This is a genomic window from Levilactobacillus huananensis, assembly GCF_003946145.1.
In the GTDB taxonomy this organism is placed as follows: domain Bacteria; phylum Bacillota; class Bacilli; order Lactobacillales; family Lactobacillaceae; genus Levilactobacillus; species Levilactobacillus huananensis.
In genome coordinates this window covers 1-96,551 of the sequence record NZ_RHOC01000009.1, presented here as the reverse complement: position 1 = coordinate 96,551, position 96,551 = coordinate 1, and the positions used below count along the sequence as shown (strand labels likewise).

The following is a 96,551-nucleotide window of genomic DNA, read 5'->3' as shown; positions in this document are numbered from 1 at the left end:
TCCCATGCCGAACACGGAAGTTAAGCTTCAGCACGCTGATAGTAGTTGGGGGATCGCCCCCTGCGAGGATAGGACGTTGCCACGCGAACGAAAGAACCCTGTAAGGGTTCTTTTTTTATTGTCAAAATTCCGAAAAACAGGGATAATGAAAAGGTGACAAGTGATGCCAACAGCGTTAGCTAGTTGCCCAATATGCCGCTTTAGCTCAGAAGGTAGAGCGTTTCCATGGTAAGGAAGAGGTCGTTGGTTCAAATCCAATAAGCGGCTTATATTCATTGTTAAGGCCCCTTGCTTGCAACCAAATTGTAGGCAAGGGGCCTTTGGCCTTATAGATAGGTACTCGAGTCATTAAGGCCCTGTCATACCAGAGAAATCAGCGGTATACTCAATCTATACGGGAAATAACTTAGTGCATTAAATGAGGTCTGACGCGTCAATTGATACGCTGACCGAAAGCTAAAGACCAGGGGAGAAATAAAAGATGAGAATAACGATTAAGCTTTTAACTGTAGCCGTCTTAACACTGGGGTTAACCAGTCTGTCGGTTCCGGCCAAGGCTGAAACGGGAAACGTAACCGTTGAGTCACAAGCTAAGGTCACCAAATTTGGCCGTGTGACCGGGAACACTAAAGGGAACCTTTACAGCTTCAAAACGGACAGTCAAGGGAAATTGACCATGGCCCCGACGCATTATTTAAAAAACTATTCAAAGAGTGCCTGGATTGCTAGCAAGACGGCTTGGGTTAAGAAGGCCAATGGTAAACGTTATCGGTATGACTATGTTACCGAGACGACCAACGTGCCCAACAAGCGACACGCAGGGTGGGTGCTGCATCAGGACTTGAAGACGCCTAGCAAGGTGAACTTGAATGCGCCTTATATTAGCCAGAATGCTGTTAAGGCCTGGATGGGGTGTGAATCCGCTAGCCTGCTAGAAGGCCTCCACTACAAAGGTGTTCAGAAGTCGACAGGGTTAGTCGCCTTCATGAAGCACTTGCCACGGAGCAAGAATAATAACCCGAATAATGGGTTTGCCGGTAGCCCCTATAAGGTGACATCCGGTGTTTTCCAATCCATTTTTCCCAAACCATTAGCTAAATGGGGGAACAAGTACACCACTGTTAAGAATATTAGTGGCGCCAGTGTTGCCACATTACGGAGTCAGATTCGCCAACACAACCCTGTAGTGGTTTACGTCACTTTACACTTTGCCAAGGCTCAGTATGATCGCTATTTCTGGGGAACAGGTATCGATAATAGTCATGTGATGCTATTAGATGGCTATAAATCGGGATACTATCACGTCTCAGATCCGAACCAGGGAAAGTATTGGGTTAGTGCTAAAACGTTCAAACGAAGTTATAACTATAAGCACTTTGCTGTGGCAGTTCAGTAGTATCGAAGAGGGGTAAATCATGAGAAAATTGAGTAGGTTATTGCGATTAAGTCTTGTCATTCCAGTCGTTTTAATCGGGATCGGTGAGACTCACATGGCGGCGCAGGCAGCGACGACATATAAAATAAAGTCGGCTCGAACCGAGAAATCGCGTATGATTGTCAAAAAACAAACGAAATTGTGGGCCAAACCTTATCAAACTGGTGATAAACCCACGCGAACTGCTGGAACGGGCTTGACGGGTAAGCTAATGCAGGTTGACCAAACAGCGAGAGCTGGGAAGCGAACTTACTTGCGAATTAGTCGTCGAGGCCACAACTATGGCTGGGTAAATGCGACTAAATTGAAAACACCTAAGACGGTGGTCTTACCTTATACTTATACCAGTCAGTTATACCCACTCTATGCACCGAATGCCTGTGAGGCGGCTAGTTTGAAGATGGCGTTGTCAGTTAAAGGGCTTGCAACCAAGAAGAGTCTCAAGACCATCATCAAGCGGATGCCTAAGGCCAAGACTCCCAAAAAGGGTTTCGTCGGGAATCCTTACACCGATAGCAAGCCTGGTGAGGTTCGGACGATTTATCCGGCACCACTGGCCAAATATGCGCGAACCTATGGTGCAGATGCCGCGAATATCACTGGCGCTTCAAAGTCCAAGTTGATTCGTGAAGTGACACGCGGCAATGCCGTTGTCTTTGCGGGTTCCTGGCACATGGGGAACGGTCACAATTATCATGTGTTGGCGTTGGTAGGATACAGGCGTGGCGCCTTTCGGGTGGCTGATCCATACATGCAGAAACAGTGGCCAAACAAGGTTTTCTGGGTAAAGACGCAGACATTTATGTCAGTCTATCACAGCCGCCATTCACGAGCGGTCGTGGTGCGTTAGAAGCTGAGCGTCGTGATTAGAAACGAAAGGAAGCACCGCCTGAAGGCGTGGCTTCCTTTTTTGAATGGTTAGCCCAATTTGCCTTGGATTTCGTGGGAAGACCTGTTAGCATAAAGGTCGCTGATCAAAAGTGATCGGCAATGGTCATTGATTAAGGACTAATTGACTAGGGACAGAAACGAGAGGTCATGTCTACCGATCCCACGATTTGCAGGTCTTGCAATGATAGTGTCGACTTTGGGGAGTTGAACGGTGTGGGAAGGTTGCCATGAAAGGAGTTGGGGAGATGCATCTGTTACCAACGCCCGCGCTGTGGCCGAATGCTGTCATGGCGATTTGGGGCAGTGATGTCAATCAAACGGAACTTATTTGGTTAGGTGGGACTTTGATTGGCGCGATCGGCCTGAGTTGGGCATTGCGTCGGCGCAAACGTTAGACTAAGACGCATCTAAAAAGCGGTGTTGACGATTATCGTCAACACCGCTTTTTATCAGTTACCGGCCATCATAGCGTGTGATTTCAAATTGATGGTTCTCGTATTTTGCCATGTAAACGTCGCGGACGTTAGCTACACCGTGTTGTTTCAATTGTTCCAGTAGCCAGTGTTCATCATGATTCATGAGCTCCAGGACGTCTTGGTCAATCTGGCCATCTACGATGATGGGGTAGCGAATTGACCCATCTCCCTGCCGGAGAATTGTTAGGCTCCCATTCTGTTCGACGATAGCTCGTTTGACCTCATCAATCTGATAAACACCGGCTGTTCGAAGTTTGAAGTCGATTTCTTTAGCCGAGAGGTTCGCCTTCAAACAGTTGTGAACCAGTAACTTTCCATTACGAATCACTGTGATGGGGCCACCATCAATGAACTTGCCGACGGCTTGAACGTGAATCTTAAGGTAACGAGTGACTAAGATCAGGAGTGACCAAATCAAGAGGACAATGATGAACTGAAGCAAGGTAACGGCGGAATTATAGATGACACCACCAACAATCCCCCCAAGGACGTAGTTTTGGACTTGGTCGATGGCCGAGGTGGGGGCTAGGTTACCTTTTCCAGAGAAGTTAATTAATAGTGTCATAAAAATGAAACCAACAACTAATTTTATAAAAACATCCGAATAAACAAACATGGGTTACTCCTTTACCAACGTAATCTTGGGTTGTTCTAACGTGATCTTTTCCAGGACAAAGGCCGATCCATCACTGTTATAGTTCAGCCGATAGTAACCATCTGGGGCTTTCACCAGAAGGTTATCCCCGGTTGAGGTAGCGTTAATACTCAGCCGAGACGGCTTGACCTTGAGAATCGTGGATGCCTGCTGAACGGTTGCCGTGATCTGGCCGGTTTGTTGACTTGCGGATCGAAGCGAAAGCAAACTGTTGATTTGAAGCCCCAGTACTAGCAATAATAGGGTCCCAGTGATAATGCTCAGATCTTTATATTTTACGTTCCATTGGTTCCGTAAATAGTGGACGAAGAGGCCAATAAAGATGACAAGAAGCGCAATTAATAGGGCAATTCGGGCATACTGCCAAGTATTATGATGGGTCGTGAGATAACCGTAAGTATAAAAAGTCATCATGGTTCCCCCTAAAATAATTTCTGCAATATATTTTATCACGAATAAGGGAAAACTGGCAGAAAATGGGAAATGAGATAAATCACATCATTTTATAATTAAAAGCTCATTTAGAGGTATACTGGTAATCAAATTGGAAAGAAGGGGTTCCCGTGGAAATTACCGATCGTCAATCCGTCATTCAAATCATTCGGGCAGCCAGTAGCGACATTCTGAGCACACTAGGCGGTGACACTTTCAGCTTCACATTGGGACTGATGTTGCTCCATCAGACGCACTCAGCCATTAGTTTTGGTCTGGGCGCTATTATTTATCCCTTAATTGGGCTCCTATTAGTTGTTCCCGTAGGAAACCTGGTGGATACCCACCACCATAAAAAGCTGATCCTGACGAGCAAAGGTGTGGGGATTTTATCCTTAGTGATGTATGCCTTTCTGGTGCCCTATGTCCATTTTCCGATGGCCTTAGCGGTTGGGCTACTTATTATCCAAGCTTGTTGTGACAAAGTGACAAATACCACCTACACGGCGGCAATCCACGAGTTGGTTAATAATAAACATGTGAAGACCCTGGCTACCATTGAACAGGCTGCGACGGCGGGAATTCAATTACTCTCGCCAGTTTTGGCGGCCGCACTCTATGCCTGGTTGGGGTTTGAGGGCACGATTCGGATTCTGATTGGGACGGAAATTCTAGTATGGTTGATTTCTGCCAGCATGCATTTCTATCCCGTCCCAGTGACGGTCGAGGAGGCACCGGAGGCCACGACAAATCAGTGGCGGAAGTTTCGGCTTGGTTTGGTCTATATCAAGGACCATTTAGCCTTGCGGGCACTGGTCGTCATGGGTGTCGTATTGAACTTCTTATTTAGTGCCGTAGACGTGGGCCTGCCCTATGCCATTGTTCAGGAACGCCATATGGGTAACGCCCGCCTGAGTCTGATTATGAGTAGCTTTGCCGCCGGAATGTTGGTAGGAAATCTTCTGCTAAGTGTCCTACCATCATTTAAGCGGGTGTTGTTAGTTATCCTGCGGTTGTGTTTGGTGATAGGGACTGGAATCGGAATTCTCGGCGTTGTATTCCTCAGTACCTTAAATGGGCAACAACTCCTGATAGGCCTCTTGGTCTGGGGCTTTACCATTGGAACCGTTTTGGCTTTCATCAATACGCCGCTGTCGGTGTATCTCCAGATGACTGTCCCGACCGAGCTACTCGGCCGGGTAGGATCGACCTTTTCGACATTGCTACAACTGGCCGTGCCACTGGGAACCCTCGTCTACGGATTCTGTTTCCAGAACCTCACGGCGGGCTGGGTTTACCTACTGACCGGAATTGGCGTTCTCTTGTATACCGGTTGGCAGTTAGTCATAGACGCTCGGAATGGCAGTCTTCGCAGTCAAAATTCTCCGGAAGCGTAAGGCTGCGTGCTAAACTAAGACCATAAGCTACAGGAAGGGAAGGTTTTTGCGGATGCAAGAATTCGATATCGTTGTCATTGGTGGTGGCCCTGGTGGATTAGCTGCGGCCTATGGCCTACATGCCAAAGGGATGACTGTTGCGGTGGTGGAAAAGGATCTCTGGGGTGGGACATGTCCCAATAGAGGCTGTGATCCCAAGAAGATTCTCATGGCTGCGGTTGAGGCGCAAGCTCACAGTGAGACTTTACAAGGTCACGGTTTGAGTGGCACGCCTCAAATTGATTGGTCGGCACTGATGCGAGCCAAGCGGGCCTACACGGAAAAGATCCCGAGTGGCACCCAGGGGGGACTTAAGTCGGCAGGCATTGCGACCTTCCATGGGACGGCCAGTTTTAATACGGATGGCACGCTAACGGTTGGTGAAGACCACTTGAATGCGGCCAACTGGATTGTGGCAACCGGCCAAGAGCCAAGAATCCCGGCGATCAAGGGATCAGAATGGTTGAATACCAGTAATGAATTTCTCGATCTCGATACACTACCAGCGGATCTCACGCTGATGGGGGCCGGATTTGTTGGCGTCGAGTTAGCCGCCATTGCAAATGCTGCTGGCAGTCGTGTTCACTTGATTCATCACAGTGATCGTCCACTGCGGGCCTTTGACGCCGATCTCGTTCATGATCTGCTGGATCGTTTGGTAGCGGACGGGATCGATGTCCAATTGGACACCGACATTACAGCCGTGGCACCAGCCGACGATCAGTATGTGGTCACGACGGCTACTGGTACGAGCTGGTCGACAGGGATGGTTTTGGCGACGGCTGGTCGACGTCCCGTCGTTTCAGATCTTCATCTAGACCGGATTGATGTCGCGACCACAGCTCATGGGATCACGGTGAACGGTCAGCTCCAGACGACCAATCCTCACGTCTTTGCTTTGGGTGACGTCGTTGATCGGCCACAACCTAAGTTGACACCCGTTGCTGGTTTTGAGGGCCGATACTTGGCAGAGACGCTGACAACTTGTGATTCACCAGCCATTGTGTACCCGGCCATTCCATCGGTTGTTTATGGGAAGACGCAGTTGGCCCAATTGGGGATTAGCCCAGAAATGGCAAAGGCCCAGCCGAATCACTATCAGGTCAATGATCTGGACTTGACACATTGGTATAGTTATCAACGAATTCAAGATCCGCATGCCCGGATTAAGGTTGTCGTTGACCGTACGTCCCATAACATTGTCGGGGCCGCTATTCTGAGTACGGAGGCAGAGCAAGTTATCAACTACCTCGATCTCGTCATTAAGAACCATATGGGGTCGGCAGATATTAACCAGACAATTATGGCCTATCCAACGTTGGCATCTGATTTGGGGTATTTTAATTAAAAAGTGTCTGTTAAATTCTATTGGCAAAGTAAACCCGTCAGCGATCAAAAAAAGGTCGCTGACGGGTTTATTTTTGGGGAATCAGGTTTAGGCAATAGATAGTGATCGTGACCGGAGAAAAAGCAATGCTGGTTTACAGCGCGGCTTCAAAGGAAGTGAGAAGCTAGGGAGTTAGGCGGAAGCCATCCCCCACAGCAGGTACTTTTGGTTAAAGTCCGAACCAACCGGTTGGGGTTGCCAAGGTCCGCCATCTTACTTTCCTCGTGATACACTCATTGCAACTCAAGAACTGTGACCTGAGGAAAGGGTGGGGGAGATTATGGATGCACAGCGACACTTTGTCTACTCGATTATGACTGCGATAGCGGCAGCAATCTTGGTTTTGGCAATTCGATTATGGGGCTATGGTGTTATTATTCACGGGACGAACCTGAAGTTTTATCTGTCGATCGGTTTAGGTCTGGGACTCTTTGCCTTGTCGATGTACGCGACCACGGCGTTGGAGAAAGTCGATACTAGTTTGCGCATTGACCTCATCTTTTTATTGACTGGCGTGATCGTGGGTGGTGCCATTCTGGCATTAGCACTCTGAATTTTGGTAATGTAAAAGGCGTACGGATCGAAAGCCCGTACGCCTTTTGTAACGTTTATTAGAGTAAGACGTTGATGATGATGCCCGTGAATGCCAGCTGTAAGAATAAAGCTGAGATACCTTCGAATTCACGATAGAGCCGCTCACGTACGAAGCCAGTGAGGGTAAAGGCATCAGAAATAATGAAGATTGCCAGAAGAATACTCCATAGTAGCCGGTTGGTTCCGTCGGGTAACCCCATTAAAAGAGCAACCGCAACAAGTAAAAATGCGTAGAAATCAACCATGCCCACCTTGAGAATATCGCTAAGTGTAGGCCGTAAGAGTTTTGACAATGTATCCACTTTCCTTTTCCATAAAAAATTTGACAGTGAGCCCGAAGTAACTCTCGATTTCCTTCTCAAATTAGTTCAGGATGGTTGTCCATAACTTAAAAGTTACGCACACGTAACAACCTATACTTATATGATAAGCCCAAACTGAAATGCCGTCAAATGGGGACACTCGGCCGTTTGAAAATAGGTAAAAAGATTACCTTTTGGGGCTAAAAATCAATTATGTGGGTCACAAATCGTCCCACAAGGTAAATAAAATAAGAATCGGTCACTAGAACCGGTTCTCATGTGTGATGCCTAAAGTAAAATGTTTAACAGTAAGCCAGTGAGGGCTAACTGCAAAAGCAGTACCGAAAAGAGCTCAAAGTCATGGTAGTGTTTTCCACGCCAGAGGCCTAATATGGTGAACAAACTGGATAACGCGAATACGATGAATACACCGCACCAGATGAAATGATTGGTCTGATCTGATAAATTCAAAACTAAGGTTACCGCTGCAAATAATAACACGAAGAAATCGAGCATCCCCATCTTCAAGATCTCACTGGACGTGGGTTTTAAAATTTTCGACATCGCTGTCGCCTACCTTCCCCTGAATCGGCCATTTGATCAAATGACTATAGGTTTAGTGTAGCCATTTTCGGGGGGACGTCAAGGGGTGAACGATTATTGGAAATATGCGTCGCCTTGACTGATGAATGTGAAGTTGCGTCTTTTGTCTCCCTATAAAATAGCGTATGATGGAACTTAAATTAGAATTTAGAGAGAAGGATTGGCATGGCTTTTTTGGGAACGTTGTGTTTGATATTGGTCTTAACCACGTTGGCGGGAAACTTTGCCAACCGCTTGGGGATACCGGCCGTGATTGGGGAGCTCTTGATCGGCATTATTATTGGTCCCGCGTTGCTCAATTGGGTGCAGTTAAATAGTCTCGTTAATCTTTTTTCCGACATTGGTGTCGTCATTTTGATGTTTTTGGGCGGACTCGAAAGCAATCTCCAACTTTTGATGAAGTACCTGCGTCCGGCGATTATCGTGGCCACTCTGGGGGTGATTTTGCCGATCACAGTGATGGGCCTTGCCTCATGGTGGTGGGGCTTCACGGGGCTTGAGTCACTCTTCATTGGCGTGATCTTCTCTGCGACCTCGGTTTCGATTTCCGTGGCCGTGCTCAAAGAGTATCATGCCCTAACCACACGGGAGGGGGCTACGATTCTGGGCGCTGCCGTTGCCGATGATATCATGGGTGTTGTGTTACTTTCCTTGATGATCAGTCTGTTAGCTAGTCAGGGGATCGAGGCCGCTGGGAAGCAGCCGGCCCTAGCCGTTGTGTTATTGGAACAGGTTGCTTTCTTCGGGGGGACCTACATTTTGGTCAAATGGGTGGCCCCATATCTCATGCACTTGAGCGAACGGCTCGTCATGGCCTCAAGCGTGACGATTATGTCGATGGTCATCTGTTTAGGGATGGCTTGGTTGGCGAACCTCGTTGGCCTGAGTGGGGCTATCGGCGCTTTCTTTGCTGGGATCGCCGTGGCGCACACCCCCTATCGGGCAGTGCTGGCCGATCATGTTGAACCATTGGGAAACGCCATTTTTATTCCTGTTTTCTTCGTGAGTGTCGGGTTGAACATGACGCTCGACCATGTGGGGGAAAAGGTCGGTATTATCCTGGGTCTTACGGTGCTGGCTTGTGTCACGAAGCTCATCGGCTGTGGGTTGGGTGCCCGGTTATGTCGTTTCTCCTGGTCCAGTAGTACGGTCATCGGTACTGGCATGATTGCGCGTGGCGAAATGGGGTTGATTACCGCACAGATTGGCCATCAGGCTGGGTTGTTGGGAGATGCCAACTACTCGGTGATGATTCTGGTTATCGTCCTGGCAACCATTGTGGCGCCACTCCTGTTGAAGCAAGCGCTGAAGCTCATGTCACAAGGTACGCCGGAACAGGCGATTTAGGTCTTGTGTTTGATTTAATAGAAAAGCTGTGAAAGCGACTTGGCCCCCTTGTTTATGGAATTTTGGGGTCTGAGGTCGGGCATTAGGGCCAATCACCTTTTAGTCAAAAGAGGTCTTGCTTTTTAAGAAGGGCCCGTGTAAATTTAAAAGAGTACATGAGCAGAACGGTTTAGGGGAGGAACAGCACTTGAAAATATCACGCTTTATGATTGGATTGGCAGTTGCTGTATTCGGCATGGGGATGACCGACTACGTGACAGCACAGGCGAATACGTGGCATCAGGGAACGCCAAAAGTTTTGCGGCGGACCTGGTTTCACAATGGCAAAGGGGATAACAAGGCGTATATTACTTACACCAAGCATCGGAGTTCGGGGAATATGTTTGGCTATGACAATGCGTCGCACAAATACTATCGGTTACCGGGCTATGGTCTGAAAAGCCTGAAGTATCAGGGCCTCGGGCATCATACTTATCGGTTAACTGGGATTCAATATTCGCCTAAGGGAAGCACGGTTGCTTTTGCGGGCCAGCGGATGACCTATAAGATCCGTGTTACCGCCAAACACCTGCACTTCTCAAAGGGCTATCACGACTACGGTCGGCATGCTTCGTTTAAAACGATGAAAACGCCCAAGGGTCTGTACTAACAGTAAACAAAGAGGGAGATTGGCCGTAATGGTCAATCTCCCTTTAAAGTTTAATAATTCGATCCGTAGATCGGCCATTCCGCCCATTGATAAGGGATCGCACCGACAAAGCCTAGCCAGATCCACAGGCCAAGAATGAAAACGACACCGTAGATTGAAAATAGGATACGCTGTAAGCGTGTCAGGCCGTGCCAACCGACCCGGTAGCAGTGAATCCCATACGTGATCACGCCAATGAGGCCAACGATTCCCAGGATAAGATAAGCGAATAGGACCAAAACGTCTGGATGCATCAGGTCATTTTGAGCCATTAAGACATAGCCGTAGATCATCATTACCAGCGGTCCGCCAACGGTGATACAAGCGATTATAATGGCGATCCAAGGTCGCCATTTCGAAAAAGAATGCATACGTGTCATCCCCCTAATGACAGTGTGCACGTTGTTGTTGAGGGTGTCAATGACGGCGTGTGAGCGGGGGGAGTTGTCTTCTGGGGACACTTTTCGACAATCTAAACTAGAAGCAAAAAAAGGGGAGTGCGGCAACAACCGCACTCCCCAAAGCACAACTTAATTTTGAAATTCATGTTCAATCGTTAGATCCGACTGTGGAATCTTTTCTGAGGCAATGAGTGGTGAGACCGCCCCGATGCTGAGGAGGGTCAAGTGATGCATGGCCCGGGTGGCAATTGTATAAAGTGTTCCGGCCATTTGTTCATCAGGATAATTCTTAGCAGAGACATTGTAGGCAAGTACACTGTCAAACTCCAGGCCCTTGGCTAGGTAAATTGGCAGGACGACCAGTCCCTTTGGCAAGGAAAGGTCGCTGTCTGTCAGCAAAGTTAAGTCGAAGTCACGATGGAGCTCCTGGTAGACGTGGCGTGCTTCACTGGCACTCTTGGTTAAGATCGCTACCGTGCCGTTCGTGGCTAGTTCAGCGGTGACCTCGTGGGCCAAGGCTTTGAAAGCCGCGTCTTCATCGTAGCGAATCACGACGCGAGGCAGGTCGCCAGGCCGGTTGAAGGCTTCAATTTGATCGCCGTCAGGCAGGAGGGCCTTTGCAAAGGTTGTGATCGGATAGGTTGATCGGTAAGACCGACGCAAAGTGATTAACCGGGATCGTTTGACATTCAGGGCGGCATCTAGCTTCTTCAAGATGCTTTCTGGAGATTCAACAGCCTTGAAGAGGGCTTGTTCGCTGTCACCCAAGAGCGTCAACTTGGCCCGTGGAAAGGCGTGTTGCAGGTAGATGAGTTGAGCCATCGAATAGTCTTGCATCTCATCGACAAATAGATGTTGCATCCGGTGGTTTGCGCCTCCACCGATCAACAGATCACGAAGATAGAGTAGAGGAGCAGCGTCCGTCAATGCCAGTCGATGAAATTCGATATCGTGTTGATAGGTGGCGATAACTGTCTGCCACTCTTTGACCGTCACATTTTTCGGTAACGGGCAGTGACTCAGAAAGTCTGTATACTGGCTGTAAACGTCGAGAAAATAGCCGTTATAAATCGCATCATCTACTTGACGTAGTCGCCGGCGAACGATTTCTCTAGCGATGAAGTCAATCTCATCATCGAGCTGTTCAAACTGGCCAAGGTGTTTGGCACCTAGCAAGTTGTGGTAATCTTCATCGCTGAGCTGATCGATCTCGTCGCGAACCCAATCAGACTGTGCTTCCTTAGCGATGCGGTGCTTCAGCCGCTTCTCTAGGGCATTCTTGGTTCGGAGAAAACGATCAGCTGGGGCAGCGGCCTCTGGCAGACTGTCGTAGATGTTGCTGATTTCTTCCTTACTGAAGAAGATGCGACCATCAAAACGAATGTCGGTGAACCGCAGTGTTGCCGGTGAACGTGTCAGACAATAATCATGAATTGCGGTCATCATAGCCGCACTCTCTTGAAATGCCCGCAGATGCCGGTTGATCGGTTGGGTCTGATCATCCTCGTAGCGGTCAAATTGCGTTTGGACGGTTAGTCCTTGAAAACGCTGTGTGAGGAACTCAGCCAGGGTGACCTGGCGCATATTGCGTTCTCCTAAGCTGGGGAGAACGTCACTGATGTAGTGACTGAACAATCGATTGGGAGAGAAGAGCACGATCTGATCGGCCTCGAGGTCCTTGCGACTGTGATAGAGCAGAAAGGCAATCCGTTGTAAAATCGCAGAGGTTTTGCCGGAACCGGCAACTCCCTGGACGACCAAGAGATCACTGGTAGTGTCGCGAATAATGTCATTTTGCTCCCGTTGAATGGTGGCCACGATGTTCTGCATTGTGGCGTCGTTTTGTTCACCCAGGGCGTGCTGAAGCATCTCGTCGCCAACAGTTTCATTGGTATCGAACATATTCTCAATGTGCCCATCCTGAATCAGAAATTGCCGCTTTTTGAGCAGATCGGTGTGCTGTTCACCGGCTGGGGTGTCATAAGCCACCTGTCCAAGGACCCCATTGTAGTAAATACTAGAAATTGGGGCTCGCCAATCGTAGACCAGGAAGTTCTGGTCGTCATCGACGAATGAGGCTGTCCCGATATACAGGGATTCCGGCGTGGTTTCATCCGGATCCTGAATATCGATGCGGCCAAAGTAAGGCGATCGCTGAAGTTCTTTAAAGGTATCCAATTGGTCTTGAATGATGTTTTGATTTTCAGTTAACCGGGAGACCAAGGCCCGTTGTTGCTGCAGTTCAGCACTGGTTTCGATTCGGTCATCGACTTCAAACCAGTTAACTGACGTATTTTCACTGTAGTTTTTCAGCACGTTGCGAAGTTCTTGGTGAGCCGCCGTATAGTCGGCTTCGGTCTTGTTGATGCGTGCGCCAATGCGACCCACAACGTGATCGACTCGCCGCTGTTCTTGTGATTCCTCGCTGGTGGTCAAACTGACCGCCTCCTTTGACTAGGCTAAATTGCTTTACAAGTTTAGTCATTTTGAGGGGGAATGTCAATTAAAGCGAGTGAGCAAAGTCTAGGGATGACGGGCTTTGACGCCAATTACGATTATCAAAATCTTTGTGAGGGCGCAACGGTTTACTTTCCCATGGAAAACCACTAAAATAAAGGAATAGAAATCGCGATAGGAGTAGCCCCATCGCAGAGAAAAGCCGCTAGTGCTGAAACGGCTTTACGGGCGAATTGGATCGAGATTTAATCATTTAACCGATAATTAATTATCGCGGGGTCCCCGTTAACGACAAAAGAGGTGGTCAATACTGACCACAAGTTAGGTGGTACCGCGCAGTAAGCGTCCTATTGGAGTCCGACTCCAATGGGACGCTTTTTCAGAAAGGGAGAACATTAATGGATAAAAAGCACGTTATTTTAACTGGCGACCGACCAACTGGTAAATTACATATTGGACATTACGTGGGGTCATTGCGTAACCGAGTGGCCTTACAGAACACGGGCGACTACGATACCTACATTATGATTGCTGACATGCAGGCGTTGACTGACAATGCGCGAGACCCAGAGAAGATTCGTCATAGCCTCTTACAAGTGGCTTTGGATTATCTGGCTGTCGGCATTGACCCTGCCAAGTCCACCATTTTAGTCCAATCACAGATCCCGGCCTTAAATGAATTAACCATGGCCTACCTGAACCTGGTGACAGTGTCTCGTTTGAACCGGAACCCAACTGTGAAGAATGAAATCAAGCAGAAAGCCTTTGGCGAGAGTGTGCCTGCTGGATTCTTCATCTACCCGGTTAGCCAAGCGGCCGACATCACCGCTTTCAAGGCCGATACTGTGCCCGTTGGTGAGGACCAAGAACCAATGTTGGAACAAACTCGTGAGATTGTGCGGAGCTTCAATAATGTTTATGGTGAGGACATTCTGGTCGAACCTGAAGGCTACTTCCCACCAAAGGGTCAGGGACGGATCCCTGGCTTAGATGGCAACGCTAAGATGAGCAAGTCCTTGGATAACGCTATCTACTTAGGCGACAGTGCCGATGACATTCAGAAAAAAGTGATGTCAATGTATACTGATCCTGAACACATTCATATTGAGGATCCTGGTCATATCGAAGGCAATACGGTCTTCACTTACCTGGACATTTTCGCCCAGGATAAGGAACATGTCGCAGACCTGAAGGCCCAGTACCAACATGGTGGCCTCGGTGACGTGAAGATTAAGCGTTATTTAAATGACGTTCTGCAAGCCGAATTGAAACCAATCCGTGAACGGCGGGAACATTTTGCTGCTAATGAGGATGCTGTTTATGGCATCTTGAAGCAGGGGAGCGAACGCGCTAACCAAGTGGCCGCACAGACGTTACGCGAAGTTCGTCACGCCATTGGGATTGATTACTTCGGTTAGACTGAAACGGAGGAACAACCATGCAAAATTTAGCCATTGTTGATTTGGGATCAAATTCAGTTCGCATGGCAGTAAATGAACTTCACGAGGATGGCACGTACCGCGAGGTGAACCGTGTCAAGGTTGATAGCCGACTCTCTGAAGGCATGGGCCCCGAAAAGATTCTGCAGCCAAACGCCATGGATCGGACGATTCGGGCGCTTCGGTCATTTCGGCCCTACTATGAGCAATTACCCAATCTAATTGTACGGGGAATTGCCACGGCTGCCGTGCGTCAAGCGCGCAACCGCAAAGACTTTCTCGACCGGGTGGCCGAAGCGACGGACATTCAACTCGAGGTTCTGTCTGGCGACCAGGAAGCCTATTATGACTATTTAGGAGCGGTCAATCGTCTCAAAGTCAAAGATTGTTTGTTGCTAGATACCGGAGGAGCCAGTTGCGAATTGGTTCATGTGAAGGATGGCCGCGATGCCAATCTGATCAGTGTGCCCTTTGGTGCAGTCAATCTGTCCGAGCAATTTCGCCTTGATGATCGGGTGACGGCGGTAGACCTATTCTCCGCACAAGTTTTCTTGCGAGAACGGCTTCGTGATATTTGGTGGTTAAATGATGCCAAACATCTCCCACTCGTCTTACTGGGTGGTGCTAATCGGACACTGGCACGCATGAATCGGCAACAGCAAAAGATCCTCCACGTGGAAAATATCCATGGCTATCGTCTCACCACCGATCAGGTCTTAAAAACCTTTGAACGGTTATTACGAGGAGGACTGGTTGAACGAAAGCGGATCTCTGGTTTGGAGCCAGACCGGGCGGACATCATCATCGGGGGGATGCTTCCCTTGGTGACGCTCTTACAGATGTTAGACTCTGATCGGGTCGTTTTCTCTGAGAGCGGTGTCCGTGAAGGTATTATTTCCGAGTATCTTAGTCAACGATAGGAGGTCAGTAATGACACAGCTGCCATTTTATCGGTTACCTTATGAAGAGCGGCGTGATCAGCTAGCCCAACTGGCTCATTTAACAGCGAAACAGTTGGCCACGATTGCGGCACGCTATCAGAATGGCGACGATCAATTGATTGAGAATTATCTGACAAGCTATGGGTTGCCAGAAGGGGTTGCCGTGAACCTTAAGGTCGATGGCCGCAATGTCGTCGTCCCCATGGTTACAGAGGAACCTTCAGTGATCGCCGCTGCCAGTAATGGTGGACGGTTGCTTCACAGCCGTGAAGGCATTGTGACGACCGTGGATCGGCGTGAGGTGATGGGGCAGATTGTCTTTAGTCATGTCGCCGACAGCACGGGGTTGGAGGCTTGGCTAAATGCCAAGAGTGAAGAAATTCTAGCTGTCGCCAATGCTACTCATCCGTCTCTGGTAACGCAACATGGTGGCGGGGCGCGACGTATTCGGGTCCGTCGCTTGCCACCGCACTGGGTCTCTTTGGATATCTTTATTGACGTTGGAGAAGCCATGGGAGCTAACCTTGTTAATACCCTCTGTGAAGCCGTCGCGGACCACATCAAGGCTCATTTGAAGGTTGACGTATTAATGAGTGTTCTAAGTAACTACGCTACACACAGCTTAGTCACGGCAAGAGTAGCTGTGCCGGTGACCCAATTGGCCACTAAGACGATTGACGGCGCCACAGTCGCCCAAAGAATCTGTGAGGCTAGTGATTATGCGCAGATCGATCCTTACCGTGCGGTGACCCATAATAAAGGGATTATGAATGGCATTGATGCCGTGGTGCTTGCCATGGGAAACGATTGGCGGGCTGTCGAAAGTGGCGCCCATGCCTTTGCAGGTCAGAGTGGTCAGTACCGCGGCTTGAGTCGTTGGTGGCTAGGTGAACAGGGAACTGAACTTCATGGAGAGTTGACCGTGCCCCTTGCGTTGGGGGTCGTGGGCGGCGCGACACGGGTCTTGCCGCTAGTCGCGATTAACCAACAGCTGGCGGGGCAACCCACGGCGGCCGAACTTATGGGTATCGTGGCAGCGGTAGGCTTGGCCCAAAACGTCGCGGCGCTCCGGGCGTTGGTGACCGAGGGGATTCAACACGGTCACATGCATTTGCAATTGAAGTCACTTGCCCTGTCCGTAGGGGCAACGACAACCGAGTTACCTGCTGTGGTGGCACGCTTGCAAGCATTTAAACAGCCGACAATGGCACAGGCCCAAGCGGCTTTAAGTGCCGTTCGACAAGAAAATCTAAGAAAATAGGTGACAAGTACACATTATGAAAGCAGAAGATGTGAAATTAAACGAGGCCGTTCAAAGCCTTTTAGACCAAGTCAACGCCCTGTATCCAGGGAAGGTTGAGGTTCAGTTCATCGGAAGCCTGCAGTCAGGGTACGTGCGTCACGATCAGGCGCAACAGATGCAGATGGGGAAGGACATTGCCATTCAGGTGGCCGATCTGACGGCGCCCAACTACACGGCGTCTCACGAACTCGTTCATTTGTTAATGATTTTGTCTGGTTTCCCACAGGTCTTCTTCTCGCTGACGACGGGACAACCCAAGTTGGATGAGCAATTGATGATCATGGGGACGGAACTCTACGACATTGTGAGTCACGTCGTTGTGGTTAAGGAACAACAGAAGCACGGATTAATTACGCCAGAGATCAAAGACCTCTATTTGAAAGGGGTTCAGGCGACGATTAAGCCAGAACCAACCCCACTCGATGATGAGATGACGTTACGGGCTTTAACGTTGTTAGATGCACTGGTCTTCTTTGGCCCAGATGACGAGGCCATTATGGCTCAGTTCGCCAAGGATTACCCGATTAGTCTGAAGGCGGCCCAAAGCCTGTACGCTGTCATTATGGCCAAACCGGTCGACTCACCGTTTACTTTCCGGCGAAACGTCGTCAAGCTGTTTAAGGCTTTCGACGAACAGCTGACGGCCTGGCATCTACCAGCCCTGCACAATACTGAATTTACAACGTTGACCAGTGTGCTGTCCAAACGACAACTAGGTCTGTCCGTCAAACAAATTTTCGAACTCTACCACTCGGACATGCATGAAAAGACGACGCAACGACGGGGCTATGTCGGCTTTAACCGGTCAGACGAACAGAATGCCTTTGTGTTGCCTTCGCCGGCACCTAAGGAAGATACGCCAGATTATTTCACCCGGATTTACAGTATGACGGTGGAAGACCTCTTCAAGGAATTGAAGATGCCCTTCATTTTACGTTAGTCGTTTAAGAAAGGATGATGGGGATGGAAGCACGCTTACAAGCAGTCTTTGATCATGCTCAGCACATTGTGTTCTTAACCGGAGCGGGGGTCTCGACGCCGTCGGGAATCCCGGACTATCGATCCAAGAATGGGTTGTATACCGGGCATCGCAATGCGGAATATTATCTGAGTCACACCTGTTTGGTTCAGGAACCAGAGGTTTTCTATGATTACGTCAAGCAGAACCTGTACTATCCAGATGCGCAACCTAATATCATTCATACTAAGCAAGCCGCGTTGACCCAACAGGATCGTGCGACGGTTATCACACAAAATATCGACAACCTTTATCGGGTGGCAGATACCAAACACCTGGTAGAATTCCACGGGAACCTGTACACTGTTTATTGTCAAATCTGTGGCAAACATGTAGACTGGCACGACTATCTAAAGTCGCCGTATCATGAGACAGATGGTGGTTGGTTACGGCCGGATGTGGTCCTGTACGACGAGGGACTTAACCAGTTGAATGTTCAGCTGGCAGTGGGCGCCATGGAACAGGCAGATTTGGTGGTGATTGTCGGAACCTCCATGCGGGTTTACCCGTTTGCCGGCCTATTGGATTACCGAAATAACCAGGCCGATGTGGTTGTGGTCAATCAGGAACAATTGAATCTTGGCTTTGACTATGATATGGTTCAAGCCGATGCTACTGAGTTTTTCAGTGAACTCAAGGTCTAGAGGGTGAAATTATGAGCCATCAAGCAGTCATCATCCAACTGAGGCGACTTGTGAGGCGTCTCCGCTGGCTAAACTTTTTACAGCTGATTCCGGATACCTTACTGATTTACAGTATTATTCAGTTGGCCTTTGGTGGGCAACTGGTGACTCTGTTCACGGTAACTTTCGTGCGCCGACAAGCGGCACTAGTGGCCGTGTTATTTGCCCTGATTGATCTTAGTGTGACCGGGATTCGGTACAATGATCGCCTAGCTGGTAAACGGCTAATTAGTCAGTTGAGTGGTCGTTTGACGACCCCGGAAGCCGAGCTCATCAAGCAATTTGAACGTTTTAAGTAAGAGGTGACAGGATGATTTCGATTGGGCTGACCACATGGAAAGAACATCCCGCCTTGATTGGTGGGGAAGACCGCCCCGTAACTCTTAGTGAGTATGCTGGGAACTTTCCTTTAGTTGAACTAGATACGCCGTTCTACGGGATCCCTCGTGAATCGACGGTTGCTAATTGGCAGGCAGCGGTTCCAGAAGGGTTTCAGTACATCTTAAAGGCCAATCAGATTATGACACAACACGATCAACGGGCCACACCGGCCACGACAGCTGAACGCGTCACCGCATTTGATGATTTTAAGCGTGCGGTGGCGCCCCTGGTGACCCATCAGCAACTGCAAACGGTTCTCTTTCAATTTCCACCATATTTCAATCGGACAACGGCCAATATTCAGTACTTACGGGACGTTCGGGTACAAATGGGACAGTTGCCAGTTGCGGTGGAGTTTCGTAGTCCTAGCTGGTTCGAGACGCCGGGGATGACCAAGGATGTCACGGATTACCTGCAATCGTTGCGACTGACCAATGTTATCACCGACGAACCGCATAACTTGAACAATGGGATTCCGCTGGTGACGACGGTGACGACCCCCAAGTTGGCGGTGATTCGCCTCCATGGTCGGAATAAGGAAGGGTGGTTCAACCAGGGGGCTAGCTGGCGCAAGACGCGAACGCTCTACCGATACAGTGACGATGAGCTCCAGAAAATCGCAATACTGGTGAAACAAGTCGCTACGCAGGCTCAGAATGTCTGTGTGATTTTTAATAACAATTCCGGTAAAGATGCCGCGCCGAATGCCCAGCGCCTGCAGGCAATTCTAGGTTTACATTGGGACAATCTGGCCCCGCAACAGCTAGACCTGTTCTAGGTGTTGCGGAACCGGCACTAAAAGTGAGTGGCAGTCAGTTAAATTTAGACCTTAAAAACCCCGGTAAGCGCTATGGCTGAACCGGGGTTTATGCTATACTTAATGAGAATTTACACTAAAATTTAACCCCAAAAAATTACGGACTAATTTAGAGTGAGGGAAGGCATTTTTATTTATGGCAGACAAACCAACATTTTATATTACAACGCCGATCTACTACCCATCAGGGCGGTTACACATCGGGAATTCTTACACCACGATTGCTTGTGACACGGTTGCACGCTACAAGCGGAGCAACGGTTATGACGTCTTTTTCTTAACGGGAACTGATGAACACGGCCTGAAGATTGAAGACAAGGCCAAGTCTCAAGGCCAATCACCACAAGAATACGTGGACGGCATGGCTGACGGGATCAAGCAGCTCTGGAAGACACTGGAAATTTCTAACGACAAGTTCATCCGGACGACGGACAAAGAACATGTTGCCGCCGTACAGGAAGTCTTTGAACGTCTTTTAAAGCAGGGAGATATCTACCTGGGTGAATACGAGGGATGGTACTCCGAGGATGACGAAGAGTACTTTACCGAGACACAATTGGCCGAGGTCTACCACGATGATAATGGTAAGGTTATCGGTGGGAAGGCACCATCCGGTCACGAGGTTTCTCTCGTTAAGGAACAATCATACTTCTTCAAGATGAGTAAGTATGCAGACTGGTTGTTAGACTTCTACCACAGCCATCCTCACTTCATCCAACCAGAATCACGGATGACTGAAATGGTGAATAACTTCATCAAGCCTGGTCTGGAAGACCTCGCTGTCTCTCGGACCACCTTTACCTGGGGTGTGCCCGTCAAGAGCGACCCGAAACACGTGGTTTACGTGTGGATTGATGCCTTGTTGAACTATATCACGGCTCTGGGCTACGCCAGCGATGACGAAGGCCTATTTAAGAAATTCTGGCCAGCCAATGTTCAAATGGTGGGTAAGGAAATTGTTCGTTTCCATTCCATCTACTGGCCAATTGTGTTGCATGCGTTAGGGATCGAAGCTCCCGATGAATTGTTTGCCCATGGCTGGTTACTCATGAAGGACGGTAAGATGTCCAAGTCTAAGGGAAACGTCATTTACCCTGAAACACTAGTTGAACGCTATGGACTCGATGCTTTGCGCTACTATCTGATGCGAGCTATGCCTTACGGTAATGACGGTACCTTTACGCCGGAAGACTTCGTGGACCGGTTAAACTATGACTTGGCCAACGACCTGGGGAACCTATTAAACCGGACTGTTGCCATGATTAACAAGTACGAAGATGGCAAGTTGCCTGCATTTAAGGCCGGCATTACTGAATTTGACGGTGATCTTGAAGCCACGGCTAAGACGGTTATCGCCAACTACCACGATCTGATGGATCAGATGCACTTTGCCGATGCCTTAACTGAAATCTGGAAGTTAGTGGCACGGACCAACAAGTATATCGACGAGACGGAACCTTGGAACTTAGCCAAGGATGACAACAAGACGGTTGAATTGGCCGCCGTTATGGCACATTTGGCAGCTAGTCTGCGGGTGATTGCCACGCTGATCAGTCCCGTGATGACGCACGCACCTAAGGAAATATTTGCCCAATTGGGCTTGGATCCTGAAACCTTAACGATGAGCGACCTTCAATTGGCCGACTTACCAGCTGGTGCTCAGGTTGTGGCTAAGGGAACGCCAATCTTCCCACGGATCGACGTGAAGGAAGAAGTCGACTTCATCCAAGGTCAAATGACCAAGTCTGAAAAGACGAAGGGTCGGGCCGCAATGGCTGCCAAAGCAGAAGCCCAACAGGCTGCTGCAACAGAAGACGCCACGGAACTGACTTTGAACAAACCCGAAATTCGTTTCGATAAGTTTGAAAAGGTTGAACTGCGGGTCGCCGAAGTCAAAGCGGTCGACCACGTTGCTGGTGCCGACAAGCTGCTCAAGTTCCAACTGGATGCTGGTGATCAAGGCAATCGGCAAATCTTGTCGGGAATTGCCAAGTGGTATCCAGAACCAGAAGTCTTGCTGGGGAAAAAGGTTGTCATTGTTGCCAACCTGAAGCCACGTAAGATGCGGGGTGAAGTTAGCCAAGGGATGTTACTTTCCGCCGAGCACGACGGTAAGGTTCAACTCTTGACGTTGCCAGATAGCATGGTTAACGGATCATCAGTCGAATAAAGTGATTAAAGTCATGAAAAACGTGGGCGGGGGGTCGATGAGACGCCGACCACGTTTTCGATTTTTAGCGTTAGTTGTGCCAAACACTTAGGAGGATCATGATGAAAATCTTTGATTCACATACGCATTTAAATAGTGAGGAATTCATTCAGGAGGTTCCACGCTACCTGAAGCAGGCGGCGGATCTGGGCGTGATTAAGATGACCAACATCGGGTCCAATACGCAACTGAATGCTGACGCAATCAAGTTGGCACATCAGTATCCACAACTGTACGCGGCAGTGGGGTGGCATCCCGAAGATTCTAAGAACTACGATGCGGCTAAGGAAGAATGCCTCGAAGAGCAATTGACTGATGATCGCGTCGTTGCTCTCGGTGAAATTGGGTTAGATTACCATTGGGACACGTCACCTCAAGATGTTCAACGCAAGGTGTTTGCCCGGCAGATTGCGATCGCAAAGGAAATGGGCAAGCCAATTGTGGTGCACAATCGCGATGCCTTTGAAGATACTTACCGTATTATCAAGGAAGCCGATATCCGCGACATCGGGGGCGTTATGCACAGTTTCAATGGCGATCCCGAATGGCTAAAGAAGTTCCTGGATCTGGGCATGCACATTTCTTACTCCGGTGTCGCTAGCTTTAAGAACGCTCACGAGGTCCATGATGCTGTACGGGCTACACCACTAGATGTGATGATGGTCGAGACGGATGCACCGTATCTGACACCAGAACCGCATCGTGGTGAACAGAACGAACCAGGCTTCACCCGCTATACGGTGGCGGCCATCGCCAAGGAACGAGAAACGACGCCGGAAGAAATTGCCGCCGCCACTTACCACAATGCAGAGGAGTTTTATCACATTAATGAAAAAGATTAAAGAAGTCCTGGTTGTCGAAGGCAAGGACGATACGAAACAAATTAACCGAGCCGTTAATGCGGATACCATTGAAACTCGCGGATCCGCGATTGACGAGGATACCTTGGCATTGATTGCCAAGCTCGCCGACCAGCGTGGCGTCATCATCTTTACTGATCCCGATTTTTCCGGTGAAAAGATTCGAAAGATTGTCGCCGAGGCCGTTCCTAACGCTAAGCATGCGTTTCTGCCCAAGGCCGCTGGTCGACCGGATAAGGCGGGTGGCTCGCTGGGAGTGGAACATGCCAGTCCGGAAGCCATCCGTGCGGCATTAGATCATGTCTATACGGAGACGACTGCGGCACCAGTGCTTATCACACATGAGGATCTCATGGCCGCGGGGCTAATCGGCGGCGCGGGCTCGAAAGCGCGTCGAGAACAACTTGGGGAACTGCTTCAGATTGGTTATGTTAATGGCAAGCAACTTGAAAAGCGACTGCGGATGTTTAGCATCCAACCAGCGGATTTTGCGGCCGCCGTTAAACAAATTCGAGAAAGGGAGAACGCCCATGAACAATAGTGCGCCAGAGATTGGATCACCTGCTAGAACCAAAGCTATCCTGACCCGTTATCGGTTAGTAGCTAAGAAGAGTCTGGGCCAGAACTTTTTGTCTGATCTGAATATTTTGCGTAACATTGTCAATGCCGCAGAGGTCACGGAAAACGACAACGTTATTGAAATTGGACCGGGGATTGGGGCCCTGACGGAGCAGATTGCGAAACGGGCACGTCGAGTTGTGGCTTTCGAAATTGATGACAACCTCTTACCCGTTTTGGATGAGACGTTGGCGGATTACGACAATATCAAGATCATCAATCAGGATATCTTGAAGGCCAACCTTGCCGAAGTCATTCACGAGGAGTTTGAACCGGGGCATCCCGTCAAGCTGGTTGCCAACCTGCCCTATTACATTACGACCCCTATCCTAATGGGGGTTCTCCAGAGTGGGGTGGCCTTCGACGAGATCGTGGTCATGATGCAAAAGGAAGTTGCTGATCGTTTGGTAGCTGAACCCGGAACCAAGGCCTATGGGTCACTTTCCGTTGTGATGCAGTATAAGGCACACGTGGCTGTGGCCTTTGATGTGCCGCGTACGGCGTTTATTCCGCAACCTAACGTGGATTCTGCAATTATTCGGTTGACGCCCAGAGAGCCACTCGCAGTGAAACCGTACGAAGAAGAGGCCTTATTCAAATTTGTTAAGGGCTGCTTTATTCATCGGCGAAAGACATTGTGGAACAATTTACAAGGCTTATTTGGCAAGCAACCTGAGGTTCGCGAGCGCTTGGAATCCGTTTTGGAAGCGGTGGGAATTTCTCGACAACTACGGCCCGAACGGTTAACCTTGATAAACTTTATCGAATTAACCAACGCTTTTCACAATGAAGGACTTATGTAACCCTTTTCAATTGTGGATTCTTGCGGTTTAAAGTGGGTTGTGGTATAATTTGCAATTTCTGTGAAACCATGCTATAATTGTTTCACAGAGGTGAAGGGCATGCCAACAAGTTTAGCGAACATTAAGAACAAACTGGACGATCGCATTGGCGACAAGTTAATGGTGATTGCTCAGGCTGGGCGTAAGAAGACGACAGAACGGCATGGCATTCTTCGGGAAACCTATCCGGCTGTTTTCGTTGTGGATTTAGACCAGGATGAAAATTCGTTCAAGCGGGTTTCGTATAGCTATACCGATATTTTAACGAAAAACATCGAAGTCGATTTCGATGAATAAATAATTGGGCCGGTCAGGCCTTTTTATTTTGCCTAAAACCATAGTATAATGGGCTTAATTATATTCACGAGAACGGTAGACTCGGTCTATCTGGAATTAAGGTGAGCTCATGCAACTGATTGAAAAGGCGCCTGCCAAGATTAACCTCGGGCTCGATACGCCCTATCATCATCATGATGGTGCGGAAGAGTGGAACATGGTCATGACTTCCGTGGACTTGGCGGACTACGTAGAGATTCAAACGCTAACCAAGCATAAACGAATTCGGGTGGCCTCGGACAGCGGCTTCCTTCCTAACGATCAGCGGAACCTGGCATACCAGGCCGCACACTTACTACAGACTCGCTTTCATATTGATGAGGGGGTCAATATTCGCATTAAGAAAAATATCCCGGTGGCGGCCGGCCTCGGAGGTGGATCTTCGGATGCCGCGGCGGTTTTGCGCGGGTTGAACCAGCTCTGGGATCTGGGACTTTCCTGGCAAGAGCTAGCTAAGTTGGGCCTCGAAATTGATTCCGACGTGCCATACTGTGTTTATGGTCGTACAGCACATGTTCGCGGGCGAGGAGAGCGCATCACGCCACTCTCGAAGTTGCCGGCGGCTTGGGTCGTTTTGGCCAAGCCTAAGGTGAGCGTGTCGACGCCTAGCATCCTCCAGCAGATTCGCTACGATGATCTGGAACATCCCGATATTGAGGGCCTCTTGCGTAGCATTCGTGATCAGAACATTGATGCCATGTGTTCGGTGATGGGCAACGTCTTGGAACCTTTGACGGCCCATCGTTATCCTGAAATTACACAGTTAAAACAACAGATGATGAAGTTTGGCGCCGATGTGGCGCAAATGAGTGGGACCGGTCCCACTGTGTTTGGCCTCTGCAGTAAGCAGTCCAGAGCACAGCGCGTCTTCAATGGGATGAAGGGCTTCTGCCGGGAAGTCTATTTAGTTCGGCCGTTACCATAAGTGGGTAAGTGATTAATGAGCAGAGCGGAAGACTTTTCTGTGCAATTCGGCTGATTCTCCAGAATGCCACTAATGCGTGGGGAGCTTAATCCATTTAAATTGACTTAACGAACTCGAGACGGTGCTCTCGAGTTTTTTTGTGCGCAAATAGACAGTAAATAGTGGCACCACACCCTGATTTTGGGTACAGTGGAAGTAACAAATTCGACGTGAGTCAGGAATGGGGCAGGCAGTATGGCAAAGAGTTGGCAGAAATGGCTGGGGGCCACGGCAATTGTCGCGGCAGTCGGTACGGTTGGGGTTCTCGGTGGCGCCGCCGTGGTCTACCAAGCCGCAACGAAATCATTTAGCCGTAACCGACGCAAGACGAAGCAACGGGCGATCGCGGAAAATACCGCGGCGGATAACGCCTGGTATCTACGGCATAATCCTGTGGAATGGACGCAGACAAGTCTGGATGGCCTGATCTTGCGGGCCAGCTGCATCGAGGCCACTAAGCCTACCAAGCGAGTGGCCATCCTGGCCCATGGGTTGGGTCACGCCCGTGAACAGATGATTCCCTGGGCGAAGAGCTTTCATGACTGGGGCTACACTGTCCTGATACCCGATGCCCGAGCTCATGGGGACAGCGAAGGCCATACGATTGGGTATGGTTGGCCAGACCGTTTCGACTATAATGGGTGGATTAATCAGGTCATCGCTACTTATGGTGAGGACTGTGAGATTGTGCTGCTAGGGATCTCCATGGGGGCCGCCACAGTCTTGGCAACCGCCGGGGAAGACTTGCCCCACAATGTGAAGGCAGTCGTGGCCGATTCCGGCTACGCCTCCGTATTGGCGGAAGCACGCTACCGAATTCGCCATAAATACCATTTGCCGGTCTATCCCATCCTCCCGATTGCGGATCAGTATTCCCGCCTAGCTGAGGGGTATCGCCTCTCGGACGGGGACATCGCCCAACAATTGCGGAAAACGCATTTGCCAATCTTGTTTATTCAGGGTGCTAATGACGAGACGGTTCCAGTGGAAAACCTGGATGTTCTGTACCGGGCTGCGGCCGGACCTAAGGAACGTTACCGTGATGACGAGGCCGGTCATATTGCCACGCGTGCAAAGGACCCGGCCAAGTATGATGACTTGGTCAAGTCATTCCTAGAAAAGTATGTTGCTTAGATATTAGAAAAATAATCCCACCGATTGACCTTTGGATCGGTGGGATTATTTGTGTGCTGATAGATTCTTCTTTTAGGAGAATGGGGCTCGTCGACGTTTAGAATGGCGGTCTCTCCAGGATAACTTTATTTTCAAGAAGGGCCTGACTCTTGGCCGTCAGTGGGCGGGCACTGTTCAATAGGCTAACGTTAGGAAAGTCTTAAACCCGGTTGACAAGCTTACATTATCTGGTAAGATATTAAACGGTAATCATTACCATTTACATAAATGACAGAGAAAAGAGATGACGAGTTTGCGACGCAGAGAACGACGTTTTAGTGGGTTCGGGCGCATTGCCCTACTAGCCCTGATCTTGGTAGGGGTTACCCTGAGTGGCTGCTCGGCAGCCTCAACACCCCAACACAAGAGTAATCAGATTCAAGTCGTAGCCACGCTGGGTTTCTACGGTGAGGCAGCTCAAGCGATCTTGGGCAATCAGGGACAGGTCACCACGGTGATCAATAGTCCCAGTATCGATGCTGAAAGTTATGAGCCAGACGTGAAGACGGCTAAAGCAGTCGCTAAGGCCGATGTGGTCATTGAGAATGGGTTAGGTTACGATAGTTGGATGGACCGGGTTGTAGCTGCTAATAATGACGCTCAGACCAAGTCCTTGTCGATCGGTCATTTGATGGGGAAAAAACTGGGGGATAATCCCCATCTATGGACAGATCCAACGACGATGGTGAAGGTGACGCGACATTTGGTGACGCAATTCAGTAAGATTGACCCCAAACACGCCTCTGATTATCGCCAGCGTGGTCGGGCTTACGAGGCGCAGCTAGATGAATTGCCTAAGTTGGCGACCATCATTTCTCAGAACAGTCATCACCAGCGTGTGGCGGTTAGTGAGCCAGTCTTTGATTTAGCCCTGAGTGCCATGGGCTACCGAGTTAGTGATCCGCATTTTGCCCAGTCAATTGAAGAAGATAGTGACCCAACCCCGGCTGATATCACGCAACTTCAAGATCAGATCAAGCATCATCGAATTGCTTTTTTCGTTGAAAATACGCAAAATACCAGTAAAAATGTGACGGCGATGGTTCAACTTGCCAAGAAGCACCACATTCCCGTGGTCAAGGTGACCGAGACGATGCCGGTTCACCAGAGTTATAAGACCTGGATGCTCAAGCAGTATCGCCAGGTGCAACGCATTCAAGAACAGGAGGGGCATGCATGACCAACGCACCTATTTTAAAACTAGACCATCTGGGCGTGACATTTCCGAATAATCCCGTCTTCAGTGACCTGAATCTGACGATTCGCCAAGGTGAGGTGTGGAGCATTATTGGGAAGAACGGGGTCGGAAAGACCACGCTGATGCGGACCTTGCTGCATCAATTACGGCCAACCCAAGGAAAGGTGACCTATTTGCCCAGCGTCAACGACGTGCGGATCGGCTATGTCCCCCAATTTCGGAACATCGATGCCGATTATCCACTGACCATCCGGGACTTTATTGGCTTGAATCTGACCGGTTGGAAGTTACCCTGGCTGTCGGCTAAGGAACGAGCGAAGGTCCAGCGAATTATTGAACAAACGGGCTTAACTAAGCTAGCGAACCGTCCAATTGGTCAAGCATCGGGTGGGGAAAAGCAAAAGGCCTATCTGGCTCAAGCCTTAGTCGAGGCCCCTAACCTTTTAATTTTGGATGAGTCGACCGCTAGTCTGGATCCGGTTACCAAGACGGAATTACTGGACCTCGTCACTGAATTGAATCAACGGTTGAATTTGACCGTGCTCTTCGTGACCCATGATATTCCCATGGCACAGAAGTATACGCATCAATATCTCATGATGACTCCCGGTAAGGTTGAACAGGGACCGATCGCGCAGTTGACACACGACAAGGTTTGGGAGGGCGAAAATGTTTAGTTATGAATTTATGCGCAATGCCTTCGCGGCGGGGACTATTATTGCCGTGATTTGTGGCATTATGGGCGTCTTCGTGATCGCCCGAAACATGTCTTTTTTGACGCATACGCTGTCCGAAATTGGTTTTTCTGGTGCGGCTTTCGGGGTCTTTGCCGGTTGGGCACCACTCAACGGCATGTTACTCTTTACCGTGGTGAGTTCAGTCATCGTCGGTCAGCTCTCAGCTCGTTCAGAACGACGGGAGGCAGCAACGAGTGCTATTTCGGCGTTATTCATCGGGATGGGGATCCTGTTCCTATCCCTAGCCAATAAGAACGCCAGCTATGCCACGAGCATTCTCTTCGGAAGTGTTATCGGCATCAGTGTCAGTGACGTCCGTCAGATGCTCTGGCTGTCACTCGTGGTTTTACTCGTGGTTTTTGTACTCTACCGTTTCCTGAAGTTTGATTCGTTTGATCATACGGGAGCGCGGGTCAAAGGGTTGTGGACCAATGCGTTATCCATCACCTTCCTGGTCTTGGTGGCTTTGAGTGTGAGCGTGGCCGCACAAATCGTGGGGTCACTGTTAATTTTTATTCTATTGACCTTGCCAGCAGCTACGGCAAAGTACTTTGCCCACACTGTAGGGGGGATGATGGTATTGGCCATTGCGCTGGCTCTGATCGGTGTGTGGAGTGGGTTAACGTTGAGTTATCTCACCAATTATCCCGTTTCCTTCTTCATCGCGGCGATTGAGGCTATCTTCTACTTTGTTGCATTGGGCTGGCAACGACTTCAAACGGCGGAATAAGTGACACTGTTTGACCATAATTGAAAAGAAAATTTGCAATGGCTCACCAACTTGGTGAGCCATTTTTGTCTGCGCTGATTCGCAACTAGGGGTGGGTGTGAAAACCCAAAAGATACGCTGAAAGCGACTAAATGTCCTTGCATTCTTTAAATTTTGGAACTTTTTCCTAATTCTCACCGAAATATAACGAAAAACACGAACATTTATGCTAAAATTGTCGGTACAATTAATACTAAATAATAGTTGAGGTGAAGAGGTTGAAAGTCAGAAGAAGTGACCGTTTGGTCGATATGACCCGGTATTTGTTAGAACGTCCGCATCAATTGGTGTCCTTGACTTTTTTTGCAGAGCGATATGGGTCGGCCAAATCTTCTATTAGTGAAGATCTGACGATCTTGAAACGGGCCTTTCAGACACGGGGAACTGGGTTGCTGGAGACCGTTCCCGGAGCTGCCGGTGGTGCGCGGTTCATTCCGTACATTTTAAAAGAAGAAGCCGAACAATTCGTATCCGAAATGATTACAGAACTGTCCGAAGCCGATCGTTACCTGCCGGGTGGCTACGTCTACATGTCCGACATCCTCGGCCGGCCGGCTGCGTTGCGGCAAATTGGCCGCATCTTGGCAACTCAGTACCTAAACCAATCGGTTGATGTCGTGGTTACGGTGGCAACCAAGGGAATTCCTTTGGCCCAAAGTGTGGCCAGCTACTTGAATGTCCCCTTTGTCATTGTCCGGCATGATTCTCAGATTACCGAAGGGTCCACAGTCAGTGTGAACTACGTCTCCGGTTCGACGAAACGAATTGAACGGATGGCGTTGTCGAAGCGCAGTGTCAAGCCGGGGTCCAAAGTTCTGTTAGTCGATGACTACATGAAGGGCGGCGGTACCGTAGGCGGCTTACGGTCATTAGTTGATGAATTCGATTCACAACTTGCTGGGGTTGCTGTCTTCGCAGAAGGTGACTTTGAAGGACAACGAACCGTGACAAAGTACACATCGCTCTTAAAGATTCATACGAAGGACGAACAGATCCGGGTGACACCTGGGAACTATTTGACCCAAATTTTTGGGGCTGAAAATAATCAATTAAATTAGGAGATATCGGAATGAACACGAGAAATACGATTATCCTCGCGGCTGGTAAGGGCACGCGGATGAAGTCAAAGTTATACAAGGTCTTGCATCAGGTTTGCGGCAAAGCTATGGTAGACCACGTTCTCACACAGGTAGAGAAGACCCAGATGGATCAAATCGTGACAGTCGTGGGCTATGGTGCTGATGACGTCAAGGCAACGTTAGGTGACCGGACGGCATATGCACTCCAGGCCAAACAAATGGGAACGGGTCATGCCGTCTTACAGGCAGAGCCACTCTTGAAGGATGAAGTTGGGACCACACTTATTGTGAGTGGGGATACGCCATTATTTACTGCCCAAACGTTTGAGGATCTCTTTGCTTACCATGAAGCCAAGCACGCCGCTGCAACGATTTTAACCTCCGTTGCCCCAGATCCAACCGGTTACGGTCGGATTGTGCGGAACAACATTGGTATCGTTGAAAAGATCGTGGAACAAAAGGATGCTAGTTCTGAGGAACAGGAAATCCATGAGATTAACACGGGGGTTTACGTATTCGACAATCAAAAGTTGTTTGCCGCTTTACATCAAACCTCTAATGACAATGCTCAGGGAGAATATTACCTCACCGATGTTATCGAGATTTTGAAGCAACAAGGAGATATCGTGGCCGCTTACCAAATGGCTGATTTCGATGAGTCTATGGGCGTTAACGATCGCGTTGCCTTGGCTAATGCGACGAAGATCATGCGTAACCGGATCAACCGGCAACACATGCGCGATGGGGTAACATTAATTGATCCCGACACGACGTATATCGATGCTGGTGTCAAGATTGGTTCCGATACCATTATTGAAGGCGGTGTGGTTTTGAAAGGCTCTACCGTAATTGGTGAGGACTGTTACATTGGTGCGCATTCCGAAATTCGGAACTCGACGTTGGCTGATCACGTCACCGTAACTTCTTCTTTGTTGGAAGAATCCACAATGGCTAGTGGGAGTGATATTGGTCCTAACAGCCATTTACGTCCGGAGTCACACATCGGGCCTAAGGTTCACTTGGGCAACTTTGTCGAGGTCAAGAAGGCGACGATTGGTGAGGGCACCAAGGTGGGCCACCTGACTTATGTCGGGAATGCCAAGCTGGGCAAGCACATCAACATCGGTTGCGGCGTCATCTTTGTGAATTACGATGGTCTGCACAAGCATGAGACGGTCGTGGGAGACGATGCCTTCATTGGGTCTAATTCCAACTTGATTGCACCATTAAACGTGGCGGATCACAGTTTTGTGGCTGCTGGCTCAACAATTACGGATGATTTAAAGCAATATGACATGGCCATCGCACGTCAACGTCAGACTAACAAGCCTAATTATTACCAGAAACTTCCGTATCGCGGTGAAGATTAGAGCGAGGGTCTTGTGTTTCACGACACGATAGCATAAAATTATTATAGTAAATTCTGGCAGTTTAGTTGCTATTGGAGGAAATTATGGCTACGCAATATTTTGACCCTAAACTAAAGATTTTTGCGTTGAACTCTAACAAGCCGTTAGCGGAAAAGATCGCTAGCGAGGTTGGTGTTGAGTTAGGGAAAACTTCGGTGGATCGGTTTAGTGACGGTGAAATTCGGATTAATATCGAGCAAAGTGTCCGGGGTTGTCACGTTTACGTGATTCAATCCACGTCGGCACCAGTCAACGATAATTTGATGGAATTATTGATCATGATTGATGCTTTACGACGGGCAAGCGCAGCGACTATCAACGTGGTCATTCCGTATTACGGGTACGCCCGACAGGATAGAAAAGCCCGGTCTCGCGAACCAATTACGGCCAAATTAGTGGCAAACATGCTGCAAACGGCTGGCGTAACGCGGGTACTCGCCCTTGACTTGCACGCCGCTCAGATTCAAGGATTCTTCGATGTTCCAGTGGATCACTTGATGGGTGCCCCACTGTTAGCCGATTATTTCTTGACCAACGGGTTAGACAAGGATGCCGTCGTGGTTTCACCAGACCACGGTGGTGTGACACGTGCCCGGGCATTGGCAGAGTTCTTGAAGGCGCCAATTGCTATTATCGACAAACGACGGCCTAAGGCTAACGTTGCCGAGATCATGAATATTATCGGGGATGTTAAGGGAAAGCGGTGTATCATGATTGATGATATGATCGACACCGCCGGCACGATTACGTTGGGGTCACAAGCCCTGATGGATGCCGGTGCGACTGAGGTCTATGCAAGTTGTACGCACCCTGTTCTTTCCGGTCCAGCCATTGAACGGATTGAAAAGTCCCCGATTAAGAAATTGGTTGTGACGGACTCTATTCAATTAACGGCAGACAAGCAAATTGACAAGATCCAACAAATCTCCGTTGGACCACTGATCGGTCAAGCCATCAAGCGAATTAACGAAAATCGGCCAGTTAGTCCATTGTTCAAGAACCGTTTCCGGTCCGCAGAACAATAAAGAAACTGAAAAAACTTGAGTCGTGGTGCACACGACTCAAGTTTTTTTGCTAAAATAGGTTAAACTAACTACACGTGGTAATCATCTACCGGTACCCTATGAGAAGCGGTCGAGGTTGGTTTCAGGGACATCTGATTGTCGTCGGAAATCACGTGTAAATTTATATCTTGAAGGGAGCAACTGCCATGACGAGTTGGCAGCGATGGACGACGGGCACCTTAGCCGTGGGACTGATTGTTGCGCTAGCAATGCGCATTTTGGAACAACCCTTAATGGTCATTGGCAATTTACTCTTCATGATTGGACTGGCACTGCTGGTCTTGGGGATGATTGGGATATTAGCCAAGGGTCATTTGTTTACTGGGTGGCGTCGGCGTCGACGTAAAGGGGACCCGGTAACCAAAGAGGAACGCGAAAAGAAAATTGACGTGCGTCACGTGGCGACGGTGAAGAATTCACCGATTGTTGTGAACGGATTTGCCCGTTATGGGTTGGTTTCTGGTGGGGTGTACGTGATTATCGGCATTATTTTAACACTGCTATAAAATTCACTTAGGGGAGCGAATTAAAATGAAAAAAGTGACGTCAGGTATTGATGCGCCCGTGATTCCAATGCTTTATTTGGTAGCGGCGCTTTTTTTATTTACTAGTTTTTTCTGGGAACAGCATGCGACGGAACGGTTTTGGGATATCGTCGTGGGGTTGTTTTTCGTCGCAGGGCTTGGTATTTTCTTACACACCTCATTACGAGGGAAGGGACACATCTGGGAGCGGCTATTGGCACAAACCTCGGTTGATCCCAACGCTCAGGTCCTGGATCTTGGTTGTGGTCATGGCACCGTGTTGGGGCGTGTGGCCCAAGAGTTGTCGGGAACTGGCCGGGCCGTGGGTGTTGATCTCTGGCGGTCACGGGACCAATCACAAAATTCAAAACAGGCCACCATGGCGAATATGGCCACGTTAGGGGTTGCCGATCGCGTCACGCTGGTCACGGCGGATATGGTGGATTTACCATATGACCACAATCGGTTCGACATCGTCACGACCAGCTTTGCGGTCCACAACATCAAGCCTAAGGCTATGCGTTATCAGGCATTAGAGGAGGCCGTCCGAGTTTTAAAACCTGGTGGCGAATTGTTAATCGTTGATACGGATCATCATCTGCGGGGCTACCGAGACTTTTTAGAGTCCGCGGGTTGCCACGTGCTGCTGGCCAAGTCAGCTGGGTTTGATGGCTGGTGGACCGGACCTTGGCAGGGAAGCTATGTGATTCGAGCGGTTAAAGGAAACAAGGGGACAAGCAAATAAATTGAATGGCTGACACTAAATAGACGAGTCACTACCAGAAATAGCTGATAGTGACTCGTCTATTTGTTTAGCTAAACATGTTGCATTTGAACCATGGGCAGTACGCCAACCAATTTAGATATCTAAGACGTACTTGTGGATGGCAGCTGCGACGCCATCTTCAACGTTGGTAAGGGTCGTGACCTGGGCCGCTTCCTTAATCTCGTCGATGGCGTTTCCCATGGCCACTCCGAGACCAGCATAGTCGATCATCGTCAGATCGTTACCTTGGTCCCCGATGGCCATGACCTCATCAGCACTAAAGCCCAGCTTGGTTGCAAGCTCACCTAGTGTGTTTCCTTTGCTGGCCTGCTTATTCATGATTTCAACGAAGAATGGCGTGCTCTGAACGACGTAGAACCGGTCTCGAAATTCTTGAGGGATTTCTGCATTGACACGGTCGATGATGTCTTTGTGGTCGACGAACATGGCCTTAGAAATTGTCAGATCACGACTGATTTCGCCGACAGCACGATAACGAATGAGCATCTTAACCAGCATACTTTCAGCAATGGTGTAGGCCGAAATATCTTTGTTCGGCGTGTAGATGAAGTCGGGCGTTTCGATCTGGAAGTGGACCTGGAGTTTCCGGGCGAGGGCTTCCAAGTCGATGAAGTCGTTGTAACTGAGAGAGTGGTTGGTCATCATTTTTCCAGAAACGGTCTGGGAGACAGAACCGTTGTAGGTAATGGCGTATTGGTCGTCGCCGCTTAATTTCAGGGCGTCGAGGTAAGGCTGCACACCAGTCAGGGGGCGACCGGTACAGAGAACCACTTTAATCCCTTTGGCCGTGGCAGATTGGACTGCGGCAATGGTGGCTGGAGCCAGTTCGTTCTTTTCGTTAAGTAAAGTCCCGTCAATATCAATTGCAATCATTTTAATTGTCATGTTTTTCGTCAATTCTCCTTCGTGTCGTTAGGATAGGGCGTAGCGTTGAATTGCGGTGGCCACGCCATCAGCCGTGTTGGGGGTCGTCACCATATCGGCGACGGCCTTCACAGCAGCATTGGCGTTTCCCATGGCCACCCCGAGGCCGGCGTAAGTCAGCATCGGAAGGTCGTTATTCTGATCGCCGATCGCCATGACGTCGGCGGCGGTGAGCCCCAGGCTCGTGGCAAGCTCAGCTAGGGTGTTCCCCTTGCTAACATTTTTACTCAGAACCTCGATGAAATAGGGCATGGTGCGAACCACGTAGAACCGATCGTAAATCTCGCGGGGAAGTTGGGCCTCAACTTGGTCGAGAACTGGTGCATCATCGATGAAGATGGCCGTGGGCATCAAGAGGTTGCGTGGCATATCCGACGCTGCTCGGTAGCGGAGAGGAAGATGAACGAAGTGACTCTCGGTAACCGTATGTGGGCTGATGTCCTGATCGGCCGTGTAGATGTGATCGGGTGTGAGGACTTGAAAGTGGACCTGAAATTTTCGAGCGAGAGCTTCCAAATCTACATAATCGTTATAGCTGAGTGAGTGTTTTGTCAGTACCTTCCCAGAGACGGTTTCGGCTAATGATCCATTGTAAGTGATGACGTATTGGTCATCACCATTCAGACCAAGAGCTTCCAAATAGGGGGTGACCCCGGTAAGCGGTCGTCCGGTGCACAAGACCACTTTGATGCCACGGTCACGAGCGGTTTGAATCGTCTGAATGGTAGTGGGAGTCAGCTCGTCATTCTCATTGAGGAGGGTACCATCAATATCCACGGCGATGAGTTTAATGGTCATGGTGCTCAGTCTCCTTTGGCTGAATCAACTGATTGTTTTGAATATATTGCTTAAAGTCGTCGTAAATGGGTTGAAATAGTTCGGGATCATGACTATCTGGGCTGAGCATTTCCTTAGGGAAGAAGAAACGTTGGTCCCCGGAAAACTTCCCACGGATGGCATTAACCAAGTCGGACACCGTCGAAAGTTCGCGCAGTGATCCGTCCGGCTCCTGAAGTTCGATCTGTGTCAGGGGATGTGTGACTCGCGGGTCATAAGCATCGTCGTAGGGGAGGTCATAACTGTTGTCAGTCGCCGTGTAGTAGTCGATATTGAACCCGGCCGAGGCAATGAGATCGCGGAGGTGTGGAATCAGATCCTGCGTCTCTTCAGAGAAAATGGCACTTTTCAGGGGCTTTCTATCGAGAAAACGGTGGGCCAGGTCGGCCAGGATCTCGTCATCAGAGTCGCGCCAGTGAATGAAATAAGTGGTGAGTACCCCGTCATCGAGGTTCAGATAGTCCTTGAGATCGAACTCGTGATTGAAGAACGGTAGCAGTAAGTGAGGGATGAAGCTTTCATCTTCGTTGCCGTTTTGGTAGAGTTCATTGGCTCTAGCTAGCAGGTGGTCTAAGATCACTTCCATAGCCCGGGAAACCGGGTGGAAGTAAACCTGTTGATACATTTGGAAGCGACTAATGATATAGTCCTCGACGGCGTGCATCCCATTCATGGCAAAGGCAATGCCATCCTTGTAAGGGCGCATGACTCGTAGAATGCGTGTAATGTCGAAGGTTCCGTATTCGGTTCCCGTGAAGTAGGCGTCACGCAGGAGGTAGTCCATGCGGTCGGCGTCAATTTGACTAGAGATCATCTGAACCACCTGTGGATTCGGGTGGGTCTTTTGAATGACACTCGCCACTTCGGCCGGGAAGGTTGGACTGACACGTCGTAAGACCTGATTGACCTCGGTCGTGGGTGACGTCAAGATTTCAGCGGTAATAGCTTCGTGATCCGTGTGAAAGATGTGTTCAAAGGTGTGGGAATAAGGACCGTGACCGATGTCGTGCAAGAGAGCTGCGCATAAGGCAGTTAACCGATACCGGTCGTCCCAACCGCCGTCACCAGGAATTTCCATGGGATAGTTGCGTTGGAAATTATCACAGATTTGGCGGGTAACTTCATAGACTCCCAGCGAATGGGTAAAACGCGAGTGCTCGGCCCCATGGAAGATGAGCGAGGCGGTTCCGAGTTGTTTGATGCGCCGTAGCCGTTGAAATTCACGGGTGTTGATTAAGTCTAAAATAACTTGGTGTTGAACGTAAATATAATTGTGAACGGGGTCGCGAAAGACCTTTTCTCGGGGAAGCCGAGCAGTTGCATAACTCACAGTGAGTCCTCCTTCTTGATTTAAACATTAAATGGGTTGACGGCGTGCCATGAGGGCGGTCGCATGGGCCAGGCGTTCCTGAAACCAGGGGGTGGTCATGGCCGCGGTTAACTTACCTCGGCCGATGTCGAGACCTGCAGTGGCACAAGCGTCAAGAATCCGTTGCTGAGCGTCCAATACAGTGAGTGGGCGATCCAAGAGATCCGTGACCGTCGTCATGACATTGGGATCGACGTCGGGAAAGTTCCAATCGTTGGTGTGTGCTCCTAAGCCCGCGCGGTAAAAGTCACGAATCAGACTTCCCCGGGTGAGTTGATCGCCGGTGACACTTAGATAGAGCATGGTCACCATCGCATGAGGGCTTCGGCGTTGCGAAATGCCAGCAATCTTACGGTTGTTGACACTGAGGTCGTAGTCACCTGGGCAATAGGACCGGGTGATCTCGTGATGGGCCAGGTCGAGCTTCGGCCAGGTAGCCGCCATTAGGGCTAACATCTGGTCATAGGCTGCGGCGACGCTAATTGCGGGGGTCGTCAGCGGCTGAAACAAGGAAACGTTCAGAATGCCCCCGTCAGCCACCACAGCTAATCCCCCGGAATTACGGAGAACATGGTCATAACCATAGCCGTGAATGGCACTGACAGCGTCTGTAAGGTGTGGTAGCCGCTTATCCTTAATCCCCATGATGACAGTTGGTGGCATGGTCCAGAAGTGCAGTATGGGCTGTTTAAGGCGGGGGATCAGATCCAGCAAGGCATTGGTGTAACCGAAGGCCTGATTCTTTTGATCGGCCGTAATGGCGGTCGTCAGCGTCTGAATCCGGTCAGTGGTTAAATTAAATGGTGCCAAGATGCGTCCCCCTTTCAGTCGTTTAGAACCAATGTTTTCATTATACTAGAAAACTTAGGCCCCGTCATGGTTGAGGCAGTGTGACTAGGCCGCTTCGGCATTTGCGGTCGGAGTTTCTTAGCGTAATTTTGAACGTTGATATCAGTGGGTGGTGCACGGCTTTTCCCGCATATAATTTGCTTTGAATTAAAGTATAAAGAATAGGTTTTCCACGAAAAATGAACTATAATTAACGCAGACAATTCACGGAAAGGGAGTGTGCAGATGGATCAGTTATCAACGGGTGTGCCCGTGATGATTCACTTGGAGACGCATATTAAACAGGATGGAGACGTTTCCGACTACCGCTTAGATGTGGAAGGTCAGCTCGTCCAGATGGGCCTGAACCTCTATCTTCGCTATCTGGAACCCGATCAAGAGACGGGGAAGGAAACCCCCGTGACGATGAAGTTCACACCAGAAGGTGAGGTTCATCTGACGCGGAATGCCGAGGCAGAACTTCGGTTACACTTTATTAGCGGTAAGCGGGTCACGGCACGCTACAAGACGCCTTATGGCATCATGCCAATCGAGACGGTGACGCCATATCTGGAGACCAGTTTTCAGGAGCGGCCATTCAGTGGGAACGTTAAGATTGATTATCTGCTCTATGCTGGTGAAGAATTAGTCGGGAACTACAAGATTCGATTGCAATTTACGGCATAAACGAGTATCATATTTCGTAGACTGTGGAAAGGACGTGCACCAGTTTGGAATTAAAAGTCTTTGAGGGCCAGAATAAAAAGGAATTATCAATGATCGAAGTTGCTCACGCCATTTTGTCTCAACACGGTGACGTGATGGCATTTGCCGACTTAGCAAACGCCGTGCAAGCCTATTTGGGCGACAGTGACGCAGAAGTTCGTAACCGGCTGTCCCAATTCTATACGGATTTAAATGTCGATGGTAGTTTCATTTCTCTGGGTGATAACCTCTGGGGACTGCGAACTTGGTATCCGTTTGAATCCATCGATGAAGCGACGGTTCACGCTGAGGAAGATGAAGATCAACCTAAGCGTAAGAAGCGTAAGAAGGTTAATGCCTTCCTCGCCGACACGACCGATGACGACGACGTAATCGATTACGATGACGACGATCCGGAAGATGATGACACGTCGTACGCCAGTGATGACGACGATGATGACGATTCAACCGGTTCAACGCCAGATCTGGGTAAGTTACAGACCGGCTTGGGCATCGATGACGATGACGAAGAAGATGCTTCGGAAGACATCCCAGATGGTATCGAAGACCAGCTTTCACAGATGGAAGCCCCGGACGATGATGATACTGCTAATCTCGACTTCTCTGATGACGATGATGAAGACGACGATGAAGATGAAGAAGACAGCGATCAAAAGTAAATTAAAATGTTTGCTTGACCTACAGTCAAAAAACAGTTAGTATGTTTTTTGGGCTCCTTGCTACTTGTAGCTAGGACAACTGAACGGTGAAGTAGCTCCCTATTCCGAATGAATAGGGAGTTTTTTTATAGTTTTATACCCTAAAATAATCTTACAAGGAGTTTGCACATGACCAAATATATTTTTGTGACTGGCGGCGTGGTTTCATCACTAGGTAAGGGAATCGTAGCTGCTTCCCTAGGACGGTTGTTAAAGAACCGTGGGTTAAACGTAACCATTCAAAAATTCGATCCGTACATCAACGTGGATCCCGGCACGATGAACCCCTATCAACATGGGGAAGTCTTCGTGACCGATGATGGGACCGAAACTGATTTGGACTTGGGTCATTACGAACGTTTTATCGATAACAATCTGAACAAGTTCTCAAACGTGACGACTGGTAAGATTTATTCGGAAGTTCTGGAAAAGGAACGACGCGGTGACTATCTGGGAGCAACTGTGCAAGTGATCCCTCACATTACCGGCATGATTAAGGAAAAGATCATGCGGGCCGGCAAGACATTGGGTGCCGATTTCGTGATTACCGAAATTGGGGGAACTGTTGGGGACATTGAATCCCAACCTTTCCTGGAAGCCATTCGACAAATGAAGTCTGAAGTGGGTGACGAGAACGTCGTCTACATTCACACGACTCTTGTTCCCACGTTACATGCGGCTCACGAGATGAAGACGAAGCCAACGCAACACTCTGTTCGTGAACTTCGCAGCATTGGGATTCAACCAAACATTTTGGTTGTCCGGACTGAGAATCATATTACGGATGATATGCGCCAGAAGATTGCGTTGTTCTGTGACGTTCAACCTTCAGCTGTGATTGAATCCATGGACGTGCCAACGATTTACTCCATCCCATTACGATTACAAGAACAGGGCTTGGATCAGATTGTCTTGGACCACTTCAAGGTCGATGCACCTAAGTCTGACATGACACAATGGGCCAAGATGGTGGACCACATGCAGAACTTGAAACGGACGATTAAGATTGCCTTGGTTGGGAAGTATGTCGGCCTGCATGATGCCTACATCTCCGTAGCTGAAGCGTTACAACATGCCGGATATCCAGTTGATGCCAAGATTGATTTGGACATGATCGATGCCGAAAAGATTACGCCAGATAACGTCGCAGACATCTTAGGCGATGCTGATGGCGTGATCGTTCCTGGTGGGTTCGGTGACCGTGGAATTGAAGGGATGATTACGGCGATTAAGTACGTTCGAGAACAAGACGTCCCATTCCTCGGAATTTGCTTGGGGATGCAAGTGGCTAGCATCGAATTTGCCCGTGACATTCTCGGCTATCAGGATGCCAATTCAACGGAAATGGATCCGGAAACCAGTCATAAGATCATTGACTTGATGGCTGATCAGGCCGACGTCCACGAAATGGGTGGGACCCAACGGTTGGGTCTGTACCCTTGCAAGTTGAAGGCTGGTAGCCGTGCTGCTGCAGCCTACGACAACCAAGAGATTGTCCAGGAACGCCACCGTCACCGTTACGAATTCAATAACCAGTACCGCGCTGAAATGGCCGCTAAAGGATTGGTCTTCTCCGGAACATCACCGGATGACCACTTGGTTGAAGTGATTGAATTGCCTGAAAAGAAGTTCTTCGTGGCCTCACAATACCACCCAGAATTCTTGTCACGGCCAAACCGTCCAGAAGGTTTATTCCGTGACTTTATCGCCGCTGCTAGTGACGAAGTTAAGGACTAAATTTCTAACTTAGTTTTAGTTGGCCACCTGCGGCGAGGACCGTGGTTTATCATAGCTAAAGATAACTGAATGGAATTAATGAACGGGTAACCGTCTGCTGGCTGAGGCCAAGTGGGGCTTACCCGTTTTCTCTTGCTATGCGACAAGTGTGTTAATTGGGTTATCAGAATTGTGAGTCGCGGCGATTAGCAGTCAATTCTGCTAGCGGCAAAGTTCAATCTGACTTAAGGGTCTGGTTGCCGAACAGTTCCACTATGGCCGCTAGTAAATGGAACAAGTTTAATCGCAAATTAAAACGCCTGTCAGCACACGCAAAGTTGCGTGTGGCCGACAGGCGTTTTTCTTCTATTTTGCTGGAACATTGGGGTCATCGATGATGTTGGTCACCGCGGCTTGGATCGCGGGGATCAGCGGGCTGTTGGCATCAATACCCGTTTCGTCGAAGCGGGCTTGCCACCAGCTACGACGAATATCTTGGACCTGTGCCACAACGGCTTCCCCATCAGAGGTGAGGCTGAGAAGTTGCGTCTTGCCACTTCCAGCAGTCTTGCTCAGGTAGCCGAGATCTTGAATTTTGTTGACTTCACGGGTGGTGAGCCCCTTGTCAATGACGAGAGTCTTGGCAACTTGACTTTGGTTGATCGCCGGGTGTTCGTGAACCGTCAGTAGGACGCAGGCGGCCGTTGGATTCAGCCCCAAGTCCTTAAATATCGGGCTGGTGTCTTTGTAGTATTTGCGGTGTAGGATAGAAATATCCTGAGCCAGATAACCTAAATCGATCATGGCGACTCCTTTCTGTTGTGAAAAAGGTTCTATGTTGACAAAACAACTTAAGGCTATTATGATGATTCTAAGTTGACTTGTCAACACAATTGAACTAAAAAAATGAAAACGGGGGACCCACCGATGACAGAAACCAAGACTGGCGCACAAGCGTTAATTCAAAGCATGATTAATCAGGGGATCAAATATGTGTTCGGTATCCCGGGCGCGAAGGTTGACCAACTCTTCGAAGGCCTGGAGTACAGCAAGGACCCACGCGTACCAAAGGTTATTGTGACTCGGCACGAACAGAATGCCGCATTGATTGCGTCTGGAATTGGTCGTCTTACTGGGAAACCCGGCGTGGTTGCGACCACCTCAGGCCCTGGAGTTTCCAACCTGACGACCAGCCTGATTACGGCAACCGCGGAAGGCGATCCCGTCGTTGCACTGGGGGGCCAGGTGCCTCAAGATGACATTGGTCGTCTGACTCATCAGAGTATTCCCAGTAAGGAGCTCCTGAGTTCGGCCACGAAGTCCAGTGTTGAGGTTCAAAATGCGAATAGTCTTTCCGAAGCCTTTGCCAATGCCTATCAAACGGCGCGGGCACCTAAGGCGGGGGCAACGTTCATCTCCTTACCTCAAAACGTGTTGAATGGTGAAGTTGACCGGCCTGAAATCAAGGCTGTCCCAACGATTGATCAAGGTGTTGCGGACCCTGTAACGGTCAGTGCGTTGGTCGACAAGATTACGCACGCCGATTTACCAGTGATTCTAGCCGGCATGCGGGCCTCAGCCAGTGACGTGACAACCGCGATTCGTGAATTGCTAGGTCACGCTGAGATTCCTGTGGTTGAGACGTTCCAGGGTGCCGGTGTCGTGTCACGTGGCTTGGTTCGTAACTACTTTGGCCGAGTTGGTCTCTTCAGAAATCAAATCGGAGACAATCTTCTAAAGAAGAGTGACTTAGTGATCACGGTGGGTTACGACCCTGTGGAATATGAAGCCCGAATCTGGAATGCCGATCGGACTGGCGAAGTGGTTAGTCTCGATAGTGTGGTCCCTGAAATTACGACCGATTATCAACCAGAATTAGTGATCCATGCTGATATTGCCAAGACCCTGCATGCTTTGGGCCAAGCTTTACCAACTGATTGGGCTTTATCTTCTGATGTTCAGGCAGACTTGACCGATTTGGGTGACATGTTAGCTGCTCAGGCAGAAGCGCCAACCCCAGACGATGCGCATGGAATTCACCCACTAGCCATTATTCAAGCTTTGCAGGCCCAAGTTAATGACGAGACAACGGTAACGGTAGACGTCGGTAGTTTCTACATTTGGATGGCCCGTTACTTCCGGAGCTACCAACCACGACACCTGTTATTCAGTAACGGGATGCAGACGTTGGGCGTCGCCTTTCCATGGGCGATTGCAGCTGCACTCGAGCGACCTGGTCAACCGATCGTTTCCGTTGCCGGTGATGGTGGTTTCCTGTTCTCGAGCCAAGAACTTGAGACGGCCGTGCGGCTAAACTTGCCAATCGTTCAGATTATCTGGGCCGATGGCTACTATGACATGGTGCGGTTCCAAGAGATTGCCAAATACGGTCATGATGCCGCAGTCAGCTTTGGCCCCGTGGATTACGTGAAGTATGCCGAAAGCTTTGGGGCTACCGGCTTACGTGTGGATCATGCGGCCGATCTGGCAAGTACCTTGAGTGCGGCCTTTACGACGGCTGCTAACGGACCAGTCGTCGTTGAAATTCCAGTGGACTACCGCGATAATTTACAATTAAAGTCCTTATTACTCGAAGATGTCTTAAGCTAAAAGGAAGTCATGATGATGAAGACAACAACCTTATATCAACACGGAACACTGGCCTTATTAGTGCCAGGCTTGCTGACGGGAACGTTACCCATGAGCACTTTACTGGCCCACGGTGATACCGGAATTGGAACTGGTGAGGGGTTAGACGGCGAGCTAATTATTTTAGATGGCAAGCCTTATCAAGTTAATAGTGCAGGGCAGGTGACCGTGGTGGGTGACGACTTTACGTTACCATTTGCCAATAGCCACTTCGCTGATTATCGGCCACTAGTCACGGTGGAAAATGCCACACGTGAGGAACTCCATGACCAAGTACTGGCTCTGACGCATGGTGCTAACACCTTCTTCTCAATTATGGTCACCGGAACCTTTACGGATGTGAAGACCCGGGCGGTGGCTAAGTCTAGTCGGCCATTCAAATCTTTGGCAGAGACGGCTGAGAACCAGAGTATCTTCACTCGTGACACCGTGAAGGGGACCTTGCTGGGCTACTATTCCCCACAGATCTTTGACGGTGTCGCAGTCGGGGGGTACCACGACCACTTTTTGGATGATGACCACACCTTTGGGGGGCATCTCCTGGGTTGCGGCCGGGTGACCGGAGAGGTTCAGATTCAGATTTTCGACACCCTGGAACAACACTTGCCCGTTGCCGATCCGGATTATCAGCAACATGATTTTTCACAAGATGATATCATGGGCGATCTGCATCAGGCCGAAGGTTAATCCTACAGATAGACAAGTCAAAACTCGCCATCCACTCTGGACGGCGAGTTTTTATTTACAGTGAATGAGGTTGAGCACCAGCGGTCGTTACGGGGATGTTTCAGCCACCAGTTACTGATCAACAGGGGTGTCCAGTAACCTCAAGACAAAAAGGGACTACTAACTCATAGGTTAGCAGTCCCTTTAGAAAGTCAAACTTAAAAGCTATTCGGAACGTAAAGCCGTCGCGGCGTCCTTCTTCGCAGCCATTCTTGCTGGGATGTGGCCACCCAACATGGTCAGGACAGTACTGATGATAATCAGGACAATTCCGTGAACCGGATTGAGGTGAGCGACGTTGCTCAGATCGGTAATGTTTTTCAGAACGACGTTAATTGGGAACGTCAGGAGCCAGGCAATGACGACGCCCAAGACCCCGGAGCCAACCCCGAGAATGAACGTTTCGGCATCAAAGACACGGGTGATATCTTTCTTTCGAGCCCCTAAGGCCTTCAGAATTCCGATTTCCTTAGTCCGTTCGAGAACTGACGTGTAGGTAATGATGGCAATCATAATCATACTGGTTACCAACGAGATACCGGCGAAGGCGACTAGAACGTAGGTAATTGCGTCCATCAAGCCACCGGTCAAGTCAGAAACGGTTCCGGCCATATCGGTGTAGATGACCTTGTCTGACTTAGACTTACCCTTGTTATACTTATCGAGGTAAGAGAGTACCTTGTCCTTGTTTTTAAAGGTATTCGGGTAGATTAAGATGCTAGCTGGGGTAGTGGATCCACCAAGGTAGCTGACCAGGGACTTCTTTGTAGTGCTGTCGACACTTTGGCCGGTCATCACGTTGTCACTGGCCTTCTTTTGGGCCTTCACAATTTTGGAATCCTTGTTCTTCTGAATGATGCCTTGCGTAAGCTTGTCGCTGTAAGCAATCCCGGAAGCCAGAACATTTTCGGAAGACTTGGACTTCACCTTCACGATTCCGGCAACCTTCAGCGTGGTGTTATTGCTGTTGTTGTACAGCGAGTTCGTGGCCTTGTTTGGCATGTAATTGCCAGTAGGAAGACTCTGGTAGTAGTCGTTGTTGTTCACAACTTTAATTGAGGTACCAACGATCTTATTGTAGCTGAACTTTTGGTTGGCCTTCACTGAATACCCGAGGTTCTTCAGGGCATTGATGTTGGTCGAACCATCCCGATCGACGATCAGGATGACGTCAGTGGCCTTCTGGGGGTAGTTCCCTGAAACGAGCTTGTAGTGTTTCTTCAGGAAGTTTAGGCCGCCGTCATTGGCACTTGGGTAAACAGAACCGCCGACCCCAGTTGAAGCTGACATGGCTGCCTGCATGGCACCGGAGTTATTATTGCTGTCGGCGTTGGAGAAAGAAACCGTCTTGGTCTTGCCATCAACTTGCCGCAGGAGGTTCATCCCAGTGGAGTAGGTGTAGGTCACGTTCTTGCTTAACTTGGGATCGAGTTTTTTAACATAGTTTAAGTAATCCTTGGTAAGCTTGTTCGTATGAGTCGCCTTGTCTTGGTCACTGACCTTAGCTGTGACTTGCTTGGCGTTAGATGACTTGACCTTGTCATTGCTATTCTGGGCACCCGTGGTACTCGTTGCTGTTTGTGAAATGGTAACAGGAAACTGGGCTAGCGTGTTGGCTTGCGTTTTGTTGATTTGTGTTTGGAAACCATTGGACAATGCTAAGACTACGGCGATACCGATGATCCCAATACTGGAGGCGAAGGCCGTTAGTGCGGTCCGTCCCTTCTTGGTCCGAATGTTGTTAAAGGATAACTTTAAGGCCGTCCAGAAAGTCATCTTGGTCTTCTTTAATTTAAATTGTTCGGCATCGGCATGGTCGTCGTAGGGATTCGAATCGTGTTGAATCTTCCCATCGGCAAATTCGATAATTCGGTCCGCGTACTGGTGAGCCAGGTCGGGGTTATGCGTGACCATGATCACCAGGCGTTCTGCAGAGAGTTCCTTGATCAACTGCATGATTTCTTCACTAGTCTCGGTATCGAGGGCTCCAGTGGGTTCGTCACACAAGAGAATTTCGGGTTCGTTGGCAATGGCCCGCGCGATAGCGACCCGTTGAAGTTGTCCTCCGGAAAGTTGGTTGGGTTTCTTGTTAATGTGTGGTGTCAAGCCAACTCGGTCGAGGGCCTTGCGCGCCTTTTCCTTCTTCTCGGCGTTTGGTACTCCACTCAGCGTCATTCCCATTTCCACATTATCGAGGATACTGAGGTGACTGATGATGTTATAGCTTTGGAAGATGAACCCGACGGAGTTGTTTCGGTAGGCATCCCAGTCGGAAGCGGAGAAGTCCTTGGTGGATTTTCCTTCAATGGCGAGATCTCCAGAGTCATAGATGTCCAGGCCGCCGATACCATTCAGCATCGTGGTCTTCCCGGAACCACTAGGTCCGAGAATGGCGACGAACTCTTGGGAACGAAAGGCGACAGAGACGTCATCGAGAGCTTTGGTGACGGAATCCCCTACGTAGTAATACTTTTTAATATGTTTGAGTTCCAGCATTCGAAATAATCCTTTCATTATCTGACTAGTGTTGGTGTTACAGGGCTTTTTCTGGTAAAATTGTCATTATTGCAACACCGTGTCTTATATCATAAAAATTGTGTTACCAATTGGCAACCGCCAATGTCGACAGAACTGTTGTGAATGCAACACATCTCAACGAGGTGTCGCAAACATGGCAGGCGCCTGGCTGACTATCGGCTATTACTTTACCAGACCAGCCGCCTAACGGCACGTAATCTCATTCGAGAGATTTCGTCATCGCTGGTGGCATCTGATTCTCAGCTACGGCTAGTTGGTTCAATCGTTTAGGAGGGTGAAGGATGGTTGGCGTTAAGAATAATCGACGCGCGCAGTATACCCAGCGTGTCATTAAGGAGACGGTCCTGTCGCTGCTAGAGAATCAGCCGATTACGGCCATCTCTGTGACGGCAGTCTGTGAGCTGGCAGACGTGAATCGCACGACCTTTTATCGTTACTATACGGATGTTTATGACTGCGTAGCTAGCATTGAGAAGGCCTTTGTGGCGTCCTTACAGCCATTTCAGGAGTCGACCCCTAGCAAGGCCCTAGAACACCTATTGACAGCCTTCTACCGGGATAAGAAGCTTAGTAACTTAGTCTTTGTGGAAGGGAAGACCAAGGTTCTGAATCGGATGCAGGAGCTGATGAACCAGAGCGGATCCCGACCACCAGAAATGACGGTTTATCAGGGTGCCTATATTGGTGCCGGCATTCAGAGCGTGTTGAAGACTTGGGTGAAGGGTGGCATGGTTGAATCTCCCCATGAAATGACGCAGATTATTATCGACACCATTTTAGCGCGCAACCTGGATAATCTACGTACGACCCCCTTATAAGGGAAGCAAATATTACATTTTGCCCGAAATACCGTGAAACAGTTGTCTTTTACCGCCGATTTATTTATCATGGTATCTGACTGTATGGAATTATAATGGAAGTTAGAATAAGTGAGGATCGCTTCATAATGAAAAAAATGATAATTCATGGCGGCCGACGTCTCTCCGGAGAAGTAACGATCGGCGGCGCTAAAAATAGTACCGTAGCTTTAATTCCGGCAGCAATTCTCGCTGATACACCGGTTCGTTTTGATATGGTGCCGGATATTCTGGATGTTCACAACTTAATGTTAATTTTGAAATCAATGAACGTGCACTCTACTTTTGAGGATGGCGTGTTGACCATCGATCCAACGGAAATCGTCGAAGCACCACTACCAAGCAAGGCTATTAAGAGCTTGCGCGCATCTTATTATTTTATGGGGTCCTTGTTGGGGCGGTTCCAACGGGCCACGCTAAGTTTCCCTGGTGGTGACAATATTGGCCCACGGCCGATTGACCAGCACATCAAGGCTTTCGAAGCCTTAGGTGCCAATGTGGAAGAAGAAGACGGAACTGTGCGGATCACCACCGGACCAACCGGATTGCATGGGGCCACGATTTTCCTCGACATGGTGTCTGTCGGAGCCACGATCAACTCCATCTTAGCAGCTGTAAAAGCCGTCGGGACGACGGTAATTGAAAATGCCGCTAAGGAACCAGAAATCATTGACATTGCCACCTTCTTGAACAATATGGGTGCGCGTGTCCGGGGTGCCGGTACCGATGTTATCCGGATCGAAGGGGTGCCAACGTTGCGGGCAATGAATACCCACACGATTATCCCTGACCGGATTGAAGCCGGGACTTATCTGTCAATGGCTGCGGCCGTTGGAGATGGCATCACGATTAAGAACGTGATTCCAGAACACTTGGAGGCCTTTACGGCCAAGATGATCGAAATGGGTGTGCCGTTAGAGATTAACGAAGACAGCATCTATGTGCCCCATACCGATAATTTAAAACCAATTAAGATTAAAACAATGCCATTCCCAGGCTTCGCTACGGATCTTCAGCAACCCCTAACACCGCTGTTGTTCCGGGCTTCCGGGAGTAGCGTGGTGATCGATACGATCTATCCCAAGCGCATCAAGCACATCTCTGAATTGCGGAAGATGGGCGCTAGCATTCGCTCGGAGGACGATACCATTGTGGTCGATCCGTCAACGGAACTGGTGGGGAGCGAAGTTCAGGCTGGAGAAATCCGGGCTGGAGCCGCACTAGTTATTGCCGGTTTGATGGCCGAGGGGGATACCGTGATTACCCATGCCGATAACATCTTACGGGGCTATGACCGGATTGCCGGGAAGCTCACCGCATTAAATGCGGATGTTGAAATTGTTGGCGACGCCAGTTTGGTGGAAAACGGCCAAGATTAGTCATTGATGAGTATCGAAATTCATGGTATAATTCAACGGTTGACGATTAAATCAATCTCTGGTTCAGTCAATGGACCAGGGCAAAGGAGCGAAATACATTATGAAGCAAGGAATTCATCCAGATTACCATGAAGTTGTCTTCCAAGACTCAAGTACTGGTTTCAAGTTCTTGTCTGGTTCGACTGCAACTTCTGACGAAACGGTTGAATGGGAAGATGGCAACACTTACCCATTGATCCGTGTCGAAATTTCTTCAGATTCACACCCATTCTACACTGGTAAGCAAAAGTTTACTCAGGCCGATGGTGCCGTGGACCGTTTCAACAAGAAGTATGGTTTATCAAACGACTAATTATAAAAAATATGATTTGTCGCCGGTGGCAGTTACTGTCGCCGGTTTTTTTGTGTCCTTTTTTAGGTGATAAGTGTACTGAAAGATGAGGGCACCACATTCTGTGGGGTGTGGCGCGCTAGACAGGCATCTTGGAAGTGTCTTGAGAAATTAGAAAAACGATAGAATTCGTTTAGACCATGTATCATAAGACACTTATGAAGGGCTTTCATGACTACAAAGATCGAAATATGTTTGTCAAATAAACAAACATAATCACTGGTAAAACAGTGGCTGAGCTTGATTGTTAAATCTATATTCCCCATAAAGATTCAGGTCGTTGATTATTTCTCACGTTTTGACTATACTGGATAGTAACAGGACAACTTTTGCATTAATAACGAGGATCTATTCGCTGGTAGGTTGTTATTTGGTCATATCTTGAGGAGGGACCAATGATGAAAGACTTTGAGCGTAAGACACATTATAAGATGTACAAGTCACATAAGGGCTGGCTGATTGCGGGGGTTACCGTCGCAAGTTTGACAGTGGGGATGATTGCTGGACCACAGGCAACACAGAATGCGAAGGCGGCTGATGATACGCCAGTAGCAGGAGCTGTTGATCAAAACCAGTCAACGCGTGACCAATCAAAGGTTTCTTTGAAGAAAACGGTTGCGTCCGCAGCGCCAGAGACGCCAGTAGCCGAGAAGTCGCCGGCCTCAGTGAACCCAGCACCTCAAAATGACGGGACTGATCCTCAAAACTTAGATCCTACTGATAAGGTTGAGAAAAAGTCCGATGTTAGTGAGCCAGCCCCTGAAGTGGAAAGTTTAGAAGAGACCCCAGAAGAGACTCAGACTGCCCCGAAGACGAACGTGCAGACTGGGATCGTGGTTAAAGATCCAACGACTTTGACTGATCCAGTGACGGGACAATCAGCCTTTAATGTCAGCAAGACGGATCACCTACAATATACATATGACCACTCCGAAGCCAATGGCCTGAATTCGGATCTCCGGGTCAAGGATGGCTACAGTGCCACCTATCAAGTGCCAACTGGTTACGGCTACTGGTTGGGAGAGACATATGCGACTAATATTGCGCAGGATGCCAAGGGGATGGATGTCAATTCACCTCTTCAGTTTACTGATGGGACGCACCCGTTGTATATTGACGAATGGATGCCAGATAATGCCTTACAGAACTTTTTGTGGCTTAGCAACTTTTCAAAGACCTACGCGACGATTGCCGATTTCCGCGCCAACTTTACCAAGGCTGACTTGGCTACCGTTACGAACATTACGGCGAACGAAAAGTTAATGTCCCAAAATTATGATCGTCAAACGCCTACTGTCTACTATCAGGCGATGATGGCCATGTATACGTTGGAAGGCATGCAGAATGCGACGAATCTTCAAGTGCTGGATCTTTATCCAGATGTCTTGCTGAATCAAGCCTATTTTGGAACGGCAGTTAAAAACGGAAACTTATGGGATATTCGTGCGCTTAGCGGGTTAACGAAATTACAAAAAGTGGCGTTGACTGCATTTTCGATTAATGATATCTCAGCCCTTGGGAATAAGGATACGTTGACGTCTGTCGACTTGCCCTATAACCAAATTACGGACATCTCGCCGCTTGCAACTGATAAGAATGTCAATATTAAACAGGTGGGACTCGCGTATCAACATGTGCTGTTAGCCCCCATTACGATTAGCTCTCAGTTAGCCAAGGGGGAAGCTGTCACGGCCGATGGTCTGCTGACGTATACGACGCCATCATTTATCATTAAAGACCTGACGTCTAGCAATCTGCCAATTAAGGGATTTGATAATCCTGACAAAGTGCTGTATCCATCCTTGTATCCATCAAGTGCAGATACTGGAAATGTAAATGACAATACACTGTCTTGGTACAACTTACAGACAGATAGTACTAAGACAAACTATGGGAGTCTATCGACAATTTGGTCTGATCCCAACAGTTCTTTCGCAGGATATATCATTCAGCCTTATGACTTAGCTGAAAACATTAGTGATATCAATGTGAATATCCAACTGCTCCAAGCCGATGGACAGCAGCTCACGTTGGCGCCATCAACTTTAATTTCTGGGGAGATTGGGTCCGAGCTTAATATTGGCGCCAATCCAACCGTGATTAGCTTCTATCAGCAACAGATCGCCAAGGGCTATACTTTCTCTAACTTGATTCTAGACGGTACGGGTCTTTATTCCGATTATCTAGCTGGAAATGGGAAGGCCAATCGACAATCAAGTTTTACAACAACTTTGACGAAAGAGTCAAAGAACTGGACGCTTCTATTTTATAAGGACGTTTTACCTTGGAATCTATCAGTTATCTATGCAGTTCAGAATGCGGATGGCACCTTGACGCAGCTAACCGATCCGGACGGAAATCCACTGACGGATAGCCATAACGGAACGTCAGATGAACAATTGACCTTAAGCAGTTACCAAAAAGCCCTGCCTGATTATGTCTACACCGGTGCGAAGACTAGTGTGGATGGTAAGTCTTGGGCAGATATTAGTCAGGACACGAATGTGCCATTTGCTGGACCAAAGCAGACGTTGCTGATGGTCTATAAGCAAGCCGCACATGCCACCGTAACGGTGAAGGACGCCACAACTGGTAAGACGATTCAGGTTTTGGATGATCGGTCCAATCCGGAATTGAAAGGGGCTTTGGGAACGACGAGTACTTTCGATTCAGCGTCAGTAATCGCTCCCGCACTCGCCAAAGGGTATACTTTGGTCAGTGACACGACGAAGAATGCCGATGGCTCCAGTGCCATTACATTTACCAACGATCCCACGGTTAGCCTCAATTACACGATTACGTTGGCACATGCCTTTAAGACGGCTACCAAGGTGGTTCACGAGCAGATTAGCTATCAGAATAACCAACAACAGTCCGTGGCCGATCCAGTTGCTAAGACGATTTCCTTCGCTACAGTGACCGACCAAGTCACCAATGCCTCAACTACCTACTGGAAAGCAGACGCGACGGCCAAACCAGAATTGAGTGTGGCTGGGCAGCCAACTGATATCAGTTGGGTGACCTACAAGGACGGCGTTCCAGTGGCTTTTGACGCAGTGGTCAACCCAGTTGTTTCAGGGATGCACGTTACAGCAACGACGGATAGTGCCAATGATTTAACGCAGACTACGGCGCAGTCAGTTACACCTGAAAGTACTGATTTAGCCGTCGTTGTGACCTATGCCCCTAATGAAACGACTGGGGGGAATGGTGATGGTGGTAGTACAGTGACCCCACCAACGGTGCCAGATAAGCCAACAACAGGTGGCAATGGGGCACAGGCGACGCCAGGTAAGAAGCCTGGCCAGCCTGTAAAGCCAAATACTAATGGTCAAGAACCAATCAAGGCGCCAGATACGGTTGCTGGTGGTCAGGGTGCCCAGGTTCAGAATTTGGCGGCGGCCTCAAAGCAAGCACAGCGTACAGTATTACCGCAAACCAACGAGCAATCCACACATGGACTCGTGGTACTGGGGTTGACGCTATTGGGATTACTAGCTGGTTTATTCGGTTGGCGAAAACGGAAAATTTAACATCATCTTCAGAGGTAGATGGTGACATTAAAGACGAGTTTTAAAAAGAGTTACTGCAAGTTTGTAGGCGGACTTCTACTGACTTGTGGCAACTTTTTTCTATGGGTGACGTGTTCCAGATCAGGATCTGTGTGGTAGTCGTTACGGGCTGTCAAAAGCGAAGCAATCGGGCCGTTGAAGGGGGCGTAAAGTCTATTTTGCTTTGTTTTTGTCAGCAATTGCGGTAGAATTCGGTAACGAAGACTATGAATTGGGGAATGGAGTAATCATTATGGCAGAGAAAAAGCAGCAGCAACCGAAGAAGCATCGCTGGCGCTGGTTCTGGACAACGCTCTTTATCATCTTAATTATCATCTCACTCGGCTTAATCTTTAACGAACAGATCAAAAATTGGTTAATTTCTTCCTATCAACCGCAGATTACGAAGAAATCTGTGAAGAATAATGAGGGGAAGAAGGCATCGTACGATTTTAGCAAGGTCAAGTCGTTGGACTTTTCGACAGTCGCCAATGCCCGTTGGAACACTGCCAATATTCATGTAGTCGGCGAGATTTTGATGCCGCAATCTAAGATTCACTTGCCAATTGCAAAGGGTGTCAGCAATGAAGTCTTGGCACTGACCGCAGGAACAATGCGGGCCGACCAGAAGATGGGTGAAGGCAATTACCCGCTGGCAGGACACCACATGACCTCACAGACGATCCTTTTCAGTCCGCTTTATTGGAAGACGCGTGTTGGGCAGACAATCTATCTGACGAACGCTAAGAAGGTCTTTGTTTACAAGGTTAGTGTTCGAAAATTCATACCGGCGACTGACGTTCAGGTGGTTGACCAAACCAAGCAGAAGTTGGTGACGCTGATTACCTGTGATGCCACTGGTGCGAACCGGTTGATGATTCAGGGGAAATACGTGAAACAGATGGCGTACAAGGATGCACCGGTATCGGTTCAAAAGGGCTTTCACAGTGGCTTCAATAATAAAAATTAAAGAGACCAAGCACTTTTTACAAAAAATGTAAAAAGTGCTTTTTTTTCCGAAAAATGAGTTTGTGAAAGTTCATTATAATTGCTGCCTTGGGTGAAATCGGGAAATAGACGCTTTACAAGGATGCAAATGACATCTCTTGTTCATCCCATGTGAGGATTGTATAAGAAATCACAGTGTAAACCGTTATCCGGAATGCGGTTTCATAAAATGCAGCTTATAAGCGTTTCCTAAAACCGGAAAATGTCCCATTGCAAAATTTGCCTTAGTAACACTGATATAACGGCATTTACTTGCATTATTCATTCACCTCGTAAACGAAACATTAGACTATGTAACGGTTTCCAAGTAAATATTATTCCCCACACATCATTAATTGTGGACAGGGGTTGAGATTCATGCTAAGATACTATTTGTAATCAGCTGATATGACCTTTTGATTTGAACAAGCTTCATGTAGGTGTTCTGTTGTGATTGGCTTTAGGTTTGTGAGAACAGGATGTGTGGATGGACAGTGATGCAATTGAGAAAAACGGGATTGCTGGTACTGAGCCTACTCATCATCGGTTGGGTTTTCCCAACAGCTGCTCAGGCATCAACCCAGACCGGTGACGTTCAGCAGTCGACGTATTCAGTTACGTTAACCCCGCCAAGTTCTGGTGGGGATGGGGACTTGATTACCTCACCGAGTCACTCCCATAACAACTCCGGCGGTGCCGGAGCGACAGTGACTCAGACGGCTAATGGCTCCAGTCAACCAGTTTCAACCAGTCATGGTCTTACCGGCCGCTTGCCTCAGACTTCTGAGACCGGTCTTGGGTTAGGCGTTATGACGGGAATTATCTTAATGTTGTTGGTTTGGATAGGATTTTTAAAGACTAGAAAAAACAAAAAAATTAACTAAAGTTGAGGAGAAATTTATTATGACTAAGAAGACTTTACAATTACTTGCTACTGCAGCTATCGTTGCTGGATTTGGATTAAGTACGGTTACCGCTAATGCTGCTGAAACGGCAACTGATCCCAAATACACAACCGCAACAGTTGAACTGACCCCTGGGGACACGACGACTGGTGCCGGTGGGATTAAGTTACTTTCAGCGCCTGATGTTTCGTTTAGCGGTCAGCTCAATGGGGACACACAAACCTTTACGGGTGGTGTCTTTACCACTAATCCAGATTCTACTAACAAAGACGCAACTCCTGGTACGGTTACGGTTAATGATCCAGGTACTGCTTCTGGCTGGAATGTACAAGTTGCTTCCGCCGCTTTCGTCGGTAGCGATGGCAAGTCATCATTAAATGCAAGTGAAATGATGTTTGGTGCCCCAACGGTTTCCGCTGAGGATTCAGCTAACAAGGGGACGGTTACTGCCGGTAGTGCATTAAGTTTTGCATCAGCAGGTCAAACCAACCAAATGGTCTTCCATGCCGCAACTGGTGAAGGTGTCGGAACTTGGATGGCTAACTATGCGGCGAAGGATGCCAGCTTCAAGGTTGCTGCGGGTAACAAGGCTGATACGTACACGTCAAAGTTGACTTGGACGTTAACTAACACGCCAGCCTAAGGTGTCAATGACCCGTTGCCTTTAAGCAAAGGAGGGCTGTGTGGTGACTAAGACGCTCGCTTCAGTCGTGGCTGCCTTAGTGCTCGGCCCGAGCCTAGCATTTGCATCGCCACGGGAAGTCGCATCAGCCGCTGATCCATCCAAGACGTCGGCGTCGACAGTCCTAACGCCAGGTGATACGGATACCGACGTGAAGCCTGTTGATCCGGACAACCCGGATGGAAATTTCACCGGTGATCCTGAGGATCCAGATAATCCGGGAACTGGGTCAACTGGACCTCTGACTTTGGATTATGTCTCGAATATCAAGTTTAAGCAGGATGCTAGATTAACCGGTCGGCTCATTACAGCGACAGGTATGAATACCAAGGCCTTTGTCCAGATCAGTGATCGGCGTTACAACGGTCATGGGTGGAAACTCTATGTGACACCGAGCCTCATGGTTGGCCAGAAGGATCATTCGGTAATTTCTGCGGCATCGTTCACCTTAGGACGGTCAAAGTTTACGCCGCGTTATGCCGATACAGTGAGTGGCAAACCCACTGTGACTGTTGCTGGTGATCAAGAGTTGCCATTAGGTATTTCAGCATTGGTTGCTCAGGCTAAGAAGGATGCAGGTCTGGGGACCTGGATCATGCGACTGAACTATCAACCTAAATTATTAGCGCGTTTGTTTGTTAACGCGAACCAGGTAACCAAACAGCAACAATATGCTGGGGAGTTTTCTTGGCAGTTAACGGATACGCCATAAAACGAGTCTTAAAGAAAGCGGTGGCGACAGCCACCGCTTTCTTTGTTACAATGAACCTATTAACAATTGAATATGGAGGCCGAAATAATCATGAAAAAGTGGTTACGGTTATTAGTAGCAGTTGGGACGTTAGTTCTCACAGTTGGCGGATTGTCACAGGTCGCCCACGCTGAGAGCGTTGGGTATACAGTAAGTGCTATCTTGCCCAAAAATCAGGATGACAAGAAGGTCACTTACTTTGCCTTACGGGTAAAGCCCAACCAAAAGCAAAAATTAGGGGTTGTCATTACTAACACGGGGAAGAAGACCAAAGACTATCAAATTGGTGTTAATCAGGCGATCACTAATCCGAATGGGGTTGTCGATTATAGTCAGTCCAATCCTAAGCGTGATAGTACGCTGAAGGTAGGAATCAAGGATATTTTTGGGGATAAAACTCAGAAGGTCTCGGTACCGGCTAAGAGTAAAAAGACAGTTTACGTCACTTACAAGATGCCTGCCAAGAAAATTGATGGAATGATCTTAGGTGGTATCAACGTTAAGCAACTGACCTCAAACGACAGTTCCAAGGCCAAGAAGGGTGTTAGCATCAAGAATGCTTTCGCCTATGTGATTGGGGTTCGCTTGCGTGAAGATAGTGTTGACGTTGCCCCAGATATGGTATTGAACACAGTCAAGGTTGGCCAGTTCAATAAGTACAACCAAGTTGAGGCCAACTTGCAAAATCCACGCCCAGGTCTGATGAATCAGCTTCGCGTAAAGACTAAGGTGACCAAAGAAGGCAGTACCAAGGCTGTCTTGAGTAATGAAAAATCGAATCTTGCGATGGCTCCCAATAGTAACTTTGACTATGCCATTCCCTTTGGGGATACGCAGATGAAAGCGGGAACTTACACATTAACCCTCGATGCATACGCCAAGGGTGGCTATCACTGGCATTTTGTTAAGAACTTCAAATTGACTCAGAAACGAATTGGACAGCTTCAGAACAAGTACAATACGCCACAAAAAAAGAGTTATTTCTGGTGGTTCGTGGCTGGTGGTGTAATCATTCTGATCCTCATCGCGATCATTATTTACCTCTTGTGGAAGAATCGTCGCAAGGATGATGAAGATCAGAAGTAATCGTATGGTATGAAAGGCTGGGACGATGTCCTGGCTTTTTTATTTGGGGTGGTCTTCTTTAATTAGTCATTCGAAGTGAGTCGTGCCAATTCATTCACGGTTACTCGATGTGGCAGGACATAGGCAGACAAATTCGATCATTTTAAGATTTATAAAAAGAGAAAAACTGATTAATTATACATGGTCATCATTTTCTTCACACGCGTGGGATCGATTTCATTGTTGATTTGGCCGTTAAATTAAATTTAGGACATAATTATTAAGGTGTGCAATTGATGAATTATGCATTTTTGTACGTCCAGAAAGGGCCTACTTTACCGTCAGGGCAAACATTTGGGTTGAGTTTTGGGACTAAACGTCTTATAATTAGTTTTATTAATAGCAAAAGTAGTCAACGGGTATTTGCTTTTTAAGATCGAATGCTCGCGAGGTTAAAAGTATGATTTCAATCGGTTGCACGCTTCTCATCTTTCTTTGTTGAGAGTTAAGATTATTCAGTTAATTAACAGGTCGACCAGACTTATCATGCTGCATAAAGGCACCACATAAAGGACTATCAAGAACGAGACGACGATGACTAGTAGTTGCCGACTTTTTAGTGGTCAAAGGAGAGATGAACGTGAAGATTAAATCGATTTTGCTAGGTGGGCTGGCAGTTATGGTTGGGCTGGTCATGGGTGGTCGCCCATTGAGAGCGCAGGCTGTCAAAACGGCGACACAGTTGCTACCGACTGCGCCAAAAGGAATTGCAGTCAACAGTTACTTCACGACTGGAAATATTGCTGGGAATGCGGCCACACTTGGTGATACTAGCTTTGGAGCAGGGAAGGCAGTTATTTTAACGAGTGCTAATAACCAAGTTGGGGCTATTTGGACGACTGATGCTGCGAAAATGAATTTGAATGAAGATCAGACGGCTTCAATGTGGATGTATTTTGGTGATAATCGTGGAACCGTTGGTGGTGACGGGATGGCTTTCGTCATGCAAAATGATCCAGCTGGGGTCAATGCCATCGCCAAGAAGGGCGATGGCACACCCAGTACCGGGCAAACGCTGGGTGTTTGGGGGACGGATACGCGAACGGATACCGCAAAGCCTATTGATACGGATGCCATGGCCAAGCTGGCTATTCAAAACAGTTGGGCCGTGGAATTTGATACCCAAGCTAATAAGAATGCTTCTTTAGACAATACAAAAAGTGCCTTGACAACCCTTAAGGCTGGCAATGTGTCAGTCTTTGATCAAGGGATCTCTGGACCGCATATTGCGTCAAATTTCCCCGGAAAGGGGAGTAGTTACCAGAGCAATCTTGGGGCAACGGAATCAACGACAACGAATATGGGATCAGTTTTCTTCCCTAACTATGTGACGACAACATCAAATTACACGTATGCCACCTTAATTCACAAAAATATGTTACGAGAGGGCAATACCACCAAGTCTTTCACTTTTCTAGATAATGGGAATTGGCGCCATGTGACGATGAGGTGGAACAGTTCTACAGACGAGATGACCTATACTTATGATGATGAAGATCCTCAGGCGGGCGATGAGAATCCAGAGACAGGGCACCCAACGTATACAAGTGGTCCCATTAAGATTGATCCTCAGAAGGACTTAGGCGTGGGTTCCGACGGTCTGGTACGCTGGGGCTTTACAAGCTCAACGGGGACCAGAACGGAACCTAATATGGTAGTCTTTGATCAAGTTCCTGGGCTGGTGAATGGTAAGGCAGCCGCGACTTTGACGGACGCCTCACAGTCTGATAAGGTCATTGATCAGGATACAGACACGGTTAACGATGGTGACCGGATGTCCTTAAACTTCAATCTGAAGTACACGAGTGGCCGTGAGTCGTGGAAGGACATTGTCGCTAAGCTGAATTTACCCACGAATATTAGTTTTAAGAACGCTAAGATCAAGTACGCGAATGGTGATACTGATACTATTAGTGACTTAAAGACGGATGACTCAACCGGTCAAAGCCTGAGCAAGTCGCTTGAGAACCTAAATACGAAAAAAGATGGCGATACGGCACCAAATGCTTCTGCTGATATTACCTTGAATGGGGTAGCGGTATCTGGTGATGCTGACCAGACGACGGTTAAGGGGACGAGTAGCTCGTTTGAAGGATCGAACGCCATGATGAATGCTTCTGTCAGTGGGTTCATTGTTAAAAAGGCCACTGGCGCGATGACGATGGCCTTAACGGGTGATCACATTTCGGCTGATGGGTTACAAGGGAGCCAGTCATTGACTGCTGCTAAGGATGTTACGATTACGGGGCAGATTAAGTATCTAATTGGTAATGCCACTAACAATAATATTACCTTACACCCACAGATGAACGGGATTAATCTCCCCACGACCACGTTGAGTAATGACGATTCGCCCGGAGAATTTAGTTACACTATTCCAGCCTCAAGTCTTATTTCTGGACTAGCTGATGGCAATCAGCTCGAGATGTATGCTACTGATAACAATGGGGTTAACTCGGGGAATGATGTTAAATATACGATTACGTTAAAGGATGGGTCGTTGGACCTGATTGTTAACCCTAAGGCGACCTTTAATGTCGACCATCCACAGAATCTGACCGGATCCGCGGTGAGCTATCCCGCTGACAGTAGTTGGAATGTTCAAGTCAGCGATACGATAGGGACGGGTGATAAATGGACATTGACGGCAACCGCCGATCCGATTATTAGTCGGCTTCGGGGAACTTTGGACGGTGATCTGGTGTATGCCGGTGCCAATGGTGAGCAGAGTCTAACACAAGGCTCTGCCGTGATTGATACGCACACAACGGATTCTGATAATGATCAGGTCAATGTGACTGGTGGTTGGAACAGTAAGAATGGCGTGCTGTTAAAGGCAAATGCCGGTGCCATCCAGGGGTCTTATATGTCTACAGTTTACTGGTCTTTGGATAATACGCCAGCGACCAATTAACTGAAGTAGAAGAATGTTGAAAGCCAGCCGATGAGGGCTGGCTTTTTTTGTGTCATCGGCCATTGCTAGAAACTGAATGTAATGATTCTTATTGCTTCATCAAAGGGGGCGGCAACCAGGTCAAAGGTCAACCTTGATGTTCAAAAGGCGCGATTGAAGTTGCCTTCGGTATTCAGTCAGCATAATGACGAGAATGGACAATTAGGCAACCAGCAAATGTATTTAACACAGGAAGATGTCGTAAGCGCCCTCCTTATAAATACTGTTATATCGGGATTTTTACTGGTATTTACTGGCAACCATGTTATACTGTTTTAAAACAATACATACTGTTATTATTAAATCAGTTAAACTATAATTTTAATAATGATGGCGTTATCATCGTCGCGACTAGGAGGCGATGATGACAATTTCTCGAATGACTAGGGAGAGAAAGGGGTTAGAGATAGATGAAGGCGATCAGATTCGTCCTGATCAGTATTCTTTGGGGGTGTTTTCTTTGGGAACCAAGTATGTCCGCATTGGCTAGCAATACGGATGATTTGACGAATGCTTTGAGGACGACACCACAGGGGATTCGACTCAAAGATTACTTTGTGCCAGGGACGTCTTTAAACAATCACGCGGAGATTGTGGACAGTCAGAACGCAGCGGTGCAAGATACACAGGCGGTTAAAATCACTGATGGTAAGGGACAGGTTGGGAGTATTTGGTCAACAGACGATAACACTTTTCGGTTAGATGAACCCCAAACAGTCTCTATGTGGTTGTATTTTGGCGGGAGAGATTATGTGGATCCCAATATTGCCCAGACCGGAGATGGCATGGCATTTGTCTTACAGAATGATCCACGTGGTACGTCAGCAACAACTCGTCTGCCAGACAGTTTGCACCCAGGTGACACGCTTGGAGAGACACTGGGTGTCTGGGGAGCGGATACGGATCCTAAGGCTTCTGTTCCGGATAAGATAGCGGCCTCGGCGATTCAGAAGAGCTGGGCGATTGAATTTGATTCGTTCGTTAATAAGAGTAATACCTTTGAAATGGCTGGAAAGTGGGATTCGTTTGATGCCGACCAGGGCCTAGATTTCCCTCACATTGCCGCGAATTATCCTGGTAACACGAACAGCTACCAATCTAACGAAATTACACAAGATGTCTCGGATTTTTTTGGACACCTTTTGGGAGAGAAAGAAACGGCGTATTATACGTCCTTAAAACACAAGGGGCTGATCCAAGGAGATACCTTCCAATTTTTATCCAATCAAAAGTGGCACCATTTTACGCTGCATTACAATCCACAAGTTAATGGCGACACCAGTAAGGCACATATTACCTATGCATTCGATGATAAGGATCCTCAGACTGGTTCCGACAGTCATAAGAGAGAAGCGACTTTTGATCTCGATAAGTCTGAGATCGATAACGGCAAACATGAGGCACAATGGGGATTCACTGGTGCTACTGGTTCGCTATCAGAGAATAATCTCGTTGTTTTTGATCAAGTGCCAGATTTAGTAGATGTTTCGGCGGATACTCGTATGACAAACGTGACACAGAACACGAATGTTTCACAGACCAAGAAAGTTCGAGAGGGTGATCAAGTCAAACTTGATTATCATGTGCGATACCTAGGTGGTAAGACGAGCTGGCGTGATATTGTGGCGGATCTAAAGCTGCCTACCAACATTGACTTTTCATCTGGTCAGTTGACAGTGGCTAATGAACCTGAAGAGACTCAGATGTTTGATGTGTCAGATCTTGCACGCAATGAGTTGGTCCATTCGATTTCTACTAGCCTATCCGCCTCTTCATCAGAAGCCACGTTTACATTTCTGGGGAAGGTCAAGGACGGCACAGGGCATATTGATCCCGTCAAGAGTCAGTTCCATGGAAAAGAAGCGGTTGTCGAAACGGCGACTCCGGAATTCACCGTCGCACCAACACTTGACCTAAAGTTAACACTGCCCAGTAGCGTGACCGTGAGTCGGAATAAGGCGGCTTACATTACCGGAAGCGTGGCCATCGAGAATCCGGCTTGGAAAAACTCGGATATCCGTCTTCAAATGAACATTAATGGCCATTCTTTCGAACAGGTACTCCAAGACAAGGACGAGCGGGGGCAGTTCACGATTGGGGTCCCAGCATCGTTTATCACGAGAAAAACCAATAAGCTAACGATTACGGCTACGGGACCAGATCCCAGCCACAACTCACAGACAGAAACAGTCATGATTTATATTAGTGAGTTAACGTTTACCTCGGGAACACCACAGGTTACCTTTAAGGGAAACGTAACCGGATCCAAGCAGCAATTAGCGTCGACACAACCCCTTGACTTGATAGTCAAAGACACTCGAGGGAAGGGAAGCGGTTGGCATTTGGAGGCCGTGGCCAGCCAGCTTAAGCAAGACGATGGTCGATCGCTGGATGGCGATCTGCAATACCTTAAGGGGGGCCAACTGCTATCCTTGGCATCGGCACAAACAATTGCTAGTCATATCAATGACGGTGTGTCAACGACGACACATATCTCCTCAGAAAACAATCAAGGAGTCATCTTACGCCTGGGGAGTGAGGCTGTGGTGGGTAATTACACAGGCCAGATATCTTGGATGTTGATGAATACCCCCTAAAGCAAGTCAAACGAAGTTAAGAGAAGAAACTTATACAGGGGCAAAAGTGACCAAAAAAGGCGGCCGACTCTGCGTAATGGTGATAACCGACTAATCCAGGACGAAGATTAGACAGTTATCACCATTAAAACGCATGAGTTAGCCGCCCTTAGGCCTAGGCTAGTGCATCCAACCATGCTGGAAGTGCGGTAGCCAGTTCCTGATAAGTTAATTCGAATTTATGGGTATACCAAGGGTCATCAATGGCTTCGCCTTGGCGATTAGGAAATATGTCTAAACAGAGTTTAACTTTGGCTTGGTCGGCCGCAGTGGGCGCTAAACGTTGTAAGTTCGCAACGTTAGCATGATCCATAGTAATAATTGTATCAGCCCATGCAAAGTCTGCTGCTGTGATTGGGCGGGAACGATGCTCACTGGCGTTCAATCCGTGTGCTCGCATCACAGCTTGCGCACCAGGATGTGGCGGATTTCCCTCTTCTTCGGCACTTGTTGCGACAGAGGCGACACTGAATGATTGGGTAAGGTGTCGCTGCTTTAAGAGATCGTTAAAAATGGCCTCAGCCATGGGAGACCGACAGATGTTACCAAGGCAAACAAACAGAATGTGTTGCATGAGAAACCTCCTAATTATTGGTTAAGGCAGACGGACATACTGGTCTCTGCCAGAACCATTTGTTATGATGAGTTTACCAGAAACTAGATAAGGAGTGATTAGAATGGGTTGGATAATTTTAATTGTTGTCGTTGCAATTTTAGCGATTTGGTATGTGAGTGCCTACAACGGACTCATTAAGACCCGAACCTACGTCCAAGAGTCGTGGAGTCAAATTGACGTTCAACTAAAGCGACGGAATGATTTAATTCCGAACCTGGTTTCAACGACCAAGGGCTATGCAAACTATGAACAAGGAACCTTGAAGAAGGTTGTTGCGTTACGGAACCAGTTAACAGCAATTCCCGCAGATGACCATCAAAAGACAATGGCCGTTTCTAACGAGCTGTCGACGACGTTGCGGTCGCTATTTGCCTTGTCCGAAAATTATCCGGATTTGAAGGCCAACACGCAATTCACAAACTTAATGGAAGAATTGACGAATACTGAAAACAAGATTGCCTATTCACGCCAACTGTACAACAGTTCCGTCGCTAGCATGACTGTGAAAATTCAATCCTTCCCAAGTAACATTGTTGCCAAGATTCATAACTTCCAAGGAAGTGAGTATCTTCAGGTTCCTGAGGAAGAGAAAACGACACCTAAGGTTAACTTTGATGATTTCAAATAACAGGTAAGTAGGCGATAACATGCTGTATGAACAAATTGCCAGTAACAAGCGGCGAACGGGCTACGTCATGTTCGGATTTGGCCTCCTCGTCTTGGCACTTGGGGCAGCTTTGGGTGACGTCTTTTGGTCGAATTGGGTTTCCGGGACGATTATTGCTGCCGTGGTTGCTGGGGTTTACATGGCGATCATGATTAGCCAATCGACCAACGTGGTGATGAGCATGAACCATGCCAAGGAGATTACAAGCGTTGATCAGGCGCCACAATTGTGGCACATGATTGAAGACATGGCATTGGTGGGGAAAGTCCCGATGCCACGAGTCTTTATTATTGATGACCCTAGTCCCAATGCCTTCGCTACCGGGAATGATCCGGCACATGCTGCCGTGGCCGTGACCACGGGAATTATGGATCGACTTGATCGTGAGGAACTAGAAGGCGTGATCGGCCATGAGATTTCTCACGTGCGGAATTACGATATCCGGCTACAAACCATTGCCCTCGCCCTCTCTTCTGCCATTGGGCTCCTCGTCAGCTTTGCTAACAATTGGTTTTGGTGGGGAGGCAGTCGTCGACGTAGCGATGACCGAGACTCTGGTGGAAACATCATCGGCCTTGTCATTTCGATCCTCTTGATTATCTTGGCACCATTGGCCGCTAGTATCGCGCAGATGGCCTTGTCTCGTAATCGGGAGTATTTGGCTGATGCCTCAAGCGTCGCGCTCACACGGAATCCGCAGGGCCTCATCAGTGCATTGCGCAAGATTGATGACAGTCAACCCATGCGTGCCGCTGATCCGAACAGTTCGGCGCTATATATTGGCGATCCATTTAAGAACAAGAAGAAAATGGGGGACTTGTTTGCCACCCATCCCCCAATTGCTGATCGAATTGCACGCCTCGAAAAAATGTAAAAAATAGTCGCGGCTAATTGACCGTTTCGTAGTACAATTAACATGAGACCAGGGGAAGAGTGTAAGTGTATGCGCGGAAATTTCATCTATTTAAATTTAGAACCCGTCACGAATATGATTTATTCGTTGGGAATATCACCGGCTGATTTTTTGAATGGCGTTCCAGCTATTCCGGATCAGCTCCTTTTGCTTAGTGCAGAAGCCGATAATGATACTGAAATTAACCCGCATACGCGCTTTTTGACTCTAATCGGACAGACTCAGATTCGGCGTTATTTGTTGGGCAAGCACGATCGCCCCGTGAAGTGGCTTGATTACACCCATGGAGATGACCTGGATTTTCTCTTACCTAACGAGATTGCCGAATTACTTTATTTAGCGCACATGGACACGCACATTCGGACACCGTTCTATGCAAAGTTACAGAATGATTATGCCTATCTGTCACTTCGAGACGGTTTTTACAAGATTTATTATCGTCACCTCAATAGTTTTGACCATATTTTAGAAGTCAGCATCAAACGTCATTTGCGGGCAATGCATAATAATCGTTGGGTTTTTGCCCGGCCGTTAGCCATTAGCGATGTGCCACATGAAATTTTGTTGCAACTGATTCAGGGGCTAGCGGATGGTATGATTATCGCGTTTGACCAATTGGTTGAACGCCATCGAATCTATGTCATTCCGATCAGAGCGATTACCCATCCCGAGCGACAGGGAACCTGGTATTCACAAGAAGAAGTTTATGCTGATTCCCGTGAAGTGGCTAGTCTACGTTACGATCTAGCTACCCGAGAATGGGCGCTTAGTATCCATGATAATCAGGTCTTTAGCGATGTGATGGATTTAATCTAACCGTGAGTAAACCACTGGGACGTCAGGTTGCCAGTGGTTTTTGTTTAGCAGGTTGAGCAAGGCCCTGGTGATCCATGGTATAATAAAATTCAGAATTTTAATAATAGGAATAATGAGGCGGCTGACGACCCCTCAAAACTAAAGCGGGAATGAATCGACTGTTCCCGGAATATAGGAGCCTTAATAACATGAAGATGCAGCTTGCTGAAATTGCTCATGCAGTGGGAGCAATCAATGATTATAAAGAATGGGAAAATGTGAGCGTCACGAGTGTGGCGTTTGATAGTCGTCATCTCCAGCCAGGGGGGCTCTTTATTCCCCTGACGGGTGAAAAGGATGGTCATCAATTCGTTCAGTCGGCCATTGACCATGGTGCGGTTGCAACCCTGTGGGCGCGTGACTTAGCGACGGCACCAACTAATTTTCCAATCATTCAGGTTGCGGATTCATTGAAGGCCTTACAAGCATTGGCTCAATATTATCTAATGAAGATTAATCCACGAGTTGTAGCCATTACTGGTAGTAACGGGAAGACGACGACCAAGGACATGGTTGCCAGTATTTTAGCAACTCAGTTCAATGTCACCAAGACCCACGCTAATTTTAATAATGAGATTGGAGTGCCAATGACGGTACTTTCCATGGAACCCAATACTGAGATGTTAGTGGTTGAGATGGGGATGGATCGTCCCGGTCAGCTTGACTTTCTCAGCAAGCTTGTGTCCCCCGATCTGGCGATTATTACGATGATTGGTGAAGCACACATCGAATTCTTCGGAACTCGTGATAAGATTGCGGATGCAAAAATGGAGATCACCCACGGATTGAGTGACGACGGCGCCTTGGTCTACAATGGGGATGAACCGTTGCTGCGTGATCGCGTGACCGATCTGACCCAAAGCCAGGTTACCTTTGGGCAGGGAGAGGATAATGATCTCTTTGCTACCAACGTGGCGGGAACATCGACTGCAACGACCTTTACGACTAATGAATGGCCAGATACGACCTTCACGATTCCTATGATTGGAACCTACAATGTTAATAATGCTTTAGCTGCGTTGGCAGTCGCCAAGGTTTATCGAATTCGCCCTGAGAATGCCCAGAAGGGGCTGGCCAATGTCACGCTGACCGAGAATCGGGCAGAATGGCTTAAAGGGAGCAATGGCGAGGATATCTTGAGTGATGTCTACAATTCCAATCCTACGGCGGTTAAACAGGTTCTGGCTGCCTTCTCGAAGACGCCAGTTACCGGCCGAAGAGTCGTGGTTCTGGGAGACATGCTCGAGTTGGGTGATCAGTCCGATGCTATGCACGCCGGATTAGCGGCTGCCGTCGATCCACAAGCGATCAGTCATGTTTACTTGGTGGGCCCTCACATGGTGGCCTTGCAGGAGCAGTTGGCACAGCGTTATCCCAATCTAGCTGTGACCCATTTTGCTGCGGATGACCTGGCATCGCTTTCAAAACATCTTCAGGGATCGTTAACGGCTGCCGATCAGATTTTATTAAAGGGGTCCCATGGGATTCATTTAGAGCAAGTGTTAGCGGCCTTACAGGATCCGGTTCAAGAATAAGTTAACAACGAGGCAACTTCCATGAGTCGTGGGAGTTGCTTATTTTGTAGGCACGATGTATGATGGTTTAGTTGCTTATTTGAAGAAACGAACTTACTCCGCTCTAGCCAATCGTAAATCGCACCATGGAAAACGGATTTTTTCCAAGATCTACGAGGCACTGGGGCGATGTACCCATTAGGAGGAAATTATTTTTGAAGTTTAAAGAACTGGGTCTTTCTGAAGACCTACTGAAGGCTGTTACGACAGCAGGTTATGAAGAAGCGACCCCAATTCAAGCCGAGACAATCCCCATGGTTTTGGCGGGTCAAGACGTTATTGGACAAGCTCAAACCGGGACAGGGAAGACTGCGGCATTTGCCTTACCAATCTTAGAGAAGATCGATAAGAACAATCCAAATGTTCAAGCACTGGTTGTATCCCCAACACGGGAATTAGCCATTCAAACCCAAGAAGAAATTTATAAATTAGGTCGTAACGAACGGGCAAACGTCCAGGTCGTTTACGGTGGGGCGGACATTCGTCGCCAAATTAAATCCCTGAAGAATCACCCACAAGTTATTGTTGGGACGCCAGGTCGGTTACTCGACCACATTCGGCGTCGAACTTTGAAGCTGGACCACGTTCAAATGTTAGTTCTCGATGAAGCCGATGAAATGTTAAACATGGGTTTCTTGGACGATATTGAGGACATCATCAAACAATTGCCAGAAGCGCGTCAAACGATGCTCTTCTCCGCAACGATGCCACCTGAAATCAAGCGGGTCGGGGTCCAATTCATGAAGGAACCTAAGCATGTGAAGATTAAGGCGAAGGAATTAACGACCGATTTGATCGATCAATTCTACGTTCGTGCTCGTGACTTTGAAAAATTCGATGTTATGACGCGTTTCTTCGATGTTCAGTCACCAGACTTGACCATCGTGTTCACTCGGACTAAGCGTCGGGTGGATGAAATCTCTAATGGCCTGCAAGCCCGGGGTTACAATGCTGCCGGAATTCATGGTGACCTGACGCAAAAGCGTCGGACACAAATCATGAACCAATTCCGTCATGGTAAGTTAGATATTTTGGTTGCAACTGATGTTGCCGCTCGTGGTATCGATATTAACGATGTGACCCACGTGTACAACTATGATATTCCACAAGATCCAGATAGTTACGTTCACCGTGTCGGCCGTACCGGTCGTGCCGGGAAGCATGGGGTTTCTATGACCTTTGTGACACCTAACGAAATGGACTACCTGCGTGAAATCGAAAAGTTGACGAAGGTGCGCATGCTTCCATTGAAGCCACCTTCGGATGAAGAAGCCTTGGTTAGCCAATTAGGTGCCGCTAAAGATAAGGTTACTGATCTTGTTAACAAGACGGATACCGAAAAGTTTGCTAAGACGGCTGAAGCTCTCTTGAATGAATTTGATGCTGAAGACTTGGTTGCAGCGTTGTTAAACGATTTGACCAAGGATGACAGTAGTCAGGTTCCAGTTAAGATTACGCCAGAACGGCCATTGCCTAAACGTGGTGGCAAGCGTCACGGCGGTGGGGGTTACCATCGTGGTGGCGGTAACCATCGTCGTAACGGAAATGGTGGCGGCTATCGTCAACGTCAAGACCGTCGTGGTGGCGATCGTGACCGTCACGGTTCTCGTAGCCATGACTCACGTAATCATGGTGGCGGCGACCGCAACCGACACAGCAACAATGGTGGTCGGCGTTCCGAAGGTGGACGTGGGTTTACCATTCGGAAAAAAGACTAATTAAAACAGATAATTGATTAGAAGGAAGCGTTACACGACTGGGCAGGTCGGGTGACGCTTTTTTTCGTTATTTGAGATTTAGATTTTCTTAATAGTTGGTAGATAAAGCTGATAATAGGCGGTTGTAAACGATCAATCATTTATACAATAGGGTTATTTAGTTATCAGATTCATAATTGCAGTTGTATTAGTTTACTTTGTGTGATATTATAAACTTATCGAAACGATATGAAATAAATTATCGAAAAATGTCACTCACAAGACTACGGAGGTTTTCATCTATGGCAAATCACTTCGACTTACACGCTGCACTAATGCTCGCCGCTAAGCCAGGTCCCTTTGTCACCTTGATCTTACCCATCACGGGCGTTCCCGCGGCTGACCGGACCCAGTTCAATAGTTTACTCTCGGCTGGAAAAAAACAGTTACTGGCAGTCGCCCCTAATCGTGGATGGTCAGCCTACGAGAGTGCATTTGAACCCTACAAACATGGATCACTAACTAATGGTGGTGCCCAGGGACTCGTAATTATGGCGGGCGCCACGGATAGTTATCATTATTGGTTACACACGGCGGTTGAACCGACCGTCACGGTAACTATCCGGCCAAACGTGTTGCCAATTTTGGAATCACGGGACGTGACTGGGGACTATGATCTCTTACTACTCAACGGGGAAGGATTTGAGTTCGCACAAGTTCGGGGCGGCCGCGCAGAGTTAGTGAACTTACCGGTGGACGCACCGGTAACATTGAAGCAGGCGTTGGGCAGTGAGTTGCGTGACAGTGGTCGTTGGCAACGGTCCGCTGGCGCTGGGACACATTATAGTGGTACTGGGTCTGTCGATGCGGGGAAGGCCGCTGATCAGCGAAATTACTTCATGGCCGTAGATAACTATGTGAGCCAACATTTCTCAAATGTGGACCAGGTGCCCCTGATTCTGGTAGCGGGGGCTGCCGACCAAGGGAACTTCCGGAAGCTCTCCCAGAATGTCTACTTGGACCCGATGATTCGTCTGGTTCAGGGAACCAATCTGGCGGCAGCCAACCAATCCCTGACAGAACTAACGGTGAAGGTAAGTGTCTTGCGTCATGAGCAGGCAACTCAGATCCGTCAGGATGCCTACGCCAAGGCCCGGTCGCGTGAACGGGTGGTTCAGGACGTTGGGGCATTAGCGACGGCGGCGGTTCAGGGCCAACTAGGGACTCTGTGGCTACAGGCTGGCGCTAATCATTCCGGTCACCTGCTGGAGACAGGTGAGGTGACGACTGCCACGGCATTGAGTCGACAGAACAATTTGTACAATGATTTAGCCCTATTGGTGGCTAAACAAGGTGGCAAGGTACAAGTTCTGCCAGCAGATGAAATGCCGACTCGAGGTATTGTCGCCGCCCAGTTACGGTTCCGTGAGGCCGTTGTGAGCTAGTGATTGTTTGGAGGACTAGTTCACAGAGTGTGAAGAAAGGATGGCTGAGGCCATTCTTTTTTCTTTGGATGATTTTTGAAGATGATGAAGTTGATGATAGTCCTGTAAAGACTAACCGGATCCCTTCAAGTCCAGTTGTTTAGAAGACTTTAATAATAAAGAGGCGAAATAAGTACATATAAAAATAGTTATGCAAAGCCATAGACTTATCTATCGGCCAGGATTATAATTTAGCCAGATGACTAGCAATGTTACACTTTTAAAAGAGGGTTAATCACATGACAAAAAAGTTGAGGATGACATCAAAACAAAAGTTGACGACTTTAGCGGTTTTAGGCGCTGTTGCTGGGATGGGATTACAAGTTGATACAGTCCATGCGGCTACAACAGTTCCAGTGAACGACGGTGAAAATAGCGGTACCGGAACCAGTACCACGGCAAATGATACGACAACTAAGCAGGCCACGATTACGACTGGGACGCCGAAACCTGTGGTTAGCGATACTAGCACCGAGAAAGCAAAACCAGAAGAGACGACCATCAAGCAGACGGTGACCGAACCTGAAAAGACGAAGGAAACACCCCAGGTAACGCCAACAGTCACGACTGATGAGTCATCTGTTAATGAGGACCCAGTGACAGTCAAAAAAACAGATACAACAGGTTCTGAGACTGGGCAAGCGACTGCTAGCAAAAATAACCTCAGACTAGGGGCAATGTCACGTGCCAATCTTCTCCGGGCTGATGCAGCACCAACGATCAAGGCGTCAGGTGACAATGGAACAGCTCACTGGGTCGAAGACGCGGACGGTGTGGTAACCATTACAGGTGGAAAATTGACGGACAAGATGTATTTCTTTGACAGCGCTACCAAATTAATCTTTGATGGGAGTCTGGGGAAGATTGTTCTACCGTCCTTCAGTAATGATTTCTTTCAACATTGGTCAAATTTGACCGAGATCGATGGTTGGGAGAACGTCGATGCTTCAAATGTGACCGATATGTCGCATATGTTTAGCCAGGATGTGTCACTGAAAAGTCTAGATTTAAGTGCTTTAGATCTCAGCCACGTAACGAACATGTCGGCGATGGTCTCTGGGGGAATAGTCGATGAGACCGGTAATCACCCAATGGGCATAACGAGTTTGAAGCTTGGGTCTAGCACAAGTCACGTGACGGATATGTCAATGATGTTGATGGGGGATTCTTCGTTAACCGATGTTGATGTTGCCGATTGGAATGTTTCAAGCTTGCAGATAGCTGACGCGCTCCTTCAAGGGACCGCTATGAGTAGCTTGGATCTTAGCGATTGGCAAACGCCGGCACTTAACTCAATGAGTGGTACTTTTGCCCATATGCCAAATTTAATTTCGGTTAGTGCAGCGGGTCTTCAAACGGGTCAGGTGACGGCCTTTAATCAGCTTTTCGAAAATGATTCATTATTGAACGATGTCGACGTGAGTCAATGGGATGTCTCCAGTGCGCGATTCTTAGGAGCAATGTTTCACAATGATTCGTCTTTAACCACGCTTGACTTAAGCCACTGGCGTCCACAGGCTATTCGTCGAATGAATATCATGTTTGAAGGGGATTCGGCCTTGACGTCGCTCGATCTGACGGGGTTTGACACGCTCTCTAGTGGTCAAGGTACGGCAGTTGTTAATGAAGCTTTACAAGGCACCACGGGGTTACATGAACTGGTTCTCGGACCCAACACATCTTTAGGAACCGAGGCTCAAAATGCCGAATTGCCAGATATTCCAGTAACGGACACTTATACTGGCTTATGGCAGGCTGTCGGGACTGGAACTGTGGAAAAGCCTAACGGTGTAACATACACCAGTGCTCAGCTGAATACTAGCTATGATGGTGCAACGATGGCTGACACCTACGTTTGGCAACAGGTACCAAAGACAACTACGCCGACGAATCCAGGAACGACGCCAGATAATCCAGGAACGACCGATCCTGGGACGACACCGGATACGGATGGCGGTAGTGGGGCAACTGCTGATGGCGGTGAAAATGGTGGTGATACTGTGACAACTGATAAGAACAAGACTAAGAAGCCAGCGACTAAGGACAAGCCATCACGACCGACGACAATGTCAGATGGCGATAAAATGACCACGCTTAGTGCGGGGCAAGGTGCCGCGGTAACGACGAATCAGCCTCAGAAACAGTCCCAGAAGCAGTCTCGGAATCAGTCAACCATGACGGTTACGGATCATCAGTCCGGGAAGGCCACGTTACCTCAGACTAATGAAAAGAAATCGAGTCTATGGGCCGCAATTGGTGCGGTTACCCTTGGTATCCTGAGTTTTCATTGGTATAAGCGTCAAGATTAAATGGCCGTGGACAAGGCTATAGAGGACGTGCTCATTCAAGGAAGGTTGTCGGACAGCGAATGACTTCGTGGCCATTGATATCTATGTGAGGCAGTATTTCTTGATCGTGGACCGAGGTTTTTGTTTCTGATCCTGCTTGCGACTGAAATATCGCAGCAGGCCAATACTTTTTCCTGTGGTTAAGGTTCTGTGGGTAGGTTGTGAGTGAATCGAGGTTTAAAATAATTCGTTTATAGCATATAAATGGGGACTGGCTTATGCCGGTCCCTTTTATGTCGCACCCAGAGACGATGATGTATAAAATACAGTGATTGTGCATGACCATAAGCGATGGATATCAGTCACTCAAAAGGACATCATGCATAATATGGGAAACATATATACTGAAAATAGTTGTGAATGGTATAGACTTTATCCATAAATAAGTTTATAATATGTCCCATTGTCGAGACTTTTATCTTAAGGAGAGATCTAACCACATGACAAAGAAGTTGAGGATGACATCAAAGCAAAAATTGACAACCTTAGCCGTTTTGAGCGTTGTTGCTGGCGTGGGGCTGCGAGTAGATACAGCACATGCGGATACAGTCGATTCCTCGAATGACACTGCAACGAACAATCGGGGTACGAGTGTCTCAGCTGATGAAATGGCCCTCAAAAGCGTTCCCACCAGTGGGGCGCAGGCACAACAGTTGGGAACGACTCGTGATACTAGCATCAAGGACGCGACATCTAAAGAAAGTGATACCAAGGAGTCGAAAGTCACGGGGGATACGTCCAAAACAACGGTACCGTCGGCATTAGCAGATGAAACGGCTCCTAAGACGATTGCTAAGGATAAAACAGATGTTGATAGTCAGATTAATTCTGGCGAAAAGGAAGCCACTCTGCACCCACAAAAATCAGCGCGTATTGGCCTCCTTCGAGACTCGACACCAACGATTAAGGCGTCTGGTACGAGTGGTACGTCTCATTGGACGGAGGATACCGACGGCGTTGTCACGGTGACTGGTGGAAATCTCGACAAAATGAAAACGCTTGCTAACGCCACAAAGCTGATATTTGACGGTAGTCTTGGCAAAATTGTGTTGCCAGCCAATAGCGACTATTTCTTTCAGTTTTGGACCAATCTCACCGAGATTGATGGCTGGGAGAATGTTGACGCTTCAAATGTCACAAGTATGGCAAATATGTTTAGTTCGGATGTCTCACTAAAAAGTCTTGACCTGAGTGCGCTAGACTTAAGTCATGTGACCGATATGTCAAATATGGTTTCTGGCGGGATATACGATGGAACTGGCAGTCACCCGATGAGTATCACGCGGTTTAAGCTGGGGTCTAGCACCAACCGGGTTACAGATATGACCATGATGTTGTTTGGCGATGATTCATTGGTTGACGTGGATGCTGAGAATTGGGACGTCTCAAACTTACTATCTGCCGAAAGCCTATTTGATGGAACGGCGATCGCGCATTTGGATCTTAGCAACTGGCAGACATCAAAACTGCAGAGTTTAAGTGGTACTTTTGCAAACATGTCTAATTTGACTACGCTTAACGTGGCTGGCCTGCAAACAGGTTCAGTGACGAATTTCGTGGAGACCTTTGAAAATGATCCTTTACTGACAACCGTCGATGTCAGCAAGTGGGATGTCTCCAGTTCGCCCTATTTTACCAGTATGTTCTACGGTGATTCTTCACTGAAAAATCTTGATCTGAGTCACTGGCACCCTGACGCACTTCTTCAAATGAACCGAATGTTTTCGGGTGATGCGTCCTTAACCTCACTAAATCTGTCTGGATTCGATACGATTTCTGGTGGCCGTGGAACTAGTGCGGTGAACGAGGCCTTATTAGGTACAATTGGTTTACATGAAATTGTTTTGGGGCCAAATACCTCCCTTGGAGACGCGACCCAAAATGCTAAATTACCTGATATTCCAGTGACTAATACGTACACAGGGTTGTGGCAAGCTGTTGGTACTGGAACAGTGAACAAACCTAATGGGGCGACTTATACTAGCGCTCAGTTAAATGCGAGTTATGATGGGGCCACGATGGCTGATACCTACGTTTGGCAACAAGTGTCCACGACGCCAACTGATCCTGGAACGTCACCTGATACGGATACGGATGGTGACAATGGGACTGTCATTGGTGATGGCAATGAGGATGAAAAAGGGACACCTGATAAGAGTCAACAAAAGAAGCCAATACTCCAGAAGCCCACGATGATTAAACTACTGACGACGGCAAAAAGAGATAAAATGGATGTTTTTAGTGCCAATCAAGGTGCTACGATGATGCAGAAAACGGGGCGGCAGCGGACCATGACGGTTACGGATCATCAGTCCGAGAAGGCCACGTTACCTCAGACTAATGAAAAGAAATCGAGTCTATGGGCTGCAATTGGTGCGGTTACCCTTGGTATCCTGAGTTTTCATTGGTACAAGCGTCAAGATTAAATAACTGAATAAAGGTTAACATTAAGATGAGAAGGAAGAGGGCGACGCTTGCAACGTCCCCTCTTTTTGAGATCCGAGTGTTGTACAGTTCTTTGAATTAGTTTACGTTTTCCCTTAACCGATCAAGTTGTGGGGGTCAATCGGTCTACCCTGTGCTAGAATATAACCTAGACATTCCAGCAGTGGTGTGACAATTTGGTAGACTTGAAAAAGCGGATAGGAGTGGTGACGTCATGATTTATGGGATCGGTATTGATATTACGGATTTGGATCGTGTCGCCAAAGTCGTGGCGAAGCAACCAAAATTTCTAGAGAAGGTTCTGACGCCCAATGAAATGACGGATTATCGCCAACTCAGTCAACGACGAGCCGTAGAATTTATCGGTGGTCGGTGGTCAGCTAAGGAGTCTTATAGCAAGGCCATGGGTACCGGGATCGGATCAGCTGTGGGCTTTCAAGACGTTGAGATTCGCGATAATGCTCAGGGTCAGCCAGTTATCACACGTCAACCGTTTGAGGGGATTGCTCACGTATCGATTTCGCATACCGATAGTGTGGTAATGACGGAAGTCATCTTAGAAAGAGGGTAAGTGTCATGGCAATTGGGGAACATCGACCAACACAATTAATTATCGATCGACAAGCGTTGCGACAAAATATTCACGCGGAGGTTGAGCGCTTGGCACCGGGATGTGATCTATTCATGGTCGTTAAGGCGAATGGTTACGGTCATGGTGCGATTCAGGTCGCACAGGCTGCCAAGGACGCAGGGGCCCGTGGTTTTTGTGTGGCGATTTTAGACGAGGCCTTAGAATTACGGGCGGCTGGATTTAACGACCCAATTTTGATTCTAGGTGTTACGAATCCGGCAGATGCGCCACTGATGGCTAAGGAACATATTTCGGCTACGGTAGCGACGATGGAGTGGCTGACGGCGGCTGAATCTTATCTGAATTTAGCTGACCCATCTGCGCCACTCCGAGTTCACCTGGGACTCGATACCGGAATGGGGCGAATTGGTTTCCGTAATGCACCGGACTTGGTAGCTGCTGTCGATTATCTGACGGCACACGCCACGGCATTTGAGTTTGAAGGGGTCTTTACCCACTTTTCCACTGCCGATGATCCTGATGACACTTACTTCAAGCAACAATTTGCTAAGTGGCAGGTACTCACGAAGGCCCTCCCTCGGCGTCCACGCTACGTTCATGTGTCGAACTCTGCGACGAGCCTGTGGCACGCAGCCTGTAACGACAATCTCGTACGGTATGGTGTAGCGGGTTATGGCTTGAATCCTTCGGGAACAGCCATTGAGGAACCTTTCCATCTACAACCGGCTTTGAGTCTGACTAGTGAATTGGTTTATACTAAGCGTTTAGCAGCTGGCGAGTCGGTTAGCTATGGCGCCACTTACACGGCTACAGAGGCCGAATGGGTCGGCACTGTGCCAATTGGCTATGCCGATGGTTATGAACGTCGGTTGCAAGGCTTTCATGTCCTGGTTGATGGTCAGGTTTGTGAAATCATTGGACGGGTTTGCATGGACCAGTTAATGGTGCGGCTGCCTCACAATTGTCCCCGGGGGACGAAAGTCACGTTGGTCGGAAAAGATGGCGATCGAGAGATCACGTTGCAAGACGTGGCGACCTATTGTGGAACGATTCATTATGAAATTGCTTGTGGGTTTACCAGTCGGTTGCCACGTCGATACATTCACTAATTTGGGTGGGTTAATAGTGTCCAGGTTAAGGGATTCGTGGTAAACTGTATGAGGTAAGAACGTTAAACCTAGGAGGGTGAACATGATCCGTTCGCAGCAAATCAAACGTCCACAGATCCGATTGCATATTTCCAAGACGGTTCGGCGACAGGCATTGATTCCGATGCCTGCCGCGGCAGCTCGGAAGCTGGCACTCATTGTTGGTTACCAGGCAATGGCTTTGATTAACCGGGATCTCGTCCGAGCATTTACACCATGTGAAGAGGAAGCTGAACGGCGGTTAACAACCTTTCGTAACGCGCAACAAGTTAAACAATAATTAATTTATGAGGATAGGGGATGGCGGCCCATGGCCCGTGTTGAAGTTAAACGCGGTGACGTTTTCTTCGCCGACCTATCACCAGTCGTTGGTTCGGAGCAGGGTGGCATGCGCCCCGTGTTAATTATCCAAAACAACGTGGGGAACCATTACAGTCCGACCGTAATCGTGGCGGCAATCACCGCACGGATCGAGAAACCGAAGATGCCGACTCACGTGGGTATCTCAGCGGAACGAACCGGTATTGAGCGGGATTCCGTCATTTTGCTTGAACAAATTAGAACGATTGATAAGCAACGGTTAAGGGATCAAGTGACCCACCTGGATGTTAAAACAATGACAGCAGTCGATGCGGCTTTAGCGACGAGTATTGGCCTGGTGGATAAGTCACGTAAGAAAAAGAATAAACCCAAAAGATCCACTACATAGCTTAATAGCGAGACTTTAAAAAAGGCCACGGCAATTTTTGTCGTGGCCTTTTTTGATTGGCTTTTTTCAGGGACCTGAGGATCAGAAAAGGCCGTGACTGGGTCACGACCTTTGGAGCAGAGCCTTGTGTTTACAATGTCGAAACGTGTACCCAAAGGCAATCGACCCCGCTTAAATCTGATACTAATAGGCAATACTGCCAAAGCCAGGTCAGCCGCAATACGTGACGACTAACCTCCCTTTGTCAGACGCGCTTAACCTTCGTGACGTAAATCCTCAATTTCAGGGACATGGAATTCTTTGCGTTCCAAGGCTTTGACAATTCGGTCAAGCTTTTCTTCGTTAACTTCTGCTGGGAGCGTGAACATGGTTCGGTGAACCAGTTCGCCTTCTTGGGCGTCCAAGCTGATAACACTGGCGATGGATGTGTATTTGGTAATGACTTTGGCCATTCCGGCTAAGTCACCACGTTCACCAGCAGAGACAACTGTCAGCACATAACTGCCGATGTTAACGTTCCATGATTGGGACAGCATGTCCATCAGACGCGTATGTGTCAGAATACCGTAAAAGGCATTCTTGTTATCGAGAACTGCGATGTATGGCAAGTCCTTGATGGAGAAGAATACGTTGAAGAAAGCGGCGTTTACTGAGATAAACTTAGTAGCATTCTTAAGTAATGACGTCACCGGCAACTGCATGTCGCCGCCACGAGACTTGTGACGGTAGATGTGCATCTTATAAATATTTCCGCGGAAGATTTGCCCGGTCTCATCCAAGATTGGAACACATCGGTAGCCCGAGTCTTCCAAGATCTTGAGGGCTTGTTCCAGGGTGACATCCTCGCGAACCGTAACTAAACGTTCCTTCGGTTTCACTAGGGATTTTAACAGCATGGCTGATGACCTCCTAAAATTAGAAACTTCTAATAATCTCTTCCCATAATAACATAGTTTCCCAATTAAGTGGGATCAAATTTAGTTAATTTTCCGAAAAGTGCGTAAAGCGACGGGCTTGCTGAAAACAAGTTAGCGGCTGATTTGTCGCCATAAAAAAGTGGTTACGGGCTCGGAAACGACCCCATAACCACTTATTAGAAACTTCATTAGAAGACGATGACGGGGGTGCCAACACTCACGTTATCGAAGACGGACTTAATCTTGGAAGGTGGCGTGTTCACACAGCCATGTGACCCGTGTGCCTTGTACCACGTTCCGCCGTAAGTTGGTTGCCATGGCGAATCGTGAATCCCAACGCCGGTATCATCGATTGGCATCCAATACTTCACTTTGGAAGAGTACTTGGAACCGTTGTCGTTTTTCCCACGGAGAGTGGTGTTACGTTGCTTACTCCAGATAACCCAGACACCATTTGGGGTGTGATGTGCCGTAGTAGGCAGACCAGTGACGACATCCGTCGAGACGACGAGTTTCCCGTGTTTGTAGACCCACATGTGTTGATTTACCTTGTCAACTTCGACGTAGGAATCGCCAATATCCTTCCCACTGTGGTGGTAGCCACTCCCTTGAATCGTAGGGGTTCGCGACATGCCTTTGCCAGCCAGAACCAAGGCGCTGAGTTTTGGTAATTCACTCTTAACCTTGATGCTCCAACCGTATAGTCCAGGAGCTACCGAAACAGTACCACGTTTTGTGGATTTGAAACTTCGCGTCTTGTAAATCGTCCCGTATTTCTTACTGAGCTTTGTCAGGTAAGCTTTCATGGCATGCTTATCGGTCCCCAGTTTACCATCTTTAAATGTCAGCCACGAAGCTAACGTTTGATTAGGAATCGCGATAGTATGGCCGCTTAACTTGTAGGTGTAGTCTTGCTTAGCAATCGACTCAGCCTTGGACTCGGCTTGTTTGAAGCCGGTATCAGTTGTGCTAACAGCTGGTTTCAGATAATCGCCGGAAACGTCGACGGTGTTGTCGCCAATTTCAAGCGCATTCGTAATGGATTTGGCGACTTTTGCCGCATCAAGTTGGTTACCGTTTTTTTGCTTGGTAACCACGTAGGAGCCGTTTTGGTAAGTAAACGATGCATCCGTTGATGCTGTCCGTGTCTTGTTGGCCTTTGCTGTAATGGTGTTAGCGAGTGTCCGAACACTCTGTTCATTGGCATTACTAGCGTTTAACTTGATGGTATCGGCCGTGGCGGTGGTGATGTGAATCGGCCAAGCCCAGGCATTTTGCTTCGTGATCAGCTTGCGTAGCGCATGTTGTGAGGTAACCTTAAGTTCGACAGACTGGGTACTAAATGTGGTCACAGTCTTGTGACCATCCTTTAACGTCAGTTGTTGATCTTTGAAGGCCGACTTCAGTTTTGCGGCGGCTTGGGCGGCAGTGTTACCCCCCACATTAACGCCGGCAATTTGGGTATCTTTGAAGAAGACTTGTGCGTTGGCATAGTGGTAAACTCGCCCAACATACAGGGCTCCGACCGCGACGATTGCGGTCACGAGCCCGATGCCGAAGGCTTTCTTTGTTTTCATTAGTGTGACCTCCTAAATAAGTCAGTGACAGGAAAGTCGTCGTCCTTTCGCTCACAGAATAGCATAACTCCAGCTTACTTCAAACAACCTTAAATAACAATGTCGTTGCTCAATTGTTAGCGCTTACAGAAAAAATAATTGACTGCGAATATAGTTAACCGTCACTGGGGCTAACAAGTTTAACTATTGGCCAGGTAACTTACACGACAAAAAACCGCCACTCCAGAGGGAGTAACGGTCTAATTTTAAACAGTCATTTGCCTATTTCAGGGCAGCTAAGCCGTCCTTCGTAACCTGCTTTAAGGTTGCAGCAGATTTAGCCATTAAGTCTTTTTCACGATCGGAAAGGGGAACTTCGATCACACCGGCTAAGCCACTACCATTGATGATAGCTGGGGTACCGATAAAGATGTCATTCAACCCATATTCGCCGTCTAAGGCAGCGCCGATAGGTAAGATGGCGTTTTCGTCACGTAAGATAGCCTTCGTGATCCGCATCAAGCAGGTTGCAACACCGTAGAAGGTGGCACCCTTCTTGTTGATGATTTCGTAGGCCTTGTTCCGTGTGTCGTCTTCGATCTTAGCCAAGTCATCATCAGTGATGCCTTGTTCTTTAGCAAGGGCCTTCAAAGGCTTCGTGCCGATCGTAGCTTCGTCGTATGCGGCGAATTCGGAGTCACCATGTTCACCCATGATGTAGGCGTCCACGTTCCGTGGATCAACATTGAACTTCTTAGCCAAAGCAACGCGTAAACGAGACGTGTCCAAAGAAGTCCCGGAACCAATAACCTTTTCCTTAGGGAATCCTGAGAACTTCCAAGTTGCGTAAGTTAGGATGTCAACTGGGTTAGCAGCAACCACGAAGATGCCATCGAAGCCAGAATCAACGACTGGCTTAACAATTGAAGACAAGATCTTCAAGTTCTTGTTGACCAGGTCCAAACGGGTTTCACCAGGCTTTTGTGGGGCACCGGCAGTGATCACAACGACGTCGGCATCACCACAGTCGGAGTAGTCACCGGAATAGACTTTCTTAGGTGCCGTGAAGACTTGAGCATCTTCAAGGTCTAAGGCGTCTCCTTCAGTACGGTCCTTAATAACATCCACAATTACAAATTCTTCAGCTAAACCTTGGTTCATCATTGCATAAGCATATGATGATCCAACGGCACCGTCACCAACGAGAACGACTTTTTGATGGTTTTTAGTAGTCAAATCCTTCATCTCCTAATAAAATTTAGACATCAAGGTACGCAGTAATACCCAGTGCTTAGTATACCATGTTCACCAGGTAGCGACTACGTGACGGCCCTAAATTTGTGAACTTTTTAGCTTGAAAACGCCACCATTGCAATGCTTGTGGGCCGGATCAGTGCAGTGGTGTTGGGACTATGCTATACTCTAGAGCGTTGATTAGATTTGTGAAATTGACTGAGCCAGCTGAACGGGGATCCGGATCCCGTCCAGCCATTTTGTTTCACCTGCGGAAGTTTAAGATACCTGTCAGATGACTGAAAACGGCGGACGTCACTAACCACTAAATTAGCGTCTCATTATAAGGGAGTAATTATTTAAAATGAAAATGATCGTTGGATTAGGAAACATTGGTCCGCAATACACGGGAACACGGCACAACACCGGCTTCATGGTGGCGGACGCTTTTGCCAAAGAACACCAGATCACGCTCACAACTCGGAAATTCGATGCCCGCTTCGGCAGTGGCATGGTTAACGGCGAAAAGGTTCTCGTGGTTAAGCCGACAACTTTCATGAACGAATCTGGACGGGCCGTTCACCCATTGATGGCCTATTTTAAGATTGACCTAGAAGACCTTTTTGTCATTCAAGATGACATGGATCTGCCGGTCGGTCGTATTCGTCTCAGAGACCACGGCTCAGCCGGGGGACATAATGGCATTAAGAGTATCATTGCCCACGTGTCTAGCGAGAAGTTTAAGCGCCTACGGGTGGGTATTGCTCATCCGCAACAACATTCTGTAGTGGATTATGTCTTAGGTAAATTCACCACGGAACAAGCCCCACTCTTTAATCAGGCAACCGATCAAGCGGTAGCTGCGTTGGATGACTGGGTCGGAGGGGCCGAATTTACTCAGTTAATGAATCAATACAATTAGGAAGAGGACGTTAGCCGTGAATTTAGAAGCATTTATGACGCAGACAACGCAATATGCAACGGTGCGGCAGACTCTTGGGCGCGGACAACGCCAACTCGTGACCGGACTCAATGGTTCGGCGGAAACACTGTTCATTGCAAGTCTATTACACGAGCAGCAACGGTCGATTGTTTACGTGACGGATACCCTGTATCACGCGGGACAACTGGTTGAAGATCTCGCTAATCTTTTACGAGACGATGAGCTCTATGAATTTCCTGTCGAAGAACTTCTGGCTGCTGAAGTCGCCACGAGTTCACCAGAATACCGGTCTGATCGGATTGATGCTTTGCGGGCACTACAGAGTGACCGACCCGTCGTGATTGTGACGTCGCTTTCGGGATTACGTCGGTTTTTGCCGGCGCCAACTAATTTTTCTGCTGCACGTTTTAGCGTCAAGGTTGGCGGTGAGTTTGATCTCGATGACCTGCAACAACGTTTGTTTGCGATGGGCTATGCCCATCAGAAATTGGTTGCCGGTCCCGGAGATTTCGCCGTGCGAGGATCTATTGTTGATATTTACCCGTTAGCTGCTGATTATCCTGTGCGGCTGGATTTCTTTGACACTGAGATTGATTCCTTGCGGTACTTTGATCCTGCTACGCAACGGAGTATTGAAAATGTCGATGCTGTCGAAATTTTACCAGCAACAGACTTTATTTTGACAGCAGATGAGCGGACAGCGGGTGCCGATCGGTTGACTGCTGAACTCGACAGCCAAGTTGCCAAGCTAGATGAAGATGCCACTGAAACATTGACCAATCAAGTGAAACCACTGATCGATGGGCTACGTAAGGGATCGGTTGATCCCCAACTCATGGAATTTGCGGACTATTTGTTCCCGGAACATCACCAACTGCTGGATTACTTACCGGATAATGGGTTGGCGTTGTTCGGGGATTATTCGCGGCTTCAGGATGCTGAACGCCAGTTACTGGAAGACGAGGCAAATTGGGCCACGGATAAATTGACTCATCACCAGATCTTCTCGCAACAGGTCTTTGGTGGAGAGCTGCGGCCCATCGTTAAGAACGATGGTCATGCACAAGTCATGTTGGCCTTATTTCAGAAGGGAATGGGGAGTCTGCGGTTTCAGGCAGTGACGAATATCACTACCCGGTCCATGCAACAATTCTTTGGACAGCTCCCTGTTATGAAGACGGAGATTGATCGGTGGCGCAAGCAGAAACAGACGATCGTTCTGTTGGTTCAAGACGAAGAACGTCTTGCTAAGATTGAACAGACCTTAGATGATTTTGAAATTCAATCGGTGCTAACCAAAGCTGACAATCTACAGGGTGGCTTGACACAGTTAGTACCAGAACGCTTACGGACTGGATTTGAATTACCAGAAGCGTCCCTCGTTGTGATCACGGAAGCTGAAATGTTTCAGAAGGTCACGAAGAAGCGCGCGCGACGGCAGACAATGGCTAATGCCGAGCGACTGAAAAGCTATACCGACTTGAAACCTGGAGATTACGTTGTGCACGTCAATCACGGGATTGGGAAGTTTATCGGGATGCAGACATTGACGGTTGACGGGGTCCATCAGGACTACATGACCATCGATTACCAGGACAACGCCCAGTTATTTATTCCAGTCACCCAGTTAAACCTGATTCAGAAGTATGTGTCATCTGAGGATAAAAAACCCCGGATTAATAAGCTCGGCGGGTCCGAATGGGCCAAGACCAAGAGTAAAGTTGCCGCCAAGATCGAAGATATTGCCGACGAATTGGTGGATCTTTACGCGAAGCGCGCCGCCGAAAAAGGGTTTGCTTTCCCTAAGGATGATAGCCTACAACACGATTTTGAAAATGACTTTCCGTACGCTGAGACGCCCGACCAATTACGGACGATTGAGGAAGTTAAACACGATATGGAGAAGGCCCGACCAATGGACCGGCTTTTAGTTGGGGATGTTGGTTACGGGAAAACTGAGGTTGCCTTACGTGCGGCATTTAAAGCGGTTGAAGCGGGGAAACAAGTGGCCTTTCTGGTGCCAACGACTATTTTGGCGCAGCAACACTATGACACCATGATGAATCGATTTGAGGGATATCCGATTAATGTCGAAATGTTCTCGCGGTTCCGAACGGCTAAGCAAATACGCCAGTCAATCGACGACCTGGAAACCGGGCAACTCGACATTGTGGTCGGCACACATCGGTTGCTTTCACAGGACGTTAAGTTTAAGAATCTTGGCTTGGTTCTAGTCGATGAGGAACAACGTTTTGGCGTCAAACATAAGGAACGCCTCAAACAATTGAAGGCCAATGTCGATGTTCTGACGTTGACGGCGACCCCGATTCCTCGGACGTTGCACATGTCGATGTTGGGGGTACGGGATTTGTCGGTGATTGAAACGCCACCGGCTAACCGTTTTCCAATTCAGACCTACGTGATGGAACAGAATGCGGGAGCTATTCAAGATGGGATTCGCCGGGAGATGCAACGGGGCGGTCAGGTTTTCTATCTGCACAATCGGGTGGAAGATATCGAGAAGACGGTCAGTCAGATTCAAGCGTTGGTTCCCGAGGCCCAGGTGGGGTATATTCACGGGAAGATGACGGAAGCCCAACTCGAAGGTGTGCTCTTTGACTTTTTGCGAGGGGACTACGATGTTTTAGTTACGACAACCATCATTGAAACCGGGATCGACATTCCTAATGCCAACACGTTGTTCGTCGAAAATGCGGACCGCATGGGCTTATCCCAGCTGTATCAATTGCGAGGACGAATTGGTCGGAGTAATCGGGTTGCTTATGCCTATTTCACATACCAACCGAATAAGGTGCTGACTGAGGTCAGTGAAAAACGGTTGGAAGCGATCAAGGACTTTACCGAGTTGGGTTCTGGGTTCAAGATCGCCATGCGGGATCTTTCTATTCGAGGTGCTGGGAACCTGTTAGGTAAACAGCAACATGGGTTCATTAATTCCGTGGGTTATGATCTTTATACGCAAATGCTCAGCGATGCTGTGGCTAAGAAGCGGGGAAAGAAGTCGCAGCCAAAGACGGATACCACTGTCGAATTGGGTGTTGAAGCTTACCTGCCAAGCGATTACATTGCGGACGAACAGCAGAAGATTGAAATGTACAAGCGAATTCGTCAGTTAGAGAATGATGATGAGGTTAGCGAGATTCAGGCTGATCTGATCGACCGATTTGGGGATTACCCAATGGCAGTTAGTCAACTTCTGACCATTGGTCAATTGAAATTAGCTGCGGATCTCGCACTGGTCGATAAGATCCGGCGAGTCAATGGGGATGTCTTCGTGACGATCTCTAAACGTGGAACCAATATTTTAGGTGGCGAAGACGTCTTCAAGGCGCTTTCGGCCACTAAACTTAAGGCAACTGTCGCTGTAAACGATGATCGGCTCCACATAAAGTTGGTTATTCAACCGCAGATGACAGTGACGGATTGGTTGCCACAAGTACAACAGTTTATGGCGGCCTTACGGGACATTGTCCTAAAGACCACAAAGCCGGCTGCCGATAAGGCCAAGGCGACGGACGACTGAGGAGGTAGCGATGGGTAACCGCAATGTGAATACAGCCATGCAGGGGGCCCTCATTCTCTCAATTTCAGCATTCATCGCGAAGCTTTTGAGTGCGGTGTACCGGGTCCCCTTCCAAAACATGGTGGGTAATACGGGATTTTATGTCTATCAGCAGGTCTATCCGATTTACGGGATCGGTATGACCTTTGCGTTGAGTGGGTTACCGGTTTTTATTTCTAAATTGGTGGCGGAGGCGCCAGATTTGGCAAGTCAACAACAGGTAGCACGTCAGGTCGAACGTTGGCTCTGGGGGATTGCGCTTGGTATCTTTGGCTTTTTGATCTTGGCGGCCTCGGCGTTGGCCCGGGGAATGGGTGATCCACAACTGGCGCCCTTGATCCGAGTCGTGGCCGGGATGTTTCTTTTCATGCCGGCGCTCTCTGTTAATCGCGGTTATCACCAGGGACGCTTTCAAATGCTACCCACGGCGCGGTCTCAAGTCGTTGAACAACTTGTTCGGGTTGTGGTGATCCTGACGGCAGCAGCTTGGGCCACGCATCAGCAGTGGTCGGTGTATACCATGGGAGCGTGGGCTCTAAGCGGCGGGACCTTTGCTGCATTAGCTGCTTGGTTAATTCTGCCGACGTGGCGACAACGTGGTGTCGCATCACGACGTTCAGTTCCCCATATTGGTCGGCGTCTGCTGGTCGAGGGGGGAACACTGTGTCTTTTGACAGCCATGCTCGTGCTTTTACAGCTGGTGGATTCTTTCACGGTGATGAAAGGCCTCGTCTCTGGCGGTATGCGTGCTGATGCTGCTAAGTCGCTGAAGGGGGTCTATGATCGGGCCCAGCCGCTGGTCCAGCTGGGGTTGGTCGTGGCAGTGGCCTTTGCCACATCCCTGTTACCTGCGTTGACCGCAACGCACCGGCGGGAACATCCACAGACCTTTAAACGGTTGACGACGACCATGATGCGAATTGCGATGATGATTGCCGTGGCAGCTACGGCCGGTCTTATGGGGCTGATGCCTTGGATTAATCGCCTGTTGTTTGGCGACACGCAGGGCTCAACCATGCTGGCCGTATACATGCTAAGTATTGTCTTGGCAACCTTGATTCAAACTTATAACAGCGTCCTTCAAAGCCAAGATCAGTATCGTCTCACGGTGGTGGCCTTGTTAATCGGCTTGGCGGTTAAGATCGCCGGCAACGGGTGGTTTGTTCGTGAGCTGGGAGCCATTGGGGCCAGTTGGCTCACAGTCATCAGTCTACTCATCATGTTCGGGATCGTTTGGTGGGGGTCAGATAGGGACCTGCGTGCTGGCATTTGGCGCGGTGCTTTTCTCCCCAAACTAGCTGGGATTACGGCGATCATGGTCTTAGGCGTGCGACTCGCGATGACCATTCTAGAATGGTGGTGGCCTGCGATTGGAACGGGACGCTTGGCGGCTGGTGGCGGCCTATTGATTGGCATTCCGGTTGGCGTGGGTCTCTTTATAGGATTGGCCATGTGGTGGCGCCTTCTGAGTATTCGAGAGTGGTTAGCCATCCCGCGCGCCAAGAGTATGTTAAGATTATGGCAACAACTGAAGCGACACGGAGGAAATTAATTATGCGATTAGATAAATATTTGAAAGTTTCACGGATTATCAAACGGCGTTCCGTAGCCAAGGAAATTGCGGACAAGGGTCGAATTGAAATTAACGGTAAGGTGGCTAAGTCATCGACCGACGTGGCCACAAATGATGAGTTGGTTATTAAGTTCGGTAACAAAACATTAACGGTCAAAGTTAATGAGTTGTTGGAAACGACGAAGAAGGATGATGCCGAACGCATGTATACTATCGTCAGTGAGGACTACGCACAGGATTTTCGGAAGTAATTTCGGTTAAATATGACGAATGTTTTACATTATGCCCAACGCTCTAGACGGGCAATTCGAAACTTGCTATACTCAAGTTAAATCAAGTGGTGAAACTGAGGAGTGAGTGGAATTGGCTGATGTAAAACCGAAACCGGCAAAAATTGAACGGTTAGAAAACGACTATACGCGCCGGTTGGACCACCAGCAGGCTTCCAATAAGCACACACAATGGTTGGGCAAGCGGCGGATGCGTCGTGCCACTCGAATTCTCGCTTTTTTTGCTGTATTTGCCATTTTTCTTGGGATTCAGCTGGTACGAACCAATGCCAGCCTGCATCAGGTTCGCCAAGAGGTGAGCACGAGCAAAAGCAAGCTGAAAACCACAAAGGCCGAAAATCGGGACCTTCAGGGTCAGATAAAGCAGCTGAACAACCAGGATTATCTGGGACGGCTGATTCGGTCGAAGTATTACTACTCTAAGTCTGGTGAAACAATTTACAGTCTTCCTGGAGATCATGCCAGTGACGTGACCGCCAAGTAAAATGATAATGAAGGGCCGTCGGTTTGTTAAGAACTGACGGCTTTTGTGTAGAATAGGTCACGTTGGGTCTTAGGCTAGTTAAGTGACCCCTTTTTCTAAGCGAAAAAAGATCGTTACTTCAGGGTTCTTTTTAGTGTTTGACGTGTGGGAGTGGGGGGAATTGTGTTATACTGAAAACACTTATTTTAAGGAGGAACTTCTTGTTTATGGCAATCGAGGTTGGAGCTAAAGTTTCCGGAAAGGTCTCTGGAATTACGAACTTTGGTGCATTTGTTGATTTAGGCGACCACAAGACCGGGTTGGTCCACATTAGTGAAATTTCAGATGGGTACGTCAAAGATATTCATGACGTCTTATCGGTCGGTGATGAAGTGACGGTAAAGGTTCTGACCGTTGGTGATGATGGGAAGATTGGTCTTTCGATTCGAAAGGCTGTTGACCGTCCAGCTGGCGAGCAGGAACATCGTAGTCATAACACGCATCGTGATCACAACGAACACAATGATCACGCACGTCGCGGTGGCGGTGCCCCTCACGGTGGTGAAAATCACAGTCATGGTCGGCGATTCGAGAATAATGGTTCTCGTCCCCACAGAGGGTCAGCAAATGGCCGTTTCTCAGGACATCACTCGGAAAACCATGAAGAAAGTTTTGACGACTTGATGTCAGGCTTCCTCAAGCAAAGCGAGGATCGTCTGGCAACTATCAAACGTAACACAGAAGGTAAGCGTGGTGGCCGTGGCGGCCGTCGTAGCTAATCTGTAAACATTGAGGACCGCACTCGTTGCGGCCTTTTTTGTTAACCTGGAACAAAGGATCAAAGGGGTGACATATGTGACGTTAGAAATGAGATTTCGACAGAACTGTCAGCGATGGGGATGGGCCGATCCCAAACAACATGGCCTGATTGCAGTGTCGACTGGCGTGGACTCGATGGTGTTATTGACCCTGTTCATGCGGTTGCCAGCCAATGAACGGCCTCAATTGTCCGTGGTTCACGTCAATCATCACCTTCGTGAACAGAGCCGTACGGAAGAAGCCTTCTTAAAAAAATGGTGTGCGGCACGCCAAATTCCGGTGACGGTGGCAGATTGGACAGTTGACCAGCATCCAGATCACGGCACGGAAGCGGCAGCCCGGGAATTTCGCTATGCCTTCTTCGGGGATCAACTGACGGCCCAGTCTGCAGATTGGGTGGCAACGGCTCACCAGGCTGATGAACAGGCTGAAACAATTCTATTGAAGCTTATTCGTGGCGGACAGTTAGACCAACTAACGGGGATGGCTCCTCAGCGGCCGTTTCACGGTGGTGCGGTGATTCATCCACTCCTGCCATTCCGCAAGTCGGAACTTAAGGCTTATGCCCGTGAGCAAAACATTCCCTGGTACGAGGACATTACGAATCAAGAATTAGAGGCGAGTCGTAACCGCGTTCGCCACGAGATTATGCCTTTACTGCGGCGGGAAAATCCTCAGATTGATCGCCACCTGATTGCGTATGCAGGCCAGTTATCGGCGACGCTCCAGGTGACGGATCACATTTTGGATCGCCAATTGGCGACGATTATCACTCAGACTAAGCCACTGACGGGAGAAGTTTCACGCTTGCTAAGTTTTTCGTCGGCCGACCAGCGACTCTTACTGGCACGACTCTTGAAGCGAGCCTCCCCCATGGTGACGACGAATGCTACCATGCTAGACCAGTGTTTACAGCTGTTGGCGAATCCACAACATCCCACGGGTAGCGTAGAATTTGGTGCGGGTTGGCGATTCAGCAAACGCTATCAACAATTTCAGTTTACTCAGGTTAAAAAAAAGCGTGAAAATTCGCAGGAAGACCAGCGATTTATGGTAGTATTGAACCAATGGCAACCGGTGGGTGATGGCTGGCAGATCGGTTGCTTCACGGTGACTGCTGAACAAAAAATAGCTGCAGCCGATCAGGTGGCGCTACGAGCAGATCAGTTACCTTTAAGGGTGCGTCCGTGGCGGTCATCTGACCAGCTCCGACTGGCTGATGGTCATCATCAGTCGGTGCGTCGGCTCCTCATCAATGCCAAGGTTCCCCGCGATCAGCGTGATCGCCAGCGAGTCTTGGTAACCGCAGAAGATGAGGTTTTGACAGTCATTGGGGTGAAGTGGGCGGTTCTTGCCGCACAACCACAGGCCAATCATTACCACGTAGTCATCAAACATGAATAGGCGAAAGGGGAACAGCATGAATAACGATATCGAAAGAGTCCTTTACAGTGAGGAAGACATTGCCGCAGCCTGCAGACGTTTAGGGACGCAGCTTGAGGAGGATTACCGAGATAAGACGCCCTTGATTATCTGTGTTTTAAAGGGGGCAATTTTGTTTATGACCGATGTGATTCGGGATATGGACATTTACGCCACGATTGATTTCATCGACGTCTCCAGCTATAACGGTGGTACCGCTTCTTCCGGGACCATTCGTTTATTGAAGGACTTGGACACGGACGTTGCCGGACGTGATATCATCCTAGTCGAAGATATCATTGATACTGGACGGACGTTAAAGTACCTGGAAGATCTTCTGAAGGACCGAAAGGCGAACTCAATTCGCGTTTGTACCTTAATGGACAAACCAAGCGGCCGGGTCGTTGAAGCCAAGGCAGATTACGTTGGGTTCAACGTGCCGAGTGAATTCGTCGTGGGTTATGGTTTGGACTATGAAGAAAAGTATCGCAACCTTCCGTATGTCGGTGTTTTAAAGCCATCCGTCTATTCAGATAAATAATTAGTCAACGATAGTCAATTGTGATAACATCTTATTTAGTTAAAGGGGCATAAGCTCTAAAATTTGTTCCTATTCGTTATGCTGGGAACTGTGGGTAAGGAGGCACGACATGAATAATCGACGAAATGGACTGTTCAGAAATAGTCTGTTTTACATTGTGATCTTCTTGTTGATCATCGGTGTTGTTTACCTATTCAATGGTAATAACAGCAGCTCACAATCCCAAGAAATCCAATCGAGTCAATTCGTTAAGGACTTGAACGCAAATAAGATCAAGAAATTCTCCATTCAACCTTCAGGGGGAGTTTATAAGATTACCGGGGAATATCGTAACGCGCAAAAGCGGACGACCAATACCGGTTTCAGTCTCGGCGGCTCGCAGAGCACAGCTGTGACTGGTTTTAGCACCCAAGTCTTGACAAATAACTCGACGGTTTCAGAGATTGATAAAGTTGCCAAGAACCACAATGTAAAAGTCAATACCAAAGCAGAAGAGTCGAGTGGCTTCTGGATTAACTTGCTGGTGTACGCTGCACCACTAGTCATCTTTTTCTTCTTCTTCTACATGATGATGGGTCAAGCCGGCCAAGGCGGCGGCAATGGCCGTGTCATGAACTTTGGGAAGAGTAAGGCCAAACCAGCCGACAGCAAAGAGAACAAGGTTCGCTTTGCCGACGTTGCTGGTGAGGAGGAAGAAAAGCAAGAACTGGTCGAAGTTGTCGAGTTCTTGAAGAATCCACGTAAATTCGTGGCGTTAGGTGCCCGGATTCCATCTGGTGTGTTACTGGAGGGTCCTCCTGGTACTGGTAAGACGTTGCTAGCCAAGGCCGTTGCTGGTGAAGCTGCGGTACCATTCTTCTCGATTTCCGGTTCGGATTTCGTGGAAATGTTCGTTGGTGTCGGGGCCAGTCGTGTCCGGGATCTGTTTGAACAGGCCAAGAAGGCCGCACCTTCTATCATCTTCATTGATGAAATTGATGCGGTTGGTCGTCAACGTGGTGCCGGCATGGGTGGTGGCCACGATGAACGGGAACAAACGTTGAACCAATTACTGGTTGAAATGGACGGGTTTACTGGAAGCGAAGGCGTCATCGTGATGGCCGCTACCAACCGTTCCGACGTCTTGGATCCTGCCTTGCTACGTCCAGGCCGGTTTGACCGGAAGATTCTGGTTGGCCGTCCAGACGTCAAGGGTCGTGAAGCTATCTTAAAGGTCCACGCCAAGAATAAGCCTTTGGCTAACGATGTTGATTTGAAGGAAATTGCCAAGCAAACCCCTGGATTCGTTGGGGCCGACTTGGAAAACCTCTTGAACGAAGCTGCTTTGTTGGCGGCAAGACGAAACAAGACGCGAGTCGACGCTTCTGACTTAGATGAAGCTGAAGACCGGGTTATCGCCGGGCCAGCTAAGAAGGATCGGGTCATCAGTCCGGAAGAACGGAAGACCGTGGCTTACCATGAGGCCGGCCATACCATCGTTGGGTTAGTCCTAAATGATGCTCGGGTTGTGCACAAGGTTACCATTGTGCCACGAGGTCGTGCGGGCGGTTACGCCATCATGTTGCCACGTGAGGACCAGATGCTGATGTCCAAGAAGGATGCTATGGAACAGATTGCTGGATTAATGGGTGGTCGGACTGCTGAAGAGTTAATCTTCCACTCCGAATCGTCTGGTGCTTCCAACGATTTCGAGCAGGCAACGCAAATTGCACGTTCCATGGTTACCCAATATGGGATGAGTGATGCTGTGGGGACCGTTGCATTGGAAAGTGCCGGCGGCCAACCATTCGCAGGTGCTGGTTACTACAACCAACCAAGTTACTCAGAACATACCGCTAACTTAATTGATAGTGAAGTTCGTCGGATCATCGGGGAAGCCCATGAGACTGCCCGGAAGATTCTGGAAGAACACAAGATCGAACACAAGATTATTGCAGATGCTTTACTGAAATACGAGACGCTGGACGAAAAGCAAATTCTCAGTTTATTTAATACAGGGAAGATGCCAGATAAGGACAGCGACGCCGAATTTCCAAGTGAAAAGGCGGCAACTTTTGAAGAATCCAAGCGCGAATTAGAACGACGCGAGGCTGAACGTCAAGCTTCTACGGAAGCTAAGTTGGCTTCGAGTGCGTCGAGTGATGCCTCTGAGGCAGCACCGGCAAGTTCCGCTGCACCGGATGATCCAGATGATACCGACCATTCTGAATAGTCATTGCGTTAGGAAAGGGTCTGAGACGTTGGTCTCGGCCCTTTTTTGTCGGTTCTGTTTGCAAACGGCTCAGTTTCTGGTAAGGTAGGGCATGGAAAAAGGTCCCGCGGAGCGTGCGTGAAGCATGCGCGGAGATGAAAGGACGTTAAGAATGGCAGATTATTTAATTAAAAGTTTGATTGATAATGGCATGTTTCGAGCCTACGTGGTGGACGCAACGCAAACTGTCGCAGAAGCCCAACAACGACATGACACCTGGTCATCGGCAACTGCAGCATTAGGTCGGACACTGATTGGCACGATGTTACTGTCGACGTCGCTCTTAAAGGGGGATGAAAAGTTAACGGTTAAAGTCAATGGTCACGGACCAGTCGGCGCTATTGTGGTTGACGGGAATGCCAATGGCACGGTGAAGGGTTATCTCCAGTACCCTCACATCAGTTTGCCGTTGAATGAAAAGCATAAGATTGATGTGCGCAAGGCCGTTGGGGTCCAAGGCATGTTAACGGTGACGAAGGACCAGGGACTGGGGCAACCCTATACAGGGCAGGTACCACTGGTATCTGGTGAATTAGGGGAGGACTTTACCTACTATTTGGCTAAGTCGGAGCAAATTCCGAGTGCCGTTGGTGTTTCGGTCTTTGTTCAACCCAACAATACAGTCAAAGTGGCCGGTGGGTTCATGATTCAAGTGATGCCCGGTGCTTCCGACGAGGCCATTGCTCGGCTGGAGAAACGTATCAAGGAAATGCCAATGGTCTCGGAACTTCTATTAGCAGGTCAAACACCAGAAGATATTTTGAACTTGCTATTCAAAGATGAAACGGTGAAGATTTTGCAGAAGATGCCCGTCGGCTTTAAGTGTGATTGCTCGAAGGATCGGTTTGCAGCTTCTCTGGCGTCAATTCAACCAGAAGCCTTACAAGAGATGATTGATGAGGACCATGGTGCGGAAGCCGTTTGTCATTTCTGTGGCACGAAGTATACCTATTCAGAAGACGACCTCAGAGAGATTCTCGCCCACGCGCAAGAGAAGTAGGAGGTTCACGAGATGACTTGGAACATAGGAGACGTTGAGATTGCCAATCAGGTGGTCGTTGCGCCAATGGCTGGTGTAACTAACGTGGCCTTTCGCCAGATCTGTAAGTCGTTTGGCGCCGGGCTGGTTACGTGTGAGATGATTTCAGGTCAGGGAATCCACTATCAGAATGAGCGGACGTTGAAGATGATGGCTGTGTCTGCCAATGAACATCCCATGAGTATCCAGATATTCGGGGGAACGGAAGAAACGCTGGTTCAGGCAGCTCAGTATGTCGATCAACAGACAGCCGCGGACATTATTGACATCAATATGGGGTGTCCAGTGAATAAGGTCGTCAATACGGAGGCCGGAGCGAAGTGGTTGCTCGATCCCGATAAGGTGCATCATATGGTGGCGGCGGTGGTCGCTGCGGTAGACAAGCCGGTCACAGTGAAGATGCGGACGGGATGGGATGACCGTCATCTGTATGCCGTGGAGAATGCCCTGGCGGCGGAATCTGCGGGGGCTTCGGCGATCGCTATGCACGGTCGGACTCGTAAACAGATGTATCAAGGACATGCTGATTGGGAGGTCCTCCATCGGGTTGCAGAACGATTAACGGTGCCTTTTATGGGAAACGGTGATGTGCGGACACCAGAGGATGCCTGGAAGATGATTCATGAGGTCGGGGCAGATGCGGTGATGATTGGTCGTGCGGTGATGGGAAATCCCTGGATACTACAACGGGTCAATCATTACCTGGAGACACGGGAGTTACTGCCGGAACCAACACCAGCGGATAAGATTGGGTTGGCCAAGACACATCTTCACGAATTATGTATGGCCCGTGGTTCACAAGAGGGGCCTCGGGATTTCTGCAATCAGGTGGCTTATTACTTGAAGGGAATTCCCCATGCAGCCCGGACCAAGGTTGCGGTCACAAATGCTAAGGATGAAACTACGATGATGACCTTGTTAGATGACTTCTTAAGCCAGTTAACGGCTAGAACACATCAGGCGTCGATATCAAGATACAATGATCATTAATTGAAGAAACGGACACTGGGCCTAGCTAACCAGTGTCCGTTTTGATTTTCGAGGGATGGTCATATTAAGAAAAAGTGGTTATTTATCGATTTTTTCAAACTTTATGCAAAAAACGCTTGACCCATTGGTCAATTGTTGGTATATTTATAAACGTTGTCACGACAGCACAGAGCGTTGTGCGTTGAAAGAAAAGATAAATTAGTTCTTGACGACTAAACGTTAGATATGTTATTCTAATATAGTTGTCACGAGGTAGTTATCTCTTGACATGGTAGACCTTTGAAAACTGAACATTGTTTCGACAAACCAAATATGTGTAGGGCGGTTTGATACTTGGTATCAAACCCAAACAATATTTGCGAAGTCAATTCGCTTTTATAACAAAAGTAACAACAATCGA

General features: G+C 48.5%; 84 protein-coding genes, 1 tRNA gene and 1 rRNA gene. 71 read left to right on the top strand and 15 right to left on the bottom strand.

Features of this window, described 5'->3' with window-relative positions; genetic code table 11:
- The 5 genes from rrf to EKM71_RS08275 form a co-directional block, all read left to right on the top strand.
- A 5S ribosomal RNA gene (rrf, locus tag EKM71_RS11340) occupies window positions 1-85 on the top strand; the annotation flags it as partial.
- A 109-nt stretch (window positions 86-194) separates the two neighbouring features.
- Window positions 195-267 (top strand) — tRNA-Thr (locus EKM71_RS08290).
- Between the two features lie 214 nt (window positions 268-481).
- A complete protein-coding gene (locus EKM71_RS08285) occupies window positions 482-1,396 on the top strand; it encodes a C39 family peptidase (protein ID WP_125574140.1) in 915 nt (304 codons plus the stop codon).
- A gap of 19 nt (window positions 1,397-1,415) precedes the next feature.
- Complete coding sequence (locus tag EKM71_RS08280) at window positions 1,416-2,285, top strand: C39 family peptidase (RefSeq protein ID WP_125574139.1); 870 nt, start codon at window positions 1,416-1,418, stop codon at window positions 2,283-2,285.
- A gap of 286 nt (window positions 2,286-2,571) precedes the next feature.
- Window positions 2,572-2,721, top strand: a complete 150-nt coding sequence (locus EKM71_RS08275; protein ID WP_164504764.1) for an LPXTG cell wall anchor domain-containing protein — start codon at window positions 2,572-2,574, stop codon at window positions 2,719-2,721.
- A 58-nt stretch (window positions 2,722-2,779) separates the two neighbouring features.
- Here EKM71_RS08275 and EKM71_RS08270 read toward each other — a convergent pair whose 3' ends face one another.
- Window positions 2,780-3,418, bottom strand: a complete 639-nt coding sequence (locus tag EKM71_RS08270; RefSeq protein WP_125574137.1) for a DUF421 domain-containing protein — start codon at window positions 3,416-3,418, stop codon at window positions 2,780-2,782.
- A gap of 3 nt (window positions 3,419-3,421) precedes the next feature.
- Window positions 3,422-3,868 carry a DUF3290 domain-containing protein gene (locus EKM71_RS08265; protein ID WP_125574136.1) on the bottom strand — a complete coding sequence of 149 codons (447 nt, stop codon included), beginning with the start codon at window positions 3,866-3,868 and terminating at the stop codon, window positions 3,422-3,424.
- Between the two features lie 152 nt (window positions 3,869-4,020).
- Between EKM71_RS08265 and EKM71_RS08260 the strand changes: the two genes are divergently transcribed.
- The 3 genes from EKM71_RS08260 to EKM71_RS08250 all read left to right on the top strand — a co-directional run bounded on the left by EKM71_RS08260 (window position 4,021) and on the right by EKM71_RS08250 (window position 7,265).
- Window positions 4,021-5,286 carry an MFS transporter gene (locus EKM71_RS08260; protein WP_125574135.1) on the top strand — a complete coding sequence of 422 codons (1,266 nt, stop codon included), beginning with the start codon at window positions 4,021-4,023 and terminating at the stop codon, window positions 5,284-5,286.
- Window positions 5,287-5,338: 52 nt separating this feature from the next.
- Window positions 5,339-6,673, top strand: coding sequence for a dihydrolipoyl dehydrogenase family protein (locus EKM71_RS08255; RefSeq protein ID WP_125574134.1), 1,335 nt, complete (start codon window positions 5,339-5,341; stop codon window positions 6,671-6,673).
- A 319-nt stretch (window positions 6,674-6,992) separates the two neighbouring features.
- On the top strand, window positions 6,993-7,265 hold the full coding sequence (locus tag EKM71_RS08250; RefSeq protein ID WP_125574133.1) for a hypothetical protein: 273 nt from the start codon (window positions 6,993-6,995) through the stop codon (window positions 7,263-7,265).
- A gap of 58 nt (window positions 7,266-7,323) precedes the next feature.
- Here EKM71_RS08250 and EKM71_RS08245 read toward each other — a convergent pair whose 3' ends face one another.
- Window positions 7,324-7,599: a hypothetical protein gene (locus tag EKM71_RS08245; protein ID WP_125574132.1), complete on the bottom strand. Its 276-nt coding sequence runs from the start codon at window positions 7,597-7,599 to the stop codon at window positions 7,324-7,326.
- A gap of 777 nt (window positions 7,600-8,376) precedes the next feature.
- Here EKM71_RS08245 and EKM71_RS08240 point away from each other — a divergent pair.
- Together EKM71_RS08240 and EKM71_RS08235 are read left to right on the top strand one after the other, a co-directional pair.
- Window positions 8,377-9,558: a cation:proton antiporter gene (locus EKM71_RS08240; protein WP_125574131.1), complete on the top strand. Its 1,182-nt coding sequence runs from the start codon at window positions 8,377-8,379 to the stop codon at window positions 9,556-9,558.
- Window positions 9,559-9,745: 187 nt separating this feature from the next.
- Complete coding sequence (locus EKM71_RS08235; protein ID WP_225418022.1) at window positions 9,746-10,207, top strand: hypothetical protein; 462 nt, start codon at window positions 9,746-9,748, stop codon at window positions 10,205-10,207.
- Between the two features lie 50 nt (window positions 10,208-10,257).
- Here the strand turns inward: EKM71_RS08235 and EKM71_RS08230 are convergent, their stop codons facing one another.
- Together EKM71_RS08230 and helD are read right to left on the bottom strand one after the other, a co-directional pair.
- Complete coding sequence (locus tag EKM71_RS08230; RefSeq protein ID WP_125574130.1) at window positions 10,258-10,617, bottom strand: hypothetical protein; 360 nt, start codon at window positions 10,615-10,617, stop codon at window positions 10,258-10,260.
- 159 nt (window positions 10,618-10,776) lie between these two features.
- Window positions 10,777-13,083 carry an RNA polymerase recycling motor HelD gene (gene helD / locus EKM71_RS08225; RefSeq protein ID WP_125574129.1) on the bottom strand — a complete coding sequence of 769 codons (2,307 nt, stop codon included), beginning with the start codon at window positions 13,081-13,083 and terminating at the stop codon, window positions 10,777-10,779.
- Window positions 13,084-13,502: 419 nt separating this feature from the next.
- Here helD and trpS point away from each other — a divergent pair, with 419 nt between their 5' ends.
- From trpS to EKM71_RS08115, 22 genes are all read left to right on the top strand, one after another.
- The gene (gene trpS, locus EKM71_RS08220; protein WP_125574128.1) at window positions 13,503-14,522 is read left to right on the top strand and encodes a tryptophan--tRNA ligase; all 1,020 of its coding nucleotides are present in this window, start codon (window positions 13,503-13,505) and stop codon (window positions 14,520-14,522) included.
- A gap of 20 nt (window positions 14,523-14,542) precedes the next feature.
- A complete protein-coding gene (locus EKM71_RS08215; RefSeq protein WP_125574127.1) occupies window positions 14,543-15,463 on the top strand; it encodes a Ppx/GppA family phosphatase in 921 nt (306 codons plus the stop codon).
- 10 nt (window positions 15,464-15,473) lie between these two features.
- A complete protein-coding gene (locus EKM71_RS08210) occupies window positions 15,474-16,745 on the top strand; it encodes a hydroxymethylglutaryl-CoA reductase, degradative (RefSeq protein WP_125574126.1) in 1,272 nt (423 codons plus the stop codon).
- A gap of 16 nt (window positions 16,746-16,761) precedes the next feature.
- Window positions 16,762-17,727, top strand: coding sequence for an IpaB/EvcA family protein (locus EKM71_RS08205; RefSeq protein ID WP_125574125.1), 966 nt, complete (start codon window positions 16,762-16,764; stop codon window positions 17,725-17,727).
- Between the two features lie 23 nt (window positions 17,728-17,750).
- Window positions 17,751-18,449 (top strand): NAD-dependent protein deacylase, encoded by a 699-nt coding sequence (locus tag EKM71_RS08200; protein WP_125574124.1) that lies wholly within the window; start codon window positions 17,751-17,753, stop codon window positions 18,447-18,449.
- Between the two features lie 11 nt (window positions 18,450-18,460).
- Entirely contained in the window at window positions 18,461-18,787 is a 327-nt protein-coding gene (locus EKM71_RS08195; RefSeq protein ID WP_125574123.1) for a hypothetical protein, read from the top strand.
- Window positions 18,788-18,798: 11 nt separating this feature from the next.
- Window positions 18,799-19,647, top strand: a complete 849-nt coding sequence (locus EKM71_RS08190) for a DUF72 domain-containing protein (protein WP_125574122.1) — start codon at window positions 18,799-18,801, stop codon at window positions 19,645-19,647.
- Between the two features lie 175 nt (window positions 19,648-19,822).
- Window positions 19,823-21,856, top strand: coding sequence for a methionine--tRNA ligase (gene metG, locus EKM71_RS08185; RefSeq protein ID WP_125574121.1), 2,034 nt, complete (start codon window positions 19,823-19,825; stop codon window positions 21,854-21,856).
- A gap of 101 nt (window positions 21,857-21,957) precedes the next feature.
- Window positions 21,958-22,737, top strand: a complete 780-nt coding sequence (locus tag EKM71_RS08180; protein ID WP_125574120.1) for a TatD family hydrolase — start codon at window positions 21,958-21,960, stop codon at window positions 22,735-22,737.
- Window positions 22,724-23,296, top strand: coding sequence for a ribonuclease M5 (gene rnmV, locus EKM71_RS08175; RefSeq protein ID WP_125574119.1), 573 nt, complete (start codon window positions 22,724-22,726; stop codon window positions 23,294-23,296). The genes EKM71_RS08180 and rnmV overlap by 14 nt, the downstream gene beginning before the upstream one ends.
- Window positions 23,286-24,176 (top strand): 16S rRNA (adenine(1518)-N(6)/adenine(1519)-N(6))-dimethyltransferase RsmA, encoded by an 891-nt coding sequence (rsmA, locus tag EKM71_RS08170; protein WP_125574118.1) that lies wholly within the window; start codon window positions 23,286-23,288, stop codon window positions 24,174-24,176. Before rnmV ends, rsmA begins: the two co-directional genes overlap by 11 nt.
- 99 nt (window positions 24,177-24,275) lie before the next feature.
- Window positions 24,276-24,512: a Veg family protein gene (locus EKM71_RS08165; protein WP_057878876.1), complete on the top strand. Its 237-nt coding sequence runs from the start codon at window positions 24,276-24,278 to the stop codon at window positions 24,510-24,512.
- Window positions 24,513-24,621: 109 nt separating this feature from the next.
- Window positions 24,622-25,476 carry a 4-(cytidine 5'-diphospho)-2-C-methyl-D-erythritol kinase gene (gene ispE, locus EKM71_RS08160; RefSeq protein WP_125574117.1) on the top strand — a complete coding sequence of 285 codons (855 nt, stop codon included), beginning with the start codon at window positions 24,622-24,624 and terminating at the stop codon, window positions 25,474-25,476.
- A 234-nt stretch (window positions 25,477-25,710) separates the two neighbouring features.
- Window positions 25,711-26,649: an alpha/beta hydrolase gene (locus tag EKM71_RS08155; RefSeq protein ID WP_125574116.1), complete on the top strand. Its 939-nt coding sequence runs from the start codon at window positions 25,711-25,713 to the stop codon at window positions 26,647-26,649.
- Window positions 26,650-26,932: 283 nt separating this feature from the next.
- Window positions 26,933-27,868 carry a metal ABC transporter solute-binding protein, Zn/Mn family gene (locus tag EKM71_RS08150; protein ID WP_125574115.1) on the top strand — a complete coding sequence of 312 codons (936 nt, stop codon included), beginning with the start codon at window positions 26,933-26,935 and terminating at the stop codon, window positions 27,866-27,868.
- A complete protein-coding gene (locus tag EKM71_RS08145; RefSeq protein ID WP_125574114.1) occupies window positions 27,865-28,563 on the top strand; it encodes a metal ABC transporter ATP-binding protein in 699 nt (232 codons plus the stop codon). Before EKM71_RS08150 ends, EKM71_RS08145 begins: the two co-directional genes overlap by 4 nt.
- Entirely contained in the window at window positions 28,556-29,353 is a 798-nt protein-coding gene (locus EKM71_RS08140; RefSeq protein WP_125574113.1) for a metal ABC transporter permease, read from the top strand. The genes EKM71_RS08145 and EKM71_RS08140 overlap by 8 nt, the downstream gene beginning before the upstream one ends.
- A gap of 257 nt (window positions 29,354-29,610) precedes the next feature.
- A complete protein-coding gene (purR, locus tag EKM71_RS08135; RefSeq protein WP_083488559.1) occupies window positions 29,611-30,450 on the top strand; it encodes a pur operon repressor in 840 nt (279 codons plus the stop codon).
- 11 nt (window positions 30,451-30,461) lie between these two features.
- Window positions 30,462-31,841, top strand: coding sequence for a bifunctional UDP-N-acetylglucosamine diphosphorylase/glucosamine-1-phosphate N-acetyltransferase GlmU (glmU, locus tag EKM71_RS08130; RefSeq protein ID WP_125574112.1), 1,380 nt, complete (start codon window positions 30,462-30,464; stop codon window positions 31,839-31,841).
- Between the two features lie 83 nt (window positions 31,842-31,924).
- Window positions 31,925-32,905 (top strand): ribose-phosphate diphosphokinase, encoded by a 981-nt coding sequence (locus tag EKM71_RS08125; RefSeq protein WP_125574111.1) that lies wholly within the window; start codon window positions 31,925-31,927, stop codon window positions 32,903-32,905.
- A 185-nt stretch (window positions 32,906-33,090) separates the two neighbouring features.
- Window positions 33,091-33,450, top strand: a complete 360-nt coding sequence (locus EKM71_RS08120; protein WP_125574110.1) for a DUF3899 domain-containing protein — start codon at window positions 33,091-33,093, stop codon at window positions 33,448-33,450.
- A 25-nt stretch (window positions 33,451-33,475) separates the two neighbouring features.
- Window positions 33,476-34,213 carry a class I SAM-dependent methyltransferase gene (locus EKM71_RS08115; RefSeq protein WP_125574109.1) on the top strand — a complete coding sequence of 246 codons (738 nt, stop codon included), beginning with the start codon at window positions 33,476-33,478 and terminating at the stop codon, window positions 34,211-34,213.
- A gap of 114 nt (window positions 34,214-34,327) precedes the next feature.
- Here EKM71_RS08115 and yidA (EKM71_RS08110) read toward each other — a convergent pair whose 3' ends face one another.
- The 4 genes from yidA (EKM71_RS08110) to EKM71_RS08095 are packed head-to-tail and all read right to left on the bottom strand — an operon-like array spanning window position 34,328 to window position 38,195.
- Window positions 34,328-35,140 carry a sugar-phosphatase gene (gene yidA, locus EKM71_RS08110; RefSeq protein ID WP_125574108.1) on the bottom strand — a complete coding sequence of 271 codons (813 nt, stop codon included), beginning with the start codon at window positions 35,138-35,140 and terminating at the stop codon, window positions 34,328-34,330.
- Window positions 35,141-35,167: 27 nt separating this feature from the next.
- The gene (gene yidA, locus EKM71_RS08105) at window positions 35,168-35,977 is read right to left on the bottom strand and encodes a sugar-phosphatase (protein WP_125574107.1); all 810 of its coding nucleotides are present in this window, start codon (window positions 35,975-35,977) and stop codon (window positions 35,168-35,170) included.
- Window positions 35,967-37,346, bottom strand: coding sequence for an HD domain-containing protein (locus EKM71_RS08100; protein WP_125574106.1), 1,380 nt, complete (start codon window positions 37,344-37,346; stop codon window positions 35,967-35,969). The genes yidA (EKM71_RS08105) and EKM71_RS08100 overlap by 11 nt, the downstream gene beginning before the upstream one ends.
- 27 nt (window positions 37,347-37,373) lie before the next feature.
- Complete coding sequence (locus tag EKM71_RS08095; protein WP_125574105.1) at window positions 37,374-38,195, bottom strand: lipoate--protein ligase family protein; 822 nt, start codon at window positions 38,193-38,195, stop codon at window positions 37,374-37,376.
- A 264-nt stretch (window positions 38,196-38,459) separates the two neighbouring features.
- Between EKM71_RS08095 and EKM71_RS08090 the strand changes: the two genes are divergently transcribed.
- From EKM71_RS08090 to EKM71_RS08080, 3 genes are all read left to right on the top strand, one after another.
- Window positions 38,460-38,900: a DUF1934 domain-containing protein gene (locus EKM71_RS08090; protein WP_057878861.1), complete on the top strand. Its 441-nt coding sequence runs from the start codon at window positions 38,460-38,462 to the stop codon at window positions 38,898-38,900.
- A gap of 44 nt (window positions 38,901-38,944) precedes the next feature.
- A complete protein-coding gene (gene rpoE, locus EKM71_RS08085; protein ID WP_125574104.1) occupies window positions 38,945-39,598 on the top strand; it encodes a DNA-directed RNA polymerase subunit delta in 654 nt (217 codons plus the stop codon).
- A 168-nt stretch (window positions 39,599-39,766) separates the two neighbouring features.
- On the top strand, window positions 39,767-41,374 hold the full coding sequence (locus tag EKM71_RS08080; protein WP_125574103.1) for a CTP synthase: 1,608 nt from the start codon (window positions 39,767-39,769) through the stop codon (window positions 41,372-41,374).
- A 345-nt stretch (window positions 41,375-41,719) separates the two neighbouring features.
- Here EKM71_RS08080 and EKM71_RS08075 read toward each other — a convergent pair whose 3' ends face one another.
- Window positions 41,720-42,157, bottom strand: a complete 438-nt coding sequence (locus EKM71_RS08075; protein WP_125574102.1) for a MarR family winged helix-turn-helix transcriptional regulator — start codon at window positions 42,155-42,157, stop codon at window positions 41,720-41,722.
- A gap of 123 nt (window positions 42,158-42,280) precedes the next feature.
- Here EKM71_RS08075 and alsS point away from each other — a divergent pair, with 123 nt between their 5' ends.
- Both alsS and budA read left to right on the top strand, forming a co-directional pair.
- Window positions 42,281-43,963: an acetolactate synthase AlsS gene (gene alsS / locus EKM71_RS08070; RefSeq protein WP_125574101.1), complete on the top strand. Its 1,683-nt coding sequence runs from the start codon at window positions 42,281-42,283 to the stop codon at window positions 43,961-43,963.
- Between the two features lie 12 nt (window positions 43,964-43,975).
- Window positions 43,976-44,689: an acetolactate decarboxylase gene (gene budA / locus EKM71_RS08065; RefSeq protein ID WP_125574100.1), complete on the top strand. Its 714-nt coding sequence runs from the start codon at window positions 43,976-43,978 to the stop codon at window positions 44,687-44,689.
- 204 nt (window positions 44,690-44,893) lie between these two features.
- Here the strand turns inward: budA and EKM71_RS08060 are convergent, their stop codons facing one another.
- Window positions 44,894-47,224, bottom strand: a complete 2,331-nt coding sequence (locus EKM71_RS08060) for an ABC transporter ATP-binding protein/permease (RefSeq protein WP_125574141.1) — start codon at window positions 47,222-47,224, stop codon at window positions 44,894-44,896.
- A gap of 323 nt (window positions 47,225-47,547) precedes the next feature.
- Here EKM71_RS08060 and EKM71_RS08055 point away from each other — a divergent pair, with 323 nt between their 5' ends.
- The 11 genes from EKM71_RS08055 (at window position 47,548) to EKM71_RS08005 (ending at window position 63,444) form a co-directional block, all read left to right on the top strand.
- Entirely contained in the window at window positions 47,548-48,084 is a 537-nt protein-coding gene (locus tag EKM71_RS08055; RefSeq protein WP_125574099.1) for a TetR/AcrR family transcriptional regulator, read from the top strand.
- Between the two features lie 128 nt (window positions 48,085-48,212).
- A complete protein-coding gene (locus EKM71_RS08050; RefSeq protein WP_125574098.1) occupies window positions 48,213-49,502 on the top strand; it encodes a UDP-N-acetylglucosamine 1-carboxyvinyltransferase in 1,290 nt (429 codons plus the stop codon).
- A 100-nt stretch (window positions 49,503-49,602) separates the two neighbouring features.
- Entirely contained in the window at window positions 49,603-49,854 is a 252-nt protein-coding gene (locus EKM71_RS08045; RefSeq protein WP_057878851.1) for a type B 50S ribosomal protein L31, read from the top strand.
- Window positions 49,855-50,291: 437 nt separating this feature from the next.
- A complete protein-coding gene (locus EKM71_RS08040) occupies window positions 50,292-53,426 on the top strand; it encodes a mucin-binding protein (RefSeq protein WP_164504763.1) in 3,135 nt (1,044 codons plus the stop codon).
- A 271-nt stretch (window positions 53,427-53,697) separates the two neighbouring features.
- Window positions 53,698-54,414 (top strand): class A sortase, encoded by a 717-nt coding sequence (locus EKM71_RS08035; RefSeq protein ID WP_125574096.1) that lies wholly within the window; start codon window positions 53,698-53,700, stop codon window positions 54,412-54,414.
- Between the two features lie 514 nt (window positions 54,415-54,928).
- Complete coding sequence (locus EKM71_RS08030) at window positions 54,929-55,315, top strand: LPXTG cell wall anchor domain-containing protein (RefSeq protein WP_164504762.1); 387 nt, start codon at window positions 54,929-54,931, stop codon at window positions 55,313-55,315.
- Window positions 55,316-55,334: 19 nt separating this feature from the next.
- On the top strand, window positions 55,335-55,979 hold the full coding sequence (locus EKM71_RS08025) for a WxL domain-containing protein (protein WP_125574094.1): 645 nt from the start codon (window positions 55,335-55,337) through the stop codon (window positions 55,977-55,979).
- A 43-nt stretch (window positions 55,980-56,022) separates the two neighbouring features.
- A complete protein-coding gene (locus EKM71_RS08020; RefSeq protein ID WP_164504761.1) occupies window positions 56,023-56,730 on the top strand; it encodes a WxL domain-containing protein in 708 nt (235 codons plus the stop codon).
- A 90-nt stretch (window positions 56,731-56,820) separates the two neighbouring features.
- Complete coding sequence (locus EKM71_RS08015; protein WP_225418021.1) at window positions 56,821-57,855, top strand: DUF916 and DUF3324 domain-containing protein; 1,035 nt, start codon at window positions 56,821-56,823, stop codon at window positions 57,853-57,855.
- A gap of 619 nt (window positions 57,856-58,474) precedes the next feature.
- Window positions 58,475-60,808 carry an L-type lectin family protein gene (locus EKM71_RS08010; RefSeq protein WP_125574091.1) on the top strand — a complete coding sequence of 778 codons (2,334 nt, stop codon included), beginning with the start codon at window positions 58,475-58,477 and terminating at the stop codon, window positions 60,806-60,808.
- Between the two features lie 449 nt (window positions 60,809-61,257).
- Complete coding sequence (locus EKM71_RS08005) at window positions 61,258-63,444, top strand: WxL domain-containing protein (RefSeq protein ID WP_125574090.1); 2,187 nt, start codon at window positions 61,258-61,260, stop codon at window positions 63,442-63,444.
- Window positions 63,445-63,598: 154 nt separating this feature from the next.
- Here EKM71_RS08005 and EKM71_RS08000 read toward each other — a convergent pair whose 3' ends face one another.
- Window positions 63,599-64,057, bottom strand: coding sequence for a low molecular weight protein-tyrosine-phosphatase (locus tag EKM71_RS08000; RefSeq protein ID WP_125574089.1), 459 nt, complete (start codon window positions 64,055-64,057; stop codon window positions 63,599-63,601).
- Window positions 64,058-64,160: 103 nt separating this feature from the next.
- Between EKM71_RS08000 and EKM71_RS07995 the strand changes: the two genes are divergently transcribed.
- From EKM71_RS07995 to EKM71_RS07940, 12 genes are all read left to right on the top strand, one after another.
- Window positions 64,161-64,727, top strand: a complete 567-nt coding sequence (locus EKM71_RS07995; RefSeq protein ID WP_125574088.1) for a LemA family protein — start codon at window positions 64,161-64,163, stop codon at window positions 64,725-64,727.
- Window positions 64,728-64,746: 19 nt separating this feature from the next.
- Window positions 64,747-65,640: a zinc metalloprotease HtpX gene (htpX, locus tag EKM71_RS07990; protein WP_125574087.1), complete on the top strand. Its 894-nt coding sequence runs from the start codon at window positions 64,747-64,749 to the stop codon at window positions 65,638-65,640.
- Between the two features lie 69 nt (window positions 65,641-65,709).
- Window positions 65,710-66,495, top strand: a complete 786-nt coding sequence (locus EKM71_RS07985; RefSeq protein WP_125574086.1) for a hypothetical protein — start codon at window positions 65,710-65,712, stop codon at window positions 66,493-66,495.
- Between the two features lie 188 nt (window positions 66,496-66,683).
- Window positions 66,684-68,069, top strand: a complete 1,386-nt coding sequence (locus tag EKM71_RS07980; RefSeq protein ID WP_125574085.1) for a UDP-N-acetylmuramoyl-tripeptide--D-alanyl-D-alanine ligase — start codon at window positions 66,684-66,686, stop codon at window positions 68,067-68,069.
- 194 nt (window positions 68,070-68,263) lie between these two features.
- A complete protein-coding gene (locus tag EKM71_RS07975) occupies window positions 68,264-69,826 on the top strand; it encodes a DEAD/DEAH box helicase (protein WP_125574084.1) in 1,563 nt (520 codons plus the stop codon).
- A 281-nt stretch (window positions 69,827-70,107) separates the two neighbouring features.
- Window positions 70,108-71,250, top strand: coding sequence for a baeRF6 domain-containing protein (locus EKM71_RS07970; protein ID WP_125574083.1), 1,143 nt, complete (start codon window positions 70,108-70,110; stop codon window positions 71,248-71,250).
- 278 nt (window positions 71,251-71,528) lie between these two features.
- Window positions 71,529-73,598, top strand: a complete 2,070-nt coding sequence (locus tag EKM71_RS07965) for a BspA family leucine-rich repeat surface protein (protein WP_125574082.1) — start codon at window positions 71,529-71,531, stop codon at window positions 73,596-73,598.
- 479 nt (window positions 73,599-74,077) lie between these two features.
- Window positions 74,078-76,063 carry a BspA family leucine-rich repeat surface protein gene (locus EKM71_RS07960; protein ID WP_164504760.1) on the top strand — a complete coding sequence of 662 codons (1,986 nt, stop codon included), beginning with the start codon at window positions 74,078-74,080 and terminating at the stop codon, window positions 76,061-76,063.
- A gap of 233 nt (window positions 76,064-76,296) precedes the next feature.
- A complete protein-coding gene (gene acpS, locus EKM71_RS07955) occupies window positions 76,297-76,653 on the top strand; it encodes a holo-ACP synthase (protein WP_125574080.1) in 357 nt (118 codons plus the stop codon).
- A gap of 5 nt (window positions 76,654-76,658) precedes the next feature.
- Window positions 76,659-77,783, top strand: a complete 1,125-nt coding sequence (gene alr / locus EKM71_RS07950; RefSeq protein ID WP_125574079.1) for an alanine racemase — start codon at window positions 76,659-76,661, stop codon at window positions 77,781-77,783.
- Window positions 77,784-77,865: 82 nt separating this feature from the next.
- Window positions 77,866-78,102 carry a hypothetical protein gene (locus tag EKM71_RS07945; protein ID WP_125574078.1) on the top strand — a complete coding sequence of 79 codons (237 nt, stop codon included), beginning with the start codon at window positions 77,866-77,868 and terminating at the stop codon, window positions 78,100-78,102.
- 30 nt (window positions 78,103-78,132) lie between these two features.
- A complete protein-coding gene (locus tag EKM71_RS07940) occupies window positions 78,133-78,531 on the top strand; it encodes a type II toxin-antitoxin system PemK/MazF family toxin (RefSeq protein ID WP_125574077.1) in 399 nt (132 codons plus the stop codon).
- Window positions 78,532-78,785: 254 nt separating this feature from the next.
- Here EKM71_RS07940 and cbpA read toward each other — a convergent pair whose 3' ends face one another.
- From cbpA to EKM71_RS07925, 3 genes are all read right to left on the bottom strand, one after another.
- Window positions 78,786-79,427, bottom strand: a complete 642-nt coding sequence (gene cbpA, locus EKM71_RS07935; protein ID WP_057878828.1) for a cyclic di-AMP binding protein CbpA — start codon at window positions 79,425-79,427, stop codon at window positions 78,786-78,788.
- A 209-nt stretch (window positions 79,428-79,636) separates the two neighbouring features.
- The gene (locus tag EKM71_RS07930; protein WP_125574076.1) at window positions 79,637-81,025 is read right to left on the bottom strand and encodes a L,D-transpeptidase family protein; all 1,389 of its coding nucleotides are present in this window, start codon (window positions 81,023-81,025) and stop codon (window positions 79,637-79,639) included.
- Between the two features lie 261 nt (window positions 81,026-81,286).
- Window positions 81,287-82,249 carry an L-lactate dehydrogenase gene (locus tag EKM71_RS07925; protein WP_125574075.1) on the bottom strand — a complete coding sequence of 321 codons (963 nt, stop codon included), beginning with the start codon at window positions 82,247-82,249 and terminating at the stop codon, window positions 81,287-81,289.
- A gap of 352 nt (window positions 82,250-82,601) precedes the next feature.
- On the opposite strand from EKM71_RS07925, the gene pth reads away from it, so the two are divergent.
- From pth to dusB, 11 genes are all read left to right on the top strand, one after another.
- Window positions 82,602-83,159: an aminoacyl-tRNA hydrolase gene (gene pth, locus EKM71_RS07920; RefSeq protein ID WP_125574074.1), complete on the top strand. Its 558-nt coding sequence runs from the start codon at window positions 82,602-82,604 to the stop codon at window positions 83,157-83,159.
- Window positions 83,160-83,175: 16 nt separating this feature from the next.
- Complete coding sequence (gene mfd, locus EKM71_RS07915) at window positions 83,176-86,724, top strand: transcription-repair coupling factor (protein ID WP_125574073.1); 3,549 nt, start codon at window positions 83,176-83,178, stop codon at window positions 86,722-86,724.
- A 10-nt stretch (window positions 86,725-86,734) separates the two neighbouring features.
- Window positions 86,735-88,315: a putative polysaccharide biosynthesis protein gene (locus EKM71_RS07910; protein WP_125574072.1), complete on the top strand. Its 1,581-nt coding sequence runs from the start codon at window positions 86,735-86,737 to the stop codon at window positions 88,313-88,315.
- A gap of 2 nt (window positions 88,316-88,317) precedes the next feature.
- Window positions 88,318-88,587 carry an RNA-binding S4 domain-containing protein gene (locus tag EKM71_RS07905; protein ID WP_125574071.1) on the top strand — a complete coding sequence of 90 codons (270 nt, stop codon included), beginning with the start codon at window positions 88,318-88,320 and terminating at the stop codon, window positions 88,585-88,587.
- 112 nt (window positions 88,588-88,699) lie between these two features.
- A complete protein-coding gene (locus EKM71_RS07900; protein ID WP_125574070.1) occupies window positions 88,700-89,110 on the top strand; it encodes an FtsB family cell division protein in 411 nt (136 codons plus the stop codon).
- Window positions 89,111-89,316: 206 nt separating this feature from the next.
- On the top strand, window positions 89,317-89,868 hold the full coding sequence (locus EKM71_RS07895; RefSeq protein WP_125574069.1) for a S1 domain-containing RNA-binding protein: 552 nt from the start codon (window positions 89,317-89,319) through the stop codon (window positions 89,866-89,868).
- A 76-nt stretch (window positions 89,869-89,944) separates the two neighbouring features.
- A complete protein-coding gene (gene tilS / locus EKM71_RS07890; protein WP_125574068.1) occupies window positions 89,945-91,312 on the top strand; it encodes a tRNA lysidine(34) synthetase TilS in 1,368 nt (455 codons plus the stop codon).
- A gap of 16 nt (window positions 91,313-91,328) precedes the next feature.
- Window positions 91,329-91,871, top strand: a complete 543-nt coding sequence (gene hpt / locus EKM71_RS07885; RefSeq protein WP_057878819.1) for a hypoxanthine phosphoribosyltransferase — start codon at window positions 91,329-91,331, stop codon at window positions 91,869-91,871.
- A 109-nt stretch (window positions 91,872-91,980) separates the two neighbouring features.
- Window positions 91,981-94,083: an ATP-dependent zinc metalloprotease FtsH gene (gene ftsH / locus EKM71_RS07880; RefSeq protein ID WP_125574067.1), complete on the top strand. Its 2,103-nt coding sequence runs from the start codon at window positions 91,981-91,983 to the stop codon at window positions 94,081-94,083.
- 151 nt (window positions 94,084-94,234) lie between these two features.
- Window positions 94,235-95,122 (top strand): Hsp33 family molecular chaperone HslO, encoded by an 888-nt coding sequence (gene hslO / locus EKM71_RS07875; RefSeq protein ID WP_125574066.1) that lies wholly within the window; start codon window positions 94,235-94,237, stop codon window positions 95,120-95,122.
- A gap of 12 nt (window positions 95,123-95,134) precedes the next feature.
- Window positions 95,135-96,151 carry a tRNA dihydrouridine synthase DusB gene (gene dusB, locus EKM71_RS07870; RefSeq protein WP_125574065.1) on the top strand — a complete coding sequence of 339 codons (1,017 nt, stop codon included), beginning with the start codon at window positions 95,135-95,137 and terminating at the stop codon, window positions 96,149-96,151.
- Window positions 96,152-96,551: the final 400 nt, after the last annotated feature.

Bases quoted from the DNA above. Each gene is read 5' to 3' on its own strand.
- EKM71_RS08285 (WP_125574140.1), top strand. From the start codon at position 482: ATGAGAATAACGATTAAGCTTTTAACTGTAGCCGTCTTAACACTGGGG.
- EKM71_RS08280 (WP_125574139.1), top strand. From the start codon at position 1,416: ATGAGAAAATTGAGTAGGTTATTGCGATTAAGTCTTGTCATTCCAGTC.
- EKM71_RS08275 (WP_164504764.1), top strand. From the start codon at position 2,572: ATGCATCTGTTACCAACGCCCGCGCTGTGGCCGAATGCTGTCATGGCG.
- EKM71_RS08270 (WP_125574137.1), bottom strand. From the start codon at position 3,418: ATGTTTGTTTATTCGGATGTTTTTATAAAATTAGTTGTTGGTTTCATT.
- EKM71_RS08265 (WP_125574136.1), bottom strand. From the start codon at position 3,868: ATGACTTTTTATACTTACGGTTATCTCACGACCCATCATAATACTTGG.
- EKM71_RS08255 (WP_125574134.1), top strand. From the start codon at position 5,339: ATGCAAGAATTCGATATCGTTGTCATTGGTGGTGGCCCTGGTGGATTA.
- EKM71_RS08250 (WP_125574133.1), top strand. From the start codon at position 6,993: ATGGATGCACAGCGACACTTTGTCTACTCGATTATGACTGCGATAGCG.
- EKM71_RS08240 (WP_125574131.1), top strand. From the start codon at position 8,377: ATGGCTTTTTTGGGAACGTTGTGTTTGATATTGGTCTTAACCACGTTG.
- EKM71_RS08230 (WP_125574130.1), bottom strand. From the start codon at position 10,617: ATGCATTCTTTTTCGAAATGGCGACCTTGGATCGCCATTATAATCGCT.
- trpS (WP_125574128.1), top strand. From the start codon at position 13,503: ATGGATAAAAAGCACGTTATTTTAACTGGCGACCGACCAACTGGTAAA.
- EKM71_RS08215 (WP_125574127.1), top strand. From the start codon at position 14,543: ATGCAAAATTTAGCCATTGTTGATTTGGGATCAAATTCAGTTCGCATG.
- EKM71_RS08210 (WP_125574126.1), top strand. From the start codon at position 15,474: ATGACACAGCTGCCATTTTATCGGTTACCTTATGAAGAGCGGCGTGAT.
- EKM71_RS08205 (WP_125574125.1), top strand. From the start codon at position 16,762: ATGAAAGCAGAAGATGTGAAATTAAACGAGGCCGTTCAAAGCCTTTTA.
- EKM71_RS08200 (WP_125574124.1), top strand. From the start codon at position 17,751: ATGGAAGCACGCTTACAAGCAGTCTTTGATCATGCTCAGCACATTGTG.
- EKM71_RS08195 (WP_125574123.1), top strand. From the start codon at position 18,461: ATGAGCCATCAAGCAGTCATCATCCAACTGAGGCGACTTGTGAGGCGT.
- EKM71_RS08190 (WP_125574122.1), top strand. From the start codon at position 18,799: ATGATTTCGATTGGGCTGACCACATGGAAAGAACATCCCGCCTTGATT.
- metG (WP_125574121.1), top strand. From the start codon at position 19,823: ATGGCAGACAAACCAACATTTTATATTACAACGCCGATCTACTACCCA.
- EKM71_RS08180 (WP_125574120.1), top strand. From the start codon at position 21,958: ATGAAAATCTTTGATTCACATACGCATTTAAATAGTGAGGAATTCATT.
- rnmV (WP_125574119.1), top strand. From the start codon at position 22,724: ATGAAAAAGATTAAAGAAGTCCTGGTTGTCGAAGGCAAGGACGATACG.
- rsmA (WP_125574118.1), top strand. From the start codon at position 23,286: ATGAACAATAGTGCGCCAGAGATTGGATCACCTGCTAGAACCAAAGCT.
- EKM71_RS08165 (WP_057878876.1), top strand. From the start codon at position 24,276: ATGCCAACAAGTTTAGCGAACATTAAGAACAAACTGGACGATCGCATT.
- ispE (WP_125574117.1), top strand. From the start codon at position 24,622: ATGCAACTGATTGAAAAGGCGCCTGCCAAGATTAACCTCGGGCTCGAT.
- EKM71_RS08155 (WP_125574116.1), top strand. From the start codon at position 25,711: ATGGCAAAGAGTTGGCAGAAATGGCTGGGGGCCACGGCAATTGTCGCG.
- EKM71_RS08150 (WP_125574115.1), top strand. From the start codon at position 26,933: ATGACGAGTTTGCGACGCAGAGAACGACGTTTTAGTGGGTTCGGGCGC.
- EKM71_RS08145 (WP_125574114.1), top strand. From the start codon at position 27,865: ATGACCAACGCACCTATTTTAAAACTAGACCATCTGGGCGTGACATTT.
- EKM71_RS08140 (WP_125574113.1), top strand. From the start codon at position 28,556: ATGTTTAGTTATGAATTTATGCGCAATGCCTTCGCGGCGGGGACTATT.
- glmU (WP_125574112.1), top strand. From the start codon at position 30,462: ATGAACACGAGAAATACGATTATCCTCGCGGCTGGTAAGGGCACGCGG.
- EKM71_RS08125 (WP_125574111.1), top strand. From the start codon at position 31,925: ATGGCTACGCAATATTTTGACCCTAAACTAAAGATTTTTGCGTTGAAC.
- EKM71_RS08120 (WP_125574110.1), top strand. From the start codon at position 33,091: ATGACGAGTTGGCAGCGATGGACGACGGGCACCTTAGCCGTGGGACTG.
- EKM71_RS08115 (WP_125574109.1), top strand. From the start codon at position 33,476: ATGAAAAAAGTGACGTCAGGTATTGATGCGCCCGTGATTCCAATGCTT.
- yidA (WP_125574108.1), bottom strand. From the start codon at position 35,140: ATGACAATTAAAATGATTGCAATTGATATTGACGGGACTTTACTTAAC.
- yidA (WP_125574107.1), bottom strand. From the start codon at position 35,977: ATGACCATTAAACTCATCGCCGTGGATATTGATGGTACCCTCCTCAAT.
- EKM71_RS08090 (WP_057878861.1), top strand. From the start codon at position 38,460: ATGGATCAGTTATCAACGGGTGTGCCCGTGATGATTCACTTGGAGACG.
- EKM71_RS08080 (WP_125574103.1), top strand. From the start codon at position 39,767: ATGACCAAATATATTTTTGTGACTGGCGGCGTGGTTTCATCACTAGGT.
- EKM71_RS08075 (WP_125574102.1), bottom strand. From the start codon at position 42,157: ATGATCGATTTAGGTTATCTGGCTCAGGATATTTCTATCCTACACCGC.
- alsS (WP_125574101.1), top strand. From the start codon at position 42,281: ATGACAGAAACCAAGACTGGCGCACAAGCGTTAATTCAAAGCATGATT.
- budA (WP_125574100.1), top strand. From the start codon at position 43,976: ATGATGAAGACAACAACCTTATATCAACACGGAACACTGGCCTTATTA.
- EKM71_RS08060 (WP_125574141.1), bottom strand. From the start codon at position 47,224: ATGCTGGAACTCAAACATATTAAAAAGTATTACTACGTAGGGGATTCC.
- EKM71_RS08055 (WP_125574099.1), top strand. From the start codon at position 47,548: ATGGTTGGCGTTAAGAATAATCGACGCGCGCAGTATACCCAGCGTGTC.
- EKM71_RS08050 (WP_125574098.1), top strand. From the start codon at position 48,213: ATGAAAAAAATGATAATTCATGGCGGCCGACGTCTCTCCGGAGAAGTA.
- EKM71_RS08045 (WP_057878851.1), top strand. From the start codon at position 49,603: ATGAAGCAAGGAATTCATCCAGATTACCATGAAGTTGTCTTCCAAGAC.
- EKM71_RS08040 (WP_164504763.1), top strand. From the start codon at position 50,292: ATGAAAGACTTTGAGCGTAAGACACATTATAAGATGTACAAGTCACAT.
- EKM71_RS08035 (WP_125574096.1), top strand. From the start codon at position 53,698: ATGGCAGAGAAAAAGCAGCAGCAACCGAAGAAGCATCGCTGGCGCTGG.
- EKM71_RS08030 (WP_164504762.1), top strand. From the start codon at position 54,929: ATGCAATTGAGAAAAACGGGATTGCTGGTACTGAGCCTACTCATCATC.
- EKM71_RS08025 (WP_125574094.1), top strand. From the start codon at position 55,335: ATGACTAAGAAGACTTTACAATTACTTGCTACTGCAGCTATCGTTGCT.
- EKM71_RS08015 (WP_225418021.1), top strand. From the start codon at position 56,821: ATGAAAAAGTGGTTACGGTTATTAGTAGCAGTTGGGACGTTAGTTCTC.
- EKM71_RS08005 (WP_125574090.1), top strand. From the start codon at position 61,258: ATGAAGGCGATCAGATTCGTCCTGATCAGTATTCTTTGGGGGTGTTTT.
- EKM71_RS08000 (WP_125574089.1), bottom strand. From the start codon at position 64,057: ATGCAACACATTCTGTTTGTTTGCCTTGGTAACATCTGTCGGTCTCCC.
- EKM71_RS07995 (WP_125574088.1), top strand. From the start codon at position 64,161: ATGGGTTGGATAATTTTAATTGTTGTCGTTGCAATTTTAGCGATTTGG.
- htpX (WP_125574087.1), top strand. From the start codon at position 64,747: ATGCTGTATGAACAAATTGCCAGTAACAAGCGGCGAACGGGCTACGTC.
- EKM71_RS07985 (WP_125574086.1), top strand. From the start codon at position 65,710: ATGCGCGGAAATTTCATCTATTTAAATTTAGAACCCGTCACGAATATG.
- EKM71_RS07980 (WP_125574085.1), top strand. From the start codon at position 66,684: ATGAAGATGCAGCTTGCTGAAATTGCTCATGCAGTGGGAGCAATCAAT.
- EKM71_RS07970 (WP_125574083.1), top strand. From the start codon at position 70,108: ATGGCAAATCACTTCGACTTACACGCTGCACTAATGCTCGCCGCTAAG.
- EKM71_RS07965 (WP_125574082.1), top strand. From the start codon at position 71,529: ATGACAAAAAAGTTGAGGATGACATCAAAACAAAAGTTGACGACTTTA.
- EKM71_RS07960 (WP_164504760.1), top strand. From the start codon at position 74,078: ATGACAAAGAAGTTGAGGATGACATCAAAGCAAAAATTGACAACCTTA.
- acpS (WP_125574080.1), top strand. From the start codon at position 76,297: ATGATTTATGGGATCGGTATTGATATTACGGATTTGGATCGTGTCGCC.
- alr (WP_125574079.1), top strand. From the start codon at position 76,659: ATGGCAATTGGGGAACATCGACCAACACAATTAATTATCGATCGACAA.
- EKM71_RS07945 (WP_125574078.1), top strand. From the start codon at position 77,866: ATGATCCGTTCGCAGCAAATCAAACGTCCACAGATCCGATTGCATATT.
- EKM71_RS07940 (WP_125574077.1), top strand. From the start codon at position 78,133: ATGGCCCGTGTTGAAGTTAAACGCGGTGACGTTTTCTTCGCCGACCTA.
- cbpA (WP_057878828.1), bottom strand. From the start codon at position 79,427: ATGCTGTTAAAATCCCTAGTGAAACCGAAGGAACGTTTAGTTACGGTT.
- EKM71_RS07930 (WP_125574076.1), bottom strand. From the start codon at position 81,025: ATGAAAACAAAGAAAGCCTTCGGCATCGGGCTCGTGACCGCAATCGTC.
- EKM71_RS07925 (WP_125574075.1), bottom strand. From the start codon at position 82,249: ATGAAGGATTTGACTACTAAAAACCATCAAAAAGTCGTTCTCGTTGGT.
- pth (WP_125574074.1), top strand. From the start codon at position 82,602: ATGAAAATGATCGTTGGATTAGGAAACATTGGTCCGCAATACACGGGA.
- EKM71_RS07910 (WP_125574072.1), top strand. From the start codon at position 86,735: ATGGGTAACCGCAATGTGAATACAGCCATGCAGGGGGCCCTCATTCTC.
- EKM71_RS07905 (WP_125574071.1), top strand. From the start codon at position 88,318: ATGCGATTAGATAAATATTTGAAAGTTTCACGGATTATCAAACGGCGT.
- EKM71_RS07895 (WP_125574069.1), top strand. From the start codon at position 89,317: ATGGCAATCGAGGTTGGAGCTAAAGTTTCCGGAAAGGTCTCTGGAATT.
- hpt (WP_057878819.1), top strand. From the start codon at position 91,329: ATGAATAACGATATCGAAAGAGTCCTTTACAGTGAGGAAGACATTGCC.
- ftsH (WP_125574067.1), top strand. From the start codon at position 91,981: ATGAATAATCGACGAAATGGACTGTTCAGAAATAGTCTGTTTTACATT.
- hslO (WP_125574066.1), top strand. From the start codon at position 94,235: ATGGCAGATTATTTAATTAAAAGTTTGATTGATAATGGCATGTTTCGA.
- dusB (WP_125574065.1), top strand. From the start codon at position 95,135: ATGACTTGGAACATAGGAGACGTTGAGATTGCCAATCAGGTGGTCGTT.